Raw genomic sequence first — 115,343 nt, 5'->3', positions numbered from 1 at the left:
CACGCAGTCCGCGCCCAAGGCCCGGGCTTCGACGATCTGGTAAGGGTCGACCATGAAGTCCTTGCGGATCACCGGCAGCGAAACGGCAGCACGTGCCTGCTGCAGGTACTCATCGGCACCCTGGAAGTAATCGACATCGGTCAGTACCGAGAGGCAGGTAGCGCCGCCCTTCTCATAGCTGACAGCGATTTCCGCCGGCACGAAGTGCTCGCGGATCACGCCCTTGCTCGGCGAAGCCTTCTTGATCTCGGCGATCACCGCTGGCTGTTTGCGCTTGGCCTGCTCGATCAGCGCATTGGCGAAGCCACGCGGGGCATCGGCAACCTTGGCCAGGCCTTCCAGCTCGGCGAGGCTGACGCGCGCGCTGCGCTCGGCCACTTCCTGAAACTTGCGGGCAATGATCCTTTCCAGCACCGTCGGCACACTCATGCTTCGTTCTCCACCTTGAATACTGCAGTAAAGGCACCCAGTTCCTGCAGCTTTTCCCAGGCCAGGCCGGTGTGCAGTACATCATGGGCCAGTTCTACACCGGCTTTCAGGCTCATGGCATGGTCGGCTGCATACAGTGCCGCGCCAGCATTAAGTACGATCATCTCGGCGGCCTTCTGACCGTTCTCGGTCTTGCGCCGGCCCAGCGCATCGCGGATCAACTCCAGCGACGCCTGCGGGTTCTCGACGGCAAGGCCATGCAAGCTCTGGCTCTTCATGCCGAGGTCTTCCGGCTCGACCCAGTATTCAGTAATTTCGTCGTTCTTCAGCTCGGCAACGAAGGTGGGGGCAGCCAGGCTGAACTCATCCAGGCCGTCCTTCGAGTGCACCACCAGCACATGCTTGCTACCCAGGCGTTGCAGTACCTCAGCCAACGGGCGGCACAGGGCCTGAGCGAATACGCCGACCACCTGATGCTTCACTCCGGCCGGATTCGTAAGCGGGCCGAGCATGTTGAACAGGGTACGCAACCCCAGATCGCGGCGCGGGCCGGCAGCATATTTCATGGCCGAGTGATGGCTTTGCGCGAACATGAAGCCGATGCCCAGGCTGTCAATGCAGCGGGCCACCTGAACTGGCGTCAGGTTCAGATAGATGCCGGCAGCTTCCAACAGGTCGGCACTGCCGCTCTTGCCCGACACTGCGCGGTTGCCGTGCTTGGCCACGGTGCAGCCCGCGGCCGCCAGGACGAACGAAGACGCGGTGGACACGTTGAAAATATTGGCCCCATCACCGCCGGTGCCGACGATATCAACGACGCCATCCAGGCTTTTCAGTTCAACCTTGTCGGCTAGCTCACGCATCACCGACACCGCGCCGACGATTTCGTCGATGCTTTCACTCTTCATGCGCATGCCCATCAGGAAGGCGCCGATCTGCGCCTCGCTGCATTGGCCGGTCATTATCTGGCGCATGACGTCGCGCATTTCTTCGGTAGAAAGGTCCAGCTGGCCGACGATACGGCTCAACGCGCTCTTGATATCCATGTTCGATCCTTAGCGGTGGCCGCCGGTCTGCTTGAGGAAGTTGGCGAACAGCTCGTGGCCCTGCTCGGTCAGGATCGACTCGGGGTGGAACTGCACCCCTTCGATATTCAGCGTTTTGTGGCGCAGGCCCATGATCTCGTCGACCGAACCGTCTGCATGAGCGGTCCAGGCAGTGACCTCCAGGCAATCGGGCAAGGTTTCGCGCTTGACCACCAGCGAATGGTAGCGGGTCACGGTCAGCGGGTTGTTGAGGCCGGCGAACACGCCCAGGTCACGGTGGTGTACCGGGCTGGTCTTGCCGTGCATCACCTGGCGGGCACGCACCACGTCACCGCCAAAGGCCTGGCCGATGGACTGGTGGCCCAGGCACACACCCAGAATCGGCAGCTTGCCGGCAAAATGCAGGATGGCCTCGATGGACACGCCAGCTTCGCTTGGCGTGCACGGGCCCGGGGACACGACGATGCGCTCGGGGTTGAGGGCTTCGATCTGAGCGATGGTCATTTCGTCATTGCGAATGACCTTGACCTCGGCACCCAGCTCGCCAAGGTACTGAACGACGTTGTAAGTGAATGAGTCGTAATTGTCGATCATCAGTAACATGGTGTTAAACCTCTTGAATTTACTGACTTCAGAATTCGAACCTTCTTGCAGCCGCTACAGGCACGGCTTCGCCACAAAGGGCAGTAAAGAAGAAGGCAAACGGGGGCGGGCCGGGCGGGCCGGCAGGGGATAAAGTCAGGCGCGCCAACGCCAACGGGCGTGGGCCTTGATTACGCGCATCAAGAGTTTACTGACGATCAACACAGGATAGGTCTCGCTCATACGTCCCGGCACAGTAGCTTACCGGGGCGGCGGGCGCAATATGCCTTTAAACACGGGGAAACGAATGGACTTGGGAGGGATGCACTGCGATTTGCTAAGGTCGATCAGGTTGTCCAGATAAAAACAAAGAAAAGGATGTTCCCAGATGCGAAAAGCCCCGTTATTGCGTTTTACCCTTGCCTCACTGGCCCTGGCCTGCAGCCAGGCGTTCGCTGCACCCTCGCCCTATTCCACGCTGATCGTGTTTGGCGACAGCCTAGCCGATGCGGGGCAGTTTCCCGACCTGACCGGCGGCACACCCGGCGCACGGTTCACAAACCGCGATGCCAATGGCAACTTTGCACCTGTGTCGCCCATGATCCTGGGTGGAAGGCTGGGTATAAACCCGGATGAGCTGAACCCCTCCACGTCTGTGGGCATCCAGCCCGATGGCAACAACTGGGCTGTCGGTGGTTATACAACCCAGCAGATCCTGGATTCGATCACGACAACTTCCGAGACCGTCATCCCGCCAGGAAACCCCGGCGCTGGCCTGGTGCTGCGTGAAAAGGCGGGCTACCTGGCCAACGGCCTGCGTGCCGACCCCAACGCGCTTTACTACCTGACGGGCGGCGGTAACGACTTCCTGCAAGGCCTGGTGAATAGCCCGGCCGACGCCGTGGCCGCCGGTGCCCGCCTTGCGGCCAGCGCCCAAGCGCTGCAACAAGGTGGCGCCCGCTACATCATGGTCTGGCTGTTGCCCGACCTCGGCCAAACGCCCACCTTCAGCGGCACGCCGCAGCAAAACCCGCTGTCACTGCTGTCTGGCGTGTTCAACCAGTCACTGATCAGCCAACTCGGTCAGATCGATGCCGAGATCATCCCGCTGAACATCCCCGTGCTGCTGGGCGAGGCACTGGCCAGCCCCAACCAGTTCGGCCTGGCCAGCGACCAGAACCTGGTCGGTACCTGCTACAGCGGCGGCAGCTGCGTGGAAAACCCGGTGTACGGTATCAATGGCACAAGCCCAGACCCGACCAAACTGCTGTTCAACGACTCGGTGCACCCGACCATTGCTGGCCAGCAACTGATTGCCGACTACGCTTATTCGATCATCTCCGCCCCGTGGGAACTGACGCTGCTACCGGAAATGGCCCACGCCAGCCTGCGCGCCCACCAGGACGAACTGCGCAATCAATGGCAGACGCCCTGGCAGGCCGTTGGCCAATGGCAGGCATTCGTCGCCACCGGTGCCCAGGACTTGGACTTCGACAGCCAGCGCAGCGCGGCCAGCGGCGATGGCCGCGGCTATAACCTGACCCTGGGCGGTAGCTATCGCTTGAACGATGCCTGGCGCTTGGGCCTGGCCGGCGGCGCGTATCGGCAAAAGCTGGAGGCCGGCGCCAATGATTCGGACTACAAACTGAACAGCTACCTGGCCAGCGCCTTCGCCCAGTACCGCCAGGACCGCTGGTGGGCCGATGCTGCATTGACCGCCGGGCACCTGGACTACAGCGACCTCAAGCGCACCTTTGCCCTTGGCGTGAACGAGCGCAGTGAAAAGGGTGACACCGACGGCGAGGCCTGGGCGATGTCCGGGCGGCTGGGCTACAACCTGGCGGCAGACAGCAGCAATTGGCAGCTGGCGCCATTCATCAGTGCCGACTATGCACGTGTGAAAGTGGATGGGTACAACGAGAAGAGCGGGCGCTCGACGGCACTGGGCTTCGATGACCAGGAACGCACGTCACGCCGCTTGGGCCTGGGGTTGCTGGGCAGCGTACAGGTGCTGCCAGGTACCCGGCTGTTCGCCGAGGTGGCACAGGAGCATGAATTCGAGGATGACCAGCAGGATGTGACGATGCACCTGACCAGCTTGCCGGCCAATGACTTCACCCTGACCGGGTATACGCCGCACAGCGACTTGACCCGGGCGAGCCTGGGGGTGAGCCATGAAGTGGTGGCAGGGGTGCATCTGCGTGGGAACTACAACTGGCGCAAGAGCGATGAGTTGACGCAGCAGGGGGTTAGCCTGGGGGTGAGCGTGGACTTCTGAATTGATGGGGCCGCTTTGCGGCCCTTCGCGGCACAAGGCCGCTCCTACAGGGGACCGCGCAGGTCTCGGGATTTGCGCGATCCTTGTGCCGCGAAGGGCTGCGAAGCAGCCCCAATCTGTTTATTTAGCCAACGTCTGCTCTGCAAGCGCCACGGCACGGAACATGGCCCGGCGCTTGTTGATGGTTTCTTCCCACTCCAGCGCCGGCACCGAGTCGGCAACGATGCCGCCCCCGGCCTGCACATGCAGTTCACCGTCCTTGATCACGGCTGTACGGATTGCGATCGCGGTGTCCATGTTGCCGTTCCAGGCAAAGTAGCCGACTGCACCACCGTAGACACCACGCTTGACCGGCTCCAGCTCGTCGATGATCTCCATCGCGCGAATCTTCGGCGCACCCGACAGGGTGCCAGCCGGCAGGATTGCCCGTAGTGCATCCATCGCCGTCAGCCCCTCACGCAGGTGGCCGGTGACGTTGGAGACAATGTGCATCACGTTGGAGTAACGCTCGATCACCATCTTCTCGGTCAGGCGCACGCTGCCGGTCGAGGACACACGGCCGACGTCGTTGCGGCCCAGGTCGATCAGCATCAGGTGTTCGGCGATTTCCTTGTCGTCCGACAGCAGGTCGTCTTCCAGCGCGCGGTCGGCTTCTTCGGTCACGCCACGCGGGCGGGTACCGGCAATCGGGCGCACGGTGACCAGGTTGTCCTCGACCCGCACCAGCACCTCGGGCGAACTGCCGACCACATGGAAGTCGCCGAAGTTGAAGAAGTACATGTACGGCGTCGGGTTGAAGCAGCGCAGCGCACGGTACAGGTCGATGGGCGCAGCCTTGAAGTCGATCGACATGCGTTGCGACGGCACTACCTGCATGCAGTCGCCGGCCAGGATGTACTCCTTGATACGGCCGACCGCGTTCTCGTAGTCGTCGCGGGTATAGCTGGAGCGGAATTCCGGCTCGGCGGCCTGCGGGCCACTCAGGTCCAGGCCGCGGCGCGGGGTGATCGGCTGGCGCAGGGTTTCCAGCAGGCCTTGCAGGCGTGCCTGGCCCTGTTCAAAGGCCTGATCTTCAGCCGGGTCGACCAGCACGATGGCGTGCATCTTGCCTGCCAGGTTGTCGAACACCACCACCGCGTCGGACACCATCAGCAGGATATCCGGCACGCCCAGCGGGTCCGGGTTGGGGCTGGCGCCAAGGCGTTTTTCCACATAACGCACGCAATCATAGCCAAAGTAGCCGACCAGGCCGCCGTTGAAGCGCGGCAGACCAGGGATGTCAGCGACCTTGTAACGGTCCTTGAAACTTTCGACAAAGGCCAGCGGGTCTTCGACATCGTGGCTTTCAACCTCGACGCCATCCTGCAGGATGCTGACGTGGTAGCCGTGCACACGCATCACGGTGCGCGACGGCAGGCCAATCATCGAGTAACGGCCCCATTTCTCGCCACCCTGCACCGACTCGAGCAGGTACGAGTTGGGCTGGTCAGCCAGTTTCAGGTAGATCGACAACGGCGTGTCGAAGTCGGCCAGGGTTTCGCAGGCCAGGGGAATGCGGTTGTAGCCGGCAGCGGCCAGGCGCAGGAATTCTTCGCGGTTCATGAGTAGCCTCGTGGCAAGCAGCAATGGGTCAGGCAAACGGACGGGCCGGCACGCGCCGGCAGGCGGAAGTCAGGCGCGCCAACGCCAACGGGCCAGGGCCTTGATGACTTTCATCCAGAATTTGCCAGTAACCACCACGGTGGGCTCTCTGTCTTGTGAGGCTTGAAGGTTGGCCAACGTTATCCCAGTGGCCGGGTCTGCGCAACCGGGCAGCAACGCACGCAGATCGTCGATTACCAGGTTGGGGGATTCGTCGTGGATCGGCCGGCCATGGTTGTAGCCGTAGGTCAGCCCCACGCACTGCACGCCAGCCGCCTTGGCCGCCAATACGTCACTGCGCGAATCGCCGACAAAAAGCGACTGCTGCGGGGTAACGCTGGCCATCTGCATGACAAACAGCAAAGCCGCCGGGTCTGGCTTTTTCTGTGGCAGGGTGTCGCCGCCAATAATCCAGCGGAAGTAGTTGCCGATTTTCATCTGGTCCAGCAACGGGCCGACGAAGCGCTCGGGCTTGTTGGTGATCAGGGCCATTTCCACGCCCCGTTTGCGCAGCCAGCGCAGGGTGTCTTGCACACCGGGATAGACCACGGTCAGCTCATGGCTCTGCGCATAGGCGTCCATGAACAGCGCCAGCGCCTGGTCGGCCAGCGCATCGTCCACGGCGGCGTGGTCTATGCCACCCGCCAGCGCACGGCGCACCAGCACCTGGGCGCCGTTGCCGACCCAGTGGCGTACTGCCTCAAGGCCGGCAGGCGGGCGCCCCAGTTCGAGCAGCATGCGGTCCACGGCGGCTGCCAGGTCAGGCACGGAATCGATCAGGGTACCGTCCAGATCGAACATCACCAGCCTGGGCAGCGTCCCCGGGAACAGCTGCTCGAAGCCACTCATGGGCGGGCCTGAGCCAGTTCGGCGCGCATCTTGGCGATGACTTCCTGGTAGTCCGGGGCGTTGAAGATTGCCGAACCGGCCACGAAGGTGTCGGCGCCAGCGGCAGCGATCTCGCGGATGTTGTTGACGTTCACGCCACCGTCGATCTCCAGGCGGATATCACGGCCACTGGCGTCGATCAGCGCCCGCGCCTCGCGCAGCTTGTCGAGGGTGCCCGGGATGAACTTCTGCCCGCCGAAGCCTGGGTTGACGCTCATCAGCAGCACCATGTCGACTTTGTCCATCACGTACTTCAGGGCATCCAGGCTGCTGGCCGGGTTGAACACCAGGCCGGCCTTGCAGCCGCCGTCCTTGATCAGTTGCAGCGAACGGTCGACGTGCTGCGAGGCTTCCGGGTGGAAGGTGATGTAGGTGGCGCCGGCTTCGATGAAGTCGCCGATGATGCGGTCGACAGGGCTGACCATCAGGTGCACGTCGATCGGCGCGGTAACACCGTACTTGCGCAGGGCGGTGCAGACCATCGGGCCAATGGTCAGGTTGGGAACGTAGTGGTTGTCCATGACATCGAAGTGGACGATGTCGGCACCCGCAGCCAATACCTTGTCGACGTCCTCACCCAGGCGGGCGAAATCGGCGGAGAGGATGGAGGGGGCAATAGCGTAGGGCTGCATGGCGCACCTGTTGGCAGAATCACGGTGGCGCGCATTGTAACCCAGGCGAACGGGTAGAGGCTGATTGGTATCAATTGGTGTCGACCAGCTGTTTCAACCTGTGCCGGCCTCTTCGCGGCTAAAGCCGCTCCCACAGGGGCCGTACAATCCTGTGGGAGCGGCTTTAGCCGCAAGAGGCCGGCACAGGCGACCCATCATCAGGCCGGTTGCTGGGTTCTCAGCTTCTCGCTGCGCCCACGCAACCACTCCAGGGTCAGCAGCAACACCACCGAGAACGCAATCAGCAAGGTCGCCGCAGCAGCAATGGTGGGGCTCAGGTTTTCGCGGATACCACTGAACATCTGCCGCGGCAGGGTCGCCTGCTCCGGCCCGGCCAGGAACAGTGTCACCACCACCTCGTCGAACGACGTCGCAAAGGCAAACAGCGCACCCGAGATCACCCCGGGCGCAATCAGCGGCAGGGTCACCCGACGGAAGGCCAGCAGGGGCGACGCACCCAGGCTGGCAGCCGCCCGCACCAGGTTGTAGTTGAAGCCCTGCAAGGTTGCCGACACGGTAATGATGACGAACGGTACACCCAGCACCGCATGCACCAGAATCAGCGAGGTGAAGCTGTTACCCATACCCAGCGGGGCGAAGAACAGGTAGCTGGCCACACCGATGATCACCACCGGCACCACCATCGGTGAAATCACCAGCGCCATCACCAGCGACTTGCCGGGGAAATCGCCACGGGTCAGGCCAATGGCCGCCAGGGTGCCGAACACCATGGCCAGCACCGTGGCCGCCGGGGCGACGATGATGCTGTTTTTAAGTGCCCGCATCCATTCGTCCGAGCCGAAGAAGTCCTGGTACCACTGCAGCGAAAAGCCCTGCAGCGGGTAGACCAGGAAGCTGCCACTGTTGAACGACAGCGGCACGATCACCAGCACCGGCAAGATCAGGAACAGCAAAACCAGGCCGCAAAGAATGCGCAGGCTGTAGAACCAGACCCGCTCCACGGGCGACATATAGGGGCTCAACATGGCAAGGCTCCTCAGCTCAGGCGTAGGCGGCTGGCGCCGACCAGCCAGCTATAGATCAGGTACAACAGCACGGTAGCCAGCAGCAACAGCCCGCCCAGTGCGGTGGCCATGCCCCAGTTGATGCTGGTGTTGGTGTAAAAGGCCACGAAGTAGCTGACCATCTGGTCGTTCGGGCTACCCAGCAGCGCCGGCGTGATGTAGTAGCCGATGGCCAGGATGAACACCAGCAGGCAACCCGCGCCAACACCGGCGTAGGTCTGCGGGAAGTACACCCGCCAGAAGCTGGCGAACGGGTGGCAGCCCAGCGAGATCGCCGCACGCATATAGCTGGGCGAAATGCCCTTCATCACGCTGTACAGCGGCAGGATCATGAACGGCAGCAGGATGTGCACCATGGAGATGTACACACCGGTACGGTTGAACACCAGCTCCAGCGGCTGGTCGATGATGCCCATGGCCATCAGTGCACTGTTGATCAGGCCACCCGATTGCAGCAGCACGATCCACGCTGCCACCCGCACCAGGATCGAGGTCCAGAACGGCAGCAGCACCAGAATCATCAGCAGGTTGCTCTGCCGGGTTGGCAGGTTGGCCAGCAGGTAGGCCAGTGGGTAAGCCAGCACCAGGCAGATGGCGGTAATCACTACACCCATCCACAGGGTGCGGGCAAAGATATCCAGGTAAATGGCCTGGTCCGGCGTGGCCTTGGCCAGCTCGCCCAGGTCGTCGATGCGGTGGTCGACGGAAGCCAGCAGGTAGAACGAGGTCACCGTACTGGTATTGCGGCGTATCGCCTGCCAGTAGGCTGGGTCGCCCCAACGCTCGTCGACGGCCTGCAGGGCGTCTTTATAAGAGGCAGGCTCGGCCTTGAATGGCAGTGCGCGGGCGGTCTTGGTCAACAAACTGCGGTAGCCGGCCAGTTCCATGTTCAGGCGCTTGGAAAGGTCGCCAAGGGTCTGGTTCTTGCGCGACTCGGCCAGGTCCTGGCTCAGCGCCTTGTACACATCCTCGCCCGGCAGGCTCTTGCCATCCCACTGGGTGATGATGTCTACCGTGCGTGGCAGGCCGGCGACCACTTCCGGGTTGCCGACGCTCTTGTACAGCAGTGCCGCAATCGGCACCAGGAACACCAGCAGAAGAAATAGCGCCAGCGGCGCGATCAACGCCTGCGCCTTCCAGCGGTTGACCCGCTCGGCGTGTTTCAGGCGCTGCTTGAGACTAGGACCTGCGCCTTCGTTGAGGGGCACTGCAATGGCCATGGCGAACTCCGCAAAACAGGGAAACGGGGAGCACCGGCCCAAAGGCCAGCGCCCCTTTGATGCGCCTTACTTCTTCGCCGCCCAGGCGTTGAAGCGTTGCTCCAGCTGCTCGCTGTTGTCGGCCCAGAAGGCCACGTCGATCTGCACCTGGTTGGCAATGTTCTCAGGGGTGGTCGGCATGTCCTTCTTCACCTCGTCCGACAGCAGGCTTACGGCCTTGGAGTTGGCCGGGCCGTAGGCGATGTTCTCGGAGTAGATCTTCTGCTGTTCGGGCTTGACGCTGTAGGCGATGAACTTCTTTGCCTCTTCGACGTTCTTGGCACCTTTAGGGATCGCCCAGGCGTCAAAGTCGTAGATGCCGCCGTTCCACACCACCTTGAGGTTGCTCTCTTTCTGCACAGCGGCAATACGGCCGTTGTAGGCAGAGCTCATGACCACGTCGCCTGAAGCCAGGAACTGCGGTGGCTGTGCACTCGCTTCCCACCACTGGATGCTGGGCTTGAGTTCATCAAGTTTCTTGAAGGCGCGGTCCTGGCCTTCCTTTGTGGCCAGCACCTTGTAGACGTCCTTGGGCGCAACGCCATCGGCCATCAGTGCAAATTCCATGGTGTACTTGGCGCCCTTGCGCAAGCCACGCTTGCCTGGGAACTGCTTGGTGTCCCAGAAATCGGCCCAGCTGGTAGGTGCGGTCTTGAGCTTGTCGGCGTTATAAGCCATGACCGTGGACCACACGAAGAAGCCAACGCCGCACGGCTGGATGGCACCAGGCACGTAATCGGCCTCGCTGCCGAACAGGGCTGGGTCGAGTTCTTCGAACATGCCCTCATCGCACCCGCGCGCCAGCTCTGGCGACTCAACCTCTACCAGGTTCCACGACACGCTCTTGGTGTCGACCATCGCCTTGACCTTGGCCATTTCGCCGTTGTACTCGCCGGCGACGATCTTGCCATTGCCCGCCTTCTCCCATGGCTCGTAGAACGCTTTGACCTGGGCGGCCTTGTTGGCGCCCCCGAACGAGATCACGGTGAGGTCTGCGGCCATGGCCTGGCCAGCGGCGAACAGCCCCAGGGCCAGGGCGGTCAGTTTCAACTGCTTGCGCATTCTTATTCTCTCCACAGTACAGGGTTGGTGAAGCAATCCATCAATGGGCTTCGGCAATCGGATCGAGCGCGCGGGCGTGCTCCACCTCCCAGCCCAGCGGTACCACATCGCCCACGGCCAGGGCCGGGTCGAGCTCGGCAATCGGCTGTTTCACGAAGAAATCGGCCTTGCCGCAAACTTCCAGGCGCACCCGCACGTGGTCGCCCAGGTAAATGAATTCGGCCACCCGGCCAGAGAAGCGGTTGACGCAGCTCTCGCTGTGGCCATTCAGGCGCACACGCTCCGGGCGGATCGACAGGGTTACCGGCTCGCCGGCCTGGCCGACGTTCACCGCCAGCGCTTCGACCCGCTCGCCGCGCGGCAGCTGCACCTGGCAGCGCTTGCCATCGCTGGCCAGCAGGGTGCCATTGATACGGTTGTTCTCGCCGATGAAGTTGGCGACGAAGGTATTGCAGGGTTCTTCGTACAGCGTGCGCGGGTCGGCGATCTGCTGGATCTCGCCCTGGTGGAACACCGCCACGCGGTCGGACATGGTCAGCGCTTCGCCCTGATCGTGGGTCACGTACACCACGGTCACGCCCAGGCGCTGGTGGATATGCTTGATCTCCATCTGCATGTGTTCACGCAGCTGCTTGTCCAGCGCGCCGAGCGGTTCGTCCATCAGCACCAGTTGCGGCTCGAACACCAGTGCACGGGCCAGGGCTACCCGCTGCTGCTGGCCACCGGAAAGCTGGCCGGGGTAGCGCTTGGCGAATGTATCGAGCTGGACCATGTTCAGCACGCGTTTGACCCGCTCACTGACGTCGGTCTTGCTCAGGTTGCGTACGGTCAGCGGAAAGGCCAGGTTCTCGGCCACGGTCATGTGCGGGAACAGCGCGTAGTTCTGGAACACCATGCCGATGTCGCGCTTGTGCGGCGGCACGTTGTTGATCGAGCGCCCGGCCAGCTGTATTTCACCGGCGGTAGGGGTTTCGAAGCCGGCCAGCATCATCAGGCTGGTGGTCTTGCCGGAGCCGGACGGGCCAAGCAGGGTAAGGAACTCGCCCTTGCGGATGTCCAGGTTGAGGTCTTTGACGATCAGCGACTCGCCGTCGTAGCTCTTCTGCACACCACGGAAGCTGACCAGCGTTTCGCTGGTTGCAGCGTTCGACTTCGCCTCGCTCATGCCTGCACCTTCTTGTTGGATGACTGCGTAGGCAAAAGAGTAGAAGAGGCGTAAGCGCACGAAAATCGGGGGCACTGAGAGAATGCCATCATCCGGATGGAAGATTTGCTGTAGGGATTGCCCTACAGCAATGGCGGGATTGGAATGCCCTTGCGAGCCAACCACTAAACCTGTGGGAGCGGGCATGCCCGCGAAGAGGCCGGCTCAGCCATAGAGATCAGCAGGCCAGGCCCGTTCGCGGGCATGCCCGCTCCCACAGAGGCTTCGGCAAGTTTCGGGCACGGGGATGTCGCAATCAGACCAGCTTGTGTTCCATGGCGTACTTCACCAGCTCCGCCAGCGAGTTCACTTTCAGCTTTTGCATCAAACGCGCCTTGTGGGTGCTGATGGTCTTGCTCGACAGCGCCAGTTGCTGGGCGATGTCGTTGACGTTGGCCCCCTGGGCCAGGCGCTCGAACACCGAAAACTCCCGCTCCGACAGCAGCGTGTGCAATGGGCGGGACTCGGTCAGGCCCACTTCGAACACCATGCGGTCGGCCAGCGACGGGTCGATGTAACGCCCGCCACTTGCCACCCGACGTATCGCAGTCAGTAGCAGCGCCGGGTCACTGTCCTTGGTGGCATAGCCCGCCGCACCAGCCTTCAGCGCCCGCGCCGCCATCTGTGCCTCGTCGTGCATCGACAGCATCAGGATTGCCGGCGCATCGTGCAGGGCACGGATCCGCGGGATCGCCTCCAGGCCGTTCACCCCCGGCATCGAGATATCCAGCAGCACCACTTCGCACGGCGTGTGGCGCAGGGTGTCGAGCAACTGCTCGCCATTCCCGGCCTCCCCCACGACCTGCATGTCCTTGGCCAGGCCAATCAACTGCTTGATGCCTTCACGGACAATGGTGTGGTCTTCGGCCACCAGTACTCGAATCACGATTGCTCTCCTACTCCAACGGAATGGCCACACTCAGGCTGGTGCCTTCGCCCGGTTCACTGTCCAGCGCCATGCTGCCCCCCAGCATCAGCACCCGCTCGCGTACACCCACCAGGCCAAATGAAGTGGGCCGGGTCTGCTCGCGGCAAAAGCCTTGGCCATCATCGCTGACCGTCATGCGCAATTGCCCTTCCTCACGCACCAGCTCGATCTCCACGCTGTGCGCCTGGGCGTGGCGCATGACGTTGGTGAGCGCCTCCTGCAAGATACGAAACAGGCCGGTGGCCTTGGCATCGCTCAATGCTGGCAGATTATCCGGCACTTGTACCAGACAGGGGATCTGCGTGCGGGCTTCAAAGCGCCGTGCCTGCCATTCGATGGCCGAGGCAATGCCGGCATCGAGAATCGGGGGGCGCAAGGCAGTGGCGACATCACGCACCAGCTGGAACAGCTGGGCAATCAGGCGCTTCATGCTTGCCAGGCGCTCATGCAGGCCGGGGTCCAGGTCGGCAAATGCCAGCTCGCACATCGACACCTCCAGCTTGAGTACGGTCAGCATCTGCCCCAGCTCATCATGCACTTCCCGGGCGATGCGCGCCTTTTCTTCCTCGCGCACGCTTTCCAGGTGGGCCGACAGCTCGCGCAGCTGCTCCTGGGATTTCGCCAACGCCAACTCGGCCCGCTTGCCCTGGGTGATGTCCCATACCACTCCGTCCCACACCACCTGGCCGTTGGCCAGGCGCCGGGTGCTGGCCTTGATGTCGGCCCAGCGTTGTTCACCGTGGCGGGTCAGGATGCGCCCCTGCCAGGACCAGTCCTGATCGCTGGCCAAGGCCAGGTCCTGAACCCGGTGGTAATCGGCGCGGTCTTCGGGGTGAACCAGGTTGCGCAGGCCCATCTGTGGGTGCTGGATCTCGACCGGCGCATAGCCCACCAACGCCTCGCTGCCCTCACTGATATAGGGGAATTCCAGCTCGCCTTCGGCCGGGTCACGCTCCAGGCGGAACACCAGCCCGGGCACGTTGCCGGCAATGCCCTTGAGCCTCGCCTCGCTCTCGCGCAGTGCCGCCAGGGCGCGGTGGCGCTCGGTGACATCGGCGAGGTAGACCACCAGGTATTCGGAATCTCGAAAACGCAGAAAACTCAGTGATAGCTCGACCGGCAGCAGGCTGTTGTCGGCCCGCCGGCACTGCGCCTCGAACTGGCCCACACCGCCCTCCCCCGTGCGTGCGCCTTTCCATAACTCCAGCCAGCGGTCCATGTTCAGGCTCGGCTCGAAGGTGCTCAACGGCCGCTCCAGCAGTTCGCCATCGCCATATCCCAGCATGCGCTCGGCGGCGTGATTGGCGTAGCGTACGTGGCTGTCCCAGTTGACCCAGAGAATACCCACTGTGCTCTGGTCGATGGCGAACTGGCTCAGGCGCAGGGCTTCTTCACGCACTTGTCGCTCCACCAGGCTTTCCCGCGTGGTCAGCAGGCTGCGCTCCAGCTGGCGCTGCTGGCGGCGTTGCCACACCAGGGTGGCCAAGGCACACAACAACAACATACCGAACAGCAAGGCCAGGTTCTGCCAGAAGCCAGGCGACTCGCTCAGCCGTGGGTATTTGGGTTGCAGCCAGCGTTGGTGCAGTTGCTCCAGCTCCTTGGCCGGCAGCGCCTGCAGGCCGCGTTCGAGCACATCGGCCAGCAGCGGCCAGTCGCGCCGCGAGCCGATGCGCAACAACTGCGGCAGGCCGATATCGCCGACCACCGCCAGCTCACTGAACTCGCTTTCGCGTGACAAGCGGCTGAGCTGGGCTTCATCCAGCACCGCGAAACTGGCCTGGCCACCTACCACCAGTTGCAAGGCCTCACGTTCGTTGGGCACCCCCTGCAAGTTGAGGTTGCCGTAGTTGCCACGCAGGTAATCGGCCAGCTGGCTGGGCATGCGCACGGCCACCCGCTGCTCGGCTTCAAGCTTTTCCAGCTCCACGGCCATGGCGCCGGTGCGCGGCCCCACCACCAGTTGCGGCACGCGCATGTACGGGTCGCTGAACAGCCACAGCCGCAGGCTGGCCGGCGTCTGGGTAAGGCCGGGGGCGAAGTCGATTTCGCCGTTCTGCAGGGCATGTTCCAGGCTGGCCTGGTCGCTGAAGTTGCGCCAGGTAAGGTCCAGGCGCAGCGCCTGCGCCAGGCTGTTCACCAGTTCTACGTTGGCCCCGTACAGTTGCTGCAGGCGCCGGTCGAATTGGGCGTAGGGCGCCTGCAGCACCAGGCCGACGCGCAAGCTGCGGTGCGCGTCCAGCCACTGCTGTTGCGCAGGCTCCAGCGTAACGGTGGGCACCACCTCGGGCCGGGCCAATGCAATCAAGGGCAGCCACAAGCAGCCGATAACCAACAGGCGACGCACTCGCTTCATCTACACGCTCGTCTTGGCAAAGGCGGCCATGCAGCATGGCCGTCACGGGCAAATACTATTAGGCTGCCGGTATCATTCTGGCCCTGGGTTGACTCATGTCCACACTTTATCGCACGACGCTGGCAATGTGCTGCCTGGCCTCGATCCTTCCACTCGGCGCCTTGGCTGCCGAAGCCGAAAAACCACCCACCACCACCGAAGCTCCGGCCGCCGAAGCCCCGCGCCCGCCCCTGCTGGAGCGCAGCCAGGAAGATGCCCAGGCGCTGGAACGGCTTGTGCCCAAGGCCGAGCAGCAGACCCTGCAGGCCGGTGCCGACAGCTTCCTGGCCCTTTGGAAACCCGCCAATGACAACGACCCGCAAGGGGCAGTCATCATAATTCCCGGTGCAGGCGAGACCGCGGACTGGCCAAATGCGGTCGGCCCACTGCGGCAGAAATTCCCTGATGTCGGCTGGCACAGCCTGAGCGTCAGCCTGCCCGACCTGCTCGCCGACAGCCCGCAGGCAAGGGTCGAGGCCGCACCGCCCGCCGAGCCTGAGAAAGACAAAGGCGAAAGCGCACCGGCCAAGGACTTACCGGCCGACGCCAACGCCAACGTGGCCCAGGCCACCGCGGCCGATGCCGACACCGCAGAAAGCACTGACGCTGAACAGGCCAGCGAGCAGGCCGACCCGGCAGATGCCGAGCGTATCTTCGCCCGCCTGGATGCCGCCGTAGCGTACGCACAGCAACACAACGCCCGCAGCATCGTGCTGATCGGCCATGGTAGCGGTGCGTATTGGGCGGCACGCTACCTGAGCGAGAAGCAGCCACCGCAGGTACAAAAACTGGTGATGGTTGCCGCGCAGACACCGGCGCGGGTTGAACATGACCTGCAAAGCCTGGCGCCCACCTTGAAGGTGCCGACTGCCGATATCTACTACGTCACCCGTAGCAGCGACCGCAACGCGGCCGAGCAGCGCCTGCAGGCCAGCAAGCGGCAGAAGGACAGCCAGTACCGGCAGTTGTCGTTGATTGCCATGCCAGGGAACAAGGCGGCGGAACAAGAGCAGTTGTTCCGCCGGGTACGGGGGTGGATGAGCCCGCAGGGTTGAGTTCGGCTTGATTCTTGTGGTGGGGCATGAACCGAGCGCCGCCCGGTTACAGGCCCCGCCGCTTACGGATCATGGCATAGGCCTGATGCAATTCACGGGTACGCTCGGTCGCCTCACGCACCTGCGCCTCGCTGGCACCGGTACCCGCCAGCTTGTCCGGGTGATGCCGGCTGACCAGCCGGCGATACGCCTGCTTGACCTTGTCGGTCTCGGTATCAGCCTCAACCGCCAGCAAGCGCAGCGCCGCGGCATAGGTCATGGCCACCCCTTCCGTTCCGGCTGCCTTGCGCGGCTCGTACTCCAGCGACATCGCCTGCACCTGCCGCCGGCTCAGGCCCAGCTTCTGCCCCCAGTCCAGCAGCAGCTCACGTTCCTTGTTGCCCATCTTGCCGTCGGCCCAGACCATGCGCCAACACGCACGCAGGGTGCCTTCCGCCGCATGCGGCTGTTGGCGAATGCGGCGCAAATGGCTGCCCAGCCGGTCCTTGCCTGCCTTGCCACGGTTGAACGCGGCTATCGCGCGCAGCCGGGCCGCTTCGGCCAGGTCCAGGCGCAGCATTTCCTGGCGCGCCTGGCGGATATGCTGCTCGGCCACCCGCCCATCGCATTTGGCCAGGCGCCCGAGCATCACGAACAGCAACTCGTCGTCGCGCAAGGCCGCGCGCCCGCCCAGGCGTTCGCGCATGTCTTCCCAGCCCTGCAAGCGCAGGCGGCGGTCCAGGGCCTGCCCAAGCAACCCACCGAGCAAGGCCCCCGGAATGCTGGCAACAGCAAAACCGGCACCCACACCAATCAGCGTGCCTGGCCACCACATATCAGGCGCGCTCGCCAATCAAACGCTCAGCCTCGGCCAGGCGCTCAAGCGTACCAACATCCACCCAGTGCCCACGGTAGTGCTCGCCAGTGACCTTGCCATCCGCCATGGCCTGACGCAGCAGCGGTGCCAGCTTGAAGGCACCGGGCTGGCAACCGTTGAACAGGGCCGGGTGCAGCACAGAAAGCCCACTGAAGGTCAGCGTGCCGGGAGCGTCATCGCCATCGACGACTTGCTCGCCCACCAGGCGGAAGTCACCGCGCCCGTGATGGCCAGGGTTGTCGACCAGTACCAGGTGAGCAAGGCCTTGCAAGGGGGCCTGCAGGCCTGTGAAATCGTAGTCGCTCCAGACATCGCCGTTAACCAGCAGGAACGGCGCGTCACCCAGCAACGACAGGGCCTTGAAGATGCCGCCACCGGTCTCCAGCGGCTCGCCCTCGGGTGAATAACGGATGCTCACCCCGAAGCGGCTGCCATCGCCCAGGTGGTTTTCGATCTGCTGGCCGAGCCAGGCATGGTTGATCACCACCTCGGTAACACCCGCCGCCGCCAGGGCGTGCAGGTGGTACTCGATCAGCGGCTGGCCGGCGACCGGGATCAGTGGCTTGGGGGTATGCAAGGTCAACGGGCGCATACGCTCGCCCTTGCCCGCTGCCAGGATCATTGCCTTCATGCACGCGCTCCGGCCTGCAACTCGGCAATCAGCTCACCCAGCTCCGCCAATTCGGGCCGGCGGCCGATCACTTCTTCTATATAGGCGAAGAAACGCGGCACGTCGCCCAGGTAGCGCGGTTTGCCGTCGCGGTGGCAAATGCGAGCGAAAATGCCGATGACCTTCAGGTGGCGCTGCACACCCATCAGGTCGCTGGCACGCTGGAATGCTTCGAAGTCGCCCTGCACCGGGATGCCGGCCGCCCTGGCCTGCTGCCAGTAGTTTCGCAGCCAGCCTTCGACCCGTGCCTGCGGCCAGCTGAGGAAGGCGTCCTTGAACAGGCAGGTGATGTCGTAGGTGACCGGGCCGTACACCGCGTCCTGGAAGTCCAGTACACCGGGGTTGGGGGTACTCTGCATCAGGTTGCGCGGCATGTAGTCGCGGTGCACCAGCACCTTGGGCTGGGCCAGGGCGCTGTCGATCAGGAGCTGGCTGACGCGCTGCCAGGTGGCTTTCTGCGCTTCGCTCAGGGCCAGGCCAAGCTCACGCCCCACGTACCACTCGGGAAACAGCTCTACTTCACGGCGCAACAGGGCATCGTCGTAGCTGGGCAGCGGCGCATCCATTGGCAGGCGCTGGAAGGCCAGCAAGGCCTCGATGGCGTCGGCGAACAGGCCATCGGCGTTGTCGGTATCAATTACATCAAGGTATGTCTGGTGGCCCAGATCCCCCAGCAACAGGAAGCCGCGCTCCAGGTCCTGGGCATGGATCAGCGGCACATGCACACCAGCGCTGGCCAGCAAGTGGTCAATGGCGACGAACGGTCGGCAGTTTTCCTGCGGGGGGGGCGCATCCATGATGACGAAGCTGTGCCCAGCGCCCTGCCAGCGGAAGTAGCGGCGGAAGCTGGCGTCGCTGCTGGCCGCGGTCAGGCTGCCTGCGGGCACTTCGCCCCAGGCGTTGTTCAGGAAAAGATCATTGAGCTGCTCATCGAGCCAGACCGTCAGTTGTTGCAGGCGTACATCGTGTTCAGGCATTACAAGGGTCTCCGACGGCCCTAGCCGTCAAGCGGGTCATGCTTTATTATCCAGCATCTTTTTCAGACCATCGAGAGGCGTGCGGCCCCACACGCGGGCAGATGGCACGCAGGAAGCCCGGACTAATAAGATGGCATTGAAATCCCCCGCGTTTCGTAGAAAGTTTCCGTTGCTGGTAACCGGCGGTCTGCTGGCCCTGCAACCTCTGGCCACCTCATACGTAGTGGCAGCCGAACAGTTCGACTGCCAAGTGTCCGCCTCCGGTGGTTGGGACTGCAAGCCCAAAGCGCCAGTCAACAACCTGCCGCCGCGCCCGGTGCACGAAGGTGCGGCCGTCAGCTCCGGCACAGAAGCCGCGAGCGAAGCCGAAACTGCGGACCGGCCGATGCTGGTCACCGAGGCCAAGGGCCGTGCCCTGAAGTCGCGCAGCGAAGACTACAGCCACCTGGACTGGGTGCCGCGTGACAAGCTGACTGCAGCGCAGCTGGCCGAAACCGGCCCGTACTGCGGTGGCGCCTATATCGAGCCAACCCGCCCGGGCATGGCCGATACCACGCCGAAGGACGAGTCGCCGACCTACATCAACGCCAAGGTGTCCAAGTACCAGCAGGAGCAGCAGATCGCTACCCTCGCCGGTGACGTGGTGATGCGCCAGGGCAGCATGCAGGCCGAGGCCGATGAGGCCAACCTCTACCAGACCGAAAACCGTGGCGAGCTCAAGGGCAACGTCCGGATCCGTGACAACGGTTCGCTGGTGGTCGGTGACGAGGCACAGATTCAGCTCGACACGGGCGAAGCCCAGGTCGACAACGCCGAATACGTGATGCACAAGTCGCACATCCGCGGCAGTGCCCTGTATGCCAAGCGTGGTGAAAACGCCATCATCCGCCTCAAGGACGGTACGTACACCACCTGCGAACCAGGCAGCAACGCCTGGCAGCTGAAGGGCAACAACATCACCCTGAACCCGGCCACCGGTTTCGGTACTGCGACCAACGTTACGCTGCGGGTCAAGGATTTCCCGGTGTTCTACACACCGTACATCTACTTCCCGATCGACGACCGTCGCCAGTCCGGCTTCCTGCCGCCATCGTTCAGCACCAGCAGCGACACCGGCTTCATGCTGGTCACGCCGTACTACTTCAACCTGGCGCCCAACTACGACGCCACGTTGTACCCGCGTTACATGACCAAACGCGGCCTGCTGATGGAAGGCGAGTTCCGCTACCTGACGCCTTCCAGCGAAGGCCAGCTCGGTGGCGCGTACCTGAACGACAAGAACGACGACCGCAAAGACCAGACTGACTACAAAGAACAGCGCTGGATGGTCAACTGGCAGCACAAGGGTGGCCTGGACGAGCGCCTGATGACCGAGGTGAACTACACCGACATCAGCGACCCGTTCTACTTCCAGGACCTGGAGTCCGACCAGATCGGTGTTGAAAGCAAGGACTTCCTCGATCAGCAGGGCGCGTTGACCTGGCGTGGCGACAGCTACACCGCGCGGTTGAACGTGCATGCCTACGAGGCGGCGACCATTTCGCAGATCACGCCTTATGATCGCCTGCCGCAGATTACCTTCAATGGTGTGCTGCCTTATAAGCCAGGCGGGTTGAACTTCGCTTACGAAACCGAGGCCGCACGCTTCGAGCGTGATTTGAAGAACGACTTCGTTCTAGACAAAGATGGCAACCCGGACTTCTCTGCCGGGGCAGCCGGTCGCCGGCTTGATGAGAACATCCAGGGTATTGAACGCGCCAACGGAACACGTCTGAACGTCGCGCCGTCAATCAGCTACCCGATGACAGCCAGCTACGGTTTCATCACACCCAAGCTGAAGTATGCCTATACCCAGTACGACCTCGACCTGGACAGCAAAGGCAAAGCTGATGCAATCGCCTTGCAGAACGCGAACCCAAGCGCCTACGGCAGCTATGACAGCTCCGTGAATCGCGATGTACCGATCTTTAGCGTGGACAGCGGACTGTACTTCGACCGCAACACGTCGCTGTTCGGTACCAATTACAAGCAGACCCTCGAGCCGCGCATGTTCTACCTCTATGTCCCGTACAAGGACCAGAAGGACATCCCGCTGTTCGATACCAGCGAAACACTGTTCAGCTACGACTCGCTGTTCCGCGACAACCGTTTCAGCGGTACAGACCGTATTGGCGACGAGAACAAGCTGTCGCTGGGCGTGACCACCCGCTGGATCGAAGACAACGGTTTCGAGCGCCAAAACTTCAGCATCGGCCAGGCCTATTACTTCAAGGACCGCAAGGTCCAACTGCCAGGAATTGACTACCGCACCCGTCAATCCTCACAGTCTGATACGTCGCCGTACGCGCTGGTGTACAACTATTACTTCAACCGCGACTGGCGCTTCAACTCGGACTTCAACTGGGACCAGGACAGCCACAGCACCCGCTCGGGCAGCGCGATGTTCCACTACCAGCCTGAAGAAAACCCGAACAAGGTAGTCAACCTCGGGTATCGCTATCGCAACGATACCATCGTCTATGACTCCACCACGGGTACGTGGAAGGAAGGCGGTAGCTACGGCAACCCGGGCGACCCGAACTACATCAAGGACTACTACAAGATCCAGCAGCATGACTTCTCTGTCATCTGGCCGATCGTTCCGCAGTGGAGCGTCATCGCTCGCTGGCAGCATGACTACAACCGCAACCGCACCCTGGAAGCCATGGGTGGTTTCGAATACGACAACTGCTGCTGGAAGCTGCGTCTGATCAACCGCTACTGGATCGATTACGACGACTTCAGCCAGGCGCTTCCGCAGAACGAAAAAGGCGACCACGGCATCTTCCTTCAGATCGTTCTGAAAGGCCTCGGTGGCGTAGTGGGCAACAAGGTCGAATCTTTCCTCGACCAAGGCATTCAAGGTTACCGTGAACGTGAAGACCAAGCTTATTGATCGTCTGCGCCCAGTGTTGCTGGGCGCCGCTTTGCTGAGTGGCGCGGTGCATGCCGCGGTCCAACCTCTTGATCGCGTAGTGGCCATCGTCGACAACGACGTGGTCATGCAAAGCCAGCTGGACCAGCGCGTCCATGAGGTACAGCAAACTATCGCCAAGCGCGGCGGCGGCGTGCCGCCGACCAGCGCCCTTGAACAGCAGGTACTGGAGCGCCTGATCGTCGAAAACCTGCAACTGCAGATCGGCGAGCGCTCCGGCATCCGCATTACCGACGAAGAGCTGAACCAGGCCATCAGCACCATTGCCCAGCGCAATGGCATGTCGCTTGACCAGTTCCGCGCCGCCCTGGCCCGTGACGGCCTGTCGTTCGATGACGCTCGCGAGCAGGTCAAGCGCGAGATGATCATCAGCCGCGTGCGCCAGCGCCGCGTGGCCGAACGCATCCAGGTATCGGAGCAGGAAGTGAAGAACTTCCTCAACTCCGACCTGGGCAAGATGCAGATGTCGGAAGAGTACCGCCTGGCCAACATCCTCATTCCTACCCCGGAAGCCGCCAGCTCGGATGATATCCAGAAGGCCGCGCGCAAGGTGGGTGACGTGTACCAGCAACTGCGCCAGGGCGCCGACTTCGGCCAGATGGCAATTGCCAACTCGGCCAGTGAAAACGCCTTGGAAGGCGGCGAGATGGGCTGGCGTAAAGCCGGCCAACTGCCACCAGATTTCGCCAAGATGCTCAGCAGCATGCCGGTCGGTGAAATCACCCAGCCTATTCGCATCCCCAACGGCTTCATCATCCTCAAGCTCGAGGAGAAGCGCGGTGGCAGCGAGAACGTGCTGCGTGACGAAGTGCATGTACGCCACATCCTGATCAAGCCAAGTGAAATCCGCAGCGAAGCGGCCACCGAGCAACTGGCCGAGCGCCTGTACGATCGCATCAAGAACGGCGAAGACTTCGGCGAGCTGGCGAAGAGCTTCTCGGAAGACCCGGGTTCGGCGCTCAACGGCGGCGACCTCAACTGGGTAGACCCGAACAGCCTGGTACCGGAGTTCCGCGAACAGATGGCCAACGCCCAGCAAGGCGAAGTGACCAAGCCGTTCAAGACCCAGTACGGCTGGCACGTTCTGGAAGTGCTGGGCCGCCGCGCCACCGACAGCACCGAACAGGCACGTGAGCAACAGGCCCAGAGCGTCCTGCGCAACCGCAAGTACGACGAAGAGCTGCAAACCTGGCTGCGCCAGATTCGCGACGAAGCCTACGTTGAAATCAAGCTGCCTGGCGCTGACCAGGCCGCCCAGTGAAGCCCCAGCGCTTCGCCGTCACCCCTGGCGAGCCTGCCGGCATAGGTCCCGACCTGTGCCTGCTGCTCGCCGCAGACGCCCAGCCCCACCCCCTGATCGCCATCACCAGCCGTGACCTGCTCGCCGAGCGGGCCACGCAGCTGGGGCTGGCCGTCAGCCTGCTGCCAGTCGCCCCGGGCCAATGGCCCGACCGGCCGGCACCCGCGGGCAGCCTGTACGTGTGGGATACCCCTCTTGCAGCCCCGGTAGTGCCAGGCCAGCTCGACAAAGCCAACGCGGCGTTCGTGCTGGAAACCCTGACCCGCGCCGGGCAAGGCTGCCTGGATGGGCATTTTGCCGGGATGATCACCGCCCCGGTGCACAAGGGCGTGATCAACGAAAGCGGTATCGCCTTCTCCGGGCATACCGAGTTCCTTGCCGAACTGACCCACACCGCGCAAGTGGTAATGATGCTGGCCACCCACGGCCTTCGTGTGGCCCTGGTGACCACGCACCTGCCGCTGCGTGATATTGCCGACGCCATCACTGCCGAGCGCGTCGAACGTGTAACCCGTATCCTGCATGCCGACATGCGCGACAAGTTCGGCATTGCCAACCCGCGCATACTGGTGTGTGGCCTGAACCCGCACGCGGGCGAGGGCGGCCACCTGGGCCGCGAAGAAATCGACATCATCGAGCCGACCTTGGCCCGCCTGCGCACCGAAGGCATGGACCTGCGCGGGCCGCTGCCGGCCGATACCCTGTTTACCCCCAAATATCTGGAGCACTGCGACGCAGTGCTGGCGATGTACCACGACCAAGGCCTGCCTGTACTCAAGTACAAAGGCTTCGGCGCTGCAGTCAACGTGACCCTGGGCCTGCCGATCATCCGCACGTCGGTCGACCACGGCACCGCCCTGGACCTCGCCGGCACCGGCAACGTCGACACCGGCAGCCTGCGCGTTGCGCTGGAAACCGCCTACCAGATGGCCGAGAACCGACCATGAACGAGCAATACCAACACCGGGCGCGCAAGCGCTTCGGCCAGAACTTCCTGCACGACGCCGGCATCATCGACCGCATCCTGCGTGCCATCAACGCCAAGGCCGGCGAACACCTGCTGGAAATCGGCCCGGGCCAGGGCGCCCTGACCGAAGGCCTGCTGGGCAGCGGCGCACAACTGGACGTGGTAGAGCTGGACAAGGACCTGGTGCCGATCCTGCAGCACAAGTTCGGTAACCGCAGCAATTTCCGGCTGCACCAGGGCGACGCCCTGAAGTTCGACTTCAACCAGCTGGGCGTGCCACCGCGCAGCCTGAAGGTGGTGGGCAACCTGCCCTACAACATCTCCACCCCGCTGATCTTCCACCTGCTCAGCCATGCCGGCCTGATCCGCGACATGCACTTCATGCTGCAAAAGGAAGTGGTCGAGCGCATGGCCGCCGGCCCTGGTGGTGGTGACTGGGGGCGCTTGTCGATCATGGTGCAGTACCACTGCCGCGTCGAACACCTGTTCAACGTGGGCCCTGGCGCCTTCAACCCGCCGCCGAAAGTGGACTCGGCCATCGTCCGCCTGGTACCGCACGAAGTGCTGCCGTTCCCGGCCAAGGACCACCTGCTGCTGGAGCGCGTCGTTCGCGAAGCCTTCAACCAGCGTCGCAAGACACTGCGCAACACCCTGAAAGGCCTGCTCGACAGCGCAGCCATCGAGGCAGCCGGCGTGGATGGCAGCCTGCGCCCCGAACAGCTGGACCTGGCCGCCTTTGTGCGCCTGGCTGACCAGCTGGCTGATCAGCAACAAGCCTGATCCAGCCTGTACTGGCCTCTTCGCGGGTAAACCCGCTCTCGCAGGTACGCCACAGCCTTCGAATACTGTGCAATCCCTGTGGGAGCGGGTTCACCCGCGAACAGGCCGGCGCTGACAACAAAGACCACAAGCCCCACACCGCTGGCCCTCCCCCCTCCCAATGGCCTAGACTGCATTATTGCGTCAGCTCGCCCAAGGCCATTGCATGTCCGATCCTCGCTATCTGATCGACGTCAGCGTCGTGACCCGCTACCTGAAAGAACAATCCGACCCGGAAAACAGTCGTTACGCTTTCGCCTACACCATCACCGTGCACAACAGCGGCTCGCTCAAGGCCAAGCTGCTGTCACGCCACTGGCTGATCACCAATGGTGACGGCGAGGTAGAGGAAGTGCGCGGCTCCGGCGTGGTCGGCCAACAACCCAACATCGATCCGGGCCAGAGCCACACCTATAGCAGCGGTGCGGTAATCACCACCCGTGTGGGTACCATGCAGGGCAGTTACCAGATGTTCGCCGAAGACGGTAAGCGCTTCGACGCCGAGATCGCCCCCTTCCGCCTCGCGGTGCCCGGGGCACTGCACTGATGGCAACCTACGCCGTCGGTGACGTGCAGGGCTGCCTGCAGCCCCTCAAGTGCCTCCTCGAACGTGTCAGCTTCAACCCGGCCGTCGACCGCCTGTGGCTGGTCGGTGACTTGGTGAACCGCGGCCCCGAATCACTGGAAACCCTGCGCTTCCTGTATTCGATCCGCCAGTCGCTGGTCTGCGTGCTGGGCAACCATGACCTGCACCTGCTGGCCGCCTGGCACAACGTCGAGCGCCTGAAAAAAAGCGACACGCTACGCGAGATCATCGAAGCACCGGACGCCGACCTGCTGTTCCACTGGCTGCGCCAGCAAAAACTGCTGCATTACGACGAGGCACGCGGCATTGCCATGGCGCACGCGGGCATCCCGCCACAGTGGACGCTCGGCCAGGCCCTTGGTCTTGCGGCTGAGGTGGAAGAGGTACTGCGCGACGATGGCCGCCTGAAGCTGTACCTCGACGGCATGTACGGCAACGAGCCGAACAAGTGGAGCAAGCGCCTCACCGGCATCGAACGCCTGCGGGTCATTACCAACTATTTCACACGCATGCGCTTCTGCACCGCCGAGGGCAAGCTCGACCTCAAGAGCAAGGAAGGCCTGGGCACCGCGCCCAAGGGTTACAAGCCCTGGTTCGCACACAAGGACCGCCGCTCGCGGCATGTGAAGATCATCTTCGGCCATTGGGCCGCCCTCGAAGGCCGCGTCGACGAGCCGGGCGTCATCGCTCTGGACACCGGTTGCGTGTGGGGCGGCGCCATGACCCTGTACAACGTCGACAGCGGCGAATACCACCGCTGCGACTGCGCCGACGACGGCACCCTGCGCCAGCCGGCACAACCCACTACACTCAACGACCACACCTGAAGGAAGTAGTACCCATGAGCGAATTCAAGCGCATCCCTCCCGAGCAGGCCTTGGAGCTTCGCAAGCAAGAAGGTACGGTCGTCGTCGACATTCGTGACTCGCAAGCCTTCGCCGCAGGCCACATTACCGGCGCCCGGCACCTGGATAACCATTCGGTTGCAGACTTCATCCGCAACGCCGACCTCGACGCCCCGACCCTGGTGGTCTGCTACCACGGCAACTCCAGCCAGAGCGCTGCCGCCTACCTGGTAGGCCAGGGCTTTTCCGACGTGTACAGCGTGGACGGCGGCTTTGAACTGTGGCGCGCTACCTACCCGGCCGAGACCGCCCAAGGCACCGCCGAATAAATATTTTCATTTTTACTGCAGCCCGCGCCGCGTGCGGGCTTGCGGCTTATCTGACGAACGGTCGTTCGCAACTTCTCCGCCCCCCGCCCTTGAACTTGCCGATAACCAACTATTCTTAAGCGCAGGCCATCCAGAAAAAGGGGAGAGCCGGTACACCGGCGTGCGGGTCATCGGTAGCGTTACAGGGTGTTCTGGGGGGTATACAGCAACCGTCAAAACCGGTTGCATGCCAGCATCAGCTGACTGATCCGGCGTCGTCTCCACGTATCGAGCGAGGTGACGTCATGAGTATTTTTAGCCACTTCCAACAACGTTTCGAGTCCACGCGCCAGGAAGAACTCTCGCTGCAGGAGTACCTCGAGCTGTGCAAAGGGGATCGCAGTGCCTACGCATCGGCGGCCGAACGGCTGTTGCTGGCCATCGGTGAGCCAGAGCTGATCGACACCTCTACCAACTCCAGGCTGTCGCGCATCTTCTCCAACAAGGTTATCCGCCGCTATCCGGCCTTTGCCGACTTCCATGGCATGGAAGAGTGCATCGACCAGATCGTGTCTTATTTCCGCCACGCCGCCCAAGGCCTGGAAGAAAAGAAACAGATCCTCTATCTGCTGGGCCCGGTGGGGGGCGGTAAATCGTCGCTGGCCGAAAAACTCAAGCAGCTGATGGAAAAGGTACCGTTCTATGCCATCAAGGGCTCGCCGGTATTCGAGTCGCCCCTGGGGCTTTTCAACGCCACCGAAGACGGGGCCATCCTCGAGGAAGAGTACGGCATCTCGCGGCGCTACCTGAATACCATCATGTCGCCTTGGGCCACCAAGCGCCTGCAGGAGTTCGGCGGCGACATCAGCAAGTTCAAAGTGGTCAAGCTTTACCCGTCGATCCTCAACCAGATCGCCATCGCCAAGACCGAACCGGGCGACGAAAACAACCAGGACATTTCCGCCCTGGTCGGCAAGGTCGATATCCGCAAGCTCGAAGAATTCCCGCAGAACGACGCCGATGCCTACAGCTATTCGGGCGCGCTGTGCCGGGCCAACCAGGGCCTGATGGAATTCGTCGAGATGTTCAAGGCCCCGATCAAGGTCCTGCACCCACTGCTCACGGCCACCCAGGAAGGTAACTACAACAGTACCGAAGGGCTGGGTGCCATTCCCTACACCGGCATCCTGTTGGCCCACTCCAACGAATCGGAGTGGCACACCTTCCGCAACAACAAGAACAACGAGGCGTTCATCGACCGGATCTACATCGTCAAGGTGCCGTACTGCCTGCGCGTCAGCGATGAGATCAAGATCTACGACAAGTTGCTGATCAACAGCTCGCTGGCCAAGGCCCATTGCGCGCCAGACACCCTCAAGATGCTCGCCCAGTTCACTGTACTCTCGCGCCTCAAGGAGCCAGAGAACTCCAACATCTACTCGAAGATGCGCGTCTACGACGGCGAGAACCTCAAGGACACCGATCCGAAGGCCAAGTCGATCCAGGAGTACCGGGACTCGGCAGGCGTCGACGAGGGCATGAACGGCCTGTCGACCCGCTTCGCCTTCAAGATCCTTTCCAAAGTCTTCAACTTCGACCCACACGAGATTGCGGCCAACCCGGTTCACCTGCTGTACGTGCTCGAACAGCAGATCGAACAGGAACAGTTCCCGGCCGAAGTGCGCGAACGCTACCTGCGCTACCTGAAAGAGTACCTGGCACCGCGCTATATCGAGTTCATCGGCAAGGAAATCCAGACTGCCTACCTGGAGTCCTACAGCGAATACGGCCAGAACATTTTCGACCGCTACGTGCTGTACGCCGACTTCTGGATCCAGGACCAGGAATACCGCGACCCGGAAACCGGCGAAATTCTCAACCGCATCGCCCTGAACGAAGAACTGGAGAAGATCGAGAAACCGGCCGGCATCAGCAACCCGAAAGATTTCCGCAACGAAATCGTCAACTTCGTGCTGCGTGCCCGTGCCAACAACAACGGCAAGAACCCGAGCTGGCTCAGCTATGAAAAGCTGCGGGTGGTGATCGAGAAGAAAATGTTCTCCAACACCGAAGACCTGCTGCCGGTCATCAGCTTCAACGCCAAGGCCAGCAAGGAGGACCAACAGAAGCACAACGACTTCGTCACGCGCATGGTGGAGCGTGGCTACACCGACAAACAGGTTCGTCTGCTGTCGGAATGGTACCTGCGGGTCAGGAAATCGCAATAAAGCGACAAGCTACACACTGCGCGCCCAAGGCTGGCAAGCCAGCCTTGGGCGGCAGCAACTGCCTTGCTGCCATTAGGTGCAGCGAGCCCGTAGCTTGAAGCGTGCAGCTGTTCCCAGCTACCGGAGGGACCATGAGCTACGTTATAGACCGACGCCTGAACGGCAAGAACAAGAGCACGGTCAACCGCCAGCGCTTCCTGCGCCGGTACCGTGAACACATCAAGAAAGCCGTCGAAGAGGCGGTAAGCCGCCGTTCCATCATGGATATGGAACATGGCGAACAAATCAGCATTCCGGGGCGCGACATCGACGAACCCGTGCTCCACCACGGTCGCGGCGGCAAACAGACTGTCGTACACCCGGGCAACAAGGAATTCACTGCCGGCGAACATATCCCCAGGCCGCAAGGTGGTGGCGGGGGTGGCGGCGGCCGCGGCAAAGCGGGCAATTCCGGCGACGGCATGGACGACTTCGTCTTCCAGATCACCCAGGAAGAATTTCTCGAATTCATGTTCGAGGATCTCGAACTGCCCAACCTGGTCAAACGTCACCTGACCGGGACCGACACCTTCAAGACCGTGCGTGCGGGCATCGCCAACGAGGGCAACCCGTCACGCATCAATATCGTGCGCACCCTGCGCTCGGCCCATGCCCGGCGTATCGCCCTGACCGGCAGCAGCCGCGCACTGCTGCGCGAAGCACAAAAGGAACTCGACCGCCTGCGGGTCGAGGAGCCGGACAACTTCACCGATATCCAGGAAGTCGAACAGGAAATCGAACGGCTGAAGGCACGCATCAACCGCTTGCCCTTCCTCGACACCTTCGACCTCAAGTACAACCTGCTGGTCAAGCAGCCCAACCCCAGCTCCAAGGCAGTGATGTTCTGCCTGATGGACGTGTCCGGCTCCATGACCCAGGCCACCAAGGACATCGCCAAGCGCTTCTTCATCCTGTTGTACCTGTTCCTCAAGCGTAACTACGACCGCATCGAAGTGGTGTTCATCCGCCACCACACCAGCGCCCGGGAAGTCGACGAGGAAGAGTTTTTCTACTCGCGGGAAACCGGCGGCACCATCGTCTCCAGCGCGCTCAAGCTGATGCAGGAGATCATGGCCGAACGCTACCCGGCCAGCGACTGGAACATCTACGCCGCTCAGGCTTCTGACGGCGATAACTGGAACGACGACTCGCCGATCTGCCGCGAGATCCTGTCCAAGCAGATCATGCCGCACGTGCAGTACTACACTTACGTCGAGATCACCCCCCGTGAGCACCAGGCGCTGTGGTACGAATACGAACGCATCGGCGAAGCCTTCCCCGACACGTTCGCCCAGCAGCAGTTGGTATCGGCCGGCGACATCTACCCGGTCTTCCGTGAACTCTTCCAGCGCAGGTTAGCCACATGACCGCCAGAGCACAGAGACGCCAACCCATTTCCACCGGGTCCGAGTGGACGTTCGAGCTGATCCAGACCTACGACCGGGAAATCGGCCGCCTGGCCGAACGTTACGCCCTGGACACTTATCCCAACCAGATCGAGGTGATCACGGCCGAGCAGATGATGGACGCCTATGCCTCGGTCGGCATGCCTCTGGGTTACCACCACTGGTCCTACGGCAAACAGTTCCTCAGCACAGAAAAGTCCTACAGCCGTGGCCAGATGGGCCTGGCCTACGAAATCGTGATCAACTCCGACCCCTGCATCGCCTACCTGATGGAAGAAAACACCATGTGCATGCAGGCACTGGTGATTGCCCACGCCTGCTATGGCCATAACAGCTTCTTCAAAGGTAACTACCTGTTCCGCACCTGGACCGACGCCAGCTCCATCATCGATTACCTGGTGTTTGCCAAGCAGTACATCGCCCAGTGCGAAGAGCGCCACGGCATCGACGCCGTGGAAGACCTGATCGACTCCTGCCATGCCCTGATGAACTACGGCGTGGACCGCTACAAGCGCCCCTACCCCATCTCCGCAGAAGAGGAACGGCGGCGCCAGAAGGAGCGTGAAGAGCACCTGCAGCGCCAGATCAACGACCTGTGGCGCACCATCCCGAAAAGCGCCGAAAGGGGCAACGAACGCGATGAGGGGCGCTTCCCCGCCGAACCACAGGAGAACATCCTGTATTTCATCGAGAAGAATGCCCCGCTGCTCGAACCCTGGCAGCGTGAAGTGGTGCGCATCGTGCGCAAGATCGCCCAGTACTTCTACCCGCAGCGCCAGACCCAAGTCATGAACGAAGGCTGGGCAACCTTCTGGCACTACACGCTCATGAACGACCTGTACGACGAGGGGCTGATCACCGAAGGCTTCATGATGGAGTTCTTGACCTCGCACACCAGCGTGGTGTTCCAGCCCGGCTTCGACAGCCCCTACTACAGCGGCATCAACCCCTACGCACTGGGCTTTGCGATGTACACCGACATCCGCCGCATGTGCGAAAACCCGACCGATGAAGATCGCCACTGGTTCCCCGACATTGCCGGCAGTGACTGGCTTTCTACCATCAAGTTTGCCATGAGCAGCTTCAAGGACGAGAGCTTCATCCTGCAATACCTTTCGCCCAAGGTAATGCGCGACCTCAAGCTGTTCAGCATCCTCGACGACGACCAGCGCGACGACCTGCTGGTGCCCGCCATTCACGATGAAGCCGGCTACCGGGTGATTCGTGAACTGCTGGCCGCGCAGTACAACCTGGGTAACCGTGAACCGAACGTGCAGATCTGGAGCGTTGACCGTCGCGGTGACCGCTCGCTGACGCTGCGCCACCAGCAACACAACCGCAAACCGCTGGGCGACTCAACCGATGAAGTGCTCAAGCACCTGCACCGCCTGTGGGGCTTTGATATCCACCTGGAGACCGTACAGGGCGAGCAAGTGATGAAAACCCACCACATGCCACCCCGTGGCGAGCACGGCGAAAGCGCCGATTACGGGCGCATGGACCTGGCTGTCATTCACCACCTCTAGTGCTACGCCATAACTGCCGACGGGTTATCCTGTCGGCAGTTATGGAGAGCTGCACATGCACATCTACAAAGTCGGCGGCGCCGTGCGCGACCGCTTGCTCGGCCTTCCTGTCAGCGATATCGACTGGCTGGTGGTAGGCGCCACCGTTGAAGAAATGCACGCCAAGGGTTATCGGCCGGTGGGCGCTGATTTTCCGGTATTCCTGCACCCGAAAACCGGCGAGGAATATGCCTTGGCGCGCACCGAGCGCAAGAGCGGGCGCGGTTATGGCGGATTCACTTTTCACGCCAGCCCTGACGTAACACTGGAGGAAGACCTGATTCGCCGTGATTTGACCATCAACGCGATGGCCGAGGACGAGGCAGGTACGGTGTACGACCCCCACCACGGCAAAGAAGATCTCGAAAGACGAATTTTACGCCACGTTTCCCCGGCATTCGCCGAAGATCCCTTGCGCGTGCTGCGCGTCGCGCGCTTTGCTGCCCGCTATGCACCGCTAGGTTTCCGGGTTGCCGAAGAGACGCTTGAGCTGATGCGCCAGATCAGCGCCTCTGGCGAGCTGCAGGCGCTGACTGCAGAGCGCAGCTGGAAGGAAATCGAGCGGGCGCTGATGGAGGCACAGCCCCAGGTGTTCTTCCAGGTGCTGCGCGATTGCGACGCCCTGCAGGCCCTGCTGCCTGAGCTTGTTGACGATGCCCAGGCCCTGGCGGCTCTGGAACAGGCAGCGGCGCATGAACAGCCTCTGCACGTGCGCTGGGCGTGCCTGTTGCGCGGGCTGGCACCGGCATCGATCAAAGCCGTCAACCAGCGCCTCAAGGCCCCAAGGGATTGCCAGGAGCTGGCCTTACTGACCGGAGAGTGCCTGGCACAAGGTAATCAGGCGCTGGAGCTGCCAGCCACGGCGCTACTGGAGCTGTTGCAGAAGTTCGATGTTTACCGACGGCCGCAGCGGTTCGAGGATTTTGTGGTCGCTTGCCAGATGGCGGCGCTAGGTGATGGCAAGCCAGGTTATCCACAGGCCGATTACCTGCGCGGCGCAGCAGCAGCGGCGCGAGCGGTGGATGTGAAACCGTTGGTGCAGGCTGGGCTGACTGGGCAGGCACTGGGCGAAGCGCTTAAGGCTGAGCGGCTGAAAGCGCTTGAGGCTTACCAACTCGACTGACCATACCGGCCTCTTCGCGGCTAAAGCCGCTCCCACAGGTACAACGTGGGCCAGAAACCTGCGTAGTACTTGTGGGAGCGGCCTTAGCCGCAAAAGGGCCGGAACAGCCTTAAGCGGGTGTCAGCTGCAACCCACGCCACTCGAAGGCGACCGGGGCCAGTACCTGGTCAATCTGTGCCTCCTGCCACAACCGGGCCATGCTCTTGCCTGCCCCCGGATGCACCAGCTCAGGCGCCAGCAACGACAGCGGCCACAGCACAAACGCGTTCTTCAGGATCTCGGCCCGGGGCAGGACCAGCCCGTCGAAGGTGCCGTGCAGATCGTCATACATCAGCACATCGATATCCAGCGGCAGCCCTTTGCGGTCCGGCGCGTAACGGCCATTTTCGGCCTCGATGAACTTCAGCCGACGGTCCAGTTCGATCAGCGGCAGTGCGGTTTGCCCGGTCACTACGAAATTGATGAACGGCCCGCTCTTGATCCCCACAGGCTGGCTTTCGAACACTGGCGAGCAGCGCATGTCGGTGAGGATGCCCGCCAACGCATCGAGCCCGGCGCACAAGTGCGCCTCACGGTCGATGTTGCTGCCAAGGCCAAGGTAAACCGTGCTCAGAGACATCCGCGCTCGATCTCCACGCCAACACCGCCACGGGCCGCCGGTACCGCACCCGGCTTGGTCAGTTTCAACCGCACCCAGGGGATATGGAATTCTTCCATCAAGGTTGCCACCAGGCGCTCGGCAAAGGTTTCCACCAACTCGAAACGGGCCTGCTCGGCAAACGCCTGGATGCGTGCCGAGACACTGGCGTAGTCCAGCGCCAGGTTCAGGTCGTCACCCGCTGCGGCCGGGCGGTTGTCCCAGGCAAAGCTCAGGTCCAGGCGCAAGCACTGGCGAATATCCCGCTCCCAGTCATAGGCACCGATGACGGTATCGACTTCCAGGCCTTCGATGAACACTCTGTCCAAGCACTTCTCTCCACAGCACGACAAGGGCGACTGGCGCCGTTAGAATCAGGGCGTCCTCGCCCGGAATAGTTAGCATGTTTTGGTTACTGGCGTTGCTCGCCTACCTGCTCGGCTCACTGTCCTTCGCCATTCTCCTCAGCCGCCTTTCGGGCAGCCCGGACCCGCGTTCCAGTGGTTCAGGCAATGCCGGCGCTACCAACATGCTACGCCTGGCAGGCCGTAAACTGGCGATCCTGACCCTGCTTGGCGACCTGTGCAAGGGCCTTTTGCCGGTATTGCTCGCCCGCGTTGCCGGGCTGGACCTGCACGCGCAAGCCTGGGTGGGCGTGTGCGCGGTGCTGGGCCACCTGTTTCCCCTGTACTTCCGCTTCCGGGGTGGCAAGGGCGTGGCGACGGCTGCCGGCATGCTCATGGGCCTGTATTTCCCGGCCGCGCTACTGGCCATCGGCGCCTGGCTGCTGACGTTCTACCTCACCCGCACCAGCTCGCTGGCGGCGCTGATTGCCACGCCGCTGACCTTGCCATTGCTGGCCTGGCGCGAGCCCGAAGCACTGCTGCCGATCACCGTGCTGACCGTGATGATCGTGTGGCGCCACCGCAACAACCTGCGCGACCTGTTCGCCGGGCGCGAACGGCACTTCTGAGCGTTCGGCTTTACACGTTACAGCGGCGGCAACTGCTCCATCGGCCAGCGTGCCTGCACGCTGATCGCCAGGTCCTGGTGCTGCCCCGCCAACAGGCGCTGGCAACCGGCGTAGGCGATCATCGCGCCGTTGTCGGTACAGAACTGCGGGCGCGCGTAGTACACGTTGCCCTTGATGCTGCCGAGCATGTCTTCGAGGGACGCGCGCAAAGCCTTGTTGGCACTCACACCACCGGCGATGACCAGGCGCTTGAGGCCGGTCTGCTTGAGCGCCCGCTTGCACTTGATGGTCAAAGTCTCCACCACCGCCTGCTGGAATGCCAGGGACAGGTCGCAACGGGTTTGCTCACTGTCGTCGCCAGCGTTCTTGCATTGCTGCCAGGTGTTGAGGGCGAAGGTCTTGAGGCCACTGAAGCTGAATTCCAGGCCCGGGCGGTCGGTCATCGGCCGCGGGAACACGAAGCGCCCAGGTACGCCCTGCTGGGCCAGGCGCGCGATTTCCGGGCCGCCGGGGTAGTTGAGGCCGATCAGCTTGGCGGTCTTGTCGAACGCTTCGCCGGCGGCATCATCCAGGCTTTCGCCCAGCAGTTCGTACTGACCGATGCCATCGACGCGTACCAGCTGGGTGTGTCCGCCTGAAACCAACAAAGCGACGAACGGAAACTCAGGTGGGTTTTCTTCCAGCATGGGCGCCAGCAAGTGGCCTTCCATGTGGTGCACGCCAATCGCCGGAATGTCCCAGGCAAAGGCCAGCGCCTGTGCGCAGGAGGCGCCCACCAGCAATGCGCCGACCAGGCCAGGACCCGCGGTGTAGGCAATGGCGTCGATCTCGGTGGCGACGCAGCCCGCCTCCTCCAGCACCTGGCGAATGAGCGGCAACATGCGCTTCACGTGGTCACGCGAGGCAAGCTCGGGAACAACACCGCCAAACACGCGATGCAGGTCAATCTGGCTGAACAGTGCGTCGGCCAACAAGCCGCGCTCACTGTCGTATAATGCGACGCCAGTTTCGTCGCAGGATGTTTCCAATCCCAGTACTAGCATGGGTTCGTCCCTTGTGGGGGCTGAATTCGAAGGCGCGCATGATAGTCCCCGTGTCGGATGCCGACCAGCGGTTTTCGATCAGAGGCTTTGCATTCCGGCTTGCTAAGGGTTAACATCCGCAACCCTTGAAAACCGACGTTCTCCAGCACACCTTTGTTTTGCCAGGAGCACGTCTACCCCGGTAATGAATTAAGGTAGCCCTGGATGCCAGCCGTCAAAGTTAAAGAGAACGAACCCTTCGACGTAGCTCTGCGTCGTTTCAAGCGCTCCTGCGAAAAAGCCGGTGTACTGGCTGAAGTTCGTAGCCGCGAGTTTTACGAGAAGCCGACCGCCGAGCGTAAGCGCAAAGCAGCTGCTGCTGTTAAGCGTCACGCCAAGAAAGTACAGCGCGAACAGCGCCGCGCCGTTCGTCTGTACTAATACAGACGTTCTACGCAAAGCTTCTGCCCTGCCCGGCTAACCGCCGGGTGATGGCAGCGGTCGTTTCAAACTTGAGCAGCTAGCTCAAGGCCCCGCACAAGCTTCACGCGAAGTGCACAGGGGCAACCTGCCTGAAACGTCAGAGCTGGTCTTTCTTGCTGTATGACCAGACGTGCACGTCCGACTGACGGGCCCTTAGGGGCTGGCGACGAGCACACATTCCCTCGCACTTCCCCAAGCATCACCTGCCCCATTCGGCGCGTGAGCGATTAGACTTGCCAGTTGCCAGATGACGAGACTGCCATGGCCGGGCTGATTCCCCAGAGTTTCATTGACGACCTGATCAACCGCCTCGACATCGTCGACGTGGTGAGTTCGCGTGTCCAGCTGAAAAAAACCGGCAAAAACTACTCGGCCTGCTGCCCGTTCCACAAAGAGAAGACACCGTCCTTCACGGTCAGCCCCGACAAGCAGTTCTACTACTGCTTCGGCTGCGGCGCCGGCGGCAACGCCCTGGGCTTCGTCATGGACCACGACAACCTGGACTTCCCCCAGGCTGTCGAAGAACTGGCCCGCGCCGCTGGCATGGAAGTGCCCCGCGAGCAAGGCCGCCGCGACCAGAAGCCTCGCCAGCCAACCGACTCGCCGCTGTACCCGCTGCTGGACGCCGCCTCGGAGTTCTACCGCCAGGCTCTGCGCAGCCACCCGACCCGCAAGGCCGCGGTGGACTATCTCAAGGGCCGCGGCCTGTCCGGGGAGATCGCTCGCGATTTCTGCCTGGGCTTCGCCCCGCCCGGCTGGGACAACCTGCTCAAGCACCTGGGTGCTGACGCCCTGCAGCAAAAGGTGATGATCGATGCCGGCCTGCTGATCGAAAATGCCGAGAGCGGCAAGCGCTACGACCGTTTCCGCGACCGGGTGATGTTCCCCATTCGCGACAGCCGCGGGCGCATCATCGCCTTCGGCGGCCGGGTACTTGGCGACGACAAGCCCAAGTATCTGAACTCCCCGGAAACCCCGGTGTTCCACAAGGGTCAGGAACTGTATGGGCTGTACGAGGCGCGCAAGCACAACCGCAACCTCGACGAAATCATCGTCGTCGAGGGCTACATGGACGTCATCGCCCTGGCTCAACAGGGCCTGCGCAATGCCGTGGCTACCCTTGGCACCGCCACCAGCGAAGAGCACCTCAAGCGCCTGTTCCGGGTAGTGCCCAGCGTGCTGTTCTGCTTCGACGGCGACCAGGCCGGGCGCAAGGCCGCCTGGCGTGCGCTGGAGTCGACCCTGTCGAACCTGCAGGACGGCCGCCGCGCGCGCTTCTTGTTCCTGCCCGAAGGCGAAGACCCGGACAGCCTGGTGCGCGCCGAAGGCACCGATGCCTTCAGGGCCCGCATCAACCAGCACGCCCAGCCGCTGGCCGACTACTTCTTCGAGCAACTGGGCGTTGAAGCCGACCCGCGATCGCTGGAAGGCAAGGCGCACATGGCGACCCTGGCCGCACCGTTGATCGAAAAGATCCCTGGCGCCAACCTGCGCCAACTGATGCGCAACCGCCTGAAGGAAATCACCGGCCTGGACCCGCAGCAGGTCGAGCAACTGGCCCAACAAGCGCCAGCGGCCAGCAGTGTGCCGGACTACGACCCTGGCTACGACTACGACGCCATGGCCAGCTACACCCCTGACTACGGTGACATGCCGCAGCACGACTTCGTCCCCGCTCAGCAGGAGCAGGCGTGGAAGCCGAACAAGGGCGGAGGCAAAAAGCAGTGGAGCGACAAACCCTGGGACAAGAACCGCAAAGGCGGCAAACCCTGGCAGCAACGAGATGAAGCGCCACCACGCGTGCCTGCCCCGGTCGAGCCGCCTACCCTGGCCGCGCTGCGCACCCTGCTGCACCACCCACTGCTGGCCGGCAAGGTGGAAGATGCCAGCCACTTTGCCGACGAAGAACACTTGTACAGCCAGCTGCTGGTGTCACTGATCGAAGCCGCACAGAAAAATCCTGGGCTAAGCTCAATGCAGTTGATCGCACGCTGGCATGGCACCGAACAGGGCCGCCTGCTGCGGGCCCTGGCGGAAAAGGAATGGCTGATCGTAGCCGACAACCTTGAACAACAGTTTTTCGACACTATAACTAGCTTGTCCGCCCGCCAACGCGAGCGCAGCCTGGAACAACTGCTCAGGAAATCACGTCAAAGTGAGTTGACCAGCGAGGAAAAAACCCAGCTCCTCGCCCTGCTGAGCCGGAATGTTCCCGCACAAACGCCGACCTCATCTGGCGCGTGAGGCCCATGCTCGGGTATAATCCTCGGCTTGTTTTTTGCCCGCCAAGACCTTCAGTGGATAGGGTGTTATGTCCGGAAAAGCGCAACAGCAGTCTCGTATCAAAGAGTTGATCACCCGCGGTCGTGAGCAGGGCTACCTGACTTACGCGGAGGTCAACGACCACCTGCCTGAGGATATTTCAGATCCTGAACAGGTGGAAGACATCATCCGCATGATCAACGACATGGGGATCAACGTATTCGAGAGTGCTCCGGATGCGGATGCCCTTCTGTTGGCGGAAGCCGACACCGACGAAGCCGCGGCCGAAGAAGCCGCTGCTGCGTTGGCGGCAGTTGAAACCGATATCGGCCGCACGACCGACCCGGTGCGCATGTACATGCGTGAAATGGGTACCGTCGAGCTTCTGACCCGCGAAGGCGAGATCGAAATCGCCAAGCGTATCGAGGAAGGCATCCGTGAAGTCATGGGCGCCATCGCTCACTTCCCGGGCACTGTCGATTACATTCTCGGCGAATATGACCGCGTCACCACCGAGGGCGGCCGCCTGTCGGACGTGCTCAGCGGTTACATCGACCCTGACGACAACATCGCCGCGCCGACCGAAGAGGTGCCGATTCCTGGCGCCAAGGCCGCAGCTGCGAAGGAAGAGTCTGACGACGAAGAGGAAGAAGCCGAGAGCAGTGACGACGAGGAAGAGACCGAGAGCGGTCCGGACCCGGTAGTCGCAGCCCAACGTTTCGGTGCGGTATCCGACCAGCTTCAGGCGACCTTCAAGGTTGTGAAGAAGCACGGTCGTGCCCACAAGGAAAGCATCGCGGCCCTGCAAGCCCTCGCCGACCTGTTCATGCCGATCAAGCTGGTACCCAAGCAGTTCGAGGTCCTGGTAGAGCGTGTTCGTGATGCCCTGAACCGTCTGCGTCAGCAAGAGCGCGCCATCATGCAGCTGTGCGTGCGTGATGCCCGCATGCCGCGTGCCGACTTCCTGCGCATGTTCCCGAGCAACGAAACCGACCAGACCTGGAGCGGTGACCTGGCCAAGCGCAACACCAAATGGGCTGCTGCCCTGGGTGAAAAGGACGCCGCCATCGTCGCTTGCCAGCAGAAGCTGATCGACCTTGAGACCGAAACCGGCCTGACCGTTGCCGAGATCAAGGACATCAACCGTCGCATGTCGATCGGTGAAGCCAAGGCCCGTCGCGCCAAGAAAGAAATGGTCGAGGCGAACCTGCGTCTGGTGATCTCCATCGCCAAGAAGTACACCAACCGTGGCCTGCAGTTCCTCGACCTGATCCAGGAAGGCAACATCGGCTTGATGAAAGCGGTGGACAAGTTCGAATACCGTCGCGGCTACAAGTTCTCGACCTACGCCACCTGGTGGATCCGCCAGGCGATCACCCGTTCGATCGCCGACCAGGCACGCACCATCCGTATTCCGGTGCACATGATCGAGACGATCAACAAGCTCAACCGTATTTCCCGCCAGATGCTGCAGGAAATGGGTCGCGAACCGACCCCGGAAGAGCTGGGCGAGCGCATGGAAATGCCTGAGGACAAGATCCGCAAGGTACTGAAGATCGCCAAAGAGCCGATCTCCATGGAAACCCCGATCGGTGACGACGAAGATTCGCACCTGGGCGACTTCATCGAGGACTCGACCATGCAGTCCCCGATCGACGTGGCCACGGTCGAAAGCCTCAAGGAAGCCACCCGTGACGTGCTCTCGGGCCTGACTGCACGCGAAGCCAAGGTGCTGCGCATGCGCTTCGGTATCGACATGAACACCGACCACACCCTCGAAGAGGTGGGTAAGCAGTTTGACGTAACGCGTGAGCGGATCCGTCAGATCGAAGCGAAGGCGTTGCGCAAACTGCGCCACCCGACTCGCAGCGAGCATCTACGCTCCTTCCTCGACGAGTGATGACAAAACCCCGGCCCAGGCCGGGGTTTTTCTTTTCTGTCTTTTGAAACACTCGCGGTCCCTGTAGGGCAGCCTTGTGCTGCGAAGAGGCCATCCGGGTCACCGTACACCTCCGCCCATACCGGCCCTTTCGGAGCACAAAGCTGCTCCTACACGTATCTCGCTTACCCCACGCTTGCGCAATGCCCGTCTACACTCGACGTCAGACCCCAAAAATGCGAGGCCGCTATGCCGCTCATGCCGGCCATTCTGCTGCTGCTCCTGATTTTGTGGAACACAACGGCCGGCGCCCTGACCCTGACAGACGAGGAGAAAGCCTGGCTGGCTGCCCACCAACAGCTGAGCCTGGGCGTAGACGCCTCTTGGCCACCGTTCGAGTTTCGCGACCAGGAGGGCCGGTACCAGGGATTGGCCGCCGATTACATCGCCGCGATCCAGCAACGCCTGGGCGTGACGCTTAAACCGGTCGAGCCCAGCAGCTGGACCGAGGTATTGGCGCAAGCGCGGGAAAACCGCATCGACCTGCTGCCCGGTATCATGTCCACCCCCGAACGCCAAGGCTACCTGGCCTTCACCCGCCCGTACCTCGACTTCCCCATCGTCATCCTCGCCCACAAAGGCGGCGCACAACCGCGCAAACTGGACGACCTGTACGGCCTGAAGATAGCCGTGGTCGAAAACTACGCCCCGCACGAACTGCTGCGTACCCATCACCCCGACCTCAACCTGGTGGCGCTGCCCAATGTGAGCTCCACCTTGCAGGCCTTGGCCACTGATCAGGTGGACGCCGTGGTCGGCGACCTCGCTTCAAGCATCTGGAGCCTGCGCCAGCTCAAGCTCGACGGCCTCTACGTCAGTGGCGAAACGCCCTACCGCTACCAGTTGGCCATGGCCGCACCACGCGACAACAAAGTGCTGGTGGGCATTCTGGATAAAGTCATGGCCGACATGAGCAGCGGCGAAGTCAGCCAGATCCAGCAGCGCTGGGTGGGTAATGTGGTCGACCAACGGATGTTCTGGTCCGACCTGCTGGTGTATGGCCTGCCAACGGTGCTGTTGCTGATGGCCGTGCTGGCCGTGGTGATCCGTATCAACCGCCGGCTCAGCTCGGAAATTTCCCGGCGTATCGCCCTGGAGCAGGAGCTGCGCAGCAGCGAGTACCACTACCGCGGCCTGGTCGAGAGCCTGTCCGCCATCGCCTGGGAAGCCGATGCCAACGATTTCACCTACAGCTACGTCTCCCCACATGCCGAAGACCTGCTTGGCTACCCGCTGAGCGACTGGCTCAGGCCGGGCTTCTGGCGCAGCATCCTGCACCCGGAGGACGCCCTCTGGGCCCAGGCCTACTGCGACAGCGAAACCGCAGCCGGACGTGACCATAGCCTGGACTATCGGGTAATCCGGGCCGACGGCCAGCCCCTGTGGGTACGCAATATCGTCAGCATGATCGAACACGGGCACCAGCCGGTGATGCGCGGGCTGATGATCGACATCAGCGAAACCAAGCGCACCGAGGACGCCCTGCGCCTTTCCGAACAAAAGTTTGCCTCGGTGTTCCAACAGTGCCCCGACATTCTGCTGATCGCCCGCCACAGCGACGGCTGCCTGCTTGAGGTGAACGAAGCCTTCGAAGAGCAGATCGGCCTGACCGCGGGACAGGTGCTTGGCCGCAGCGCTACGGATCTGCACCTATGGGGTGTCGAAGGCTCCGGCCCGCCGTTGCTTGAGCGCCTGCACCAAGGCGGCATCCGCAACCTGGAAATGAGCTTCCGGCGCAGCAATGGCCAACTGTTCACCGGCCTCACCTCGGCCGAAACCTTCGAACTCGACGGCACCCCGGCACTGGTGGTGGCGGTGCGCGACATCAGCCAGCTCAAGGAGACCCAGCAGCAGCTGCAAACTTCAGAAGAAAAGTTCGCCAAGGCGTTCCACGCCTCGCCCGACGGCCTGCTGCTGTCGCGCCAGAGCGACGGTTTGCTGCTTGAGGTGAACGAAGGCTTCTGCCGCCTGACCGGCTACGACCTCAATCCGACCATCGACCAGACCTCGCTTGACCTGGGTATCTGGGTCGACCTCAACGAACGCAAACGCATGGTCGACCAGCTCAACCGTGACGGCTTCGTGCGTGACTTCACCTGTCACATCCGCCGCAGCGACGGGCAGATCCGCCTGTGCGAGCTCTCCGCCAGGCCCCTGCCGATTGGCGGTGTCGACTGCATGCTGACCATCGCCCGCGACATCACCGAGCGCCACCTGATGCAGGAAAAACTGCAGCTGGCCGCCACCGTGTTCGAGAACACTGCCGAAGGCGTGCTGATCACCGACATCGACCAACGCATCAGTGCCGTCAACCGCGCCTTCAGCGAAATAACCGGCTACAGCGAGATCGAAGCCCTCGGCCAGACCCCGCGCCTGCTCGCCTCCGGCCAGCACGACAGCGCCTTCTATGCCGCCATGTGGCACCAGCTTACTGCCGAGGGCCACTGGCAAGGTGAGATCTACAACAAGCGCAAGAACGGCGAACTGTACCCCAGCTGGCTGACCATCAGTGCGGTGCGCAACAACGAACGCGAGATCACCCACTTCGTTGCCGTGTTCGCCGATATTTCCAGCCTCAAGCACGCCCAGGCCAAGCTCGACTACCAGGCCCACCACGACCCGCTGACCGGCCTGCCGAACCGTGCCTTGTTCGAGAACCGCCTGCAGGCCGTGCTCACTTGCGCCCAGGTGTCCAACCGCCAGGGCGCGGTGCTGTTCCTTGACCTCGACCGCTTCAAGCACATCAACGACAGCCTTGGCCACCCGGTCGGCGACCTGCTGCTCAAAGGCATCGCCCAGCGCCTGAAAGAACAGGTGCGGGACGTCGACACCGTGGCCCGCCTGGGCGGCGACGAGTTCATCATCCTGCTGCCCGGCCTGCACAAGCCCAGTGACGCCAGCACCATCGCCAACAAGCTGCTGGCCTGCTTTGTCGCCCCGTTCCAGGCTGGTGAGCACGAGTTCTTCACCAGCGCCAGCATCGGCATCAGCCTGTATCCGCAGGACGGCACCGACGTGGCCACGCTGATCCGCAACGCCGACGCTGCCATGTACCGCTCCAAAGCCAAGGGCCGCAACCGCGTCGAGGCCTACACCCGCGACCTGACCGCCCAGGCCAGCGAGCGCATCGCCCTGGAGCACGAGCTGCGCCGAGCCGTCGAACGCAACGAAATGAGCCTGTGCTTCCAGCCCAAGCTCAGCCTCAAGACCCAGAACCTGGTAGGCGCCGAGGCGCTGATCCGCTGGAGCCACCCGACCTTTGGTGAAGTGCCGCCAGAGCACTTCATCCACCTGGCAGAAGAGAACGGCACCATCCTCCAGCTCGGCGACTGGGTACTGGAACAAGCCTGCCGGCAGATGCAGGCCTGGAAGCAGCACTACGAACCCTTCGGCCCATTGTCGATCAACCTCGCCGGCGCCCAGCTACGCCAGCCACACCTGGCCCGGCGCATCGAACAGTTGCTCAAGCACTACCAGCTCAAGGCGGGTGACCTGCAACTGGAGATCACCGAAAACTTCATCATGAGCCAGGCGGAAGAAGCACTGGCCGTGCTGTACCAGCTGAAAAAACTGGGCGTGCAGCTGGCCATCGACGACTTTGGCACCGGCTATTCATCGCTCAGCTATCTCAAGCGCCTGCCGCTGGACATTCTCAAGATCGACAAGTCGTTCATCCGCGGCCTGCCCGACGACCCCCACGACGCCGCCATCGCCCGTGCGATCATTGCCCTGGGCCGCAGCATGCAACTGACCATCATTGCCGAGGGCGTGGAAAACCAGGCTCAGCAACGCTTCCTGGCGGCCGAGGGCTGCGAGCAGATCCAGGGCTACATCGTCAGCCTGCCGCTGCCGCCAGGCGAGTTCGCGGCAACGTTTCTTCGCATAGCACTATCGGATCTTTCAGATGGCACAGGTGCGAAACCCTCGTTATAATCCGGCCACTTACTGAGGGCCTATAGCTCAGTTGGTTAGAGCAGAGGACTCATAATCCTTTGGTCCACGGTTCGAGTCCGTGTGGGCCCACCAACCTTGAAGCCGCGTACTACGCGGCTTTCGGCTTTTTGGGTTTGTGGCAGCCGGATCAGTCCTATGGTCCGAAGGTACAAATTAGGTACAGTGCGGCTTCGCTTGCACGCCTTTGGAGTCCTTCAGATGGCCACAATCGTCAAAACCCCTGCCGGCACCTGGAAGGCCGTCATCCGCAAGACCGGATGGCCGACCAACGCCAAAACCTTCCGCACCAAACGCGACGCCGAAGATTGGTCACGACGCACCGAAGATGAAATGGTGCGGGGTGTGTATATCCAGCGCAGCGGGTCCGAGCGACTGACACTCGAAAATGCGCTGCAGCGATATCTGCGCGAAGTCAGCCCTACCAAGAAGCCCACCACGCAGAAGGCCGAGGCGACCAAGGCTCAGCAGTTGATCAAGCACCTGGGAAAATACTCGCTGGCAGCCCTGTCGTCGGAGGTGATTGCGAACTATCGCGATACTCGACTTGGTTCGTTGACCAGCCGCGGTAAACCAGTGAGCAACAATACCGTTCGGCTGGAGTTGGCTTTGCTCAGCCATCTGTTCACGGTAGCCATTCAGGAATGGGGCCTTGGGCTCACATTCAACCCAGTGCTAAACATTCGGAAGCCGAGCCCAGGGGAGGGCCGAAATCGTCGCCTCACGGCAGACGAGGAGCGTCGCTTACTGACAGCTGTAAACAAGCACAGCAACCCTATGCTCGGGTGGATCGTCAGCATCGCTTTGGAGACCGGTATGCGATCATCCGAAATCACAGGGCTACGTCGGCATCAGGTCGATGTCAAAAAGCGCGTTGCGCGCCTTGTGACAACGAAGAACGATAGCGCCCGGACAGTCCCACTGAGCAAGCTCGCTGCTGCCGCATTCCAAGCAGCGCTTCAAAACCCTGTGCGACCCATCGATTGTGATCTGATCTTCTTTGGCGAACCCGGAAAAGACGGAAAACGACGCCCCTATGCATTCACGAAAATCTGGGGGTTGCTCAAATCTAAGCTGGGCATGCCAGATTTCCGCTTCCATGACCTTCGCCATGAAGCAGTCAGTCGATTGGTGGAAGGTGGGCTTTCAGACCAAGAGGTTTCTAGCATCAGCGGCCATAAATCAATGCAAATGTTGAAGCGATATACGCATCTTCGTGCGGAAGATCTTGTGGTGAGGCTTGATAGCTTGAAAGTCAGAAAAATAAATAAAAAATAATTTCTATCAATTTTGCTCCAGCGATAGATATCGACCCACCCCCTGTAATCATTGGCTATCTCAGATGCACCCGCTACCAGAGTTACATAATTTGGCAAATACAGATAAGTAAACCCAACAATCCAAACTCATGCGCCTTGGTCGAAAACCAAGGCGTAGCCATTTGACGATTTCCTGTAAGCCCCCAAAGATACGCCTAACTATTGGCAACTATGGTTGATTGACATGACGACCGAACAGTATTTGCTTGGGCGCTTTGGTCCGCTTATGAGCATCGTAGACATCGCTGCGATACTGGGACGCTCTCCAGAAGGGGTTAGAGTCGCCATGTACACTGATTCCGATCTGTCGCGAAAATTGAAGCCAACGGTAGTCCGTATTGGACGCCGAGTGTTTTTCCGCACAATTCAAGTAAACGACGCCCTAGGCTTAGATGGGAATCTGGAATGACCGACGCTTTGGACCGGGGCAGGGCAAAGCTCTCGGTTAGTGAACACACTAGGCCCAGCGGCCGAAATTACACCAAATTACTATCACTAATCGAACGGTATGAAGCTCTTCCTGATATTAGACATGCCGTTAATCCAAACTACAGCGACCACATAGCAAATACCAAAAAGCCCGGTGTGGCAACCGGGCTCCTCGGACCTTTCAGAACAAGTTTTCTCTTTCGACGGTAGAAACCTGTTCGTAAACCTATTCGATTTACATGAGAAGGTGAGCCGATTATGGCTATCGCTTCGGCTTCGCACAAGTCGAAGAACGTGGCTTTTATCACTCACCGCCGAATGGCGGGATTATGGGTTCAATCTCCGTAGCTCAACCAGGAAGACGCAGCAGGCCCCACACCCATCGTGTGAATCGCGGTGGTAACTACTGCGGCCACTCGCCGGAACACCCGCGCCTGGAGCTGCTGAAGGATGTTGTGAGCCCTGGAAAAGCCCTGCCCGGCATTTTGACCGAACTCAAAGAGCGGGTTAAACGCTACTACGACAAACCCGCCGTCCTGCCCTCACTCCGCAACGCAAACCCCGGCCTCGGAGGTCGTCAGCAGCGCAGCGAACGCCGCGAAGCTTGTCTTCTGATGCTGGCAGTCATCGTTTCTTATACAGACCTTGTGTCGCTACGCTGCGGCGTGCCAACGAAGCAAGGTTTTATGTCACTGACCCTAGACTATCTAGTCGAATACACAGGCCTCCACATGCGCCGCGCAGAACGCGCCATGGCCGACTTGAAGCGTGCGAACCTTATCACCTGCAGCCAGCCGAGAAAGCTGAATGAAGACGGCACTTATCGCGGCCTGGCGGCAGTAAAGGCGGTGAACAAGATGTTATTCACTGCCTTTGGCCTTGGTAAGCGCTTAGAGAGGGAAACGGAGCGCGCCAAAGACCGGCTGGCCAAGAAGATTAAGAAGGCAGGCGGCACCATGACCAGCTGGGCCCGCAACAGGCTGGTAATCGGGAGTATCAAAGCCCCGAAGCGTTTGACGACATCAGCAAGTGACCACCATAAGCTAACGGTAGCCGAGAGCACCACGGGGCTTGCAGCGGCCTTCAGATCGCCACAAATCCCCCAGCGGATACCAGCGGATGCTGACGCTCAAACATATGCCCTAGCGCGCACCGAACTGGCGATAGCGATCTTGAGAGCGAACCCAGGTAAGACAGCAGCAGAGGTAAACGCCGAAGCTGACCAGATACTCAGGCAACGCTACACAGCCAAGACAGCCAAAGCAGGACGATTCACCGCTTAGCCCTAACGGCAGGCCTCCCCACGCTCGCAAGGCGCCAAAGACGCCATAAACAGCCTGAAAATAGCATTCGCCGGCCGAAGCCACCCCCCTCCCCTCATCTGGCTATCCCCATAACCCACCCGATTTCGAAGTTATCCACAGGTACGTGGTCAGGCCTCTCTGAGCAGTTACCGTTAAGTGTCGGTAAGCAGTTTCGTAGGTGTCGGACCTTAACCAGTAGGTCTTAAAAGAATCAGAAGGCAAGGGATTGCAACTATCCCGTGTGGTAGCCAACGAACACAAAACCCAGCACTCCGCGCTTCGCTTGGGCAACCCCTTCGGTTGCATCCCGCGTCCTATCCTTGCCGGACGGGCGGCAGGGGCAGGTCCGGCGGCTTCGCCTTGTTCCTTCCCCTGTCGCTAGGCTTGGTCGCTTACAGCTGCATCAAGGGTACGGCTACGCCCATCATCCTCACCCGTTCGGTGCTCGCCCTCCGGGCTGCGCTCCGCTGCGGCTTGCGGTGATGCCCTTGACCCAGCTTCCAGCTATTCGTGGATGCTGGCTGAAACAAATTCGCTCAACGTGAGCTTCCCGTCCACAAAAGCTTGAGCGCGTCGCTTTTCTTCAGTGCTCAATACAAAGCCCTCAAGCCCGATTGACACGCAAGCATACTGGACAGCCTTCCGACGCCGCTCCCGCTCAGCATTCGTGATGATGATGCTCTCCGTAATGTTCACGGGCTTTCCCCTCGTGTCGGTGACTAAAACAAGACAATTTCAGCGCTGAGCAGATAAACGAGGGTCAAGGGCGGCACCGGAGGCCGCAGCCCGTGAAACGGGACCGGGCGAGGATGACGGCGAAGCGAACCCTTGACGCTATGCACCTCTAATCCTAGATGCGGGGGCTGCTGGGCGCCTTTCCCAGCGGCCCCTGCTACCGGCGAGGGCGGGAAGTCCAGAGGGGCAGAGCCCCTTTGGGTAAGCCCGTCAGGGCGCGCAGCATGCTCCATGGCACCAATAAACCACTAACTGCCGACCTTCCCTCCCCGCGCCCTACCCCAGTTCTTGCCCAGGTTCTGCATGACATGCTGCCGATAGGCGGGATTCCAAACGCTGTTCCCTGCGATCACATGATTCAAACCTCTTGCAGTGGTCATCATGCCCGACTGCAGGTCTCGGCGCGTTGACATCGGGTTAACGGTGTTGAAGACCGCCTTGGCTGGGTTTAACGCAGCCTGAGTCATCTGCCGCAATGTGATCGCACTGGACGACAGACCACCTGCAAGCTGACCTCCCAATGAGTAAGCCTGATAAACCATATAGAGCACGATCCCACTCAACGCGAGGATCTCCAGCATGTCGGTCGCTGGGCCGTTTCCAGCAGTGGGCTGCACATCGGCCAGCATTGTCGAAAAGAACTTCATCCCCAGCGTAAGCACTGACGTGATCGCTGCGCATTGAATGATGTAGGTCATCACCTGGGCGAACCATTGATCGAACCACTTGCTGGTCATCTGCCCAAACAGCAGCAGTGCGATGAAAAGGGGTCCGCACCCCAGCAAACACGCCAACAGCACCTTGGCCGTGATGATCATCGCTCCAGCGGGCAGCGTAATCAGAAATGTTGCGATGATCATCGTTCCTGCAATAAGCCAGTCATAAAGAATCATGCCTATCTCGGTCATGCCACGACGTCCGGCGCGAGCAATCAGATCGGAAGCGATATCAAATCCATCGGTCATGGCTCTATCAATCACCTGATACACCGATGTGGCAGCCACACCTTTACCATTTGGCGAGAACGCATCTGCCAAGCCAACCTCCAGGCCGCGAATCGCTTCCACGACCCAACCAAGGTACGTATCAGCATTGAGTGCCAATGCGCCGATGAATACCCATTTCAACATGAGCTTGAAGACATGCGGGAGAGGATGCTCGATAAAGCCACCGACGGACAGAAGGCCCAGGATCATGAAGAAAAGGCCGCCGCCAGCAACGAACAAGCCCGAGGAGTTATCAATGACACTATGTGCCATGAGTTGCACGTAGACGTTCAAGACCGAGTCGATTGAGCCACCTACCCATTCGTAAAAATTGGACTCCATGGTCATTGCCCCTCCAAATTCAGCATTTCGCGCTTCCGATAGCCGCGCTGATCAAGCTGCTGCTCATTCCTGGCCTGCTTGGCATTAACGCAGTTCGGCGTAAGGGCCAGAGTCCCGGCCTGTCGCTCGCACTCCGATATTCGGATATCCCTTTCCGAGCTGTGGGCTTTGTACCAATCGACAGAATGGATCGGTTCATCCGCCCCGCAGCCCGTGAGCAGAAACAAAACAACAATTGGGAAACGAGAGGCAGTCATTTCCGGCCCTCCCGATTCTGATCCGCCTCATTCACTTCACGAGGCAGCACATGCTCCACCTCCGTGCGGAATTCCCCAGCAAATTTCAGCGAATAGGCTAGCTCAGCAGCGTTGATAATCTGAAGTGCTGCAAGCGTTCTCAACGCGCTTTCCCTTGTCCCTGCCCAACTACCCGCGATGCGATATTCGGACCTCGAAATCAATAGCGACGAACCCAGCGCACATGCGAACGAGATCAAAACGGCGAGTGTTGAGGAGATTGGCCCAGTTGCTCGGGGCGGCACTATCTGCAACCAATCGGCAGGCGCCAGTACAAAAGGCATGATCGCGGCCGACGCCGCCAGGAGATCGCTCTGGATCAACTCAGGTGCACGTCGTGACACCTCTTTCAAAGCTCCGAACCGGCCAATGCAAATCCAGAATCGCCGTAAGGAAGTGAGGATGAAGAAGCACACGACCAAGGGGAGGATATGAGCGTACGAGATCATTTCAGTTGCCCCCCAGGTTCAGCAATTCGCGATTCTTGTAGCCTCTCTTGTCGAGCACCTGGGCATTCAGTTCCCGTTGCCGCTGCTCCTGAATCTTGCCCTCGGCCTCAGCGACCATTTGGAACATCTGCAATTTGGTCTGCTCGTTCTGGATCATCGCTTGCTCTGCAGCGATGCGACCCTGCAGCTCTGCGATCCCTTTGGGATCTTGCGTTTGATTGATCTGCCCCATGAGCTGGTCAATTTGGCGCAGTCGGGCTTCGGCCTGGTCATAGGCCTCCAGAGCAAACGCTTTATCCTGTGACGGCTTCACCGCCTGTGCTCGGCAAGCATCGCGCTGCTGATTCTGAACCAGGCTTTCGCAGGCATCGAACACCTTGTTGTCCGCATAGATCGAACCAGCACGGCTATTTAGGCCTGAATAGCCTCCACGCTTCACTGCGTCATACACAGCCTGCCAGTCTTGGGGCAGATACTCTCGCAGCTGCGGGTCATCGAATACTCGACCGAGACCACGTGACCCCGTGAGCGCGCCGTACTGCTGCTTCATCTGATCAATCTGAGATGTCATCTGCTGAACCTGTTGGGCCCAGCGAGTCGTGTTAGCAGCGAACTCTGCGACTGTCACAGGGGAATCCGTCACTTGGGTAGTAACGGTTACGGGGATTTGCGCGAATCCCTGCTGCGAGCCCAGCATCAAAGCGAGTGTTGTCGCGAAACTAGATGGTCGGACGCCTTTGAAGGCGAGATGCTTGAACAGATCCATAGTCACCTCTCCATTAGAAATGGGGAACGCTGGGCCGTCTGTCCGGCCTGTCGATCTGTTCAGGAATCGCACCCGGCACGGTTGTATCGTTCTTGGGGTGACTATGCGCCAGTCTTACCCGGTGTAGGCCCTGTCTTTTAGGGGCCGCGCCCATAATGCAATAAGCATCAGCGAGGCGGTTACAGCGTTCACAGAATTAACCAAAGCACTACACTTTGGCGATACATATTATCTCACTTTGGATCAATATATAAAAGCGCCATACGTCCCAATTCTTCGTCATGACGAAATCCCGATTGCTATGAAGTACTACTGCAGGATAGGCTAACCGCCGGTAAAACGTCATACATCACGGATGTCACTTTGTTTGCTAGCACAGACAGGGCTCATGCTATGAATACTGAGAAAAGATCACCGATTCTGAGTGTCCGTCTAGGACCTGAGCTGAAAAGTCGCTGGGAAAACTATTGCGAAGAGCTAGGCCGAGCCCCTAGCTCCGCGATCAGAGAGGCTGTCGAGCGACAACTTAAGGCTGTTGATGAGCCTCTTGCACCTAAAACCTATCGCCAGATCGAGAACGAGCAAGAAACAAAACAGCGCTTTGAAATCCTGCTGACCACTTCCGAGAAGAAATCAATAAAAGAGCGGGCGCATATTGAGCGATGCTCAATGCGTCGCTGGATTATTGATGCCATCCGCGCTGGACTTACGCACGAACCACAGTTTGGGATGTCTGAAATTGACGCACTAGGTGAGTCCAATTATCAGTTGTTGGCCTTAGGCCGCAACCTTAACCAGATTGCCCGGCGATTGAATGAGGGGAATTACGAACCCGTCACTGTTCAGAGAATCGAGGCACTAAGCCGGATCATCGACAAGCACACTGACCTGGTTAGCTCAGCCATTCGTGCGAGCTTGGAGCGATGGAGCCTCAAGTGACCTAGCCTGACCTAGACCTAGGTTCATCCGCGCTTTCGCCGCCGGCCGAACCGAACCGGGCACCTCCTCGGACCCAACACCCAGCGGTAGCCGCCGTAAGCCAAGACTCACGGAGCATTACGAGGTCCAATCGGCACAGACTGCCTGTGCAGATCGACTCAGAAATTCCCCGCTGCGTGTGAATGGTCTAGAATTGCTTACCGCTTTGAAATCCTAGGCAAGCGGTCTGCGGAGGCATCGTGTCACCTAATGCATCACAACTCTCAGCGCTTTCACGGCTGTTTTCCCCAGGTGTTTTCCGGGAAATTTCGCGGAAAGGGCAGTCGGCGCTGTTTTCTCGGCTATTTTCGCAAACGGGCATTGACTTGGTGTCACACCACACGGTGGCTGATGGCTTCGATGCAGCCTTTGCGATTCTCCGGAGGTCTGGGTGTCGCGACGAGTATGTCTATCGTGCAGCATTAACACAGAACGTCTTGCTCGGTACTCACTCCTTAAATAGTGCAAGCATGTTGACAGAGTTTCGTGCTGGTGCCTGCAAAGCCGATTTGGCTATTCTAAACGGAACAGCAACTGTCTATGAGATCAAATCTGAACGAGATTCGCTCGCACGCCTAGAAAATCAGATCAAAAATTATCGGAAAGTCTTTGCCAAGATATATGTTATCGCAGGTGAAGCGCATGTAAACAGCGTGTTGGACAATACACCTCCCGATATCGGAGTGATGTGCCTAAATCGCAGAAACCAGATTTCAAAAGTTCGCGTAGCAGTTGATAAGTCGGAGAGTGTATGTCCTGTCACAATCTTCGAATCTCTGCGTTCCGATGAAGCTCGCTCTATTTTAAACGACCTTGGATTGGTAGTTCCTGACGTACCAAATACCATTTTACGCAGTGCAATGCGTGACTTTTACGCACAACTCGCACCAGCAGAAGTTCATAAGGCTATGGTCAGCACCCTGAAACAGACGCGTAGCCTCGCTCCTCTTAGTGGATTTATTCAGCAGTTGCCTCTATCACTGCGCCCAATAGCTCTATCAGTACAGCTACGGAGCAAAGATCAACAGCAGCGCTTTATCAACGCAGTAAATCTTCCTCTAGCTCAAGCCATGGACTGGAAATAATCTGAATGTACTACCCATATTTTCGTGGAAAACAGTTCGAACTAATTTCTATTCGTGAAAATGCACCTCTTATGGCTGCTTCAAATTTTGCACCCATAGTCGAGCCAGTCCGAGAGGCGCTAAGTGGTTTAGACAGAGCTATAAAAGCTGTATGCGAAGCGAAGGGCAAAGCAATAGTGATCGTCAATCCCTATCATGGTGATCACCGGGAGAATGGGGCAGGCATAACTGAATTTGTACGAGGATATATCGATAACCCATCAATTGGAGCGGGGATTCTACTCCGTCAAGATATGGGGATAGCTGAGGCGATGCAGCTTTGCGAGCGTCATCACCAACACCAATTAAACTTTATCCACGCTGGATTCACGCACGGAAAGGAGTTGGCGCACGAGCTGGGAGAGACTCTCACAGCGCGACATATTTTCAATGAGAACTTCTGCCCCAAAACATATCGGAAACATTTCAGCGGAAGTGAACGTATTCTTCTCCGAGATGGTTTCAAGCGTCGTCGAAATAGAGACTATCCACCGGTAGAACTATTTTCAGACCTTAACGTGACCTTCCAAGATGAAGGCATGAACGCTTTCGGAGATTTTTCGATCGTTGGAGATGACTACTCGGAGTCCGGCGGGCCAGCTTATGCCGTAGCAATCCATTTAACATTCATTGATCCCGACCAAGATGATGCAATGTTTATATATCACTTTGTATCCACTAGCCAAGACACTCCTACCGATCCAGCGGGAAAATTTGCTGAAGCGCTTGACAAGCTAATCGACAAGCTGAATTCCGGAACCTCTAATTTATACGAGACTAATGCTTTGCAAGAACTTCGTTCGCTGCATAGCAAAGGACATTTCCCAGGACTAGGCTATTTAAAGAAAATCTCACTAAATCATCATATCGAGACCGTAGCCAAATTTTTTAGCTGAGAATAATATGCCAGCCCATTGCTGCCCTGAATGTTTTGGTGACCGCGGATTGAGACACAGCATCATCCCGCTGAATTCTCAAACAGTTGGGAAATGTGATTTTTGTGAGTCAGTCGATCAGAATCTAGTGGAACCAGGAGTTCTAGCAGAATGGTTCACCTTATTGATAAGCATATATGAACCAGATGCAGATGGTAAGCTATTAGTTGAGTGGTTGAAAGAAGACTGGGAGCTTTTTTCGCACACAAAGATGGATACTGCTCACGCCAAGGAGCTGCTGGGTGAAATACTTGACGATGGAGATATCGTTCGTCGGAACTTTTCTCCGTCCGAGAAGTATAAAAGTGAAGTACTCGTTAGATGGGAAACTTTCCGCGACGAGTTAATGTACAAAAACCGATATTTCCTTGATGAACCATTAGATACTGATCGGCTTAAAGAACTATTGGCTCACCTGCCTGCTGATGACTTACCACAACTATGGTACAGAGCTAGGATTCGTACTGGCGAAAAAAATTATGATATCAAAGATATGGGGCCTCCACCGAATCGTCTAGCTTCCCATGGCCGAGCGAACCCTCCTGGAATTCCATATTTGTATGTTGGCTCACAGCCGGACACAGCAGCCTCGGAAGTCCGTCCTCACACTGGCGAAGTTGCATGCGTAGCTGAATTCAAAATTACCGCTCCCCTCCGAGCAGTAGACCTTAGAAACCCACGAAAGCTGGTATCGCCATTTTTGCTGGGTGACGCAAGTGCAATCGGGCAACTGCGTGCCGACATTCCGTTTCTCGAGCGTTTGGGGGAGGAACTTACCAGGCCAGTTCTACCTCAAGGTGCAGCGATTGACTATGTACCAAGTCAGTATCTATGTGAGTTCATTAAGAAAAGCGGATACGACGGGGTAATCTACCGAAGTTCAGTAAGCGACGGAATGAACTTAGCCCTTTTTGACCCAAGCAAAGCAGAGGGTGGGGATGTTAGCCTGTACAAGATTAATAGAGTATCAGTGGATGTCCAAAGAGAGCAGTGACAATCATCCTTAGAACCGTCCTGACCTTTAAACATCCGTGAGCAACAGATAAACTGCTTTATAGCCACCCATGAAGGCTAATGGGTGGTAAGCCCCTCCCCCCCTACTCGCCATGCCGATTACTTTCATGGATTCCAAGAAAGTATCAAAGCCGATTAGATTTGACTCCGCCTCAACAATGCGCAGCACTTCGTCGAGATTGTCAATCACAAACTTCTTATCTTGAGTTTCATCCGCCAATGGATTATCGATAACCATATCAAACCCCAAATCTGAAGGCTTGACCTTGGCTAGATCCACCCAAAAAAACCTATTACAATCCCCGAGCTCAATTAAATCTTTTGCCAACGGGCATCCAGCAATCATAGGGATGCCTAAGCTACGCCCCGCCGCAGCTGCTACAGCCAATTCGTGGTTGATTTTCATATGGATCAATCCGTTTTGTTCTCTTAAAACCTTAGGGCGCCTGGCGTATAAGCCCAAGACTCTAAATCCATGAGCGCTGTGCAAGTCCTTGGATAAGCCTGATCCCTCCCGAGTCATCCACGGATAAATTGGGGTTACAGAGCTATACTTTTCACGTAGTTTTTTTACCAGCTCAGGGATAAGCACATATTCCGCAGATCTTTCACATACATAACTTATCGGCCCAAGCATATCTACCCCAAATTTGCTTAAACAAAATTATTTTATCGAATCGTAGTGCTCTATGCATTGCACAGTACGATTTAAAATTGTTGAAAATCCTGAAAAATCTATACTGCCCTTTTTAGCCAGAATGACTTTTTTGGCAAACACCTCTTTGCCATATTCCGTAGCAGTGTCTATATTTTTGTCAGGATTGAATTTTTTTCCCGAAACCTTTTCATCCAAAGTCGACTTTAAAAAAAGATCTTCAATTGATGTACTCTTTGCGCCCCCTAAAGGGGTTAGCACGATATATAGGTTATGGATGACATGGATAAATTCTGCGTGGCGATATCCTGCCCCTCTACTCGCAACCGGATAAACTACCGCTGAACTTTTGCCCTTCAGGAAGTTTTCAGTCGTGCCAAAACCGCTATCATTATCAAACACAATAATTACAGGATTTTTAGGCTTTGGCGCCTGATAGAAACCATAGTGTCTTTCATATTGCTCGATGAAGCTCTTTAGATAATTAGCACCACCATACAACTGAAGCAAAAATTTGGTTCTTTCACTGTATCCGAACAAAGAAATCAGAAGTTTGTAGGGTGCAACAGGAGTTTTCACCTTTGCAAGTCGCGGGTACGCAGCAGCAAGACTGTGTATGGCTGACCTTATGTAAATATTGTCAGTTTGACCTTCGCATATAATAATCGGTTTGTCGTTAGCGTAAAAATGCCGATAATACAAAAATCTACTAAACGTTCTTTCTCTACCGCTTAGGAGTTCGCGAGTATTGAGCTTATGGTCAGCCAAAGCATACTCGCGATTTAATGGCAGCTTCTGTCGCAGGCGATTATAGTAATCGACCTGGTCAATGAAATTTAAGCGGCCCTCCAACTCAAACAGCGTTCCTCTTCTACTTACGGCGCCACTCTTAGTTACAAATTCTCCAGTTCTGAAAAGCGAATGGCATTGAGATTTCACTGTCCGCCAGTACTCACTCTTTACGTTTGGCTTTTCATTCACGACAAGGCCTGTAACATCCTGACGTGAGTCCTTATACTGAACCCTTGTTTTTTTAGCATTCAGTTTAAAGCCAGCTCGAATAATCTCGCGTTCGATGTCGAGCCCGCACTCATAGCTTCCGGAGACATTCTTAGCAATAGCTATAGGGAAAACATTTTTTCGCGTTGAGAAAGTTATATCATCTGCATAGCGTGAGTAAGTGCAGGAGTTTTTCTTTGCCAGCGCAGCTAGCCTGATATCTAAACTGTGGGCTATTAGGTTTGTGATGACTGGCGAGCATGGACTCCCTTGCGGAAGCTTATTGTCATAACAGGCTATTTGAGCGAGAACGGTTGCAACATTAGGATCAAGACGAAAATTGTTATTAGTTATAAAAAATCCCCGGACACGGCCGAAGTTAAAACTATCAAAAAAGTTATTAATATCTATGTTTAAAACGTTCTTCTTACCCAAATGCATCATGGCATTTGTTATGATCGACCTTTTACGCACAAAACCGTGAGAAAGCGTTGACGTAAAAACATAATCCACCCGCTTTGCGCGCCTCCCACGAGTTTTACCCTCGTTTTTTGCGAATCTACCCTTAGGAGCTCGCGGGGGCTTTGCTTTATTTATTTCCTCGATGCAATCCTGCAGAAGTATAGATAGAGAGGATTGCACAGCTTTGAGCCGCTCAGAGGGGGCAAAGATCGTGCGAGTTCCACCACTTTTTTTTGGAATTTCAAACCTAGCGTACTGGGTAGACGGTTTCAGTACGTAAAGCAGATAGGTAAGAGCAGAGGCTTTGATTCCCAAGAGTAGTGCGAGTTCAGGCTTCGTCCGAACGGCCCGGAGGGCATCGATTTTTCTCATAAGACGCACTACGCAGGTGAGGTGAGAGGCGGCTTATGGGCACTCCTACGCAACTGGAGGGACCGTCAAACGTCGACAAGTCTCATAGGGCAGTCCTTTCGGACATTGTTTTCACTGATCGCGATCCGCGATCCAAAATCTGCCCATAAGCCTGAGCTGAGGCTATCAAAACGATATCACCGATTCAAGGTAATGCCGTTCGTAGGCTTTCCGCTGGTTTCGTCGACCCCTTCGACATGCATTGAATGTCAACAATCAATGATCTTTTTGCTACGGAGGACAGCCACTGCGACTCATGGAAACGGTACGATCACGGTACAGCGCCGAGCTTGGGTGGATTTCTGTAGATTACGGACAACCCCTTGTATTACTGGGCTTTCAGGTGTGTTAGGTTACGTTCAGCTTCGGGTGATTTCTCTAGTCATATCAAACCGCCCGGCAACTCATAATCCTTTGGTCCACGGTTCAAGTCCGTGTGGGCCCACCAAATACGAAAGCCGCGCAAATGCGCGGCTTTTTTTGGCTGTGGATCGGCTACGCAGTTACGCTCTCTTCTTCCGTACATGCCCCGCCCCCACCAAACTGTCTGTGTACTTGCCAGACGTGCGACGAGACGCGCTTTTTGCTCGCGCCTCAGCCAACCGAAGTGCTTCCCATCCTTTCATAGCCAGGGCCACAGTCTTCGGCACGGGCTTTTCGCCGCTACGGTAATAAGCCAACATCCGCCTGCTCAGCCCGAGCTCCTGTGCAGCACGGTCCAACGTCAACTCATGCTTGGCCATCCAATTCCAGATGAGTTCATGTGAACACTCCCCTGCCTGTTCAACCGCTCGTGCACGCAGGTTGTCAGCAGCAAGTTCAAGATTGTCGTTGTTAGCCCAGATGACCGTGTCATTCCACTCGCCAATGGCAGCCGTTGCGAATACCTCGGGGTCGGCAAGCGGGGCCAACGTCGTGTGTTTCCCGATGATTTCATCCAGCGCCACCGTGAATTGCTTCCCGTCCGCAAAGGTCAGCAGCAATGAAGCGGGGGCCACCGCGGCGACCTCTGTCAGCTGGAATTGTTTGTTGGTCATGGATTCAGCTCCTCCCAAATTGCTAGCAGTCGAGCCCTGTTCCGCGAAGCCCATTCAAGCGCTTCGCTCATCTCGCGCTGGGAAACCCGCGAACCACCAAAGCCGGCCACCGGAGTCAAATCATTGATCGCAATCAGTGCCTGACGACCATCACTGAATCGCAGATGGAAATGCGGGGGCAGATGATCATTTGCATACAGGCAGATTACGCAATTGGACAATCGATGGATCGTGGGCATGGGCTAATCATACAGTGCAATGGTTGCACCAGACAGTACCATTCGAGCAACACGCCTACAGCCTCAAAAATGTAACGTTTCTGGTTACGTCTCTCTCGGCCGCATCTCGACCTGCCGCGGGTTGTAGAACGTCATGCCATCCGGAATATCCCGCGTAACCAGCGACATCGCTCCGATCACCACGTTGTCACCAATTTCGATACGGTCGGCAACGATGCAACTGTTGGCGCCCATGCTCACGTTGTCGCCAATGCGCAGCGCGTATTCCGCCAAGCCGAGGGTCTTGATGCCGATCGAGCAGTTTTGCCGAACAAAGAAATTGCGCCCGATGCTCACGTGTCGGGTGATCACCACCCCAGGCAGGTGCGCGATGCGCAGGCCGGGCGCGATCTGTGCGCCGATGTCGATGTCCACCGCGTACTTGAGGTTAAGCCGCTGTTGCATGCGCCGCGCGTGACGCCGGAGCAGGCCGCCGCAGGCGTCGAGGTACTGGGCCAGGCGGAAGGAAAACAGAAAGCGCAGCTTGTTGTCCTTGCGTGCACGGCGCAGCACGTTGAACAGCAGGCTGGTACGGCGTCCGGGCCTTTTCTTGTTGGAGACTTCCAGTCGCCAGCATTCGAGCAGGTGGTCGAGGTTCACGCTGAGTTTCCCATTGACCTGGCGCTTCATCATGCCGAAGGCACAGCCACCGGGCCAGCGCGGTCGTTGTAGCAGCCCGTCGGATTGTTCAGCTGTGCCCGCCCTTGCCCTGATTGGCACTCGCTGGCTAGGCTAGCAGGCCAACCGTAGAGACTCGCCATGTCGGATTCCCGCTCCATCACGCTGGATGAAATCGATCGCCAGCTGATCGCCCTGCTGCAAATCAACGCCCGCGAAAGCGTCGCCACCCTCGCGCGCCAGCTGGGCATCGCCCGCACCACCGTCAACTCGCGCCTGGAACGGCTGGAGAAGAACAAGGTCATCTCAGGCTATGGCGTGCGCTTGGGTCAGAGTGTGATGGGTGGCGGGCTGCAAGCGTACGTGGGGATCAAGGTGCAGCCGCGCTCCGGGAAGGAAGTGGTACGCCGCCTGAGTGCCATGGGCCAGGTGCAGCAGCTGTGTGCGGTAAGCGGCGAATTCGACTATGTGGCCTGGCTGCGTACAGACTCGCCCGAACAACTGGACCAGTTGCTCGACCAGATCGGTAGCGTCGACGGGGTGGAGAAGACCACCACGTCGATCATTCTCAGCAGCAAGGTGGATCGCGGTCAGCCAATCTGATCAATCAGGCCTCCTGCCCGTCGAGCAGTCCCTCCAGAATCGCCGAAAGGCTTTCGGCAGAATGCTGCATCGACCAGACGATGTCACGGCTACGCTCGGGGGCGTGGTGCTGGGCGTAGTCAGTGGCAATCTGGTTGAGGCCACGGGCCAGCAGGCAGGCGTGGACTAGAGCGTCGGCGGCGTCGATGCCAGGACGGATGGCAAATAACGGCGGGTGGCTGGATTCGCAGTTGCAAAAGGGCTTTTCAGCGGTGGGTTGCAGTTTTACAGGTTGATCGGGCAAACGGTCAGTCATGGTATAGCCTCCAGATCACAGGGATGACTGGCGGCCAATCGCTTCCTTCTCACGGGAATTGGGTGGCAGCCATGCGCGAGGTGAGAACCGGCGAACTTGGAGGCGCATACCCGGCCAGGCAAAGCCTGCCCGCGCACAGCTGCCATAGCAGTGCGCCTCTAGAAAGATCAGCGGGTTCTCACGCCCGATCACCGAATTTTCGGCGACCCGGTGAAGTTAACGATGAAGCCGTTCCCGCGATGCCAGACTGAGGCGATAGCGAGCGTAGGGTAATTCTTTAATTCGAGCGTTGGGTGTAGGAATTGGCGGATCACACCCCGTCCAAAGTGTACTTATGGCCTCCAGAGAGGCCGCATGAGGCCACCAGGTGCTTGCCTTGCAATTTACTGCGCCTATCAGATCGAGCGCCACGCGGGCGGCGCTCGATCTGATAGGCACAGCAAATCGCACTACAAGCACTTCGTCATAAATAATTTTAAACTTATGTTTTCGACGAAAAGTAATACATTAAGACACCAATATGCACCTTAATTACGATTCCCCCACCCCTTAAAATGACCTCCAGCCATCTCCTATACTCAGGCTCCGCCACCCAGCGCAGCCTCTCTGGCAAGGTCACTTCATGAACAAGAAAAACCGCCACCCCGCCGACGGCAAGCAGCCCATCACCATCTTTGGCCCGGACTTCCCCTTCGCCTTCGACGACTGGCTGGAACACCCCGCAGGCCTGGGCAGCATCCCAGCAGATCGCCAAGGTGAAGAAGTGGCCATCGTGGGTGCCGGTATCGCTGGACTGGTGGCGGCGTACGAGCTGATGAAGCTGGGCTTGAAGCCGGTGGTGTACGAGGCCTCCAAGCTGGGTGGCCGGCTGCGTTCGCAAGCCTTCAACGGCACCGACGGGATCATCGCCGAACTCGGCGGCATGCGTTTCCCGGTGTCGTCCACGGCGTTCTATCACTACGTGGACAAGCTGGGCCTGGAGACCAAGCCCTTCCCCAACCCGCTGACCCCGGCATCGGGCAGTACGGTGATCGACCTGGAAGGCCAGACCTATTACGCGGAAAAAACCTCCGACCTGCCCACGCTGTTCCACGAAGTGGCCGACGCCTGGGCCGATGCGCTGGAAAGTGGCGCCCAGTTCGCCGACATCCAGCAAGCCATCCGCGACCGCGATGTACCGCGGCTCAAGGAGTTGTGGAACAAGCTGGTGCCGCTGTGGGACGACCGCACCTTCTACGACTTCGTGGCCACCTCGCGCTCGTTCGCCAAACTGAGCTTCCAGCACCGCGAAGTGTTCGGCCAGGTCGGCTTTGGCACCGGCGGATGGGACTCGGACTTCCCCAACTCGATGCTGGAAATCTTCCGCGTGGTGATGACCAACTGCGACGACCACCAGCACCTGGTCGTCGGCGGTGTGGAGCAGGTGCCGCAAGGTATCTGGCGCCATGTGCCGGAGCGCTGCGCCCACTGGCCGGAGGGCACCAGCCTGAGCGGCCTGCATGGCGGCGCGCCGCGCACCGGGGTCAAGCGCATCGCCCGTGCCGCCGATGGCCGCCTGGCGGTCACCGACAACTGGGGCGACACCCGGCACTACGGCGCCGTGCTCGCCACCTGCCAGACCTGGCTGCTGACCACCCAGATCGACTGCGAGGAATCGCTGTTCTCGCAAAAAATGTGGATGGCCCTGGACCGCACCCGCTACATGCAATCGTCGAAGACGTTCGTCATGGTCGACCGGCCGTTCTGGAAGGACAAGGACCCGCAAACCGGCCGCGACCTGATGAGCATGACCCTCACCGACCGCCTCACCCGCGGCACCTACCTGTTCGACAACGGCGACGACAAGCCGGGGGTGATCTGCCTGTCCTACGCCTGGATGAGCGACGCGCTGAAGATGCTGCCGCACCCGGTGGAAAAGCGCGTGCAGCTGGCCCTGGATGCGCTGAAGAAGATCTACCCCAAGACCGATATCGCCGGGCACATCATCGGCGACCCGATCACCATTTCCTGGGAGGCCGACCCGCACTTCCTCGGCGCCTTCAAGGGCGCACTGCCGGGCCACTACCGCTACAACCAGCGCATGTACGCGCACTTCATGCAGCAGGACATGCCTGCCGAGCAGCGCGGCATGTTCATCGCCGGTGACGACGTGTCGTGGACCCCGGCGTGGGTGGAAGGCGCGGTGCAGACGTCGCTGAATGCGGTGTGGGGTATCATGAACCACTTCGGTGGCCAGACCCACCCGGACAACCCCGGCCCGGGCGATGTGTTTGACGAGATCGGCCCGATCGCCCTGGCAGACTGACTCAAGGAGGCACCATGCGCATTGCTCTGTTCCAGGGCGCCCCCCAGCCATTGGACGTGCCCGGCAACCTGCAACGGCTGCGCCACCAGGCGCAGCTGGCAGCCGACCGCGGCGCACAGTTGCTGGTGTGCCCGGAAATGTTCCTGACCGGCTACAACATCGGCCTGCCCCAGGTCGAGCGGCTGGCCGAAGCCGACGATGGCCCGGCGGCGATGGACGTGGTGGAAATAGCCCAGGCGCACCGCATCGCGATCGTCTATGGCTACCCCGAGCGTGGTGATGATGGGGCGATCTACAACAGTGTGCAGTTGATCGACGCGCACGGGCGCAGCCTGTGCAACTACCGCAAGACTCACCTGTTCGGTGAGCTGGACCGCGCGATGTTCAGCGCCGGCGCCGATCACTTCCCGGTGGTGGAACTGGACGGTTGGAAAGTCGGCCTGCTGATCTGTTACGACATCGAGTTCCCGGAGAACGCCCGACGCCTGGCGCTGGGTGGTGCCGAACTGATCCTGGTGCCGACGGCGAACATGGCCCCGTACGACTTCGTCTGCCAGGTGACCGTGAGGGCGCGGGCGCAGGAAAACCAGTGCTACCTGGTGTATGCCAATTATTGCGGCTCGGAAGACGACATCCAGTATTGCGGGCAGAGCAGCATCATAGGCCCTGATGGCAGCCTGCTGGCCATGGGTGGGCGGGATGAATGCCTGCTGCTGGCGGAGCTGGAGCATGAGCAGGTGGTGCAGGGGCGGGAGGCATTTCCTTACCTGACAGACCTGCGCCAGGAACTGCACCTGCGTAAAAGCTGACGTCCCATTCGCGGGCGCGCCCGCTCCCACAGGATTGGTGTCAGTCTGCAAGCCACACCATACCTGTAGGAGCGGGCGCGCACGCGAAGAGGCCGGGCCTGCTCATACAAATGGGTTAGCATGAACACCTACCCGGAGTTTCCATGCCTGACACCACCCGCCACCTCACCCTCGCCAACGGCCTGCAGCTCACCCTGCGCCACGCCCCGCGCCTTAAGCGCTCGGCCGCCGCATTGCGGGTGCACGCGGGCAGCCATGACGCTCCCACCAGGTGGCCCGGCCTGGCCCACTTCCTCGAACACCTTTTCTTCCTCGGCACCGCGCAGTTCCCCCTGAACGATGGCCTGATGCGCTACGTCCAGGCCCTCGGTGGCCAGGTCAACGCCAGCACCCGGGAACGCGCCACCGATTTTTTCTTCGAAGTGCCGACCAATGCCTTGGCTGGGGGCCTTGAGCGCCTGTGCCAGATGCTGGCCGAACCGGACCTGGGCATCGAGCGCCAACGCCGCGAACGCGAAGTGATCCACGCCGAGTTCATCGCCTGGTCGCGCAACCCGCAGGCTCAGCAGCAGTTCGCCTTGCTGCAATCGATGTCGCCGGGGCATCCGCTAGGGGCTTTTCACGCCGGTAACCGGCACACCCTGGCCTTGCAGAACCCCGCCTTTCAGCAAGCCCTCGAAGGCTTTCACCAACGCTATTACCAGGGAGGCCAGATGACCCTGAGCCTGTGTGGCCCACAGGCGCTGGATGAACTGGAACAGCTGGGCAGGCAGCATGCCAGCCTGTTCGCGACGGGTACGCAGGCGCTACAAACGCTGCCACCACTACTGTCGCCAACGAACACGCGCCTGGTGTTCACCCATGAAAAGCTACCGGCAGGTGCCGAGCAGGCCCTGGAATTACTGATCAGTTGCCTGGGCGACAACCGCCCGGATACCTGGCTGCATGCGCTGCGCCAACGCGGCTGGCTGCAAAGCTTCAAGGCCGAGAGGTTGTACAGCTTCGCCGGGCAGTTACTTTGGCACATCGACCTGCAGCTCAGCGCAAGCGCCAAACCGGACGAAGCAGATGCCCTGCTGCAGGGTTGGTTCAGCTTCATCCGCCAGGCCGACCTTGAGCAGATGAACCACGCATTCGGCCTGCTGCAGCTCAGCCGTGAACGCAGCGCCGGCGCGCTTGAGCTGGCTCGCCGGGACAGCGCGGGCCAGCCGTTCGCCAAGCTGGATGCGCAAGGTCTGCAGGCCCTGGGCGCACTGCTGAAAGGCCTGCCGGGCCACGTGCATGGGCAATGGCAACTGCCCCCCGTCGACGCCTTGCTCATGGCTGATTTGCCCCTTGCCTCGGCGCAACCTCTACCGGCGGCCCTGAAGACCAGCGACCTGCTGCCTGGTACCCGTCAGTACGCCGCGCTTTACCTGCGCTGGCACGTGCCATCGCCCCTGCGCCAGCGTTTGCAGGCCGTGCTGGAACAGGCGCTGGCCCCACTGCAGGAGCGCTGCGAGCGCGCGTCGGTGCAACTGCTGTTCAGTGCCGTTGGCGAATACTGGCAATTGCGCTGCGCCGGGCAACCGGCAGCGGTGCTTCGGGCAGTGGAGCAGGCCTTGGCCCTGATGCTCAAGCCAGCAACCAGTTGCTGGCAGCCCAGCACGGCGACGCCACCGCCACTGATCCCCATCAGGGCCTTGCTCAAGCAACTGCCCGACGCGGTAGTGGGCGCCCACCCCGCAAGTGCGCCTGCCAGCATGCCGACGCAGTCGCAACTCGACAGCCTGTGGCAGCACGCCCGCTGGCATGGCCTTGCCACAGGTTTCGACGCTGCTGCGCTAAGCGCTTTGGGCACTGCGTTACAGCACTGCCCTGGGCAAGGCTCGCTGCCTGCCCCCCCGCCTACATGGGCCAGCCACCGTTGGCAGCACGCCGAAGTACCCGGCAGTGAACACGCCCTGTTGCTGTTCTGCCCGCTCCCTGCGGCCAGCGAAGCCAGCGGCCGCGTGCTTGCGCAATTGCTGCAAGGGCCGGTTTACCAACGGCTGCGGGTAGAGCTGCAACTCGGCTACGCGGTGTTCAGTACCTTTCGTCAGGTCGAGGGTGTCGGCGGCCTGTTGTTCGGGGTGCAGTCGCCACATACCCGCCAAGCGCAGATCCTCGACCACCTGCTCACCCTGCTGCGGCAAGGCATCACGCTGGATCCGGGCGCTCGCGTGGCGTTGGCCGAGCAATTCGACGAGCCCGCCATGGCCAACGCCGACGTTGCCGAATGGGCATGGCAGACACACCTGGCTACACAACCCGGCACGCTGGATGAGCTGCGCAGGGCTATCTTGAAGACGCGGCAGACGGATCTGGACCAACTGCTGGGCACCCTGCTCGATAAGGATTGCCCTTGGCTCTGCTTGGCCAACGCTGCCGCGCCAACCCTTGAATGGCAGTGAACAACCTCGCGATTGTTACGCCAATTGCAACGGCGCTTTTCGAATAATTAACCTTTCGGTACAAATTTTTCTTGTAAGATAGCGCAATCCCAGTTTCAGGGAACTGCCGGCCCATGGCGGTACCCAAGTAATAGCTGAGCAACCCAACCCTCATTCGGAAGGAGTAATTCCATGTGGACCAAACCTGCTTACACTGACCTGCGTATCGGTTTCGAAGTCACCATGTACTTCGCAAGCCGCTAAGCCAGGCTTGCGCCTCAACGCCTCGGCCCGCCGGGGCGTTTTCGTTTTTACGACACGGTTTTCTGCATAGAGAGTGGCCATGTACATCCAGGTTCTCGGCTCCGCCGCCGGTGGCGGGTTCCCGCAGTGGAACTGCAACTGCGTCAACTGCAAGGGCTACCGTGACGGCAGCCTGCGGGCCACGGCGCGCACCCAATCGTCTATCGCCCTGTCCGACGACGGCGTGCACTGGGTGCTGTGCAATGCCTCGCCCGACATCCGCGCCCAGCTCCAGGCCTTTGCGCCGATGCAGCCGGCCCGGGCGCTGCGCGACACCGGCATCAACGCCATCGTCCTGCTGGACAGCCAGATCGACCACACCACCGGCCTGCTCAGCCTGCGCGAAGGTTGCCCGCACCAGGTGTGGTGCACCGACATGGTCCACCAGGACCTCACCACCGGTTTCCCGCTGTTCAACATGCTCAGCCACTGGAACGGTGGCCTGCAGTGGAACCGCATCGAGCTGGAAGGCAGCTTCGTGATCGACGCCTGCCCAAACCTCAAGTTCACCCCGTTCCCGCTGCGCAGCGCCGCGCCGCCCTACTCCCCGCACCGCTTCGACCCGCACCCGGGCGATAACCTGGGTTTGATGGTCGAAGACACCCGCACCGGCGGCAAGCTGTTCTACGCACCGGGCCTGGGCCAGGTAGACGAAAAGCTGCTGGCGATGATGCACGGTGCCGACTGCCTGCTGGTCGACGGCACCCTGTGGGAAGACGACGAAATGCAGCGCCGTGGCGTGGGCACCCGCACCGGCCGCGAGATGGGTCACCTGGCCCAGAACGGCCCTGGCGGCATGCTGGAAGTGCTCGACGGCTTCCCGCGCCAGCGCAAGGTACTTATCCACATCAACAACACCAACCCGATTCTCGACGAAGACTCACCCGAGCGCGCCGAAGTCCTGCGCCGGGGCGTCGAAGTTGCCTTCGATGGCATGAGCATCGAGTTGTAACACCCAGATCGCACAAGCAACAAAGTCCCCCTGTGGGAGCGGGTTCACCCGCGAAGAATCCAACACAGTGTATGGCACCGGCTTCGCCGGTGTTCGCGGGTAAACCCGCTCCCACAGGGATCGAGCCGAGACTCAGCTTTACAGGAGCCAGCCGAATGAGCGACGCACTGCCAATGTCCCCTGCCGAATTCGAGCAGGCCCTGCGCGCCAAGGGCGCCTATTACCACATCCATCACCCGTACCACGTGGCGATGTACCAGGGGCGCGCCACCCGCGAGCAGATCCAGGGCTGGGTAGCCAACCGCTTCTACTATCAGGTCAACATCCCGATGAAGGATGCCGCGATCCTGGCCAACTGCCCGGACCGCGAGGTACGCCGCGAGTGGATCCAGCGCCTGCTCGACCACGACGGCGCCCCCGGCGAGGACGGTGGCATCGAAGCCTGGCTGCGCCTTGGCCAGGCGGTCGGCCTCGACCCGGACCAGCTGCGCTCCCAGGAGCTGGTACTGCCCGGCGTACGCTTTGCCGTGGACGCCTACGTCAACTTCGCCCGCCGCGCCAGCTGGCAGGAAGCGGCCAGCAGCTCGCTGACCGAACTGTTCGCCCCGCAAATCCACCAGTCGCGACTGGACAGCTGGCCACAGCACTACCCGTGGATCGACCCGGCCGGCTACGAGTACTTCCGCACCCGTCTGGGCCAGGCCCGGCGTGACGTCGAGCACGGCCTGGCGATTACCCTGCAGCACTACACCACCCGCGCGGGCCAGGAGCGTATGCTGGAGATACTTCAGTTCAAGCTGGATATCCTCTGGAGCATGCTCGACGCCATGAGCATGGCCTACGAGTTGAACCGCCCGCCTTATCACTCCGTCACCCTGGACCGGGTGTGGCACAAGGGGATCACCCTATGAGTCTTGATCGCAATCAGGTGCCGAGCTGGCGCCCCGGCTACCGCTTCCAGTACGAGCCGGCACAAAAGGGCCATGTGTTGCTGTACCCCGAAGGCATGATCAAGCTCAACGAAAGCGCCAGCCTGATCGGTGGCCTGATCGACGGCCAGCGTGACGTGGCAGCCATCATCAGCGAACTCGAACAGCAATTCCCCGATGTCCCGGAAGTGGCCGATGACATCGAGCAGTTCATGGAGGTGGCCCGTGCCGAACACTGGATCGTCCTCGCCTGAGTTGCCGCCTACGCCCGAGGTCGGCCTGCCGCTGTGGCTGCTGGCCGAGCTCACCTACCGCTGCCCGCTGCAGTGCCCGTATTGCTCCAACCCGCTGGACTTTGCCGCCCAGGGTCAGGAGCTGAGCACCGCACAGTGGTTCAAGGTGATGGCCGAAGCGCGGGAAATGGGCGCCGCGCAAATCGGCTTTTCCGGCGGTGAACCGCTGGTGCGCCAGGACCTTGCCGAGCTGATCGGCGAAGCCCGCCGGCTGGGGTACTACACCAACCTGATCACCTCGGGCATCGGCCTGACCGAAGCGCGCATCGCCGATTTCAAGAAGGCCGGCCTGGACCATATCCAGATCAGCTTCCAGGCCAGCGACGAGCAGGTCAACAACCTGCTTGCCGGCTCGAAGAAGGCCTTTGCGCAAAAGCTGGAGATGGCCCGTGCCGTAAAGGCCCACGGCTATCCGATGGTGCTCAACTTCGTCACCCATCGGCACAACGTCGACAAGACCGACCGCATCATCGAGCTTTGCATTGCCCTGGAAGCCGACTTCGTCGAGCTTGCCACCTGTCAGTTCTACGGCTGGGCGCACCTCAACCGCCTGGGGCTGCTGCCAACCCGCGAGCAACTGGAGCGGGCCGAGCGCATCACCAACGAGTACCGGGAAAAGCTCAAGGCCGAGGGCAACCCGTGCAAGCTGATCTTCGTCACTCCGGACTACTACGAAGAGCGCCCCAAGGCCTGCATGAATGGCTGGGGCAACCTGTTCCTCACCATTACCCCGGACGGCACCGCGCTGCCCTGCCACGGCGCCCGCCAGCTGCCCGTGAAGTTCCCCAATGTACGCGACCACGACCTGCACCATATCTGGTATGAGTCGTTTGGCTTCAACCGCTTCCGTGGTTATGAGTGGATGCGCGAACCGTGCCGCTCCTGCGACGAAAAAGAAAAGGATTTCGGCGGCTGTCGCTGCCAGGCCTTCATGCTGACCGGCGATGCCAGCAACGCCGACCCTGTGTGCGCCAAGTCGGCCGAGCACGGCATCATCCTCAAGGCCCGCGAGGAGGCGGAAACCGCCCAGCTCGCCATTGAACAGATGACCTTCCGCAATGATCGAAACTCCCGTGTCATCGCCCGCGGCTGAATTCAGCGCGGCCCAGGCAGTTGCCGCCGGTACCGACTTCACCGAACTCAAAGTCAGTGCCGACGGGCTGTTCTGGATCGAATTTCGCCCCGCCGACGGTGCTTGCCGTATCTGGCACTGGCTGTACCACCAGGCCCGCTGCCTGACCCCGGATGGTTTCAGCGTGCGCAGCCGGGTCTACGAATATGGCGGTGGCAGCTTTTGCCTGGGTGGCGACGGGCTGGTGTTCGTCAACGAAAAGGACCAGCAGGTCTACACCCAGCCGCTGGACGATGTGCCACCGCGTGCGCTGACCCAGGATGCCAGCTGCCGCTACGGCGATGTGCAGTGGCACCATGGCCAGGTGCTGGCCGTCGAGGAGCGCCATGCCGAGCAGGTAGAGCATCGCCTGGTGGCTTTGGCTGAAAGCAGCCGCGAAGTGCTCGCCGAGGGCGCCGATTTCTACGCCTCACCCACGGTGAGTGCCGATGGCATGCGCCTGGCGTGGATCGAATGGGACCGCCCGGCACAGCCCTGGACCCTCACCCGATTGATGTGCCGCTTACGCGACAGCAGTGGCCACTGGGGCCCCGCGCAGTGCGTGGCCAGCGATGGTGAGTCGCTGCAGCAACCGCGCTTCGATGCCGAAGGCCGGCTCTACTGCCTGTCCGACCGCAATGGCTTCTGGCAGCCCTGGGGGGAAGTCGATGGCCACTGGCAGGCGTTGCCTGCCGGGCCTGCCGACCACGCGGCTGCGCCTTGGCAACTGGGCACCTGTACCTGGTTGGCGCTGGGGCCGCAAAGCTACCTGGCCAGCTGGTTCAAAGATGGCTTCGGGCAACTGGGGCTGCGTCATGAAGATGGCCGCATGGCGCGTTACGCCAGTGCCTACACACGCTTTCGCAGCCTGGCCATGGACAGCGAAAACCTGTATGCCATTGCCGCCTCGCCCATCAGCCCGCCGGCAGTGATTGCCATCGACCGCCGCAACCACGAGGTCCGCGTACTGGCCGGTGGTGTCGAGATGCTGCCGGCGGAGCAGATCAGCCTGCCGCAGCCTATCCGCTATGGCAGTGACGGCGAGCAGGCCCATGGTTTCTTCTACCCGCCAGCGCAGGCGCAAGGCGCCGCCCCGCTGGTGGTGTTCATCCACGGCGGGCCGACGTCGGCCTGCTATCCCGTGCTCGACCCTCGCATCCAGTACTTGACCCAACGCGGCTTTGCCGTGGCCGACCTGAACTACCGGGGCAGCACCGGCTATGGCCGGGAATACCGACAGGCATTGCACCTGCGCTGGGGCGAGAGCGATGTGGCCGATGCCTGCGCGGCGGTCGAATACCTGGCTGCTCAAGGCCTGGTCGACAAGCACAAGGCGTTTATCCGCGGCGGTAGCGCCGGTGGCTACACCACCTTGTGCGCCTTGGCGTTCCATGACGTGTTCCGCGCCGGCGCCAGCCTGTACGGGGTCAGCGACCCGGTTGCCCTGGGCCGTGCCACCCACAAGTTCGAAGGGGATTACCTGGACTGGCTGATCGGCGACCCGCTCCAGGATGCCGAACGCTATCGCCAGCGCACGCCGCTGCTGCATGCAGGGCAGATCAAGGTGCCGGTGATTTTCTTTCAGGGTGAGCTGGATGCTGTGGTGGTGCCAGAGCAGACCCGCGCCATGCTGGCGGCGTTACAGGCTAACGGCATCGAGGCTGAAGGGCACTTCTATGCGGGGGAGCGGCATGGGTTCCGCAAAGCGGATAACCTGGCGCATGCGTTGGAAGAGGAGTGGAAGTTTTATTGCCGGGTGTTGGAGACCTGAGATTTTGGGGCCGCTTTGCGGCCCATCGCGACACAAGGCCGCTCCCACATTAATCGGCGTCCGCAGGACATTTGTGGGAGCGGCCTTGTGTCGCGATGGGCTGCGAAGCAGCCCCAGAAAACCTCACCGTTTGGCGATGATGTACACCGCGTGCACGATCCCCGGAATGTAACCCAGCAAGGTCAGCAGAATATTCAGCCAGAACGCCCCGCCAAACCCCACCTGCAGAAACACGCCCAGCGGTGGCAGAAGAATGGCGATGATGATGCGAATAAAGTCCATGCGAGTCTCTCCTGAAGGGTTACATCAAAGACTAGCCGCCCGCCACAGAGGTTCCACAGGCAAAAAAAAACGCCCCGGGCCGAATAAAACAGGCCAGGGGCGATGCGCAGGAACGCCAGACGGTTCGTAGAATTCTCGGTCTTGCCAAACAGCTACGCCGGCATTTCGCGGCGGGCCTGCTGCTGGGCATGCAGGCGGGCAAAGGCGCGGGCCAGGCGCAGCAGCATTTCGTCGATGTTGCCCTTGCTCACGGTCAGCGCTGGCGACAAACGCACCACATCCGCTTGCGGTGCATTGAGCAGCAGGCCTTCATGCAGGGCCGCTGCCACCAACTCTTTGGCAAGGTTTTCTTTCAGTTGCAGTGCCCACAGCAGGCCTTGCCCGCGCACCTCACCCTGCCCATAGCGCCCAGCCAGGCGGCTCAGGCCTTCACGCAGGTGGCGGCCGTTATCCTGCACCTGGGCGAAGAAGCCAGGCTCCAGCACGGTGTCCAGCACAGCCAGGCCGGCGGCGCACATCAGCGCATTGCCATGGTGGCTGCCTTCCAGTTCGCCAGGCTCGGCGCAGCATGCCGTGCCCCGGGCGAGCAAGGCAGCCAGGGGCACACCGCCGCCCAGGCCCTTGCCCAAGGTGATGATGTCGGCGCGCACGCCATACAGCTCCTCGGCCAGCAGCGCGCCACAGCGGCCAATACCGGTCTGCACCTCATCGAGGATCAGCAGGATGCCCAGTTCACGGCACAGTGTTTCCACGCCCTTGAGATATTCCTGGGTGGCGGGGATAACACCCGCCTCGCCCTGGATTGGCTCAAGCATGATGGCCACGGTGCGCGAATCCACGGCGGCGTGCAGGGCGGCCAGGTCGTTGAACGGCACTTTGCTGAAGCCCGGCAGGCCAGGCTCACAGCGGTTGCACGGCAGCGGGTCGGACGCCGACAGGGCGCCCAGGCTGCGGCCATGGCAGGCCTGGGTGGCAGTGATGATGTGATAGGCGCCGTTGCGGTGCAGCTGGCCCCACTTGCGCGCCAGCTTGATCGCACCTTCACAGGCCTCCGCACCGCTGTTCAGCAGGTAGGCCTGCTCGCTGCCGGTGCTCTGGCACAGGCGGTTGACCAGCCCTAACAGGCCACGGCTGTGGAAGCCCGAGCCCGGGTTGATCAGCGCCTGGGCCTGGTTGCCCAGTGCCTTCACCAGCACGCTGGGGCTATGGCCCAGGCTGTTGACTGCACCACCCTGGGTAAAGTCCAGATAGGCACGCCCTTCGTTGTCCCACAACCAGGAGCCCTGACCACGCACGAACACCTGCGCTGCCCGTTCGGCGCTGGGCATCAGGCGATCACGCGACAACTCATCAGCGTGCGGCACAATCACCGGCGCGCGCTTGGGCTCGGCGACAGCGGCAGGGGCCGAGCGGCGCAGGTTGAACAGGTTCATCAGGGCTCCAACCAATCACGGTAAAGGGCGGCTACGGTGCGGTCTTGGTGCCGACACTCGATATTTTGCCTTGCCTATCAAAAGTGTTTTTCATCCGGGGTAACAATCGACCCAATGATCGCTGTAACCCGTTGGAATACGGCGATAGACTAGGCTTCGCGAGGGTTTTCGACCATTTCGTTTTTCCAGCATCTTCGATAAGTGTTACTTATGGATTTCCGCCAACTGCGTTATTTCGTCGCGGTGTATGAAGAAGGCCACGTGGGCCGCGCCGCCGAGCGCCTGTCACTGTCCCAGCCGGCACTCTCCCAGCAGATCCGCCAACTGGAACACAGCCTCGATCTGAGCCTGTTCGAGCGCAGCAACAAGCGCCTGCTGCCCACCCTGGCTGCCCACACCCTGTACAACCACGCCTTGCCATTGCTCGATGGCCTGCAGCGCGCCCACGAGGCCATGCGCAACTTCAAGGGCCAGTCGCTTCGCACCTTGGCTATCGGCGTGTTGCAGACCGTGCGGCCGAGCCTGGTGCCACAGCTGCTCGAACGGCTGCGCAAGGCACAGCCGCACCTTGTGGTGCAGATCTACGAGTTGTCGGGGCTGGAGATCGAACGGCGGCTGCTCAACGGCAGCTTGGACATCGGCATCAGCTACCTGCCTCCGCGCCAGCCTGGGCTGCATGGCCTGCTGCTGTACGAAGACGAGCTGCAGCTGGTGATCCCCGATACCCACCCGCTGAAGGATTTCAAGAAGGTGTCCATCCGCCAGGCCGCCGAGTTGCCCATGCTGATGCTGGGCGAGGAGTTCCAGATCCGCCAGATCTGGCAGGCGCAGCTGGCCAGCCAGGGGCGGCGACCACACGTGCAGGCAGAAATGAACAACATGGCGGGGATTCTCGACAGCTTGGCGCACACCGCACTGGCCACCATTCTGCCGGGCCGGGCCAAAGAAGCCGCCGAGGATGATCAGGGCCTGCTGTGGAAGCCGTTGAGCGAGCCGCGGGTGCCGCTGAAGGTTGGCTTGGTGTTCCGCGATGCTCAGCGCCAGCAGGCCTCTGTGGAGCTACTGCGCACGCTGCTGGAGGAGGAGACGGACGCCCGCCTGTTGGGGCCATCACCGCTGGACGTGCTGGCCTGAAAAACACGCGCACAAAGAAAACCCCGCCGAAGCGGGGTTTTCCAGACTGTTTCCCTGTGACATCCGTATCGCCCCGCCATCCTGGCAGGTGGTCCTTCGTCGTCTTCCTTGATCTGTCCTTTGCGCTTCCTGCGCAACGTCCATGTGGTAAAGATTAACCGTGGATCCAATCTGAGAACAGTGGTGAAAAGTCACCACGTCGTGTAGGAAAAAGCTTACAAAGAAGATTCATGCCGTGAATTGGGCTGCTGCGCAGCCCATCGCGGCACAAGGCCGCTCCCACATGGGACCGCGCAACTGTCCAACTCTACGCGATACCTGTGGGAGCGGCCTTGCGTCGCGATGGGCCGCAAAGCGGCCCCAGAATCCGTCAGAACTGCTCGGCATCCAGCAGGTAAAGCGACTCGCTCCCCGCCTTCACCGATGCCACCAGCGAATCCACCCGTGGCAGCAACCGCGCAAAGTAGAACCGCGCCGTCCCCAGCTTGCCCGAGTAGAACGCCTCGTCCCCCTCACCCGCATTGGCCGCCCGCGCCATCAACGCCCACATGTAGGCATAGGCCACATAACCAAAGGCATGCAGGTACTCGACCGACGCCGCGCCGATTTCATTCGGGTTGCCCTTGGCCTGTTCCAGCACCCATTCGGTTAGCCCGTCGAGCTGGTCGAGGCTGGCAGCCAACGGCTTGGCAAACTCGTCCAGTTCGCTGCCAGCACTGGCAATGAACTGGCGGATCTCATCAGAGAACAGCCTGTAGTACGCGCCACCGCTGGCCACCACCTTGCGCCCCATCAGGTCGAGGGCCTGGATGCCGTTGGTGCCTTCGTAGATCTGCGTAATGCGCACATCACGCACCAGCTGCTCCTGCCCCCACTCACGGATATAACCATGCCCACCGAACACCTGCTGGCCATGCACCGTGCTCTCCAGCCCCAGGTCGGTGAGGAACGCCTTGGCCACCGGTGTCAGCAGTGCCACCAGCTCTTCGCTGCGCTTGCGCACGGCGGCGTCTTCGCTGAACTTGGCACTGTCCAGCTGCATGGCTACATAGGTGGAAAAGGCGCGGCCACCCTCGATCTGTGCCTTCATGGTCAGCAGCATGCGGCGCACGTCCGGATGGACGATGATCGGGTCGGCGGCCTTGTCCTTGGCATGCGGGCCGGTCGGGGCGCGGCTCTGCAGCCGGTCGCGAGCGTATTCCACCGCGTTTTGGTAGGAGCGTTCGGCGGAGGCCAGGCCCTGGATGCCAACACCCAGGCGCTCGTAGTTCATCATGGTGAACATGGCCGCCAGGCCTTTGTTCGGCTCACCGACGATGTAGCCCACCGCTTCGTCGAAGTTCATCACACAGGTAGCCGAGGCCTGGATGCCCATCTTGTGCTCGATCGAGCCGCAAGTAGCCGGGTTGCGCGCCCCCAGGCTGCCGTCTTCGTTGACCAGGAACTTCGGCACCAGAAACAGCGAAATGCCTTTCGCACCTGCCGGTGCATCCGGCAGCTTGGCCAGCACCAGGTGAATGATGTTCTCGGTCAGGTCGTGCTCGCCACCGGTGATGAAGATCTTGGTACCGCTGACCTTGTAACTGCTGTCGGCCTGCGGCTCGGCCTTGGTGCGGATGATGCCCAGATCGGTACCGGCATGCGGCTCGGTCAGGCACATTGACCCCGCCCAAACGCCGGCGTACATGTTCGGCAGGTACTTGGCCTTCAGCGCTTCGCTGGCGTGCGCATTGATCGACAGGCAGGCGCCAGCGGTCAGCATCGGGTACAGGCCAAACGCCAGGCTGGAGGCGTTGACCATTTCCTCGACCTGGGCCGAGATGGCCTTGGGCATGCCCATGCCGCCGAACACCGGGTCGCCGCCCACGCCTACCCAGCCGCCTTCGGCGTAGGTGTTGTAGGCCTCGATGAAACCGGCCGGTGTGCTTACCGCACCGTTGTCCCAGTGGCAGCCTTCTTCATCGGCGGCGCGGCTGAGCGGCGCGATGGTCTTGGCGGTGACCTTGCCGGCTTCTTCCAGCACGGCCATGGCCGTATCGGCATCGACTACCTCAGCCAGCCCGGGCAACTGCGCCCACTGCTCGGCCACATTGAAGACTTCATTCAGTACGAAGCGCATGTCGCGCAGGGGCGCTTTATAGTCAGCCATGACAACCTCTCGCTAGTCGGGTCGGGGCGGTCTCGGGGAACCGCGACACTGGGGTTACCGGCAGTGTAACCGAACAACTTTTACGAGACATAGGGTCATCAACTGACCGCACAGTCTTGCCCAGTCACGCCGTACGCACTGCACCGCGCTGCGATTGTTGCCCATGCACCATGACACAATTGCGCCCTGCGCCTTTGGCGCTGTACAGCGCCTGGTCAGCGGATTTGAGCACCGCCTCAGGGTTACGGTGGTCAACCTGGCGCTCGGCCACACCGATGCTGATGGTGACCGACACCGTCCCGCCGCTGTTGCCCGCCCGGCGCTGGCGCCCGCTTGTATCGTCCTGTGGGCGGCTGCTCTGGTCGCGCAGGTGCATCACATAGTTGGCAATCACCTCGCGCACGGCCTCCACGTGGGGCACACATTCCTCGGCGGTCTTGCCGGCGAACACCAGGGCGAACTCCTCGCCGCCATATCGATAGGCGCGGCCACCGCCAGTCACCTTGGACAGGCGGCTGGCGACCAGGCGCAGCACCTGGTCGCCCACATCGTGCCCATGGGTATCGTTGAATTTCTTGAAATGGTCGACATCGGTCATGGCGATCACGTAGTTGCGCCCCAGGCGTTGCATGCGCTCGTTGAGCGCACGGCGCCCCGGCAGGCCGGTCAGCTCGTCACGGAAGGCCATCTGGTAGGCCTCGTGCGCAACCGCTGCGGCGATCATCAACATCACCTGGCTACACATGATGTTCAGGGTGAACGGCAGGATGAAGGTTTGCGGCAGCATCCAGAAAATGCCCAGCAGGCCGGTTATCAACGCAGCGTGCAGCGGCCGCGGTGCGCGCAGGTATTGCACCACCAGCAGGATGAACACGCCGAGGAACAAGGGGTAGACCATCTGGATCAGGCTCATCCACTGGCCATGCAAGGTTGGCCAGCGTATCTCCGCCAGCCAGGTCAGCAGCGCTTCGGGGTAGCTTTTTTCGAGGGCTACCGCCACGCTGCCCACGGCGAACAGCACGGCACCGCGGGCGACCATGTCCTGCAGCAGGTGGGTGCGTTCCTGCCAGGCGCCGTACAGGCCGAACAGCGCGGGCAGCAGCAGGCATACCAGGTGGAAGATCACGGCCGCATCCTCGCGCACGCGGCCATGGTCACGGTAGAAGTCGGTCTGGGTGTCGAGCAGATAGTAGGCGATGTACACCGTGAGCATCATGAACAGCTCACGCTGGCGGCGGTACACCGCGCAGTAGGCACCGCCCAGCAGCAGCACCAAGGTAGGAAGGACGTTGAACAGCGATGTGAAAAAGACGCTGAGGTCTCTCACATAGGCTGCGGCGAGCCCTGCCAGCAACAGGATCAGCGAAGGCAGGAAGTGGCTTGCGCGAACAGCGTTAAGACGAAACAAGGGTAATCTCCAACCCGGCAGATCAATAGTGGCATTGTGCCCTTACTTCATCGGCAGTGCACATGAACAGTTGAATATCAGTTCCGACGCGGCCCCTGTAGGAGCAGCCTTGTGCTGCGAAAGGGCCGGTATGACAGAAGGTTTGCTTTGGCAGTTATGCCCTCTTCGCAGCACAAGGCTGCTCCTACAAGGGATAGGCATCCGGCTGCAGAATGAAAAAACCCGCCTGCCGGTGACGGCAGGCGGGTTTTGGGTACAGCGGCTGAATCAGTACGACAGGCCGAAGTGCTCTTCGTCCATCGCCATCAGGTTGTTGGCGCCCGACAGCATGGTCGCCACATGCGTACGGGTACGCGGCAGGATGCGCTGGAAGTAGAAGCGCGCAGTCTGCAGCTTGGCGGTGTAGAACGCCTCTTCGCTGGTGCCGGCAGCCAGCTTCTCGGCTGCCAGGCGGGCGATGTCGGCCCAGAAGTAGGCCAGGCAGGCGTAGCCGGAGTACATCAGGTAATCCACCGAGGCCGCACCCACTTCTTCGCGGTCCTTCATGGCGGCCATGCCCACTTTCATGGTCAGCTCGCCCCACTCCTTGTTGATTGCCGCCAGCGGTTCAACGAACTCCTTGACCGCTTCATTGCCTTCCTGCGCCTGGCAGAACTTGTGCACGATCTTGGTGAAGCCCTTCAGGGCCTCGCCCTGGGTCATCAGCACTTTCCGGCCGAGCAGGTCGAGGGCCTGAATGCCGGTGGTGCCTTCGTACAGCATGGAGATACGGCTGTCGCGCACGTTCTGCTCCATGCCCCACTCGGCGATGAAGCCATGGCCGCCGTAGATCTGCACGCCGTGGTTGGCCGCTTCGAAACCGACTTCGGTCATGAACGCCTTGGCGATCGGGGTCAGGAACGCCAGCAGGGCGTCAGCCTTTTTGCGCTCTTCTTCGTCCTGGCTGTACTTGACGATGTCCACCTGCTTGGCAGTGAAGTACACCATCGCACGGTTGCCTTCGGCGAAGGCTTTCATGGTCAGCAGCATGCGGCGCACGTCCGGGTGGACGATGATCGGGTCGGCAGCCTTGTCCGGCGCTTTCGGGCCAGTCAGGGAACGCATCTGCAGGCGCTCACGGGCGTACTTCAGGCCACCCTGGAAGGCCACCTCGGCATGCGCCAGGCCTTGCAGCGCGGTACCCAGGCGAGCAGTGTTCATGAAGGTGAACATGCAGTTCAGGCCTTTGTTGGCCGGGCCGATCAGGTAGCCGGTTGCCGCATCGAAGTTCATCACGCAGGTAGCGTTGCCGTGGATGCCCATCTTGTGCTCGATGGAACCACAGCTCACGCCATTGCGCTCGCCCACGCCGCCTTCAGCATTGGGCAGGAACTTCGGCACGATGAACAGCGAAATGCCTTTGGTGCCGGCTGGTGCGTCCGGCAGGCGGGCCAGGACGATATGGACGATGTTGTCGGCCATGTCGTGTTCACCGGCCGAAATGAAGATCTTGGTGCCCGACACTTTGTAGCTGCCGTCGGCCTGTGGTTCGGCCTTGGTGCGCAGCATGCCCAGGTCGGTACCGCAGTGAGGTTCGGTCAGGCACATGGTGCCGGTCCACTCACCGGAAACCAGTTTGGTCAGGTAGGTGTGCTGCTGCTCGGCAGTGCCGTGCGCGGAGATGGTGTTCATCGCGCCATGCGACAGGCCTGGGTACATGCCCCACGACCAGTTCGAACCGCCGACCATTTCGCTCAGGGCCAGGCCCAGCGATTCTGGCAGGCCTTGGCCGCCATGCTCGACGTCATGCGCCAGGCTCGGCCAGCCGCCTTCGACGAATTGCTCATAGGCTACCTTGAATCCAGTCGGGGTTTTAACGCCCGATTCGCTCCAGGTGCAGCCTTCCTGGTCACCGACACGGTTCAGCGGGGCCAGCACCTGCTCACAGAACTTCGCGCCTTCTTCGAGGATCGCATCGACCATGTCGGGCGTGGCGTCCTGGCAGCCCGGCAGGCTCTGATAGTGCGCCTCATAGCCAAGCAGTTCGTCGCGAACGAAGCGGATATCACGCAAGGGGGCTTTGTAATCAGGCATTGCGATGAACCTCTGGGTGAGTTCTGTGGGGGTGACCAGCTCTTGGCGGCCGTCTATCAAACAGTTGTTTGAAACTTACGTTTAGCTCTGGCTTATGTCAAGGAGGGACTATGGTGCCATTTACGCCACGAAAAATGGCGTTTACGCCACGCTCAGAAAAAACGCCGCCTCTGTGGGAGCGGGCGTGCCCGCGAAAGGGCCCGGCCAGACAAAAGAGATGCCTGACCTGACGCATTCGCGGGCACGCCCGCTCCCACAGGGGCTGTGTTTAATTTGAGGGTTGCCTGTCAGGCGTAGGTGTCGATGATCCGACCGAGCATTTCGTCGGATGCCTTGACCACCTTTGCACCAAGCTCGACTTCGGTTTTGCCAACAACCATTTGCACGGTGCTGGTCGCCAGGTCCATCTGCTGGCTGCGATCTACTGCGCGCAGGCGTTCAGCCTGAAAATCGCTGGACTGGCTGGTGGCGGTACGTTCGGCTGTGGTGTTGGCGATCTGGCCTGCGGCCTGATCGACGCGGTTCTGGCCGGTTTGAATCGCACTCAGGCCCGCGTAATAGGCGGAGCTACCGGTGATTTCCATGTCAGGACTCCATTGACGCTGGATAACGAACAGCCCCAATTAAAGCAGGCTGGGCGCGAAAAGGCCCGTTTAAAACCCTAATGGCCTGGTGCCAGTTGATAGGCCTTGGGTATTCCTGCACCGGCCCTATCGCCGGTAAGCCAGCTCCAACAGGTACCACGTAACCCTTCTGGGAGCTGGCTTGCCGGCGATAGGGCCGGGGCTGGGAAAGGCTAATCCAGCAGATCCAGTTGCAGATGCTCAGCCACCATATCGGCACTGGCTTGCTTCAGTTTGGGCACCCGCCCAAGGCAAGGCGCAGGCAAGCGCTCTGCCAGGCTGGCAAGGTTCTCTTCAAGACGCGAAGTACGGGGCTCGATGATGTTCGCCACCCACCCGGCCAATTGCAGCCCATCCCGCTCGATCGCCTCGGCGCTGAGCAAGGCATGGCTGATGCAACCCAACCGCACCCCCACAACAAGAATCACCGGCAACTGCAGGGCAACGGCGAGGTCGGAAAGGTTCTCCAGGCCCGACAGCGGCACACGCCAGCCACCGGCCCCTTCGACCAAAGTGAAATCGGCATTTTGTTGCAGCACATTGCGCATTGCCGCCAGCAACTCCGGAACAGCCAGCGTCACCCCCGCCTCACGCGCCGCCACATGCGGGGCAATGGCAGGCTCGAAGGCAAACGGGTTGACCTGCTCGTATGGCAACTTGATCGTGCTTTCGTCGATCAGCGCCTGGGCATCACTGTTGCGCAAGCCCTTCGGTGTCATGGTGCAGCCGGAGGCCACCGGTTTGGCACCCAGAGTGCTCATGCCCTGCAAGCGCGCCGCGTGCAAAAGCCCGGCGGCGATGGTGGTCTTGCCGACATCGGTATCGGTACCGGCAATGAAATAGGCCTGGCTCATCTCGCTCCCCTTACGCCTGTGGCTTGCGCAACACACCATAGACCACCTGATAGGTGGCTGGCAGCCCCTCAGGCTGGCGAAATGCTTCGTAGGCCTGCAACAGGCCGTGCATGCGGGCCCGACCGGTGAGGCCTGAAGGGCGGCCCGGGTTGAGGTTGTGCGCGCCCAGTGCCTTCAGCTCATGGGTGAGGCTGCGAACATCCGGGTAGTGCAGCACATGCGGGCAGCGCTGCAGCCCAAGTTGTTCAAAGCCGCTGCCGGCACACAGGCGCTGGTAATCCTCGAACCGGCGGAAGCGGTTCACATGCACCAGGCCATCCACGGCCTGCCAGCTGGCACGCAACTCGCCTAGGGTACCCACGCACAGGCTGCTGAAAGCCAGCACGCCACCCGGGCGCAGTACTCGCAACGCCTCTGCAAGCACACAGGCGAACTGGTCGCACCACTGCACGGCCAGGCTGGTGAACACAAGGTCGACACTGGCATCGCGCAGCGGCAAGCGCTCGGCGTCACCGGCCACGTGGTAGTGCGCCCCACCTTGTTCATCCCGCGCGTGGCGCAGCATGCCTTCGGCGATGTCCACTGCCACACCGCTGGCCTGTGCGAAACACTCGGCCAGTTTTCGGCTGAAATGGCCGGTTCCGCTGCCCAGGTCCAGCCAGTGCGAGGGTTGCAAGCCGGCCGGCAACTGCTCCAGCAGGTTCAAACCTACGGCGCGCTGCAAGGCCGCCACGCTGTCGTAGCTGGCCGCAGCGCGGGAGAACGAAGCCGCCACCTGGCGTTTGTCGGGCAATGCGCCGGGCAGGGTCGGACGGGAAAGGTCAGTCATCGCCACTCTCATGCAGGAAACTCTTGATGCCCGCCGCCAGCTCCTGCGGGTACTCCAGCAGGAACGCGTGGGAACTGTCTTCGACCAGGCCCACTTCCACATCCGGCAGCAGCTCGCTCAACGCCTTGGCTGCCTCTGCCGGCACCAGCGCATCGCTGCCGGCAAACAGGTGCAATTGCGGGCCGGCATATGCCTGCAGTGCTTCGCGGGTGTCGAGCTTGGCCAGCACCTCAAGGCCGGTTGCCAGGTACAGCGGGTCGGTCTCCGGCACCCCGACACCCAGTTGGCGCAGCAACGTACGTGGCTGCTGGGCACCATCACTGCACAAGGTACGGAAGCGTTTGAGGGTGACCTGGGTATGGCTGCGGCAGCCGTCGAGGAAGGTGCCGAAGGTGTCTTCGGGCATGCCGTGGGGCCAGTCTGGCCGGGCGACGAAGCTGGGGTTGCTGGCCAGGGTCAGCAGGCCACAGCAGTGGTCGCCGCGCTGGTGCGCCAGCGCGCTGGCCAGCATGCCACCCAGCGACCAGCCACCCAGCCAGACATCGCTGGGCACCTTGCGGTCCAGGTAGTCGACCCAAGCCTGCACATCGCTGTGGTCCAATTCCGGCAGGGGCATCAGCTCTACCTGCAAGCGCGCATCCTGGGCGCGCAGGCTGGCTGCCAGCGGCTCCAGTGAGGCAGTGCCCAGGCCCCAGCCGGGCAGCAATACAAGACGATTACGCATCGGCGTTCTCCAACTGTGGATAACACTCGGCCAATGCATTCAACAATAGCTGCACCTGCGCCTCGCTGTGCGCGGCGCTCAGGGTCACCCGCAGGCGTGCGCCGCCCGCCGGCACGGTGGGTGGGCGGATGGCCGTTACCAGCAAGCCGCGCTCGCGCAGCATGCGCGACAGGCGCAGGGCCTGTGCGCTGTCGCCGATCATGATCGGCTGGATCGGCGTCGGGCTGTCCATCAACGCCAGCCCGATCTGCTGTGCGCCTTCGCGGAACTGGCGAATCAACGCCGCCAGGTGCTCGCGGCGCCAGGTTTCGTGACGCAACAGTTCCAGGCTCTTGAGCGTCGCACAGGCCAGCGCCGGTGGCTGGCTGGTGGTGTAGATGTAAGGGCGGGCGAACTGCACCAGCGCCTCGATGAGCTCTTCGCTGCCGGCAACAAAGGCACCCGCAGTACCGCAAGCCTTGCCCAGCGTGCCGATCAGCACCGGTACGTCATCCACACTCAGGCCGAAGTGCTCGACGATGCCGCCGCCCTGTGCGCCGAGTGTGCCCAGACCATGGGCGTCATCGACCATCAGCCAGGCACCGCGGGCGCGAGCGACATCGGCCAGTGCCGGCAGGTCGGCCAGGTCGCCGTCCATGCTGAACACACCATCGGTCACCACCAGCGTATTACCGACCGCCTTGTCCAGGCGGCTGGCCAGGCTGGCCGCATCGTTATGCAGGTAGCGGTTGAAGCGTGCACCGCTGAGCAGCCCGCCATCCAGCAGCGAGGCGTGGTTCAGGCGGTCTTGCAGTACGGTATCGCCCTGCCCCACGAGCGCGGTGATGGCGCCCAGGTTGGCCATGTAGCCCGTAGAGAAGAGCAACGCGCGCGGGCGGCCAGTGAGTTCGGCCAACGCTTCTTCAACCTGGTGGTGCGGCGTGCTGTGGCCGACCACCAGGTGCGAGGCACCGCCACCGACACCCCAGCGCTCGGCACCGGCCTGCCAGGCGGCGATGACTTCGGGGTGGTTGGCCAGGCCCAGGTAGTCGTTGCTGCAGAAGGCCAGCAACCGCTGGCCGTCGACCACCACTTCCGGCCCCTGCGGGCTCTCCAGCAGTGGCCGCTGCCGATACAGGTCTGCGGCGCGCCGTTCGGCCAGGCGCGCCGCCAGGTCGAAGGCCATGTCAGGCCGAGGCAGCGTTGTAGAACATCTCGCTGCTGCGCTGTTCAACCAACGCCTGCTCGATGGCCGCCTGATGCACTTCGTCGGCGTGCTCTTCACGCGCTTCGGGCTTGATGCCCAGGCGTGCGAACAATTGCATGTCCTTGTCGGCCTGCGGGTTGGCGGTGGTCAGCAGTTTTTCGCCGTAGAAGATCGAGTTGGCACCCGCCATGAACGCCAGGGCCTGCATCTGCTCGTTCATCTGCTCGCGGCCGGCGGACAGGCGCACGTGCGACTTGGGCATCAACAGGCGGGCGACGGCCAGCATGCGGATAAAATCGAACGGGTCGACGTCCTCTTCCTCGGCCAGCGGCGTGCCGGCAACCTTGACCAGCATGTTGATCGGCACCGACTCGGGGTGCTCGGGCAGGTTGGCCAACTGGATCAGCAGGCCGGCGCGGTCGTCCAGCGATTCGCCCATGCCCAGGATGCCGCCGGAGCAGATCTTCATCCCCGCATCGCGCACGTAGGCCAGGGTCTGCAGGCGCTCGCTGTAGGTGCGGGTGGTGATGATGCTGCCGTAGAACTCCGGCGAGGTGTCGAGGTTGTGGTTGTAGTAATCCAGGCCAGCCTGGGCCAGGGCTGCGGTCTGCTCCTGGTCGAGCTTGCCGAGGGTCATGCAGGTTTCCAGGCCCATGGCCTTCACCCCTTTGACCATCTCCAGCACGTAAGGCATGTCTTTGGCAGACGGGTGCTTCCACGCCGCGCCCATGCAGAAGCGGGTGGAACCGATGGCTTTGGCGCGGGCAGCCTCCTCCAGCACCTTCTGCACTTCCATCAGCTTCTGTTTCTCCAGCCCGGTGTTGTAGTGGCCGGACTGTGGACAATATTTGCAATCTTCCGGGCAGGCGCCGGTCTTGATCGACAGCAGGGTCGAAACCTGCACCCGGTTAGGGTCGAAATGCGCGCGGTGCACGGTCTGCGCCTGGAACAGCAAGTCATTGAACGGTTGCTGGAACAGCGCCTTGACCTCGGCCAGGGACCAGTCGTGACGTGTTGTTGCAGTTGTGCTGGCGCTCATCGGCGTTTCCTTGTTTAGGCTGTAGCTGGCGCCGGGACAGGAAAGCCCACAAGCGCATCACGGATAGCTGGCATAGTTACGGAAGGCCCATGAACTGTCAACCACACTGGAAAAGACTGGTTTACAAGTGCTCACTTATTAATCAAATGTGTTTATTGTGTGACGAGCCTGCCGATCAGGCCTACCCGATGTGCATCGCCTGCGAGGAGGAACTGCCTTGGCTGGGCGATCACTGCCTGCAATGCGCCCTGCCCTTGCCGATGGCCGGCCTGATCTGCGCCCAGTGTTCCCGCCGCTTGCCGGCGTTCGAACAGGTCATTGCGTTGTGGCATTTCGGTTTTCCGGTGGACACGTTGATCAGCCGCTTCAAGCACAATCGTCAATGGCCTTTGGGGCGCTTGATGGCCGAACTGCTGGGGTATGGGCTGCTGCATCGCTTTGCAGAAGGCCTACCCCGCCCTGACCTGCTGTTGCCTGTGCCCTTGGCCAAGCGTCGACTACGCGAGCGCGGGTTCAACCAGGCCGGGATGCTGGGGCGGTGGTTGTCTACGCAACTTGGGCTAACGTGCGATGAGCGATTGTTGCTGCGCACGCGCGAGACGCCTGCGCAGCAAAAGCTGGATGCCCGGGCAAGGCGGCGCAATTTGCGACAAGCGTTTGCGCTCTCGGGTGAACTGACGGGCAAACATGTCGCTATTGTCGATGATGTGTGCACCACCGGTGCCACCGCGCAGGCCATCGCCGAGGTGCTGCGCAAGGCCGGAGCGCGGCGGGTAGATGTGTATTGCCTGGCGCGCACGCCCAAGCCGGGGTATGCATGACCCTGCGCAGTCCTCCACAATCCGCTTTCAGGACCTTCACCTACAACGACTCAATGCCCATGCCCCTACCCACCCTGCTTACCCAGCACATCGCCCGCCGCCCCCAGCGCATCGCCCTGCTGCAGCACATTGCCGAACAAGGCTCGATCACCCGCGCCGCGAAGGCTGCGGGTGTCAGCTACAAGGCGGCCTGGGATGCCATAGACGAGCTCAACAACCTGGCCAGCCAGCCGCTGGTAGAACGCAGCACCGGTGGCCGTGGCGGTGGCGGTGCGCGTTTGTCGCCGGAAGGCGAGCGGGTGTTGCGTCTGTATCAAAGGTTGCAGGCCCTGCAGGCGGAAATTCTTGAGGCCGCCGAAGAATCCAGCGACCTCGACCTGCTCGGTCGCCTGATGCTACGTACCAGTGCGCGCAACCAGCTCCAGGGCCAGGTCAGCGGCCTGCGCCGCGAGGGCCGGTATGACCGCGTCAGCCTGGCATTGGGCGGTGGGCTGGAGATTGATGCGCTGATCACCCATGACAGCACCGCGCGGCTGGAGCTGACACTGGGGACGACGGTGGTGGCGCTGCTCAAGGCGGGGTGGGTACGGTTGCTGGCGGAGGGGGAGGCAGCCGACGCGGGCAGCAACTGCTTGAGTGCAACCGTGGAAGAAGTGTTGGCAGAGGATGAGGGGCCCAGTGAGGTGCGGCTGGCGTTGGGCAATGGGCAGACGTTGTGTGCCATCGCCGAGGCGGATTGGTTGGCTGGGCAGCAGGTGGCGGCGGACAGTGCGGTGCGAGTGCAGTTTCATCCGTCCTATGTACTGATTGGAGTTCCTGCATAGCCTGGCCGCGCTTTAGCGCGGTTCGCGGGTAAACCCGCTCCCACAGGGAACACGCCGCCTGAGACATGTCACAAAACCTGTGGGAGCGGCTTTAGCCGCGAAGAGGCCGGTACAGGCATAACGCGTTACCATGGCCCCACGCTGCTTACCCTCCGGAGTCACCATGTCCCACCCCTTCGACACCCTCACCCCCGACCTGGTCCTGGACGCAGTGGAAAGCATCGGCTTTCTCAGCGACGCCCGGGTGCTGGCACTGAACAGCTACGAGAACCGCGTCTATCAGGTGGGCATCGAAGACGCACAGCCGCTGATCGCCAAGTTCTACCGCCCAGGCCGCTGGAGCGATGCGGCGATCCTCGAAGAACACAGCTTCACCGCCGAACTCGCCGACTGCGAGGTGCCGGTGGTTGCGCCGATGCAGCACGACGGCCGCACCTTGTTCGAGCACCAGGGCTTCCGTTTCACTCTGTTCCCGCGCCGCGGCGGCCACGCTCCGGAGCCGGGCAACCTCGACCAGCTCTACCGCCTTGGCCAGTTGCTCGGCCGCCTGCATGCCGTGGGCGCCACCAAACCATTCGAGCACCGTGAGGCCCTGGCTGTGGACAACTTCGGCCACGCCTCGCTGAACACCCTGCTGGACGGTGGTTTTGTCCCTCGCGAACTGTTGCCCGCCTTCGAGTCCGTGGCCCGCGACCTGCTAAAACGTGTCGAGAATATCTACGCACGCACACCGCACCAGCTGATCCGCCTGCACGGCGACCTGCACCCCGGCAACCTGATGCACCGTGACGAGGTGTACCACGTGGTCGACCTCGATGACTGCCGCATGGGCCCGGCGGTGCAAGACCTGTGGATGATGCTGGCCGGCAGCCGCGAGGAGCGCCTGGGGCAACTGGCCGAGCTGATCGACGGCTACAACGAGTTCCACGACTTCGATCCGCGCGAACTGGCCCTGATCGAGCCCCTGCGCGCCCTGCGCCAGCTTCACTACAGCGCGTGGCTGGCACGGCGCTGGAGCGACCCGGCGTTCCCGCCCAGCTTCCCGTGGTTCGGCCAACCCCGCTACTGGGGGGACCAGATTCTCGCCTTGCGCGAACAAATGGCCGCGCTGGATGAAGCACCGCTGAAATTGTTCTAGAAGCATGCCTACGTCTGTCTACAATAGGCGTCGCTTTATTTAGCTACCTAAGCAAGGATTCTGCATGCACGCCGCAAACCCGCGTCGCGGGTACATCCTGGGCCTGAGCGCCTACATCATCTGGGGCCTGTTCCCCATCTATTTCAAGGCAATCCAGAACGTCCCGGCGGTCGAGATCATTGTCCACCGGGTGCTCTGGTCGGCGCTGTTCGGCTCGCTGCTGCTACTGGTGTGGAAACACCCGGGCTGGTGGCGCGAACTGCGCGACAACCCACGCCGGCTGGGCATCCTGGCGCTGAGCGGAGCATTGATTGCGGGTAACTGGCTGACCTATGTGTGGTCGGTAAACAACGGCCGCATGCTCGAAGCCAGCCTGGGTTACTACATCAACCCGCTGATCAATGTGGTACTGGGCATGCTGATTCTTGGCGAGCGCCTGCGCCGCCTGCAGTGGCTGGCGGTGGGCATGGCCGCCGTAGGCGTAGCCCAGCAGGTGTGGCAGGTAGGCAGCCTGCCTTGGGTGTCGCTGGTGCTGGCGCTGAGCTTCGGCTTCTACGGGCTGATTCGCAAACAGGCGCCAGTGGCGGCATTGCCGGGCCTGGTGGTGGAAACCTGGATGCTGGTGCCGCTGGCCCTTGGCTGGCTGCTACTGCACCCGGCGGCGATGAGTGCCCAGGGGGCGTTTTACACCAGCAGCGAAGCACTGTGGTTGATGGCGGCCGGGCCGGTGACGCTTATACCGCTGGTGTGCTTCAACGCTGCGGCCCGGCACCTGCCATATACCACCCTGGGCTTCCTGCAGTACCTGGCGCCGACGCTGGTATTGCTGCAGGCAGTGCTGTTGTTCGATGAGCATTTGTCGTCGAGCACGTTGGTGGCGTTCATGTTCATCTGGGCAGGTTTGGCGATCTACAGCGTCGATGCGTGGATGAATTTGCGCAAGCGCAGCTGATCAAAAAACGATCAAAACTCTGCAGGCCATGCGGTTCTTGGCCTGCAGCGACATCTCCAAAGGTTATCCACACCCTCGTCCCCCTGCTTTGTGCACAAGCTACTGATTACTGGGTGTTTTTTGATCAAAACTGCGCAGGGCACAGAGGGCCTGGGGTAGAGAGGTACACCCCCAGGTTATCCACAGGGCCTTCCCCGTGATATCGGGATAACCGCAAGGGGCTGCGATGCAGCCCGTTCGCAGCACAAGGCTGCTCCTACGGGAGTTATGCAATTCCCTGTAGGAGCAGCCTTGTGCTGCGAATGGGCCGCAAAGCGGCCCCGACGATCCCGAATCAATCCTCCGCCCGCAACTGCAACTCCACCATCAAATCGTCCGCCAAGCTCTCCAGCTTCTGCTGCAGTTCATCCAGCGAAAGGGTCAACGGCAGCGCCAGCAATGCATCGGCATGAAACAGCGGCTCGCTGCTCATCGGTGCCGGCCGCACCTCAGTGGTAAACCGCTCAAGGTTCACCCCAAGATCCGCCAGCAACCGGGTAATGTCCCGCACGATCCCCGGCCGGTCATTCCCCACCAGTTCCATGGCAATCGGCTTCCAGGTACACGACGGCTCGATGCCGCTCTCGGCAATCAGCACGCGAATGTCATACCGGGCCAGCCCCTGCAACGATGCCACCAGTTCAGCGTAATTCTCAGCCGGCACCGCCACCCGCAGGATGCCGGCAAACTGCCCGGCCATACGCGACATGCGGCTTTCCAGCCAGTTGCCACTGTGGTCGGCGATGCACTGGGCAATGCGTTCGACCTGGCCAGCCTTGTCAGGGGCGATAACAGTCAGTACAAGATGATCCACAAGCCCTTCCTCGTGTCGGACCGCGCCCGGCGGCAGAAAATCGGGGGATCGACTCAGTATAGGCAAGGCGCGGCAACCTGCCGCAGGGCGGCCAGCACAACGAATCGTGTACTGTTTCAAGATTTATCTGGAACAATCCACCTGTTTTTTGCGAACATACCCACTCCCAGCGTGACCATACGCGACCAACGGGTCGCATAACGGCGCTTTTAGTCTGATTTTGCCCCGCCTACTGCTTCATGTAGTATCCCGTGGCGCGGACTACAAAACGTCGTTTGGATGTCTGCCAAGGCGCCTGTGAAAATACGCACACTGCCTGCCGGCCCGTCTGGCAAGCCGCACCCAGCCGCGCCCGGTACAACCCGGGGGCACGCACTGGTGCCGTGTTTAGAGAAGCGCTACAGGCTTAATACAGAAGAGCGAAATAGCTGAGCAGAGTGAGGCAAGCAATGACTGGATACGTTCAAGTCGGTGGCCTTCAGGTCGCCAAGGTCCTGTACGACTTCGTGAACAACGAAGCCATCCCCGGGACCGGCATCGTCGCCGAGCAGTTCTGGGCGGGTGCAGAGAAGATCATCAATGACCTCGCTCCAAAGAACAAAGCCCTGCTCGCCAAGCGCGACGAGCTGCAAGCCAAGATCGACGCCTACCATCAGGCACGCAAAGGCCAGGCCCACGACGCCGTCGCCTATAAAGCATTCCTCCAGGAAATCGGCTACCTGCTGCCACAAGCCGACGATTTCCAGGCCACCACCCAGAACGTGGACGAAGAAATCGCCCACATGGCCGGCCCGCAGCTGGTGGTGCCGGTAATGAACGCCCGCTTCGCCCTGAACGCCGCCAACGCACGCTGGGGTTCGCTGTATGACGCCCTGTACGGTACCGACGCCATCAGCGATGAAGGCGGCGCCGAAAAAGGCCAGGGTTACAACAAGGTCCGTGGCGACAAGGTCATCGCCTTCGCCCGCGCCTTCCTCGACGAGGCTGCGCCACTGGCTGCCGGCTCGCACGTCGACTCCACCGGCTACCGCATCGAAGGCGGCAAGCTGGTTGTTGCCCTGAAAGGCGGCAGCAACAGCGGCCTGCGTGACGACGCCCAGCTCATCGGCTTCCACGGTGACGCCGCCGCACCAACCGCCGTGCTGCTCAAGCACAACGGCCTGCACTTCGAAATCCAGGTCGATGCCAACACCCCGGTTGGCAGCACCGACGCCGCCAGCGTGAAAGACATCCTGATGGAATCGGCACTGACCACCATCATGGACTGCGAAGACTCGGTTGCCGCCGTCGACGCCGACGACAAGGTTATCGTCTACCGCAACTGGCTGGGCCTGATGAAAGGCGACCTGGCCGAAACCGTGAGCAAGGGTGGCAAAACCTTCACCCGCACCATGAACCCGGACCGCGAGTACGCCGCGCCCAATGGCGGCAGCGTGACCCTGCACGGCCGTTCGCTGCTGTTCGTGCGTAACGTTGGCCACCTGATGACCAACCCGGCGATCCTCGATGCCCAGGGCAACGAAATCCCCGAAGGTATCCAGGACGGCCTGTTCACCAACCTGATCGCCCTGCACAACCTCAACGGCAACACCAGCCGCAAGAACACCCGCACCGGCAGCGTGTACATCGTCAAGCCGAAGATGCATGGTCCGGAAGAAGTCGCTTTCGCCGCCGAAATCTTCAGCCAGGTCGAAGACCTTCTGGGCATGCCACGCAACACCGTCAAGGTCGGCATCATGGACGAGGAGCGCCGTACCACGGTCAACCTCAAGTCCTGCATCAAGGCTGCCGCCGAGCGCGTGGCGTTCATCAACACCGGTTTCCTCGACCGCACTGGCGATGAAATCCACACCTCGATGGAAGCCGGCGCCGTGGTGCGCAAAGGCGCCATGAAAAACGAGAAGTGGATCGGTGCCTACGAGAACAACAACGTCGACGTTGGCCTGGCCACCGGCCTGCAAGGCCGTGCGCAAATCGGCAAGGGCATGTGGGCCATGCCCGACCTGATGGCTGCCATGCTTGAGCAGAAGATCGCCCACCCGCTGGCCGGTGCCAACACCGCCTGGGTGCCGTCGCCGACTGCCGCCACCCTGCACGCCCTGCACTATCACAAGGTGGACGTGCAGGCGCGCCAGCGTGAGCTGTCCTCGCGTACCCCGGCATCGGTGGACGACATCCTCGCCATCCCGCTGGCCGCCGACACCAACTGGTCGGACGAAGAAATCCGCAACGAGCTGGACAACAACGCCCAGGGCATCCTCGGCTACGTGGTGCGCTGGATCGACCAGGGTGTGGGTTGCTCGAAGGTGCCGGACATCAACAACGTCGGCCTGATGGAAGACCGTGCCACCCTGCGCATTTCTGCCCAGTTGCTGGCCAACTGGCTGCGCCATGGCGTGGTCAGCCAGGATCAGGTGCTGGAAAGCCTCAAGCGCATGGCCGTGGTGGTCGACCAGCAGAACGCCGGTGACGCCCTGTACCGCCCGATGGCGCCGAACTTCGACGACAACGTCGCGTTCCAGGCGGCTGTAGAGTTGGTGGTGGAAGGTGGCAAGCAGCCGAACGGCTACACCGAGCCGGTGCTGCACCGCCGTCGCCGCGAGTTCAAGGCGCGTAACGGGCTGTAAACCGCAAGGGGCCGCTTTGCGGCCCATTCGCGGCACAAGGCCGCTCCTACAGGGGAACGCATAACCCTTGTAGGAGCGGCCTTGTGCCGCGAATGGGCTGCAAAGCAGCCCCTTTGTGCATCACTCTATTTTCAATTCCTTCTTCACCAGTTCCAGCAGCTTGCCCAGGTCCACCGGCTTGAGCAGGAAATCCACCACCCCCAGGTGCATCACGTCCACGGCCTCTTTCACATCGGTGTCGCCCGACACCACGATGATCGACAACGCTGCCCACTTCGACTCCCTTACCTGGCGGATCAAGTCGATCCCGTCCCAGGGCTCCATGCGCAGATCCGTGATCATCAGTGCGATCCTCGGCTCCCAGTGCAGCTTCCATAATGCCTCTTGGGCACCATCGGCGATCATGCTGTCGATACCCCTGCTTTTCAGGAAATAGCCCAGGGCCTCGCTGTTCACCGGATTGTCATCAACGATCAGCACCAACGGCCTGGGCGCCACAGGCGCACTTACCACGGCCAAGGCCTCACGCTCGGCGTCGCTCAGGATGTCGGTGTGCTCAGGCATGCTCATCTCGTCAAAAAAATTCCGCTTCAGCCTTAGGACCACATTACTCGCGTAACCCGTTTCGCCTTTCGTCGGGTCTTTGACAGGGGCGTTCATAGACTTACGTCCAATGGGCACCACCCCGCCGCAAGCCGACCATGGAGGCAGAGAACAACAAGGCCGGCACCTATATATAGATATATATAGTTCGGCGTAGCGATACGGTCAGTTTCATGAGCAAAAAGGACGCCTACAGCCAGGCGGGCAGGACAGCAGTACTGCAGAACATCCAAGGCACCCAGCAGTTCCTGCAGCGCTTTCCGCCGTTCAACCAGATGGAGCACAGCCACCTGGCCTACCTGGTCGAGCAGTGCCAGCTGCGCTTCTATGCCTGCGGCGAAAGCATCGTCAAACCTGCCGACGGGCCGGTCGAGCACTTCTACATCGTCAAACAGGGCCGCGTGGTTGGCGAGCGCCAGCACCTGGTCAAGCCTGGCGTGGAAACCACCTTCGAAATCACCAGTGGCGAGTGCTTCCCGCTGGCCGCCCTGCTGGGCGAGCGAGCCACCCGCACCGAGCACCTGGCCGGTGAAGATACCTTCTGCCTGCAGTTGAACAAGGCCGCGTTCATCCGCGTGTTCTCGATGTCTGAAGTGTTTCGGGATTTTGCCCTGCGCGGGGTCAGCAGCCTGCTCGACCAGGTCAACCAGCAGGTACGACAGCGCGCTGTGGAAACCCTCGGCACCCAGTATTCGCTGAACACGCCCTTGGGTGAGCTGGCCATGCGTCACCCGGTGGTGTGCACGGCACAAACCCCGCTGCGCGAAGCCGTACGACTGATGCACGAGCAGCAGGTCGGCAGCATCGTGGTGGTCGACGCGCAGCGCTACCCCACCGGCATCTTCACCCTGCGCGACCTGCGCCAGGTGGTGGCCTCGGCGGATGCCGACCTGGGCGCGCCCATCGAGCGGCACATGACGGTCAAGCCCTTCTACCTCAGCCCTCAGGCCAGCGCCTTCGACGCGGCCATGGCCATGACCGAGCGGCATATCGCCCACGTGTGCCTGGTAGAAAACCGGCGCTTGTGCGGGGTGGTTTCCGAGCGTGACCTGTTCTCGCTGCAACGGGTCGACCTGGTGCACCTGGCGCGCACCATCCGCCATGCCCCTCGGCTGGACACCCTGGTCTCGCTGCGCGGGGAAATCAGCCAGCTTGTGGAGCGCATGCTGGCCCATGGCGCATCGTCCACGCAGATCACCCAGATCATCACCCTGCTCAACGACCACACCGTGTGCCGGGTGATCGAGCTGGCGCTGGCCGAGCGCGGCGACCCGGGCGTGCCGTTCAGCTGGTTGTGCTTTGGCAGCGAAGGGCGCCGCGAGCAGACCCTACACACCGACCAGGACAATGGCATCCTCTTCGAAGCCGCCGACAGCGCTGAAGCCGACGCCATCCGTGCCCGCCTGCTGCCGCTGGCGCAGTACATCAACCAGTGCCTGGCCCAGTGCGGCTTTACCCTGTGCAAGGGCAACGTCATGGCCGGCAACCCTGACCTGTGCCTGTCGCGCAACGAGTGGGCACGGCGCTTTGCCGGCTTTGTTCGTGAAGCCAGCCCGGAGAACCTGCTGGGTTCGAGCATCTACTTCGACCTGCGCGTGGTGTGGGGCGATGAGCAAGGTTGCGAACAACTGCGCCAACGCCTGTTGGACCAAGTGGCCGACAACCGCATCTTCCAGCGCATGCTGGCCGAAAACGCCTTGCGCCAGCGCCCGCCGGTGGGCCGCCTGCGCGAGTTCGTGCTGACCCGCCAGGGCAATGACAAGGCCGCCACCCTCGACCTCAAGGTTCAGGGCCTGACGCCCTTCGTCGACGGTGCCCGGCTGTTGGCGTTGGCCAATGGCGTCGGTGCCTGCAACACCCTGGAGCGGCTGCGCCAGCTGGTGGCCAAGGGCGTGATCGAGCCACTGGATGGCGCGGCCTATGAAGAGGCTTACCACTTCATCCAGCAAACCCGCATGCAGCAGCACCAGCGCCAGGCTCGCGACAACCTGCCTTACTCCAACCGCCTCGACCCGGACAGCCTCAACCACCTGGACCGGCGCATCCTGCGCGAGGCGCTGCGCCAGGCCCAGCGCCTGCAAAGCAGCCTGGCCCTGCGGTACCAGCTATGAGCCTGTTCACCTGGCTGCGCCCCAGCGCGCCCGAACTGGACCCCGCCACACGCCAGCGCCTGAGCCGGTTGCCCAAGCCCACACCGCTGGGGGTATGCACCCTGCGTGAACAGCGCTGGGTGGTGCTGGACCTGGAAACCAGCGGGCTCAACCCCAACCGGGACCAGGTATTGTCGATTGGCGCAGTGGCCATCGAAGACGGCGCCATCGATTTTGCCCAGCAGTTCGAACGCACCCTGCACAGGCCTTTGCAGAAGACCAACGCCAGCGTGCTGATTCATGGCCTGGGCCCTGACGCCCTTGCCGCCGGTTGCGACCCGGCCGAGGCCCTGCTCGACTTGCTCGATTTCATTGGCAACAGCCCGGTGCTGGCGTTTCATGCGCCCTTCGACCAGCGCATGCTGGCCCGTGCGCTGAAGGAAAGCCTTGGGCATCGTCTGCAGTCACTGTTCCTCGACGTTGCCGAACTGGCGCCGATGCTAAACCCAGACACGGTGCTGCGCGAGGCCGGGCTGGATGACTGGGTGGCGCGGTTTGGTTTGCAGGTGGAAGAGCGCCACCATGCCAGTGCCGATGCCCAGGTAACCGCAGAGCTGGCGCTGATACTGTTCAGCCAGGCCCGGCGCCAGCAACTGGACAGCCCGTTGCAACTGGAGCAGCGGTTGCGTGGGTGGCGGCGGCGCAACGTGCAGAGCCACGGCCTGTAGGGCGTGATTTTTGTTGCGCCTGTGAGATCGAGCGCCGCGCGGGCGGCGCTCGATCTCACAGGCGCTGAAAACCTCAAGACAGCCCCATCAGCCTTTTCCATGGTGGCAATCCGATAAGCGTCCATTGCACCCACCCCCTCCCCTCTGCAACAATCGCGAATAATTATCGTTAGTTAATGCATTCGTTCCGGGGGGACGCTGCTTGTCTTCAGCACAGAGCCCACACGCCGATCTGGTCGGTGCGCTGTACCGCGACCACCGCGGCTGGCTGCTCGCCTGGCTGCAACGCAGCATGGCCTGCCGCCAACGTGCCGAAGACCTGAGCCAGGACACCTTCGTGCGCCTGCTCGGCCGTGAGCAGCTGGACACGCCCCGCGAACCCCGTGCGTTCCTGGCCGCCGTGGCCAAAGGGCTGATGTTCGACCACTTTCGCCGCGCCGCGCTGGAACAGGCCTATTTGGCCGAGCTGGCGCTGATCCCGGAAGCCGAACAACCTTCCCCGGAAGTGCAGCTGCTGATCCTCGAAGACCTCAAGGCCATCGACCGGCTGCTCGGCAAGCTGTCGAGCAAGGCCCGCGCGGCATTCCTGCACAACCGCCTGGACGGCATGGGCCATGGCGAAATCGCCGAGCGCCTGGGTGTGTCGGTGTCGCGGGTGCGCCAGTACATCGCCCAAGGCATGCGCCAGTGCTATGTGGCCCTGTACGGGGAACCGACGTGAGCAACGCACCGGTTTCGTCCCAGGTACTGGAAGCTGCCATCGCCTGGAAACTCAGCCTCGGCGACGCCAGCGGCACGCCCGATGAACGCAACGAATTCATGCGCTGGCATGCCGCCAGCGAAGAACACGCGCGTGCCTGGCGCCAGCTCGGCGCCATGGACCAGCGCGTCAGCGCCGCGGCCGGCCCGGCACGCCAGGCGTTGCTGCAATCACGCACCAGCCTGCGTCGACGCATCGGCAATGTGGGCGGCGGGCTTGCTGGCATGTTCCTGCTCGGGTCGCTGCTGGCCTGGGTCGGCGCACCGTCGCTGGCCCCAAGCTACTGGCTGGCCGACCAGCGTACCGCTACCGGCGAGCTGCGTACCCTGCGCCTGGAAGACGGCACACTGCTGAGCCTGAACACCCACACCGCCGTAGACATCGACTACGCGGGCGAGCAGCGGGTAATCGTGCTGCACCATGGCGAGATCTCGGTTGAAACCGGCCACCAGGACCCACGCCCGCTGCTGGTACGCACCGACGACGGTCGCCTGCGCCCCCTTGGCACGCGCTTCCTCGTGCGCCGCGAAGCCGCCGGTACACGCCTGGAAGTACTGCAAGCCTCGGTCGCAGCCATGCCACACAACAGTGGCGACGAGCAAGTGCTGCGCGAAGGCCAGCAGGTACTGATGAACGCCAACGGCCTCGGCCAGGTCGGCACAGTACCGGTCGGGGCCGATGCCTGGACCCGCGGCATGCTGGTGGTGGACAACGTGCGGCTGGGCGACTTGCTGGCCGCACTGGGCAAGTACCGCAGCGGCTACCTGGGGGTAGACGAGCAAGTCGCCGACCTGCGCGTGACCGGCAGCTTCCCGCTGACCAACACCGACTTGGCGCTGGAGTCGTTGGTGCCGGCCTTGCCGGTGAAGATCGAGCGGCATACCCAGTGGTGGGTGAACGTCGTTCCCAAGTAGACCTGTAACGGCCTCTTCGCGGGTGAACCCGCTCCCACAGGTGTTTCACAGTGCCTGACCCCGTGGGGTCCCTGTGGGAGCGGGTTCACCCGCGAAGAGGCCAATGCAGGCAAATACACATTTCAAATAATTCTCAATATTTTTCAGATTCACCCTGTCACTTTTCAATTCTCGCTCGGCAAGGAAGCAGCAAGCACTTACCCGTCGAGGAACCGCCGCATGTCCCGTGCCGTTGATCGTATCCTGCGCCCCAGCCTGATGGCCCTGGCCATCGGCCTGGCCGCCCCGCTGGCAAGCTCCGCCTTGTTCGCCGCCGAGCTATCCACGCCGCGCGCCTACAACCTGCCCAGCGCGCCGCTAGCCACCACCCTTAACCAGATCGCCAGCCAGGCCGGCATTGCCCTGGCCATCGACCCGGCACTGGTAAGCGGCCGCACCTCGGCCCCGGTAAGCGGCCAGTACGACGGCCTCGGCGCCCTGCAAGCGGCCCTGCGCGGTACCGGCCTGCAGTTGCAACAGAGCAGCGTGGGTAGCTACAGCCTGGTGGCCGTGCCGGACGGCACCCTGGCGCTACCGGAAACCACCGTGGACGCCGCCAGCGTTTCTGAAAGTGCCTGGGGCCCGGTAGAGGGTTACCTGGCCAAGCGCACCGCCGCTGGCACCAAGACCGACACCGCGCTGGTGGAGGCCCCGCGTTCCATCTCCATCGCCACCCGCGAGCAGATGAAAGACCGCGGTGTGCACAGCCTGGATGACGCCGTGCGCTACATGCCCGGCATCGTGTCGGCCAGCTTCGGCAGCGACACGCGCTATGACTGGATGCGCGTGCGCGGCTTCGAGCCCACCCAGTTCCTCGATGGCCTGCCGCTGCCACGCGGCGTGTACGCCAACCCGAAAGCCGAAACCTGGAACCTCGACCGCCTCGCCCTGCTGCGTGGCCCGGCCTCCTCGATCTATGGCCAAACCCCGCCCGGCGGCCTGCTGGACATGGTCAGCCGTCGCCCGCAAGCCGAAAGCGAGCACGAGATCGAACTGCAGTACGGCAGCGACAACCACCGCCAGATCAACTTTGCCAGCACTGGCAAGATCGACGATGAAGGCCGCTTCCTGTACGGCGTCAGCGGTGTGATCCGCGACGGCGGCACGCAGATCGACCACATCGACGACAAGCGCTACAACATCGCCCCGAGCCTGACCTGGAACATTGACGAAGACACCACGCTGACCTTCCTCACCCAGTTCACCCGCGACGATACCGGCGCCACCAGCCAGTTCCGGCCAATCCAGGGCACCAAGATCGACATGCCGTTCGGCAAGATCTCGCACCACAAGAACCTGGGTGACCCGGACTACGAATTCTACGACCGTACCTACTACGCCCTGGGCTACGCCTTCGAACACCGCATCAACGATGTGTGGCAGTTCCGTCAGAATTTGCGTTACACCAAGACAGACCTGGCGTTCCAGACCATCACACCAGGCAGCTACTACCAGCCCGGTGGCCCGGTGAAGGACGATGGCACGGTAAGCCGCATGTCCACCAACACTGACGAAGACATCAGCCAGTTCGCCGTGGACAACAACTTCCAGGCAGATTTCGCCACCGGCGACATCACCCACACCCTGCTGCTCGGCCTGGACCACCAGCGCATCAACACCAACTACCTGTCGATCTTCGGCTTCAACGTGCCGGACAGCAACGTCAACAACCCGGTCTACGGGGTACCGATCACCCGCCCGGACCGCTCCACGGCGTTCTACGACTACAACCAGAAATCCCGCCAGACCGGCTTGTATGTTCAGGACCAGATGGCGCTCGGCAACTGGCGCCTGACCTTGGGCGGTCGTGAGGACTGGGTACATACCGGTACCAGGTATCTCAACCAGGGTGATGCCACCAATACCCAGCGCGACAAGAAGTTCAGCGGCAACGCGGCTCTCAGCTACGTGTTCGATTCGGGCTTCGTGCCGTACCTTTCGTATGCCGAGTCCTTCCAACCTGCCAGCAATGCCAGCGCCTCTGCGACCGAGTCGTTCAAGCCGACCGAGGGCCAGCAGTGGGAGTTGGGCGTCAAGTACCAGCCACCGGGCTCCAACACGCTGCTGTCGGCAGCTGTGTATGACCTGACCCAGAAGAACGTCTCGGTCACCAACAACGTGGGTGGCGTAACCGTCACCAGCCAGACCGGCGAAGTGAAAGTCCACGGCCTTGAGCTTGAAGCGGTTTCCGACGTTACCGAAAACCTGAAAGTGATTGCCGCTTACACCTTGGCCAAATCTGAAGTGCAGGACGGCCTCTACAAAGGTAACCGCCTGCAATTGATGCCTAACCAGCAAGCCTCGGTATGGAGTGACTACACCTGGCACTCCGGCGTGCTCGACGGCTTCGGCATCGGCCTGGGCGCGCGCTATACCGGCAATACCTACGGTGACCAGGGCAATACCTACCTGGGCAAGGCCAAGGCCTACACCGTGTTCGATGCGTCGGTGCATTACGACCTGGGTCGCCTGGACAGCAGCCTGAAGGGCGCGTCGGTGGCGGTCAATGCCACCAACTTGCTGAACAAGGATTACCTCTCTACCTGTGACTCGTACTACTGCTACTACGGCGATGAGCGCAGTGTTGTCGCCAGCGCCACTTACAAGTTCTGAGTGAGCGGGGGCCGCGTTGCGGCCCCCGTTCCAACAGACAAAAATCGGTACCGTGATGAAAAGCCCAACCATCCGCCGCTGGTCCGTGATCCATACCTGGAGCAGCCTGGTCTGTACCCTGTTCCTGTTGCTGCTGGCACTCACCGGCCTGCCGCTGATCTTCCACCACGAACTCGAACACCTGCTCGGCGACGCCCCCGAACTGCGTGAAATGCCAGCTGGCACCCCGCACCTCGACCTGCAGCAGCTTGTACTGAAAGCCGAACAACACCGCCCCGGCGAGGTGGTGCAGTACTTCGGCTATGAGGAGGACGAACCCAACGGCGTGGTGGCCATCACCGCCGCTACCGCTGGCACCGACCCCAACCTGTCGCACACCTTCATGCTCGACGCCCGCACCGGCGAACCAGTGGCCATGCCGGCTGCCAATGGCGGCTTCATGATGATCATGCTGCGCCTGCACGTGGACATGTTCGCCGGCCTGCCCGGCAAGCTGCTGCTGGCCTTCATGGGCGTGCTGTTCATCGTCGCGATTGTCTCCGGCACCGTGCTCTATGCGCCGTTCATGCGCCGTCTGGCGTTCGGCGCCGTGCGCCACGAAAAGTCCCGCCGCCTACGCTGGCTCGACCTGCACAACCTGATCGGCGCAGTTACCCTGGCCTGGGCGCTGACCGTGGGCGTAACGGGCGTGATCAGTGCCCTGTCCGACCTGGTCATCGCGGCCTGGCGCAACGACAGCCTGGCAGCGATGGTTGCCCCCTACCGCGACGCGCCGCCGCTCGTCGATCGCGCCCCAGCCACTCGCCTGCTGGAAATTGCCGAACAGGCCGCCCCCGGCATGCGCCCGGACTTCATCGCTTTTCCAGGCACGCGGTTCTCCAGCGAGCACCACTATGCGGTATTCATGAACGGTGCCACACACCTGAGTTCTCACCTGTTCACGCCGGTATTGATAGATGCTCGCACCCTTGCTGTGACTGCCGTAGGCGACCGTCCCTGGTACATGGATGCCATGGGCCTGTCGCAGCCGTTGCATTTTGGCGATTACGGCGGGCGACCGATGCAAATCCTCTGGGCTTTGCTGGACGTGCTGACAATCATCGTGCTCGGCAGCGGCCTCTACCTGTGGTGGGGCAAGCAGCGCAAACCCAGGGAGGTGCGCGCATGAGCCACAGGTCGCAATCCACTGCACGCCTCTTCGCATGGCCAGCGTTGATTGCCATGCTTGGGTTCCTGGGCCTGTTCGCCGCACTGCTTGGCGACGGTGGCTGGGACGTTCTGGCATGGGCCGGCCTGGGCCTGCCGGCCCTGTTGAGCCTGCGCGGGCTGCTCTGGCGTCGGGGGCGCTAGCCCGCTACCGCCACGCAACCGCAGGTATTGCCAAGCATGGGGTTTTCCTCAACCAAGGACCCGCCCCATGCGCCCCCTCGAACAACTGGAACAGATCGACCGACAGATCAGTGACCTGCTCGGCGGCCTTCCGACGATTGCCCTTCAGCACCCCATCAACACCGACACACGCACTTGGTTGCACGGCGAACTGGCCAGCTTCTGGACCACGGCCGATGAGCAAGGCGAAACCCCAAGACAAAAGCTGCTGGCACTGCGCAAGGCGCTGATGCTGGCCGAGGTTGAATTGCGCCTGGGCGACGAGACCTTGGGCTACCGCTCAGCCGATCAACTATGGGCCTGCCTGCAACAGCCACTACCCTCCCAGCGCAGGCATATGCCCCTGGCCAAAAGGCCACAGGTCTACCGCGTTCTGCTGGAAGGCCTACGGCCCAACTGGCGAAGCTACCTGCCAGGCACACTGATCATCGTTGCCGGCACCGCCGAGGGCCCTATGCTCACACCCGAGGATGCCGCAGGCATGGCGTTGCTGTGCAGCCTCTCACAAGGCGTTGAGGCCTTCGAGTCCCTTGCCGCACTGCACCAGGAGCTTTGTGAACGCCTGGAAGACCCACTCCAGAGCCAACCGCTGCTGCATCTGTACACTGACGCGCAGGCGGACCGCGTGCGGCTGTCACAGCGCCTGCGCTATGACTGGTACGCCGATAGCCTGCTGGAGGCCCAGATCGACAGTGTGATAGAAGCCCAGCGCCAACGCTTGAGTGACACCGGCTTGTGGAGCAGCTCACCCCACCAGCACACCCGAATACATAAAGCCATGGAGCTCTGGCACGAAGTCGGCGCCAAACCCATCCTGCAGACACGTTACTCCCGATTGCTTGAGAAGAACCTGCCGAACTGGCTGCGCAATACATCTGCGCAAGGCCTTAGCCATATGATGCAGGCGATGCAAGAGCTGGTGGCAATCGCCGAGCAGGCTGCCGCACCGGGGGTGCTGAGCTTCAACGACTTCAAGCAACGCAATAGCCTGCTGGGCTGGGCCAACGCACGCCTTCGCGAGCGGCTGCGCCATGACCTGGGGTACGCTGCAGATCCCGGCGATATCAAGATCGTGGTCGTGCGTGCCCGCCGCACTGGCTCCGTCCTGCATCCCTTCGCCATCTCATCCTATGTCACCTATGCAGGCATGCGACGCGTGGGCGACGAGATGGTCGAAATGGTCGAGGAAATCAACACCCTCGAAGAGATCGCCCTCAAGAACTTGCCGTGGTTCGATACCGACTACTGGCTTACTGCCCGAGTGATCCATGCCCATGGCATAGCCATGCCCGCCGGGCTCACGCCGCAGTATGTCAAGCACATGGTCCGGGAACTGAACGTGTGTGACAGTTACGCAGAGTACCTGCGCACCCAACTCATCAGTTCCAGAGCGGGCAAATGGCGGCTCACTGCGCACAGCAAGGTCAACCGTGCACGCATGCACGCTGAAGCAGTCAAGGCGCGCTACGCAGGGCACTTTGGCGAAGACCCTTTCGAACACGGCTACAACTGGGTGCGCGCAGTGCTGGACCAACCACACAATGCCTTGCGTGCGCCGGTAGCAGGCTACCCGGTCACTGTCCGGCAGCTGAACATCATGGGCCATACCCTGCAGGGGGTGCTTCTGCTCAACAGCATCACCTACAAGTCTCCGGCATGTGTGCTGTACACCCCGGATGCCCCCGACCGCAGGGCCTGGCGGCGTTTCCGAACAACCCGCGAACTGCTTCGCACATTGCGCCAACAGCCCACGTTTAGAGCATACTTAGCCCAGCGCCTGCCATTGCTGCCTGCCGCCACGGTGGAGCGGCTGCTGGAGAAGGGTCGCATGAGCACACATTTGACGACACCCGAGATCAAGGACGACCTGTTCTTCGTCTACTACATGGCCGAAGCCCGGGCGCTGATCGCTCAGGCCGATGCCGAAAGCATGACGACCAGGGAAGTGAATGTGGAGTCGGTCATGGCGCTGAGCTGGCGCTTACTGGACTTCATCAGCCTGCTGCTGCCGAACCGTGCGCTGCTGGTGCTGTCGATCGGCCGCATGGCAATCGATATCTGGGACGGCGCCGAGGCCTTCAAGCAAGAGGATGTCGAAGGGGTGATGCGGCATGCGTATCAGGCGCTTAGCCACCTCAACGATGCAGGTACCAGTTTTCTGGGCTCCAGAGTGCTACGCCGATCCCTGCGCGGGATCCCCAAACAACCGCCACTGCCGCTGCCCGCACGCCAACAGGTACAACCGGGCAGCAGCAGCCTGCGCTATCGCATAGACGGTATCTACGGTGAAGGTGTATACGAGCAAAGTTCGGTGTTTGGCGGGCAGTCGCTGTACTTCGTCAAGGACAACGACAACCGCTATTACCAGGTCAGCTTCGACGGCTACCGCTGGCGGGCCATTGACCCTGCCCAGCCAGACGCCTACCTGCAGCAGCCGCTCAAGCGCAAGGCCGACGGGCAGTGGGTCATCGACTCACCGGTACTCTGGTACGACGGGCTGCCCGACCTTAAGCAGTTACTGCAAGACTGCTACCTGCAGGTGCCTGTGGCTGGCCTGCCACTGAATATCGAACAAGGGCTCTTCGAGGCTGACGACCAGTTGTACCTGGGGCTCGAGAACGGGCAGTTGCCGGTGCGCCGCCACCTGCTGCCGGATCATTACCACTTGCAGATGGCTAGCCCCGACAACGCCGGGGTGGTGCCGTGGGCGGTGATGCGTCACGAAAGCGGCCAGTGGCTGATACGCGTTCGCCAGGCAGGGCGCAGCAGTGACTGGCTGACACTGCCAGACCAACCACCGCCAGCCCAATGAAAGCCCGAACCGGCTGCCTTACTCGACCAGTTTTGGCAAAAGCCGGTCCAGTCGCTGATGCAAGGCACTGCCACTCGGCCAGTTGCGCAGCAGCCGTGCCCGGTCGCGGGCATAGGCCGGGGCGAAGCTGAGCTGGGTGGCGTGCTGGCACATGGCATCAAGGTCGATCAGCGACCACTGGCCGTTGTGCCAGAACAGGTTATGGCCTTTGAAGTCCCCGTGGCTGATACGCTCGCGAATCAGCTGCTGCATCACATGGACCAAGGCATCCACTTGCTCCTCGGGTGCATCGCCACTTTCGACGTAGGGCGCGAAGCATGCCGTCAGGTCCGGGCCGTCGACATACTCGGTGACCAGGTAGGCACGGCTACGCAGGCCCAGCACCCGCTGTTCCAGCACCGCGAGAGGGCGAGGCGTGGCGATGCCGAGGAATTCCAGGCGGTGGCCTTCAATCCACGAATGCCAGGCCCGGCTCGGGCGCCAGAAGCGCTTGAACCAGTGCGCGGTGTTCTTGATGTTGTAGCGCTTGAGCACCAGCTTGCGGCCGTTCACCTCGATACGCGCCACGCTGGCGGCGCCGCCGGTCTTGTACAGGTGGCCCTTGTCGATCAGCGCATCGGCCTGCTCCAGCACCGGCTGCATGGCGTCGACTTCGCTGCGGCGGATCGCCTGCAAGCCCGAGAGGCTGCGCTGGACGCTGAACAGGCTGCACTCGCGGCCCGCTTTGTCCAGGTAGTCCTTCTGGCGCCAGTTGCGCACCTTGTCCACCTGCTTTTGCAGGGCTTCCAGGGGCAACGCATGCTCGGCGTTGGCCAGCAGGTAGTGCACCAGCAGCTCTTCGATGAACGGTTCCAGGCGCTTGGGCAACTGGGCGAAGAACACCCCGAGGTTTTCCAGCACCCGCGGGCGTGACAGTTGCTGGCCAGGCGTTTCGGCCTTGATACCGGCGCCGTCGATCAGGTACAGCTTGCCGCCATGGCGCAGCAGGTTGTCCAGGTGCAGGTCTTCCTGCCAAAGGCCCTGGGCGTGCATGTGCGCGACAGCCGTCAGTGCTTCACCCAATACCAGATGTTGCTCGTCAGCCAGCACCGGCAGGTTTTCCACCGCCGCCCAGGCATCGGCCAGGCTTTCGGCGCCGTCGAGGAATTCGAACAGCAGCCAGCCGCCCTCGCCTTCCTTGAGGCCATCGGCCAACAGTTTTGGCGTTGTCAGGCCCTGCTCGGCCAGCAGCTTCACACCTTGCAGTTCGCGCTGGAAATGCCGGGCGGCGTTACCGCCCACCAGCAGCTTGGCCAGCACCGGGGTCCCGCGCCACACTCCGGCGCCAACATAGCGCTGGCCAGGCAATACGCGCAGCAGGCTGAGCAGTTGCAACTCGGCGCTGCCGGCGGCATCCGCCAGGGTGATGCTCAGGGGCAACGACGGGCTGCGCCCGGCATCTTTCAGTTCGGACAAACGCATCAGCGGGCCTCTTTTTCACGACGGCGTTGCGTCAGGCGTTGCAACCAGTTGTTCACCAGCGTGCTGTCAGCCGGCTGCGCCAGGTAGGTCGCCAGCATTGTCCGCACATCGGCCTCGCTCCAGGCCGGGGCGCGGCGCAGCAGCGGCTCCAGGTCCTTGAGGCGGTCACGCATGCCGAACAGCAATGGCCGGGTCTTTTCCAGGTCGATCAGTTGCGCGTCCCAGCCTTCACGGCGCTGGCGCAGGAAAATGTGCTTGGGGTAGAAGCAGCCATGCACCTGGCCGGCGCTGTGCAGGGTGCGCGCCAGCTGGCCGCACGCCTTGAGGATGCCATTGCGTTCGGCATCGCCCAGCTGTGGCCACTGGGCCAGCAGGCTGTCGAGGTCGGCCCACTCGTCCAGCGCGCGGGTCATCAGGATGGCCCGGTGCTTGCCGCCCTGCTTGCGCTCGCCATAGAACACCGCCTGCAAGGCCGGAATGTGCAGCTTCTGGTAGCGGCTGATGTTGCGGAATTCGCGGGCGAAGGTGGGCTCGCCAAACGGCCGGTGCAGGGTGCGGGTCAGGTAGTCGCTCTGGCGCTTGAGGTAGTAGCCCTTGCCTTCGAGTTCCAGGCGGAACACGCTGCTCCAGCCGCCACGGCCGGTATTGGGTTCATCCACTGCCTCAAGTTGCAAGGCCCACAGCGCCTCGAAGTCGTCCAGGCCATGGCGTTTGAGCAGCGCGAGGTCCGCGCTGGCCAGGTAATCGGTCATTCCCTTCCCTCGAAAAAGCCCAGCACCTGGCGAATGCGCTTCTTGTCACGCTCATTCAGCCGGTCGCGGCCACGGTATTGCAGATAGAAACGCAGGCGCTGGGTGGCCGACAGGTGGTATTTGGCCACTTTGTCCAGGCACGCCAGGTCCTTGATCATCCGGTGCCGCCACATGAACCCGCGCCAGAAGTCGCCGGTGGGGCAGTCGATGAAGAATAGCGTGCCCTGGTCATCGACCAGCAGGTTGCGCCACTTCAGGTCGTTGTGAGCAAAGCGGTGCTCGTGCATGACCCGGGTATGGCGCGCCAGCTGGCGGCTGAGGTGGTCGACCCAGGCGCGGTCGGCAAGGCGCGCATCGTTGCGCTCGGCGAGTGCCGACAGGTCTTCGGTGTTCGGCAGCTCGCGGGTGATCATCGCCCCACGACCAAAGGCCAGGCCCTTGCGCTCCAGCCCCCAGGCCACCACTTCCGCGGTAGGGATGCCCCACTTGGCGAATTGCTTGAGGTTCTGCCATTCGGCCTTGATGCGCGGCCGGCCCAGATAGCGGCGCATGTGCTTGCCGGCGCCGGTGTAGCGCTTGACGTAGTAGTTGACCCCGTCACGCTCGATGCGCACCACCTCGCTGAGCGGGTCGCGGGTCAGGCGCTCGCCTTGCAGGGCAAATACCGCATCGAGGCTGCCGAAGTCCGTCGCCAGATGTTCGTAACCCGGCGCCAGTGTCCAGCCCGCCATCAGAGCGCATCCCCGTAGCGTTGTTTGCGGTCGTAGAGTTTCTGCGCCTTGCGCTCCAGCCAGGTGAGCAACTGGGCTTCGTCCTTCAGCACTTGGCGCAGCGGGCGCTGGAAATAACCCCGCAGGAAGCGCAGCTTGTCGCGCTGGGTCAGGCCGATGTCCAGCGCCGAGAAGTACAGCGCGGCCAAGTCCTTGTCGCGCCAGCGGCGGCTAATGGTTGCACGGGTCTGGGCGCGGTGCAGGTCGATCACCGACAGCTTGAAATCGTCCGCCGTTACCGGGCGGTCGGTGTGCAGCAAGAAGTGGCAGATGTAGCAGTCGCGGTGGTTGACCCCGGCGCGGTGCATGCCGCCAGTCATCTTCGCCACTTCGTCGATCAGCGCACGCTTCAGCCGCGGCTCGGGCGGCTGCTTGGCCCAGTCGATACTGAAGTCTTCCAGGCTGATGGTGGGCGCCAGTTCCTCGGTGATGATGAACGAGTGCTGCGTGGCCGGGTTGCTGCCCCGCTCGCCATAGGCGACTGCGGTCATGGTCGGCACACCCACCTCGTGCAGGCGCTGGATAGCCCGCCATTCCTGGCCGGCACCGAGCACCGGCAGCTTGGCGGTGAACAGGTTCTTGAAGATCTCGCCCCAGCCAATGCCGCGGTGGATCTTGACGAAAAAACCCTCGCCAGCCACTACGGTACGCAACGTGCGGCGCCCTTCCAGCTCGCGATAAACCTCGCCTTGCAGCGCTTCTACGGCATCGAAGGCATCACGCCCGGCCCACAGGCGCTTGAACGGTTCGGCCAGTATCAGCTTCATACGGTTTTCTGCCCCAGGATCACGTCGGCAGCATGCTGCGGCATGCTGTACAGATCGGCGGTTTCAGCAAACGCCAGGCCGTTGCGCGACCAGCTGGCGCGGGCCTGCGGGTCTTCGAGCATGCGTTGCAGGTAACCGTTGAGCTGGTCCTGTTCGAACGGTTCGTCCAGCACCAGGCCGCAATCGGCCTCGGCAATGTAGTGGGCGTAACCGCACACTTTGGACACCAGTACCGGCAGGCCGGCCACCAGCGCTTCAAGCAGCACGGTGCCGGTGTTCTCGTTGTACGCCGGGTGAATCAGCACGTCGGCACCCAGCAGGAAGCGCGGGATGTCGCTGCGGCCCTTGAGGAACTGCACCTGGTCGCCCAGCCCCAGGGTGGCGCTTTGCAGCTGGAACACCTTGGGGTCGTCCTGGCCGATCACCATCAGCTTCGTGCGTTTGCGCAGGGCCGATGGCAGCGCGGCCAGCGCCTTGAGGCTACGGTCCACACCTTTGGTCTTGAAGCCCGAGCCAATCTGTACCAGCAACAGGTCGTCATCGCCCAGGTTGAATTCCTTGCGGAACTCGGCGCGTATCTCGGCAGCGTTGGCCGGCGCACGGCGATCCTGGGAAATGCCCGGCGGCAGCAGGTGGAAGCGCTCCACCGGGGTGCCGTAGTGCTTGATGAACAGCGGCTGCTGCACCTCGGAAATCATCAACACTTCGGTGTGGGCGTCCTTGGCGAACACCGCACGCTCGTACTCGGCAAAGTGCCGGTAGCGGCCCCAGCGGCGGTACAGGCCGCCACGCAGGGTCTGCGCCTTGTCTTCGAAGCAGCCGTCGGCGGCGTAGTACACGTCCAGCCCCGGCATCTTGTTGAAGCCGATCAGGCGGTCGACCGGGCGCTTGGCCAGGTCGGCGGCCATCCAGGCGCTGAGCTTCTCGTTGCGACGGTGGTTGAAAATCGCCTTCACCGGCGCCACCAGCACTTCGAAGCCCGGCGGAATGTCACCCTCCCAGATCAGCGTGTACACACGGATCTGGTGGCCCCGCTTCTGGCATTCCAGAGCAATGCGCATGAAATCGCGCTGCAGCCCGCCGAAGGGGAAATATTTGTAAAGCACGAAAGCCAGTTGCATCAACGGACATCCTCAGCCAGCAGCAACGCGCTCAAGCGGCCCGCCACATGCTCGGGATTCAGGCGAGTGAAGCACAGTGGCCACTCGCGTTTCAGATCGAACCGGCGCAGGTCGTCAGCGCTCGGTTTATAGGTGCACTTCTTCTGCAGGCAGGGAGCGCAAGGCCAGTCACTGGCCTGGTGAATCTGGGTCCGTCCGTAGGCACCCGTCAGGCCCGGGTTGGTCGGGCCGAACAGCGAAATGGTCGGCACATCGAGTGCCGCTGCCAGGTGGCCAAGGCCGGTATCGACCGCCACACAGGCTTTTGCCGCCGCCAATACACGCGCAACGCCGGCAAGGTTCAATTTGGGGAGCACCTGGCAGTTGTTCAAGCCCTGTGCAATGCGCTCGGCGCGCGCCTTTTCGGCCGGGTTGCCCCACGGCAGGCGCACTTCCAGCTTGCGCCGGCCCATGCGCTCGGCCAGCTCGCGCCAGTAGGCTTCGGGCCAGTGCTTGGTCGCCCAGGTGGTGCCATGCAAGAACACCACGTAAGGCGCGGCGGGCGGCAATTGCAGGCGCTCCAGGTCCAGCCCGTAGTCGCCAATGCCTTCTGGCAAGTCGTAGGCCAGGGCCATGGCGAACAGCTGGCGCACCCGCTCCACCGCGTGCTGGCCGGTGGCAACCGACAGGCGCCGGTCATAGAAGCGGCTGGCCCAGCCTTCACGGGCCGAGTAGCGGTCCAGGCCGGCGACCGGGGCCTTCACGTAACGGGTCAGCCAAGCCGACTTGACCAGGCCCTGGGCGTCAATCACCAGGTCGTACTTGCGCTCGCGCACACGCTGCTTGAACGCCTTCCACTCGCCGCTCTTGAGGGTTTGCCAAAGGTTCTTGCGCCAGCGGCGAATGGCCACCGGGATAACCTGGTCGACCGCAGGGTGCCAGCTGGGGATTTCGGCAAAGCCTTCTTCCACAACCCAGTCGAAACGAATGCCCGGGATGGCGTGGGCGGCATCGGTGAGCGCCGGCAGGGTGTGGATCACATCACCCAGCGACGAGGTCTTGATGATCAGTACCCGCACTTAGTCGACCTCGGCCACGGTATCGATCAGGTCCGGCCCGCTCAGGCTGTGCAGGGCGGCGATGACTTTGCCCGGTTCCAGCAGGCGCAGGCAGTTGTAGTGGCCGAAACGGCAGGTACGGTCGAAGCATGGGCTGCACTCGATACCGGTACGCACCACCTCTACCTGGTCGGCCAGCGGCGGGGTGAAGCCGGGCGACGTCGAGCCGTACACCGCCACCAGCGGGCGGTTCAGCGCGGCGGCTACGTGCATCAGGCCGGAGTCGTTGGACACCACGGCATGGGCACAGGACATCAGGTCGATGGCCTCGGCCAGCGAGGTTTCACCGGCGAGGTTGGACGATTCTTCACGCAAACCCGGGATCAGCCGGTCGCGGATCTGCTCACCGACCGGGTGATCGTTCTTCGAGCCGAACAGCCATACCTGCCAGCCCTGGCGGACCATCGCGTCGGCCACCGCAGCGTAATGCTCGACTGGCCAACGCTTGGCCTCACCGAACTCGGCGCCAGGGCACAGCGCCAGCACCGGGCGGTCCAGCTCCAGGCCGAACTTGGCCAGTGCAGCATCGCGGCTTTGCGCTTCGATCTGCAGGCTGGGGCGCGGGTACGGCTGCGGCAGCTCGGCGCCGGGCGCGTAGGCCAAGGCCATGAAGCGCTCGATCATCAGCGGGTAGCGGGCCTTGTCCAGCTTGCGCACATCGTTCAGCAGGCCGAAGCGCAGTTCACCGCGCCAGCCGGTACGCTTGGGGATGCCAGCGAAGAATGGCACCAAGGCCGACTTCAGCGAATTGGGCAGCAGGATGGCCTGGTCGTACTGGCCGGCCAGGGATTTGCCGATACGCCGACGCGTAGCCAGCTCCAGCGCGCCGTGGCCGAGCGGGAAGCTCAAGGCTTGGCGTACCTCGGGCATACGCTCCAGGATCGGCCGGCTCCACTCGGGGGCCAGCACGTCGATCACGCAGTCGGGGTGCTGCTGTTTCAGGCACTGGAACAAGGTCTGCGCCATCACCATGTCGCCGACCCAGCTGGGGCCAATGATCAGTATTCTCATGCTTAGTCCAGAAACGCTCGGGGAGGCTACAGGCTGCGGTACAGCCTGGCCTCCCCTCTTTATATTCAGGCTATGTGGCGGACAGTGTAACACCGGTGGTGAGGCATAAACCTTTAGGGCTGCTTTGCAGCCCCGGCACTCTCAAGTCAAACCCAGTTCACCCCAGATCCGCCGCACTTCGCGGCGTTCATCGGCAAATTGCGTCGCATCGATCACCCCGGCCTGCTTCTGCAGGGCCTGGCGGTGCGAGGCCGAGCGGAACGCCTTGTACACTTCACGCAACAGCACCGCGTCACTGGCCGGCATCAGGTTCGCCTGCTCCAGCTCTTCCAGAATGCGGATGTTATCGGTCCATCGGAGTATGGCCGGATGGTCGTGAGACCAGGCCAAAGCGGCGTATTGCACCATAAATTCGATATCGACGATACCGCCGGCATCTTGCTTGATATCAAACGGCACACCGGCCTCGAAGGCATTGGCCGCGGTACCGGCAGCCGTGGCCTTGGTACCGAGGTTGCCGCGCATCTTGGCGCGCATCTCACTCACTTCGGTGCGCAGTTTCTCCAGGTCGCGTGCCTGGCCCAGCACCTTGGCGCGCACGCCTTCGAACGCCGCGCCCACCTGCTTGCAACCCACCAGCACGCGGGCTCGCACCAGCGCCTGGTGCTCCCAGGTCCACGCTTCGTTCTGCTGGTAGCGCTCGAATGCACCCAGCGAACTGACCAGCAGCCCGGAAGCACCGGACGGGCGCAGGCGCATGTCCACGTCATACAGCTGGCCCGAGTTGGTCTGGGTGGCCAGCAAGTGAATGATGCGCTGGCCCAGGCGGGTGAAGAACTGCGCACTGTCGATGGGCTTGCTGCCGTCGGTTTCTGCGTGCGGGTCGCCGTCGTGGATGAACACCAGGTCCAGGTCCGAGCCATGGCCCAGCTCCAGGCCGCCGACCTTGCCGTAACCAATGATGATGAACCCTGGGTCGCACAGGCTGCCGTCGCTGCGCCTGGGCTGGCCGTGGCGGGCCACGGTCTGGCGCCAGGCCAGGGCCAGCACCTGATCGAGGATGGCCTCGGCCAGCCAGGTCAGGTAGTCGCTGACCTTCATCAACGGCAGGTTGCCGCTGATTTCCGAAGCTGCCACACGCAGGCTGTGCGCCAGCTTGAAGTGGCGCAGCGCTTCCATCTGCTGCTCCAGGTCGTCTTCGGGGATGCGCGTCAGGCGTTCGCGCAACTCGCTGGCCAGCTCTGGGGCCAGTGGCGGGCTGAACAAGCGGCCTTCGTTGAGCAATTCGTCGAGCAGCAGCGGGTAGTGCGCAATTTGTTCGGCAATCCACGGGCTGGCGGCGCACAACGTCAGCAGACGGCGCAAGGCACCCGGGTTTTCGGTCAGCAGCACCAGGTAGGCAGAACGCCGCGCCACCGCCTCGACCAGCGGCAACACACGTTCAAGCACCAGGTCGGGGTTGTCATGTTCCACCGCCTGGGCCAGCAGCCGCGGGATGAAGGCATCCAGGCGTTCACGGCCGATACGCTGCATCGAGCGCAACTGCGGGCTGGAGCGCAACCCGGCCAGGCGCCGCAGGGCTTCGACGGGCTGCTTGAAACCGGCCTCTTCCAGCTGCCGGCCAGCGGCTTCCTCGTCCTGTGCCTGCTCCCACAGCGGCGACCATTCGCCGCCCACCACCAGTTCGCCCTCACCGTCTTCGTCATCCGGGTCGGCGATCACCTGGCGGAAGTGCCAGTCGATACGGCCACGCCAGTACATCAACTGGTCGTGGAAGCTCTGCCAGTCGGCAAAGCCGAGCATGTAGGCCACCCGCGCCTGGTCGGTCTCACCTTCCGGCAGCATTTGCGTCTGGCGGTCGGCGATGGCCTGGATGGCGTGCTCGGTATAGCGCAGGAACTCATAGCCCTCGCGCAGCTCGGCGACCACTGCCGGCGGCAGGTAACCCTGGCCCTCGAGGGTGGCCAGCACCTTGAGCAACGGCCGCTGCTGCAGGCTGAGGTCGCGCCCGCCGTGGATCAGCTGGAAGGCCTGGGCGATGAACTCCACCTCGCGGATGCCACCGGCACCCAGCTTGATGTTGTCGGCCATGCCCTTGCGCCGCACTTCCTGCTGGATCAGCTGCTTCATGGTGCGCAGCGCTTCGATCGCGGAAAAGTCCAGGTAACGGCGGTACACGAACGGCCGCAGCACCTCCTGCAACTGCGCCCCGGCCGCCTGGTCGCCCGCCACCACCCGCGCCTTGATCATGGCGTAGCGTTCCCAGTCGCGGCCCTGGTCCTGGTAATACTGCTCCAGGGCATTGAAGCTGAGCACCAGTGCGCCGGCCGAGCCATAGGGGCGCAGGCGCATGTCGACGCGGAACACGAAGCCATCGACGGTCACCGGGTCCAGCGCCTTGATCAGCCGCTGGCCAAGCCGGGTGAAGAACTCCTGGTTTTCCAGCGAGCGCTTCACCCCTTCGGTTTCGCCACCTTCCGGGAAGCCGAAGATCAGGTCGATGTCCGACGACAGGTTCAGCTCCACCGCCCCCAGCTTGCCCATGCCCAGCACCACCATGTGCTGCGGCTGGCCGCTGCGGTTGCCGATGGGCGTGCCGAACTGCTGGCAATGGCGCGGGTACAACCATTGGTAGGCTTCGTCGATGGCGGCATCGGCCAGGTCCGACAGGTCGCGGCAGGTTTCGCCAAGTTCTGCCTGGCGGGTGATGTCGCGCCAGATGATGCGCAGTTGCTGGCGGTTGCGCGCGCGGCGCAGGTTGCGCGCCAGCTCGTCGTCGCTCTGCGCGGCCTGGGCGGCCGCAGCGATTTGCCCACGCAGCTCACCCGGCGCATAACGCCGCTCCAGCTCGCCACTGGCCAGCAGCTCGAACAGCATGGCCGGCTCGCGCTGGGCCAGGCCCAGAACAAAGTCGCTGGCGGCGGCAACCTGGTCGAATTGTTGCCGGTGCACCGGGCTCCAGGCATTCAGGTCGAGGTCGGCGTGAGCGGCCACTGCATCACTGAGGAATTGCCGGTTGCGGGCCAGCAATGGCTGGAGGGTGGCGGGCAGATCGGACGGCAAAGGCAGGCGCATGGTCTATCCTTGATCGGCGTGAAATAGAAGGGAAAAAGCGGCCAAGGGGAAGCCGGACCACGGTTGGACTGTCGTACAAAAGTTGGAAATAGCTGAAAAAAACGAAAACTTGGCAACAAACATCAAGAAGCACCCGTTCGCGTCACAATGCCAACCACCATGAACGTTTTTCCTCACAAGCCAAGGTGCGACCAAACGTCGCAGAAATGTAGTTTTACTACTACCCATGTCGTGTAAAAGCATGAAATGCGCAAGCAAATGTAGTAAAACTACACGGCGCCGGAAGACACCCCGGTAATCCAAGAATTCACGACGTCTGCCCATAAGGCCAGTCGCAACTTCAGGCAATCGATTCTGGTTGCCTTTCCGCCCTGGAGCAAGCCATGCAAGACCTCGATCCAATCGAAACCCAGGAATGGCTGGATGCCCTGGAGTCGGTCCTCGACAAAGAAGGCGAAGACCGCGCTCATTACCTGATGACCCGTATGGGCGAGCTGGCCACCCGCAGTGGCTCCCAGCTGCCGTATGCGATCACCACGCCATACCGCAACACCATCCCTGTCACCCACGAAGCACGCATGCCTGGCGACCTGTTCATGGAACGCCGCATTCGCTCGATGGTGCGTTGGAACGCCTTGGCCATGGTCATGCGCACCAACCTGAAAGACTCGGACCTGGGCGGACACATCTCCAGCTTCGCCTCCAGCGCCACCCTGTATGACATCGGCTTCAACTACTTCTTCCAGGCGCCGACCGAAGAACACGGCGGCGACCTGATCTTCTTCCAGGGCCATGCTTCGCCAGGCGTCTACGCCCGTGCCTTCATGGAAGGCCGCATCAACGAAGACCAGATGAACAACTTCCGTCAGGAAGTGGACGGCAACGGCCTGTCTTCGTACCCGCACCCATGGCTGATGCCTGACTTCTGGCAGTTCCCGACCGTATCGATGGGTCTGGGCCCGATCCAGGCTATCTACCAGGCACGCTTCATGAAGTACCTGGAAGCCCGTGGCTTCATCCCGGCCGGCAAGCAGAAGGTCTGGTGCTTCATGGGCGACGGCGAGTGCGACGAGCCGGAAT

The 115,343-nt window shown here is 61.6% G+C and carries 99 protein-coding genes and 1 tRNA gene (2 of these 100 running past the window's edge); 51 read left to right on the top strand and 49 right to left on the bottom strand.

Features of this window, described 5'->3' with window-relative positions; genetic code table 11:
- The 3 genes in view from trpC to E8E78_RS02360 are tightly spaced (at most 9 nt apart) and all read right to left on the bottom strand, a layout consistent with a single transcriptional unit that may run on beyond the window.
- On the bottom strand, positions 1–429 hold the 5' portion of the coding sequence (gene trpC, locus E8E78_RS02370) for an indole-3-glycerol phosphate synthase TrpC (protein WP_016497725.1). The gene continues 405 nt to the left of window position 1, outside the view; 429 of the gene's 834 nt are visible here — the first part of the coding sequence; the start codon lies at positions 427–429; the stop codon falls past the left edge of the window.
- Positions 426–1,475, bottom strand: a complete 1,050-nt coding sequence (gene trpD, locus E8E78_RS02365; RefSeq protein ID WP_016497724.1) for an anthranilate phosphoribosyltransferase — start codon at positions 1,473–1,475, stop codon at positions 426–428. The genes trpC and trpD overlap by 4 nt, the downstream gene beginning before the upstream one ends.
- 9 nt (positions 1,476–1,484) lie before the next feature.
- Positions 1,485–2,078, bottom strand: coding sequence for an aminodeoxychorismate/anthranilate synthase component II (locus tag E8E78_RS02360; RefSeq protein WP_016497723.1), 594 nt, complete (start codon positions 2,076–2,078; stop codon positions 1,485–1,487).
- A 367-nt stretch (positions 2,079–2,445) separates the two neighbouring features.
- Between E8E78_RS02360 and estP the strand changes: the two genes are divergently transcribed.
- Positions 2,446–4,335 (top strand): esterase EstP, encoded by a 1,890-nt coding sequence (estP, locus tag E8E78_RS02355; protein ID WP_049273742.1) that lies wholly within the window; start codon positions 2,446–2,448, stop codon positions 4,333–4,335.
- Between the two features lie 120 nt (positions 4,336–4,455).
- Here the strand turns inward: estP and trpE are convergent, their stop codons facing one another.
- The 9 genes from trpE to E8E78_RS02310 all read right to left on the bottom strand — a co-directional run bounded on the left by trpE (position 4,456) and on the right by E8E78_RS02310 (position 15,369).
- Complete coding sequence (gene trpE / locus E8E78_RS02350) at positions 4,456–5,937, bottom strand: anthranilate synthase component I (RefSeq protein ID WP_049273744.1); 1,482 nt, start codon at positions 5,935–5,937, stop codon at positions 4,456–4,458.
- Between the two features lie 69 nt (positions 5,938–6,006).
- Positions 6,007–6,825, bottom strand: a complete 819-nt coding sequence (locus E8E78_RS02345; RefSeq protein WP_049273745.1) for a phosphoglycolate phosphatase — start codon at positions 6,823–6,825, stop codon at positions 6,007–6,009.
- Positions 6,822–7,496 carry a ribulose-phosphate 3-epimerase gene (gene rpe / locus E8E78_RS02340; protein WP_049273746.1) on the bottom strand — a complete coding sequence of 225 codons (675 nt, stop codon included), beginning with the start codon at positions 7,494–7,496 and terminating at the stop codon, positions 6,822–6,824. Before rpe ends, E8E78_RS02345 begins: the two co-directional genes overlap by 4 nt.
- 197 nt (positions 7,497–7,693) lie before the next feature.
- Positions 7,694–8,521 carry an ABC transporter permease gene (locus E8E78_RS02335; protein ID WP_061203623.1) on the bottom strand — a complete coding sequence of 276 codons (828 nt, stop codon included), beginning with the start codon at positions 8,519–8,521 and terminating at the stop codon, positions 7,694–7,696.
- Positions 8,522–8,532: 11 nt separating this feature from the next.
- Positions 8,533–9,780 (bottom strand): ABC transporter permease, encoded by a 1,248-nt coding sequence (locus E8E78_RS02330; RefSeq protein WP_019472254.1) that lies wholly within the window; start codon positions 9,778–9,780, stop codon positions 8,533–8,535.
- 66 nt (positions 9,781–9,846) lie between these two features.
- The gene (locus E8E78_RS02325) at positions 9,847–10,881 is read right to left on the bottom strand and encodes an ABC transporter substrate-binding protein (protein WP_280312547.1); all 1,035 of its coding nucleotides are present in this window, start codon (positions 10,879–10,881) and stop codon (positions 9,847–9,849) included.
- Positions 10,882–10,921: 40 nt separating this feature from the next.
- Positions 10,922–12,046: an ABC transporter ATP-binding protein gene (locus tag E8E78_RS02320; protein WP_019472252.1), complete on the bottom strand. Its 1,125-nt coding sequence runs from the start codon at positions 12,044–12,046 to the stop codon at positions 10,922–10,924.
- Between the two features lie 295 nt (positions 12,047–12,341).
- Entirely contained in the window at positions 12,342–12,974 is a 633-nt protein-coding gene (locus E8E78_RS02315) for a response regulator transcription factor (protein ID WP_169725176.1), read from the bottom strand.
- A 7-nt stretch (positions 12,975–12,981) separates the two neighbouring features.
- Entirely contained in the window at positions 12,982–15,369 is a 2,388-nt protein-coding gene (locus tag E8E78_RS02310) for a sensor histidine kinase (RefSeq protein WP_084967479.1), read from the bottom strand.
- Between the two features lie 95 nt (positions 15,370–15,464).
- Between E8E78_RS02310 and E8E78_RS02305 the strand changes: the two genes are divergently transcribed.
- Positions 15,465–16,463 carry an alpha/beta hydrolase family protein gene (locus E8E78_RS02305; RefSeq protein ID WP_084967480.1) on the top strand — a complete coding sequence of 333 codons (999 nt, stop codon included), beginning with the start codon at positions 15,465–15,467 and terminating at the stop codon, positions 16,461–16,463.
- A gap of 46 nt (positions 16,464–16,509) precedes the next feature.
- On the opposite strand, the gene E8E78_RS02300 is transcribed toward E8E78_RS02305, so the two are convergent.
- From E8E78_RS02300 to E8E78_RS02290, 3 genes are read right to left on the bottom strand one after another with little or no spacing between them, the layout of a single operon-like run.
- Positions 16,510–17,277 carry a TerB family tellurite resistance protein gene (locus E8E78_RS02300; RefSeq protein WP_016497712.1) on the bottom strand — a complete coding sequence of 256 codons (768 nt, stop codon included), beginning with the start codon at positions 17,275–17,277 and terminating at the stop codon, positions 16,510–16,512.
- 1 nt (position 17,278) lies between these two features.
- Positions 17,279–17,950 (bottom strand): N-acetylmuramate alpha-1-phosphate uridylyltransferase MurU, encoded by a 672-nt coding sequence (gene murU, locus E8E78_RS02295; protein ID WP_084967481.1) that lies wholly within the window; start codon positions 17,948–17,950, stop codon positions 17,279–17,281.
- A complete protein-coding gene (locus E8E78_RS02290; protein WP_084967482.1) occupies positions 17,947–18,966 on the bottom strand; it encodes a phosphotransferase in 1,020 nt (339 codons plus the stop codon). Before E8E78_RS02290 ends, murU begins: the two co-directional genes overlap by 4 nt.
- Before the next feature lie 130 nt (positions 18,967–19,096).
- Between E8E78_RS02290 and E8E78_RS02285 the strand changes: the two genes are divergently transcribed.
- From E8E78_RS02285 to E8E78_RS02235, 11 genes are all read left to right on the top strand, one after another.
- Complete coding sequence (locus E8E78_RS02285) at positions 19,097–21,901, top strand: LPS-assembly protein LptD (protein ID WP_059394944.1); 2,805 nt, start codon at positions 19,097–19,099, stop codon at positions 21,899–21,901.
- Positions 21,882–23,201 carry a peptidylprolyl isomerase SurA gene (surA, locus tag E8E78_RS02280; protein ID WP_059394945.1) on the top strand — a complete coding sequence of 440 codons (1,320 nt, stop codon included), beginning with the start codon at positions 21,882–21,884 and terminating at the stop codon, positions 23,199–23,201. The genes E8E78_RS02285 and surA overlap by 20 nt, the downstream gene beginning before the upstream one ends.
- Positions 23,198–24,187, top strand: a complete 990-nt coding sequence (gene pdxA / locus E8E78_RS02275; RefSeq protein WP_059394946.1) for a 4-hydroxythreonine-4-phosphate dehydrogenase PdxA — start codon at positions 23,198–23,200, stop codon at positions 24,185–24,187. The genes surA and pdxA overlap by 4 nt, the downstream gene beginning before the upstream one ends.
- Complete coding sequence (gene rsmA / locus E8E78_RS02270) at positions 24,184–24,987, top strand: 16S rRNA (adenine(1518)-N(6)/adenine(1519)-N(6))-dimethyltransferase RsmA (RefSeq protein WP_016497706.1); 804 nt, start codon at positions 24,184–24,186, stop codon at positions 24,985–24,987. Before pdxA ends, rsmA begins: the two co-directional genes overlap by 4 nt.
- Before the next feature lie 205 nt (positions 24,988–25,192).
- Positions 25,193–25,573 carry a Co2+/Mg2+ efflux protein ApaG gene (gene apaG, locus E8E78_RS02265; protein WP_049273767.1) on the top strand — a complete coding sequence of 127 codons (381 nt, stop codon included), beginning with the start codon at positions 25,193–25,195 and terminating at the stop codon, positions 25,571–25,573.
- The gene (locus tag E8E78_RS02260) at positions 25,573–26,439 is read left to right on the top strand and encodes a symmetrical bis(5'-nucleosyl)-tetraphosphatase (protein WP_049273769.1); all 867 of its coding nucleotides are present in this window, start codon (positions 25,573–25,575) and stop codon (positions 26,437–26,439) included. Before apaG ends, E8E78_RS02260 begins: the two co-directional genes overlap by 1 nt.
- Positions 26,440–26,453: 14 nt before the next feature.
- A complete protein-coding gene (glpE, locus tag E8E78_RS02255; protein WP_059394947.1) occupies positions 26,454–26,786 on the top strand; it encodes a thiosulfate sulfurtransferase GlpE in 333 nt (110 codons plus the stop codon).
- 284 nt (positions 26,787–27,070) lie between these two features.
- Complete coding sequence (locus E8E78_RS02250) at positions 27,071–28,993, top strand: PrkA family serine protein kinase (RefSeq protein ID WP_016497703.1); 1,923 nt, start codon at positions 27,071–27,073, stop codon at positions 28,991–28,993.
- Positions 28,994–29,124: 131 nt separating this feature from the next.
- Positions 29,125–30,399 (top strand): YeaH/YhbH family protein, encoded by a 1,275-nt coding sequence (locus tag E8E78_RS02245; protein WP_016497702.1) that lies wholly within the window; start codon positions 29,125–29,127, stop codon positions 30,397–30,399.
- Positions 30,396–31,964 (top strand): SpoVR family protein, encoded by a 1,569-nt coding sequence (locus E8E78_RS02240; RefSeq protein WP_043202470.1) that lies wholly within the window; start codon positions 30,396–30,398, stop codon positions 31,962–31,964. The genes E8E78_RS02245 and E8E78_RS02240 overlap by 4 nt, the downstream gene beginning before the upstream one ends.
- A gap of 55 nt (positions 31,965–32,019) precedes the next feature.
- A complete protein-coding gene (locus tag E8E78_RS02235) occupies positions 32,020–33,126 on the top strand; it encodes a multifunctional CCA addition/repair protein (RefSeq protein ID WP_049273773.1) in 1,107 nt (368 codons plus the stop codon).
- Between the two features lie 109 nt (positions 33,127–33,235).
- Here the strand turns inward: E8E78_RS02235 and folK are convergent, their stop codons facing one another.
- Positions 33,236–33,745 carry a 2-amino-4-hydroxy-6-hydroxymethyldihydropteridine diphosphokinase gene (folK, locus tag E8E78_RS02230; RefSeq protein ID WP_016497699.1) on the bottom strand — a complete coding sequence of 170 codons (510 nt, stop codon included), beginning with the start codon at positions 33,743–33,745 and terminating at the stop codon, positions 33,236–33,238.
- Positions 33,736–34,092 carry a dihydroneopterin aldolase gene (gene folB / locus E8E78_RS02225; protein ID WP_004375185.1) on the bottom strand — a complete coding sequence of 119 codons (357 nt, stop codon included), beginning with the start codon at positions 34,090–34,092 and terminating at the stop codon, positions 33,736–33,738. The genes folK and folB overlap by 10 nt, the downstream gene beginning before the upstream one ends.
- A 74-nt stretch (positions 34,093–34,166) precedes the next feature.
- Here folB and plsY point away from each other — a divergent pair, with 74 nt between their 5' ends.
- Positions 34,167–34,736: a glycerol-3-phosphate 1-O-acyltransferase PlsY gene (gene plsY, locus E8E78_RS02220; protein WP_016497698.1), complete on the top strand. Its 570-nt coding sequence runs from the start codon at positions 34,167–34,169 to the stop codon at positions 34,734–34,736.
- A 17-nt stretch (positions 34,737–34,753) separates the two neighbouring features.
- Here the strand turns inward: plsY and tsaD are convergent, their stop codons facing one another.
- Complete coding sequence (gene tsaD / locus E8E78_RS02215; protein WP_049273775.1) at positions 34,754–35,779, bottom strand: tRNA (adenosine(37)-N6)-threonylcarbamoyltransferase complex transferase subunit TsaD; 1,026 nt, start codon at positions 35,777–35,779, stop codon at positions 34,754–34,756.
- Between the two features lie 204 nt (positions 35,780–35,983).
- Here tsaD and rpsU point away from each other — a divergent pair, with 204 nt between their 5' ends.
- The 8 genes from rpsU to E8E78_RS02180 all read left to right on the top strand — a co-directional run bounded on the left by rpsU (position 35,984) and on the right by E8E78_RS02180 (position 47,424).
- Complete coding sequence (gene rpsU / locus E8E78_RS02210) at positions 35,984–36,199, top strand: 30S ribosomal protein S21 (RefSeq protein ID WP_003255575.1); 216 nt, start codon at positions 35,984–35,986, stop codon at positions 36,197–36,199.
- A 303-nt stretch (positions 36,200–36,502) separates the two neighbouring features.
- Positions 36,503–38,485, top strand: coding sequence for a DNA primase (gene dnaG, locus E8E78_RS02205; RefSeq protein WP_114942362.1), 1,983 nt, complete (start codon positions 36,503–36,505; stop codon positions 38,483–38,485).
- A gap of 67 nt (positions 38,486–38,552) precedes the next feature.
- Complete coding sequence (gene rpoD, locus E8E78_RS02200) at positions 38,553–40,403, top strand: RNA polymerase sigma factor RpoD (protein WP_016497695.1); 1,851 nt, start codon at positions 38,553–38,555, stop codon at positions 40,401–40,403.
- 228 nt (positions 40,404–40,631) lie between these two features.
- The gene (locus E8E78_RS02195; protein ID WP_049273783.1) at positions 40,632–44,375 is read left to right on the top strand and encodes a bifunctional diguanylate cyclase/phosphodiesterase; all 3,744 of its coding nucleotides are present in this window, start codon (positions 40,632–40,634) and stop codon (positions 44,373–44,375) included.
- A gap of 16 nt (positions 44,376–44,391) precedes the next feature.
- Positions 44,392–44,468: transfer RNA gene (locus tag E8E78_RS02190), tRNA-Ile, on the top strand.
- Between the two features lie 126 nt (positions 44,469–44,594).
- Positions 44,595–45,671 (top strand): site-specific integrase, encoded by a 1,077-nt coding sequence (locus tag E8E78_RS02185; protein WP_277686631.1) that lies wholly within the window; start codon positions 44,595–44,597, stop codon positions 45,669–45,671.
- Positions 45,672–45,896: 225 nt separating this feature from the next.
- On the top strand, positions 45,897–46,121 hold the full coding sequence (locus tag E8E78_RS29065; protein WP_347176208.1) for a DNA-binding protein: 225 nt from the start codon (positions 45,897–45,899) through the stop codon (positions 46,119–46,121).
- 475 nt (positions 46,122–46,596) lie between these two features.
- Positions 46,597–47,424, top strand: a complete 828-nt coding sequence (locus tag E8E78_RS02180; RefSeq protein WP_280337088.1) for a hypothetical protein — start codon at positions 46,597–46,599, stop codon at positions 47,422–47,424.
- Positions 47,425–48,428: 1,004 nt separating this feature from the next.
- Here the strand turns inward: E8E78_RS02180 and E8E78_RS02175 are convergent.
- The 4 genes from E8E78_RS02175 to virB5 are packed head-to-tail and all read right to left on the bottom strand — an operon-like array spanning position 48,429 to position 51,019.
- Positions 48,429–49,514 carry a type IV secretion system protein gene (locus E8E78_RS02175; RefSeq protein WP_280337087.1) on the bottom strand — a complete coding sequence of 362 codons (1,086 nt, stop codon included), beginning with the start codon at positions 49,512–49,514 and terminating at the stop codon, positions 48,429–48,431.
- Positions 49,511–49,765, bottom strand: coding sequence for an EexN family lipoprotein (locus E8E78_RS02170; RefSeq protein ID WP_280337086.1), 255 nt, complete (start codon positions 49,763–49,765; stop codon positions 49,511–49,513). Before E8E78_RS02170 ends, E8E78_RS02175 begins: the two co-directional genes overlap by 4 nt.
- On the bottom strand, positions 49,762–50,253 hold the full coding sequence (locus tag E8E78_RS02165; protein WP_280337085.1) for a hypothetical protein: 492 nt from the start codon (positions 50,251–50,253) through the stop codon (positions 49,762–49,764). The genes E8E78_RS02170 and E8E78_RS02165 overlap by 4 nt, the downstream gene beginning before the upstream one ends.
- Before the next feature lies 1 nt (position 50,254).
- Positions 50,255–51,019, bottom strand: coding sequence for a P-type DNA transfer protein VirB5 (virB5, locus tag E8E78_RS02160; protein ID WP_280337084.1), 765 nt, complete (start codon positions 51,017–51,019; stop codon positions 50,255–50,257).
- A gap of 393 nt (positions 51,020–51,412) precedes the next feature.
- On the opposite strand from virB5, the gene mobC reads away from it, so the two are divergent.
- From mobC to E8E78_RS02140, 4 genes are all read left to right on the top strand, one after another.
- On the top strand, positions 51,413–51,958 hold the full coding sequence (gene mobC, locus E8E78_RS02155) for a plasmid mobilization relaxosome protein MobC (RefSeq protein ID WP_280337083.1): 546 nt from the start codon (positions 51,413–51,415) through the stop codon (positions 51,956–51,958).
- 239 nt (positions 51,959–52,197) lie between these two features.
- Entirely contained in the window at positions 52,198–53,082 is an 885-nt protein-coding gene (locus tag E8E78_RS02150; protein ID WP_280337082.1) for a sce7726 family protein, read from the top strand.
- A gap of 5 nt (positions 53,083–53,087) precedes the next feature.
- Positions 53,088–54,017 (top strand): sce7725 family protein, encoded by a 930-nt coding sequence (locus E8E78_RS02145; RefSeq protein WP_280337081.1) that lies wholly within the window; start codon positions 53,088–53,090, stop codon positions 54,015–54,017.
- 49 nt (positions 54,018–54,066) lie between these two features.
- Positions 54,067–55,050: an RES domain-containing protein gene (locus tag E8E78_RS02140; protein ID WP_280337080.1), complete on the top strand. Its 984-nt coding sequence runs from the start codon at positions 54,067–54,069 to the stop codon at positions 55,048–55,050.
- Between the two features lie 27 nt (positions 55,051–55,077).
- Here the strand turns inward: E8E78_RS02140 and E8E78_RS02135 are convergent, their stop codons facing one another.
- The 5 genes from E8E78_RS02135 to E8E78_RS02115 form a co-directional block, all read right to left on the bottom strand.
- The gene (locus tag E8E78_RS02135) at positions 55,078–55,476 is read right to left on the bottom strand and encodes a hypothetical protein (RefSeq protein ID WP_280337079.1); all 399 of its coding nucleotides are present in this window, start codon (positions 55,474–55,476) and stop codon (positions 55,078–55,080) included.
- 258 nt (positions 55,477–55,734) lie between these two features.
- A complete protein-coding gene (locus E8E78_RS02130) occupies positions 55,735–57,558 on the bottom strand; it encodes a retron Ec67 family RNA-directed DNA polymerase/endonuclease (protein WP_280337078.1) in 1,824 nt (607 codons plus the stop codon).
- Between the two features lie 542 nt (positions 57,559–58,100).
- Positions 58,101–58,634, bottom strand: coding sequence for a DUF2442 domain-containing protein (locus E8E78_RS02125; protein ID WP_049273784.1), 534 nt, complete (start codon positions 58,632–58,634; stop codon positions 58,101–58,103).
- Entirely contained in the window at positions 58,631–58,873 is a 243-nt protein-coding gene (locus E8E78_RS02120; RefSeq protein ID WP_016497692.1) for a DUF4160 domain-containing protein, read from the bottom strand. The genes E8E78_RS02125 and E8E78_RS02120 overlap by 4 nt, the downstream gene beginning before the upstream one ends.
- A gap of 84 nt (positions 58,874–58,957) precedes the next feature.
- A complete protein-coding gene (locus tag E8E78_RS02115; RefSeq protein ID WP_049273788.1) occupies positions 58,958–59,512 on the bottom strand; it encodes a serine acetyltransferase in 555 nt (184 codons plus the stop codon).
- 159 nt (positions 59,513–59,671) lie between these two features.
- On the opposite strand from E8E78_RS02115, the gene E8E78_RS02110 reads away from it, so the two are divergent.
- Complete coding sequence (locus E8E78_RS02110; protein ID WP_059394951.1) at positions 59,672–60,133, top strand: Lrp/AsnC family transcriptional regulator; 462 nt, start codon at positions 59,672–59,674, stop codon at positions 60,131–60,133.
- Between the two features lie 4 nt (positions 60,134–60,137).
- On the opposite strand, the gene E8E78_RS02105 is transcribed toward E8E78_RS02110, so the two are convergent.
- Positions 60,138–60,428 carry a hypothetical protein gene (locus tag E8E78_RS02105; protein WP_016484596.1) on the bottom strand — a complete coding sequence of 97 codons (291 nt, stop codon included), beginning with the start codon at positions 60,426–60,428 and terminating at the stop codon, positions 60,138–60,140.
- A 622-nt stretch (positions 60,429–61,050) separates the two neighbouring features.
- On the opposite strand from E8E78_RS02105, the gene E8E78_RS02100 reads away from it, so the two are divergent.
- The 9 genes from E8E78_RS02100 (at position 61,051) to E8E78_RS02060 (ending at position 71,312) form a co-directional block, all read left to right on the top strand.
- Complete coding sequence (locus E8E78_RS02100) at positions 61,051–62,733, top strand: NAD(P)/FAD-dependent oxidoreductase (protein ID WP_049276104.1); 1,683 nt, start codon at positions 61,051–61,053, stop codon at positions 62,731–62,733.
- Positions 62,734–62,747: 14 nt separating this feature from the next.
- A complete protein-coding gene (locus tag E8E78_RS02095; RefSeq protein WP_049276103.1) occupies positions 62,748–63,542 on the top strand; it encodes a carbon-nitrogen hydrolase family protein in 795 nt (264 codons plus the stop codon).
- A gap of 143 nt (positions 63,543–63,685) precedes the next feature.
- Positions 63,686–65,974, top strand: a complete 2,289-nt coding sequence (gene pqqF, locus E8E78_RS02090; RefSeq protein ID WP_049276101.1) for a pyrroloquinoline quinone biosynthesis protein PqqF — start codon at positions 63,686–63,688, stop codon at positions 65,972–65,974.
- Positions 65,975–66,145: 171 nt separating this feature from the next.
- Positions 66,146–66,217 carry a pyrroloquinoline quinone precursor peptide PqqA gene (gene pqqA, locus E8E78_RS02085; RefSeq protein WP_008365141.1) on the top strand — a complete coding sequence of 24 codons (72 nt, stop codon included), beginning with the start codon at positions 66,146–66,148 and terminating at the stop codon, positions 66,215–66,217.
- A gap of 79 nt (positions 66,218–66,296) precedes the next feature.
- Positions 66,297–67,208 (top strand): pyrroloquinoline quinone biosynthesis protein PqqB, encoded by a 912-nt coding sequence (gene pqqB / locus E8E78_RS02080; RefSeq protein ID WP_049276100.1) that lies wholly within the window; start codon positions 66,297–66,299, stop codon positions 67,206–67,208.
- A 155-nt stretch (positions 67,209–67,363) separates the two neighbouring features.
- Entirely contained in the window at positions 67,364–68,119 is a 756-nt protein-coding gene (gene pqqC, locus E8E78_RS02075) for a pyrroloquinoline-quinone synthase PqqC (protein ID WP_049276099.1), read from the top strand.
- Positions 68,116–68,391 carry a pyrroloquinoline quinone biosynthesis peptide chaperone PqqD gene (gene pqqD, locus E8E78_RS02070; protein ID WP_016497682.1) on the top strand — a complete coding sequence of 92 codons (276 nt, stop codon included), beginning with the start codon at positions 68,116–68,118 and terminating at the stop codon, positions 68,389–68,391. The genes pqqC and pqqD overlap by 4 nt, the downstream gene beginning before the upstream one ends.
- A complete protein-coding gene (gene pqqE / locus E8E78_RS02065; protein WP_280312518.1) occupies positions 68,363–69,523 on the top strand; it encodes a pyrroloquinoline quinone biosynthesis protein PqqE in 1,161 nt (386 codons plus the stop codon). Before pqqD ends, pqqE begins: the two co-directional genes overlap by 29 nt.
- A complete protein-coding gene (locus tag E8E78_RS02060; RefSeq protein WP_280312516.1) occupies positions 69,489–71,312 on the top strand; it encodes a S9 family peptidase in 1,824 nt (607 codons plus the stop codon). The genes pqqE and E8E78_RS02060 overlap by 35 nt, the downstream gene beginning before the upstream one ends.
- Positions 71,313–71,435: 123 nt before the next feature.
- Here the strand turns inward: E8E78_RS02060 and E8E78_RS02055 are convergent, their stop codons facing one another.
- A complete protein-coding gene (locus E8E78_RS02055; RefSeq protein WP_003177654.1) occupies positions 71,436–71,594 on the bottom strand; it encodes a YqaE/Pmp3 family membrane protein in 159 nt (52 codons plus the stop codon).
- Positions 71,595–71,746: 152 nt separating this feature from the next.
- On the bottom strand, positions 71,747–73,027 hold the full coding sequence (locus E8E78_RS02050) for an aminotransferase class III-fold pyridoxal phosphate-dependent enzyme (protein ID WP_049273807.1): 1,281 nt from the start codon (positions 73,025–73,027) through the stop codon (positions 71,747–71,749).
- 210 nt (positions 73,028–73,237) lie between these two features.
- Here E8E78_RS02050 and E8E78_RS02045 point away from each other — a divergent pair, with 210 nt between their 5' ends.
- A complete protein-coding gene (locus E8E78_RS02045) occupies positions 73,238–74,161 on the top strand; it encodes a LysR family transcriptional regulator (protein ID WP_049273805.1) in 924 nt (307 codons plus the stop codon).
- Positions 74,162–74,531: 370 nt separating this feature from the next.
- On the opposite strand, the gene E8E78_RS02040 is transcribed toward E8E78_RS02045, so the two are convergent.
- The 9 genes from E8E78_RS02040 to bioB form a co-directional block, all read right to left on the bottom strand.
- Complete coding sequence (locus E8E78_RS02040; protein WP_049273803.1) at positions 74,532–76,310, bottom strand: acyl-CoA dehydrogenase C-terminal domain-containing protein; 1,779 nt, start codon at positions 76,308–76,310, stop codon at positions 74,532–74,534.
- 124 nt (positions 76,311–76,434) lie between these two features.
- Complete coding sequence (locus E8E78_RS02035) at positions 76,435–77,718, bottom strand: GGDEF domain-containing protein (protein WP_049273801.1); 1,284 nt, start codon at positions 77,716–77,718, stop codon at positions 76,435–76,437.
- A gap of 267 nt (positions 77,719–77,985) precedes the next feature.
- Positions 77,986–79,791, bottom strand: coding sequence for a phenylacyl-CoA dehydrogenase (locus tag E8E78_RS02030; protein ID WP_049273799.1), 1,806 nt, complete (start codon positions 79,789–79,791; stop codon positions 77,986–77,988).
- 287 nt (positions 79,792–80,078) lie between these two features.
- Positions 80,079–80,375 (bottom strand): hypothetical protein, encoded by a 297-nt coding sequence (locus E8E78_RS02025; RefSeq protein WP_016497674.1) that lies wholly within the window; start codon positions 80,373–80,375, stop codon positions 80,079–80,081.
- 212 nt (positions 80,376–80,587) lie between these two features.
- Entirely contained in the window at positions 80,588–81,268 is a 681-nt protein-coding gene (gene bioD / locus E8E78_RS02020) for a dethiobiotin synthase (protein ID WP_019472548.1), read from the bottom strand.
- Between the two features lie 10 nt (positions 81,269–81,278).
- Positions 81,279–82,097 (bottom strand): malonyl-ACP O-methyltransferase BioC, encoded by an 819-nt coding sequence (gene bioC, locus E8E78_RS02015; RefSeq protein ID WP_280312508.1) that lies wholly within the window; start codon positions 82,095–82,097, stop codon positions 81,279–81,281.
- Positions 82,090–82,821: an alpha/beta fold hydrolase gene (locus tag E8E78_RS02010; RefSeq protein WP_049273797.1), complete on the bottom strand. Its 732-nt coding sequence runs from the start codon at positions 82,819–82,821 to the stop codon at positions 82,090–82,092. The genes bioC and E8E78_RS02010 overlap by 8 nt, the downstream gene beginning before the upstream one ends.
- Positions 82,814–83,986 carry an 8-amino-7-oxononanoate synthase gene (gene bioF, locus E8E78_RS02005; RefSeq protein WP_016497670.1) on the bottom strand — a complete coding sequence of 391 codons (1,173 nt, stop codon included), beginning with the start codon at positions 83,984–83,986 and terminating at the stop codon, positions 82,814–82,816. The genes E8E78_RS02010 and bioF overlap by 8 nt, the downstream gene beginning before the upstream one ends.
- A 1-nt stretch (position 83,987) precedes the next feature.
- Positions 83,988–85,046 (bottom strand): biotin synthase BioB, encoded by a 1,059-nt coding sequence (gene bioB / locus E8E78_RS02000; protein WP_016497669.1) that lies wholly within the window; start codon positions 85,044–85,046, stop codon positions 83,988–83,990.
- An 89-nt stretch (positions 85,047–85,135) separates the two neighbouring features.
- On the opposite strand from bioB, the gene E8E78_RS01995 reads away from it, so the two are divergent.
- The 4 genes from E8E78_RS01995 (at position 85,136) to rarD (ending at position 88,781) form a co-directional block, all read left to right on the top strand.
- Positions 85,136–85,867, top strand: a complete 732-nt coding sequence (locus tag E8E78_RS01995) for a ComF family protein (protein WP_049273795.1) — start codon at positions 85,136–85,138, stop codon at positions 85,865–85,867.
- Positions 85,868–85,926: 59 nt separating this feature from the next.
- A complete protein-coding gene (locus E8E78_RS01990; protein WP_049273792.1) occupies positions 85,927–86,691 on the top strand; it encodes a TOBE domain-containing protein in 765 nt (254 codons plus the stop codon).
- A gap of 163 nt (positions 86,692–86,854) precedes the next feature.
- Positions 86,855–87,829, top strand: a complete 975-nt coding sequence (locus tag E8E78_RS01985; protein WP_280312503.1) for a serine/threonine protein kinase — start codon at positions 86,855–86,857, stop codon at positions 87,827–87,829.
- 64 nt (positions 87,830–87,893) lie between these two features.
- On the top strand, positions 87,894–88,781 hold the full coding sequence (gene rarD, locus E8E78_RS01980; protein ID WP_016497665.1) for an EamA family transporter RarD: 888 nt from the start codon (positions 87,894–87,896) through the stop codon (positions 88,779–88,781).
- A 334-nt stretch (positions 88,782–89,115) separates the two neighbouring features.
- On the opposite strand, the gene E8E78_RS01975 is transcribed toward rarD, so the two are convergent.
- Positions 89,116–89,634 carry an ACT domain-containing protein gene (locus tag E8E78_RS01975; protein ID WP_049275374.1) on the bottom strand — a complete coding sequence of 173 codons (519 nt, stop codon included), beginning with the start codon at positions 89,632–89,634 and terminating at the stop codon, positions 89,116–89,118.
- A gap of 449 nt (positions 89,635–90,083) precedes the next feature.
- Between E8E78_RS01975 and E8E78_RS01970 the strand changes: the two genes are divergently transcribed.
- Positions 90,084–92,261, top strand: coding sequence for a malate synthase G (locus tag E8E78_RS01970; protein WP_049275375.1), 2,178 nt, complete (start codon positions 90,084–90,086; stop codon positions 92,259–92,261).
- A gap of 120 nt (positions 92,262–92,381) precedes the next feature.
- On the opposite strand, the gene E8E78_RS01965 is transcribed toward E8E78_RS01970, so the two are convergent.
- Positions 92,382–92,921, bottom strand: a complete 540-nt coding sequence (locus E8E78_RS01965; protein WP_049274987.1) for a response regulator — start codon at positions 92,919–92,921, stop codon at positions 92,382–92,384.
- A 116-nt stretch (positions 92,922–93,037) separates the two neighbouring features.
- On the opposite strand from E8E78_RS01965, the gene E8E78_RS01960 reads away from it, so the two are divergent.
- The 8 genes from E8E78_RS01960 (at position 93,038) to E8E78_RS01925 (ending at position 104,209) form a co-directional block, all read left to right on the top strand.
- Positions 93,038–94,975, top strand: coding sequence for a DUF294 nucleotidyltransferase-like domain-containing protein (locus E8E78_RS01960; RefSeq protein WP_280312500.1), 1,938 nt, complete (start codon positions 93,038–93,040; stop codon positions 94,973–94,975).
- Entirely contained in the window at positions 94,972–95,682 is a 711-nt protein-coding gene (locus E8E78_RS01955) for a 3'-5' exonuclease (RefSeq protein WP_049274985.1), read from the top strand. Before E8E78_RS01960 ends, E8E78_RS01955 begins: the two co-directional genes overlap by 4 nt.
- Before the next feature lie 202 nt (positions 95,683–95,884).
- A complete protein-coding gene (locus tag E8E78_RS01950) occupies positions 95,885–96,403 on the top strand; it encodes an RNA polymerase sigma factor (protein WP_016497659.1) in 519 nt (172 codons plus the stop codon).
- Positions 96,400–97,356 carry a FecR family protein gene (locus tag E8E78_RS01945; protein WP_061203608.1) on the top strand — a complete coding sequence of 319 codons (957 nt, stop codon included), beginning with the start codon at positions 96,400–96,402 and terminating at the stop codon, positions 97,354–97,356. Before E8E78_RS01950 ends, E8E78_RS01945 begins: the two co-directional genes overlap by 4 nt.
- A 219-nt stretch (positions 97,357–97,575) precedes the next feature.
- Entirely contained in the window at positions 97,576–100,008 is a 2,433-nt protein-coding gene (locus E8E78_RS01940; RefSeq protein WP_084967493.1) for a TonB-dependent siderophore receptor, read from the top strand.
- A 55-nt stretch (positions 100,009–100,063) separates the two neighbouring features.
- Positions 100,064–101,176 (top strand): PepSY-associated TM helix domain-containing protein, encoded by a 1,113-nt coding sequence (locus E8E78_RS01935; RefSeq protein WP_280312498.1) that lies wholly within the window; start codon positions 100,064–100,066, stop codon positions 101,174–101,176.
- Positions 101,173–101,358 carry a hypothetical protein gene (locus E8E78_RS01930; RefSeq protein WP_016497655.1) on the top strand — a complete coding sequence of 62 codons (186 nt, stop codon included), beginning with the start codon at positions 101,173–101,175 and terminating at the stop codon, positions 101,356–101,358. The genes E8E78_RS01935 and E8E78_RS01930 overlap by 4 nt, the downstream gene beginning before the upstream one ends.
- A gap of 67 nt (positions 101,359–101,425) precedes the next feature.
- Positions 101,426–104,209: a DUF6543 domain-containing protein gene (locus tag E8E78_RS01925; RefSeq protein WP_280312496.1), complete on the top strand. Its 2,784-nt coding sequence runs from the start codon at positions 101,426–101,428 to the stop codon at positions 104,207–104,209.
- An 18-nt stretch (positions 104,210–104,227) separates the two neighbouring features.
- Here the strand turns inward: E8E78_RS01925 and E8E78_RS01920 are convergent, their stop codons facing one another.
- From E8E78_RS01920 to glnE, 8 genes are all read right to left on the bottom strand, one after another.
- A complete protein-coding gene (locus E8E78_RS01920) occupies positions 104,228–105,670 on the bottom strand; it encodes a lipopolysaccharide kinase InaA family protein (protein ID WP_049272916.1) in 1,443 nt (480 codons plus the stop codon).
- Positions 105,670–106,422 carry a lipopolysaccharide kinase InaA family protein gene (locus E8E78_RS01915; protein ID WP_049272914.1) on the bottom strand — a complete coding sequence of 251 codons (753 nt, stop codon included), beginning with the start codon at positions 106,420–106,422 and terminating at the stop codon, positions 105,670–105,672. The genes E8E78_RS01920 and E8E78_RS01915 overlap by 1 nt, the downstream gene beginning before the upstream one ends.
- Positions 106,419–107,153, bottom strand: coding sequence for a lipopolysaccharide kinase InaA family protein (locus E8E78_RS01910; protein ID WP_016497651.1), 735 nt, complete (start codon positions 107,151–107,153; stop codon positions 106,419–106,421). Before E8E78_RS01910 ends, E8E78_RS01915 begins: the two co-directional genes overlap by 4 nt.
- Positions 107,153–107,959 (bottom strand): lipopolysaccharide core heptose(I) kinase RfaP, encoded by an 807-nt coding sequence (rfaP, locus tag E8E78_RS01905; protein ID WP_059394968.1) that lies wholly within the window; start codon positions 107,957–107,959, stop codon positions 107,153–107,155. Before rfaP ends, E8E78_RS01910 begins: the two co-directional genes overlap by 1 nt.
- Entirely contained in the window at positions 107,956–109,080 is a 1,125-nt protein-coding gene (locus tag E8E78_RS01900) for a glycosyltransferase family 4 protein (RefSeq protein WP_016497649.1), read from the bottom strand. Before E8E78_RS01900 ends, rfaP begins: the two co-directional genes overlap by 4 nt.
- Positions 109,080–110,138 (bottom strand): lipopolysaccharide heptosyltransferase I, encoded by a 1,059-nt coding sequence (gene waaC / locus E8E78_RS01895; protein ID WP_016497648.1) that lies wholly within the window; start codon positions 110,136–110,138, stop codon positions 109,080–109,082. The genes E8E78_RS01900 and waaC overlap by 1 nt, the downstream gene beginning before the upstream one ends.
- Positions 110,139–111,188, bottom strand: coding sequence for a lipopolysaccharide heptosyltransferase II (gene waaF, locus E8E78_RS01890; protein WP_016497647.1), 1,050 nt, complete (start codon positions 111,186–111,188; stop codon positions 110,139–110,141). It abuts the gene before it with no gap.
- Between the two features lie 141 nt (positions 111,189–111,329).
- Entirely contained in the window at positions 111,330–114,263 is a 2,934-nt protein-coding gene (gene glnE / locus E8E78_RS01885; RefSeq protein ID WP_049273402.1) for a bifunctional [glutamate--ammonia ligase]-adenylyl-L-tyrosine phosphorylase/[glutamate--ammonia-ligase] adenylyltransferase, read from the bottom strand.
- A 383-nt stretch (positions 114,264–114,646) separates the two neighbouring features.
- On the opposite strand from glnE, the gene aceE reads away from it, so the two are divergent.
- Positions 114,647–115,343: the start of a pyruvate dehydrogenase (acetyl-transferring), homodimeric type gene (gene aceE, locus E8E78_RS01880; protein ID WP_280312490.1), read on the top strand. The gene runs 1,949 nt beyond the window's last position; only the first 697 of its 2,646 coding nucleotides appear in the window; it begins with the start codon at positions 114,647–114,649; its stop codon lies beyond the right edge, outside the window.

It is taken from the genome of Pseudomonas sp. BN505, assembly GCF_029873175.1.
In the GTDB taxonomy this organism is placed as follows: Bacteria; Pseudomonadota; Gammaproteobacteria; order Pseudomonadales; family Pseudomonadaceae; genus Aquipseudomonas; species Aquipseudomonas putida.
The sequence above is the reverse complement of the archived record's forward strand: the minus strand, read 5'-3'. Positions and strand labels throughout refer to the sequence as shown.

Bases quoted from the DNA above. Each gene is read 5' to 3' on its own strand.
- trpD (WP_016497724.1), bottom strand. From the start codon at position 1,475: ATGGATATCAAGAGCGCGTTGAGCCGTATCGTCGGCCAGCTGGACCTT.
- E8E78_RS02360 (WP_016497723.1), bottom strand. From the start codon at position 2,078: ATGTTACTGATGATCGACAATTACGACTCATTCACTTACAACGTCGTT.
- estP (WP_049273742.1), top strand. From the start codon at position 2,446: ATGCGAAAAGCCCCGTTATTGCGTTTTACCCTTGCCTCACTGGCCCTG.
- trpE (WP_049273744.1), bottom strand. From the start codon at position 5,937: ATGAACCGCGAAGAATTCCTGCGCCTGGCCGCTGCCGGCTACAACCGC.
- E8E78_RS02345 (WP_049273745.1), bottom strand. From the start codon at position 6,825: ATGAGTGGCTTCGAGCAGCTGTTCCCGGGGACGCTGCCCAGGCTGGTG.
- rpe (WP_049273746.1), bottom strand. From the start codon at position 7,496: ATGCAGCCCTACGCTATTGCCCCCTCCATCCTCTCCGCCGATTTCGCC.
- E8E78_RS02335 (WP_061203623.1), bottom strand. From the start codon at position 8,521: ATGTTGAGCCCCTATATGTCGCCCGTGGAGCGGGTCTGGTTCTACAGC.
- E8E78_RS02330 (WP_019472254.1), bottom strand. From the start codon at position 9,780: ATGGCCATTGCAGTGCCCCTCAACGAAGGCGCAGGTCCTAGTCTCAAG.
- E8E78_RS02325 (WP_280312547.1), bottom strand. From the start codon at position 10,881: ATGCGCAAGCAGTTGAAACTGACCGCCCTGGCCCTGGGGCTGTTCGCC.
- E8E78_RS02320 (WP_019472252.1), bottom strand. From the start codon at position 12,046: ATGAGCGAGGCGAAGTCGAACGCTGCAACCAGCGAAACGCTGGTCAGC.
- E8E78_RS02310 (WP_084967479.1), bottom strand. From the start codon at position 15,369: ATGAAGCGAGTGCGTCGCCTGTTGGTTATCGGCTGCTTGTGGCTGCCC.
- E8E78_RS02305 (WP_084967480.1), top strand. From the start codon at position 15,465: ATGTCCACACTTTATCGCACGACGCTGGCAATGTGCTGCCTGGCCTCG.
- E8E78_RS02300 (WP_016497712.1), bottom strand. From the start codon at position 17,277: ATGTGGTGGCCAGGCACGCTGATTGGTGTGGGTGCCGGTTTTGCTGTT.
- murU (WP_084967481.1), bottom strand. From the start codon at position 17,950: ATGAAGGCAATGATCCTGGCAGCGGGCAAGGGCGAGCGTATGCGCCCG.
- E8E78_RS02290 (WP_084967482.1), bottom strand. From the start codon at position 18,966: ATGCCTGAACACGATGTACGCCTGCAACAACTGACGGTCTGGCTCGAT.
- E8E78_RS02285 (WP_059394944.1), top strand. From the start codon at position 19,097: ATGGCATTGAAATCCCCCGCGTTTCGTAGAAAGTTTCCGTTGCTGGTA.
- rsmA (WP_016497706.1), top strand. From the start codon at position 24,184: ATGAACGAGCAATACCAACACCGGGCGCGCAAGCGCTTCGGCCAGAAC.
- apaG (WP_049273767.1), top strand. From the start codon at position 25,193: ATGTCCGATCCTCGCTATCTGATCGACGTCAGCGTCGTGACCCGCTAC.
- E8E78_RS02260 (WP_049273769.1), top strand. From the start codon at position 25,573: ATGGCAACCTACGCCGTCGGTGACGTGCAGGGCTGCCTGCAGCCCCTC.
- glpE (WP_059394947.1), top strand. From the start codon at position 26,454: ATGAGCGAATTCAAGCGCATCCCTCCCGAGCAGGCCTTGGAGCTTCGC.
- E8E78_RS02250 (WP_016497703.1), top strand. From the start codon at position 27,071: ATGAGTATTTTTAGCCACTTCCAACAACGTTTCGAGTCCACGCGCCAG.
- E8E78_RS02245 (WP_016497702.1), top strand. From the start codon at position 29,125: ATGAGCTACGTTATAGACCGACGCCTGAACGGCAAGAACAAGAGCACG.
- E8E78_RS02240 (WP_043202470.1), top strand. From the start codon at position 30,396: ATGACCGCCAGAGCACAGAGACGCCAACCCATTTCCACCGGGTCCGAG.
- E8E78_RS02235 (WP_049273773.1), top strand. From the start codon at position 32,020: ATGCACATCTACAAAGTCGGCGGCGCCGTGCGCGACCGCTTGCTCGGC.
- folK (WP_016497699.1), bottom strand. From the start codon at position 33,745: ATGTCTCTGAGCACGGTTTACCTTGGCCTTGGCAGCAACATCGACCGT.
- plsY (WP_016497698.1), top strand. From the start codon at position 34,167: ATGTTTTGGTTACTGGCGTTGCTCGCCTACCTGCTCGGCTCACTGTCC.
- tsaD (WP_049273775.1), bottom strand. From the start codon at position 35,779: ATGCTAGTACTGGGATTGGAAACATCCTGCGACGAAACTGGCGTCGCA.
- rpsU (WP_003255575.1), top strand. From the start codon at position 35,984: ATGCCAGCCGTCAAAGTTAAAGAGAACGAACCCTTCGACGTAGCTCTG.
- dnaG (WP_114942362.1), top strand. From the start codon at position 36,503: ATGGCCGGGCTGATTCCCCAGAGTTTCATTGACGACCTGATCAACCGC.
- rpoD (WP_016497695.1), top strand. From the start codon at position 38,553: ATGTCCGGAAAAGCGCAACAGCAGTCTCGTATCAAAGAGTTGATCACC.
- E8E78_RS02195 (WP_049273783.1), top strand. From the start codon at position 40,632: ATGCCGCTCATGCCGGCCATTCTGCTGCTGCTCCTGATTTTGTGGAAC.
- E8E78_RS02185 (WP_277686631.1), top strand. From the start codon at position 44,595: ATGGCCACAATCGTCAAAACCCCTGCCGGCACCTGGAAGGCCGTCATC.
- E8E78_RS29065 (WP_347176208.1), top strand. From the start codon at position 45,897: ATGACGACCGAACAGTATTTGCTTGGGCGCTTTGGTCCGCTTATGAGC.
- E8E78_RS02175 (WP_280337087.1), bottom strand. From the start codon at position 49,514: ATGACCATGGAGTCCAATTTTTACGAATGGGTAGGTGGCTCAATCGAC.
- E8E78_RS02170 (WP_280337086.1), bottom strand. From the start codon at position 49,765: ATGACTGCCTCTCGTTTCCCAATTGTTGTTTTGTTTCTGCTCACGGGC.
- E8E78_RS02165 (WP_280337085.1), bottom strand. From the start codon at position 50,253: ATGATCTCGTACGCTCATATCCTCCCCTTGGTCGTGTGCTTCTTCATC.
- virB5 (WP_280337084.1), bottom strand. From the start codon at position 51,019: ATGGATCTGTTCAAGCATCTCGCCTTCAAAGGCGTCCGACCATCTAGT.
- mobC (WP_280337083.1), top strand. From the start codon at position 51,413: ATGAATACTGAGAAAAGATCACCGATTCTGAGTGTCCGTCTAGGACCT.
- E8E78_RS02145 (WP_280337081.1), top strand. From the start codon at position 53,088: ATGTACTACCCATATTTTCGTGGAAAACAGTTCGAACTAATTTCTATT.
- E8E78_RS02135 (WP_280337079.1), bottom strand. From the start codon at position 55,476: ATGAAAATCAACCACGAATTGGCTGTAGCAGCTGCGGCGGGGCGTAGC.
- E8E78_RS02130 (WP_280337078.1), bottom strand. From the start codon at position 57,558: ATGAGAAAAATCGATGCCCTCCGGGCCGTTCGGACGAAGCCTGAACTC.
- E8E78_RS02125 (WP_049273784.1), bottom strand. From the start codon at position 58,634: ATGACCAACAAACAATTCCAGCTGACAGAGGTCGCCGCGGTGGCCCCC.
- E8E78_RS02120 (WP_016497692.1), bottom strand. From the start codon at position 58,873: ATGCCCACGATCCATCGATTGTCCAATTGCGTAATCTGCCTGTATGCA.
- E8E78_RS02110 (WP_059394951.1), top strand. From the start codon at position 59,672: ATGTCGGATTCCCGCTCCATCACGCTGGATGAAATCGATCGCCAGCTG.
- E8E78_RS02105 (WP_016484596.1), bottom strand. From the start codon at position 60,428: ATGACTGACCGTTTGCCCGATCAACCTGTAAAACTGCAACCCACCGCT.
- E8E78_RS02100 (WP_049276104.1), top strand. From the start codon at position 61,051: ATGAACAAGAAAAACCGCCACCCCGCCGACGGCAAGCAGCCCATCACC.
- E8E78_RS02095 (WP_049276103.1), top strand. From the start codon at position 62,748: ATGCGCATTGCTCTGTTCCAGGGCGCCCCCCAGCCATTGGACGTGCCC.
- pqqF (WP_049276101.1), top strand. From the start codon at position 63,686: ATGCCTGACACCACCCGCCACCTCACCCTCGCCAACGGCCTGCAGCTC.
- pqqB (WP_049276100.1), top strand. From the start codon at position 66,297: ATGTACATCCAGGTTCTCGGCTCCGCCGCCGGTGGCGGGTTCCCGCAG.
- pqqC (WP_049276099.1), top strand. From the start codon at position 67,364: ATGAGCGACGCACTGCCAATGTCCCCTGCCGAATTCGAGCAGGCCCTG.
- pqqD (WP_016497682.1), top strand. From the start codon at position 68,116: ATGAGTCTTGATCGCAATCAGGTGCCGAGCTGGCGCCCCGGCTACCGC.
- E8E78_RS02060 (WP_280312516.1), top strand. From the start codon at position 69,489: ATGATCGAAACTCCCGTGTCATCGCCCGCGGCTGAATTCAGCGCGGCC.
- E8E78_RS02055 (WP_003177654.1), bottom strand. From the start codon at position 71,594: ATGGACTTTATTCGCATCATCATCGCCATTCTTCTGCCACCGCTGGGC.
- E8E78_RS02050 (WP_049273807.1), bottom strand. From the start codon at position 73,027: ATGAACCTGTTCAACCTGCGCCGCTCGGCCCCTGCCGCTGTCGCCGAG.
- E8E78_RS02045 (WP_049273805.1), top strand. From the start codon at position 73,238: ATGGATTTCCGCCAACTGCGTTATTTCGTCGCGGTGTATGAAGAAGGC.
- E8E78_RS02040 (WP_049273803.1), bottom strand. From the start codon at position 76,310: ATGGCTGACTATAAAGCGCCCCTGCGCGACATGCGCTTCGTACTGAAT.
- E8E78_RS02030 (WP_049273799.1), bottom strand. From the start codon at position 79,791: ATGCCTGATTACAAAGCCCCCTTGCGTGATATCCGCTTCGTTCGCGAC.
- E8E78_RS02025 (WP_016497674.1), bottom strand. From the start codon at position 80,375: ATGGAAATCACCGGTAGCTCCGCCTATTACGCGGGCCTGAGTGCGATT.
- bioD (WP_019472548.1), bottom strand. From the start codon at position 81,268: ATGAGCCAGGCCTATTTCATTGCCGGTACCGATACCGATGTCGGCAAG.
- bioC (WP_280312508.1), bottom strand. From the start codon at position 82,097: ATGACTGACCTTTCCCGTCCGACCCTGCCCGGCGCATTGCCCGACAAA.
- E8E78_RS02010 (WP_049273797.1), bottom strand. From the start codon at position 82,821: ATGCGTAATCGTCTTGTATTGCTGCCCGGCTGGGGCCTGGGCACTGCC.
- bioF (WP_016497670.1), bottom strand. From the start codon at position 83,986: ATGGCCTTCGACCTGGCGGCGCGCCTGGCCGAACGGCGCGCCGCAGAC.
- bioB (WP_016497669.1), bottom strand. From the start codon at position 85,046: ATGAGCGCCAGCACAACTGCAACAACACGTCACGACTGGTCCCTGGCC.
- E8E78_RS01995 (WP_049273795.1), top strand. From the start codon at position 85,136: ATGAACTGTCAACCACACTGGAAAAGACTGGTTTACAAGTGCTCACTT.
- E8E78_RS01990 (WP_049273792.1), top strand. From the start codon at position 85,927: ATGCCCCTACCCACCCTGCTTACCCAGCACATCGCCCGCCGCCCCCAG.
- E8E78_RS01985 (WP_280312503.1), top strand. From the start codon at position 86,855: ATGTCCCACCCCTTCGACACCCTCACCCCCGACCTGGTCCTGGACGCA.
- rarD (WP_016497665.1), top strand. From the start codon at position 87,894: ATGCACGCCGCAAACCCGCGTCGCGGGTACATCCTGGGCCTGAGCGCC.
- E8E78_RS01970 (WP_049275375.1), top strand. From the start codon at position 90,084: ATGACTGGATACGTTCAAGTCGGTGGCCTTCAGGTCGCCAAGGTCCTG.
- E8E78_RS01965 (WP_049274987.1), bottom strand. From the start codon at position 92,921: ATGAACGCCCCTGTCAAAGACCCGACGAAAGGCGAAACGGGTTACGCG.
- E8E78_RS01960 (WP_280312500.1), top strand. From the start codon at position 93,038: ATGAGCAAAAAGGACGCCTACAGCCAGGCGGGCAGGACAGCAGTACTG.
- E8E78_RS01955 (WP_049274985.1), top strand. From the start codon at position 94,972: ATGAGCCTGTTCACCTGGCTGCGCCCCAGCGCGCCCGAACTGGACCCC.
- E8E78_RS01940 (WP_084967493.1), top strand. From the start codon at position 97,576: ATGTCCCGTGCCGTTGATCGTATCCTGCGCCCCAGCCTGATGGCCCTG.
- E8E78_RS01935 (WP_280312498.1), top strand. From the start codon at position 100,064: ATGAAAAGCCCAACCATCCGCCGCTGGTCCGTGATCCATACCTGGAGC.
- E8E78_RS01930 (WP_016497655.1), top strand. From the start codon at position 101,173: ATGAGCCACAGGTCGCAATCCACTGCACGCCTCTTCGCATGGCCAGCG.
- E8E78_RS01925 (WP_280312496.1), top strand. From the start codon at position 101,426: ATGCGCCCCCTCGAACAACTGGAACAGATCGACCGACAGATCAGTGAC.
- E8E78_RS01920 (WP_049272916.1), bottom strand. From the start codon at position 105,670: ATGCGTTTGTCCGAACTGAAAGATGCCGGGCGCAGCCCGTCGTTGCCC.
- E8E78_RS01915 (WP_049272914.1), bottom strand. From the start codon at position 106,422: ATGACCGATTACCTGGCCAGCGCGGACCTCGCGCTGCTCAAACGCCAT.
- E8E78_RS01910 (WP_016497651.1), bottom strand. From the start codon at position 107,153: ATGGCGGGCTGGACACTGGCGCCGGGTTACGAACATCTGGCGACGGAC.
- rfaP (WP_059394968.1), bottom strand. From the start codon at position 107,959: ATGAAGCTGATACTGGCCGAACCGTTCAAGCGCCTGTGGGCCGGGCGT.
- E8E78_RS01900 (WP_016497649.1), bottom strand. From the start codon at position 109,080: ATGCAACTGGCTTTCGTGCTTTACAAATATTTCCCCTTCGGCGGGCTG.
- waaF (WP_016497647.1), bottom strand. From the start codon at position 111,188: ATGAGAATACTGATCATTGGCCCCAGCTGGGTCGGCGACATGGTGATG.
- glnE (WP_049273402.1), bottom strand. From the start codon at position 114,263: ATGCGCCTGCCTTTGCCGTCCGATCTGCCCGCCACCCTCCAGCCATTG.